This is a genomic window from Caballeronia cordobensis, assembly GCF_001544575.2.
Classification (GTDB): Bacteria; Pseudomonadota; Gammaproteobacteria; order Burkholderiales; family Burkholderiaceae; genus Caballeronia; species Caballeronia cordobensis.
Map to the genome: position 1 here is coordinate 1 of NZ_FCNY02000021.1, position 115,343 is coordinate 115,343.

Sequence of the window (115,343 nt, forward strand, 5' to 3'; positions counted from 1 at the left end):
TAGGCGTCGGTTTCTTGAGCATGGCGCTCATTTAACGACAAAGCCCTGGCAAGAGCCAGGGCTTTGTCAGCAGTCTGGGCGCCTTCATGACGAAGGCGCCGCCCATGCTGCGAGAATCGATGCTCAGGGATGTTTTTCAGCGTGTTCGCGCAGCGTATTGGCCGGCACGCCGATCAGCACGGCGAGGCCGCCGAGCATCACGATCGCGGCGATCGCGGACAGACCGATCGCGAGACTGCCGGTCATCGTCTTGATCCAGCCGAGCGCAATCGGCCCGCAGAACGCGCCCACCTGCCCCAGACTGCTGATCGCGCCGATGCCCGCGGCCGCGGCATCATCGGAGAGATAGGCAGGTGGAATCGACCAGATGATCGCGGCCGCCCCAAAGTACGAGATGGAGATCATGCCGAGGCAGATGATGGCCGCCGCCGTGTTGCCCGACAGCACGGGCAGCAGAAAGCCGCCCAGCGCGCCCACCGCCGTGCACAGGAAGAAGTGCCAGCGCCGCTCCAGCGTCACGTCGGAACTGCGCGCCACAGCGAACATGCCGAGCGCGCCGATGATGTACGGCAACGCCGAAAGCAAGCCGACGTTGAGCACATCCGACACACCCGCCTGACGGATGATGGTGGGCGTCCAGTAGTTGAGGATCGTGCCGCACAACGGCACCGTGCCCCAGCCCGCCGCAAGGATATACACGCGCGGATCTTTCAGCGCCACCAGCAACTGATGACGCGTGTGCTTCGCGGGCTTCTTTTCGGCGCGGTCGGCGGCGAGCGCATCGAGGATGATTTTCTTCTGCTCGTCATCGAGCCAGCGCGCATCTTGCGGACGATCGACGAGATAGAAGAACGCGACGATGCCCATCAGCAGCGCGGGCAGGCCTTCGAGGAAAAACAGCCATTGCCAGTTTTTGTAGCCGAGCACATCGACGAAGTTATGCAGGATCCAGCCCGACAAGGGCCCGCCGATGATGCCCGCCGCGGCGATCGCCAGCAAAAAGCGCGACGTGATGCGCGCGCGCCGCGCGCCGGGGTACCAGTACGTCAGATACAGGATGATGCCCGGCCAGAAACCCGCCTCGGCCGCGCCGAGCAGAATCCGCGCGACGTAGAACTGCATCGGCGTGGTCATGAACGCCATCGCGGTGGAAATGCCGCCCCACAGAATCATGATGCGCGAGACGGTCAGGCGCGCGCCGATCTTCTTGAGCCACAGCGTGCTCGGCACTTCCAGCGAGATATAGCCGATAAAGAACAGGCTCACGCCGAGACCGTAGGCCGCATCGGACAAGCCGAGGTCCTGCTTCAGATGCAACTGCGCGAAGCTGACGTTCACGCGGTCCAGATAGTTCAGCACCCAGCAGACGAAGATGAACGACATCAATCGCCAGGTGACCTTGTGATAGGTGGCCTCGACGCGCGCGTCCGCCGCGTCCGATTCCGACATGAATTGCGTGACTGTGGATTTGGCCACCAAACGTCTCCGATTCCCGTGCTCATGAGGACGATGCGCCGGCGCATGCGGCGTTCACCGCCTCGTCCGGGCATCTGCGATTTTTATTCGATATCTAATCATAATGGTAAGGAGACGGCTGGATGCGAACAAGTTCGGGTTTGCACGGAGAGACCTGTCCGATCTCCGGACAGCAGGACGATTGACCCACCGGCTATCATGTCGGGGAAAGAACCGCTCTACGAAAAGACACTGTCATGACACGAAAGAAGACTGTAGAAGGCGCGCCGCCGGAAACCGCGGAGATGCTGCGCCACTGGCACGAATCCGTGCCGAACGACCGCCTGGCGCACCTCGTCAAGGACGCCACGCGCTCGATGGTGCGCGCATTGCAGATGCGGCTGGCAGAGCACTCGGTGTCGTTCGGACACTGGACTTTCCTGCGTATCCTGTGGGAAACCGACGGCCTCACGCAGCGCGAACTCAGCGAGCAGGCGGGCGTTATGGCGCCTACGACCTTCGCCGCCGTGACCGCGATGGAAAAGCTCGGGCTGGTCGAGCGTCAGCAGCGTCCCGAGAACAAGAAGAACACGCATGTGTTTCTGACGGCCGAGGGCCGCGCGCTGAAGGACAAGCTCGTGCCGCTGGCCGAGGAAGTCAACGAGATCAGCGTGACGGGCCTGAGCGAGCGCGATATCAAGGTCGCGCGCAAAGTTCTCCTGACGATCATCGAAAATCTGGCGGACGACGAGTCCGGATCGACGAACCCCATGCGACGCGTCTTGTCGACACGCGAACTGGGCAAGCTGATCGCCGAGCGCGGCGAGAGTCTGGAGGATGTCTGAGGGGTTGCCCTCGGGACGTCGAGCCTACGAGCCGTCGCAGTGACGGCTTCCCGGTTTGCTCGCCCGCCGACGGCAGCGGAATGAACGACAGCGATCCCGCTCGCCGGTCACAGCTTCTCAAGAAGTCGCCGCTTACCTGACATAAGGAACGGGCAAGCCGTTTCGAATGACATACACGGTTGTCGGCGCGCCCTTCAGATTCCCTTCGGCATCGAAGGAATACGTGCCGGCTATCCCCTTGTATTCTTCCTTCGCCAGTTGCGCGATCAACTTGCTTTTGTCGGTCGTCGTCGCCGCTTTCGACATGGCGTCGGCCAACATCTTCACGCCATCGTAGTAGTTGACCGCATAGACTTGCATGTCGATGTGATAAGTGTCTTTGTACTTCTTGATGAATGCTCTGCCTTCCTCGGTCCGGTCCAGAGCGGTGCCACCCTGGGAACAGTAGACAATCGAGGCCGCATCGCCTGCCACTCTTCCCATGTCGGCTGTACAGATGGCGTCCCCTCCCAGCAGCTTCGCTTTCAGGCCGCGCTGCCGCATCTGTTTGACCATCGGCGCAGCTTGAGATGCGTAGCCGCCGAAGAAAATGACATCGGGATTCTTCGCTTTCAGCGCCGTGAGGACGCCAAGGAAATCGGTCGCCTGACCGTTGGTGAACTGCTTGTCGATGATTTCCAGGCCGTTCGCCTTGGCCGATTCCTCGAACTGTTCCGCGATGCCCTGTCCATAGGCAGAACGGTCGTCGATGATCGCAACCGTTTTGGCCTTCAACTCCTTCGCTGCAAAGTCTCCCATCGTTCCGCCGAGCTGGGCGTCGCTGGCGCCGATCCGGAAAATGTTCTTGAAGCCTTGCTTGGTAATCGCGGGGTTCGAAGCGACAGGCAGGAGCGGAACCCCTGCATTGTTATAGACGCGCGACGCAGGAATCGCCACGCCCGAGTTGTACGGCCCCAAGACAGCGACGACATTGCGATCAACGAGAATCTGTGCAATCTGAACGCCGGTTTTTGGATCGGCCTGGTCATCTTGCGACTCCAGTTTGAAAGTGACCTTCTTGCCCGCTACCAGCACGCCTTGCTTATTGAGTTCGTCGACAGCCATTCGCGCGCCGTTTTCATTGTCCTTGCCGTTCGCCGCTTGTGGTCCCGTCAGCGGGGCCGAGTGTCCGATCACGACGACTTCCTGTGCCATTGCCGGCAGCGTCAGCGTGACCGCTGCGCAGGCTGTCACGCCAAGCGAGATCAATTTATTCATGCTTCGTCTCCAGACAACAGGTCGGTGTTATAGATGCTATGCCGTCTGTGCCGACGGCGTGCATCGCGTTAATAAATAGCGTAGATCTTGCGAACGGGCTCGAGTACATCCCAGCGCCCCGTCCATCCGGGCGGCAAGACGACGAGGTCCCCACCGGTGATCTCCGTCACGTCACCCGTCGAGTCGTCGGTAAGCCTGGCGCGCCCGGAAATGATGTACGTGAATTCGGTGTCCGGTCGATTGATCACTGGCCACCCGCCTGGCTGACATTCCCAGATACCCAGATTGCCAATCGCCTCGGGCGCAACAGACTGGACGGCAATCTGGGGATCGCCGCTATCGGCCCCGGCTCGCTGGCCGGCTGAGGCGAGTCGAGCCGAAGCAATATCGGCGGCTTTGACGATGGTGAACTTCGCCATGTATCACTCCTTTTTCAATGAGCACCCGTCAGCTTTTCGAGAACCCGTGCTGTACGAGAGGGTTGGTTGGTTACACGTTCTTCGAAATCACTGAAGCCCGCCGCCGTGAGACCGCCATTGATGCCAATCCAGCGAAAAGGCTCCGGCTCCCAGGCCGGCGAGCGATGATTCACGACAGGCAACTGGTTGATCGCTTCTTCGCGATCGAGAATCAGATTGCGCAGGATGCGGCCTGCGAGGTTACTCGTGGCGACGCCATCGCCGACGTAGTTTCCCGCCCAGGCAATGCGCGCGTCTTTGTCCATGCTCACGGTCGGGCACCAGTCCCGTGACACCCCCAACGCGCCGCCCCAGCGATGCGTGATGCGGGCATCGGCCAGATGGGGAAAGAAGTCGAGCATCGCGGCGTGGATGTTGGCATGCACCTTGTCGACCCGTTCATCCTCGGGTGCGATTCGGGAGCCGAAGCGGTAAGGCGCACCGCGACCGCCAAACACCAGTCGGCCTTCCGCCGTCACCTGTCCGTACACCCTGAGGTGACGCATGTCATTGAAAGCCAGGCGATGATCGAGCTTCAGCCGCTGGCGAAGCGCCTGCGGCAGTGGCTCTGTCGCCAGCACCAGGGAATAAAGCGGAATGACGGAACGGCTGTTCGAGGGCACCTGGCAGGAAAATGCCTCGGTGGCACGCACCACCGTCCTTGCCTTGACGCCGCCGTGTGCCGTGCTCACCCGTCCGGGCGCGATGTGGAGAGCGGCCGTCTTCTCGAAGATTCGCGCGCCCATCGCTTCGACAACGGACGCCAGTCCACGCACGAGCATGCCGGGATGAATCAGCGCGCAGTGCTCGGTGTAAAGGCCGCCCAGCACGCGCTCGGCGCCGATCCGCATCGAGGCTTCGTTCGCATCGAGCGCGCGCCATTGATCCGGCAATCCAAAGCGAACCGACGCATCGACCGACGCTCGTATTCGATCGAACTGCGGCTGGCTGCGTGCAAGGGAAAGAAAACCTTGCTTCGCATAATCTGCGTCGATGCATTCGAGATCGAGCACGCGCCCGATTTCGTTCACGGTCTCGTTCATCGCTGCCTGCAGATGCAATGCCGCGGCGTGCGAATACATGTGCGCCACGCGTTCGAGCGAGATCGGAAATATCGCCGACGCCCAGCCGCCGTTGCGGCCCGACGCGCCGAAGCCAACCGTTTCCCGTTCCAGCAGAACGACGTTTAGCGATGGCTGATCCTTCAGCAGATAGTAGGCAGTCCATAACCCCGTAAAACCCGCGCCGACGATGACGACATCGGCTTGCTCTTCCCGGGCCAGCGTTTCCCGCGCGGGCGCATCTTCATGCCACAGCGGGCGGTTCGGAAGTTGCGTCAGTTGTTTCAGCCGCGGATCGAGTTCCGTCCGGACAGGCATAGGGTTGTCTCCTGGAAACGAATTTGTCTTTTGTGACCTCCATTAAAAGCAATACGAGCCGGCAAAACCATGCGCAAAATTTCGGCTCGAAGAACAGCTTTTGTACAAATGTATGACTATCGGTCCTGTGTTCTCGATAGATCGTCGGAGAACAGATTCGCAGCCTTTCCAGCCTGAATGGCGAGCCACAACCGAGTGATGCCGTCGGTGGTAGTCGGTTTGACGCCGCTCAACTGCTCGATTTGTCTCAGCCGATAGACAAGGGTTTGACGATGAATCGCCAGGTCGAAGGCGGTGGATTTCCAGTTGCCATCGTTCCCGAGAAAGGTCGTGAGCGTCGTGAGCAGCGCGGTACCGTGGACGCGGTCGTACTCGATCACAGGACCGAGATAGCGGCCCACCAACGCGCTCGCCTCGGCGAGTGACCTCGGCATCGTGACATAGCCGGTTTCGATTTCTCCGTAGCGTACGAGGCCCGCTCCGACTTCACGTGCCTGTGCCAGTGCGAGGCGTGCCTGTCGCACGCTTTCGCGAAAGCCGGCCGTCTCCGTGACGGGCCCGCTTATGCCGATCACGGTGCCCTTGCCCAGATCGGACCGCAGGCTTTCGATCGTGTCGGCGTCGTCCGGAGCCAGCACGAGCAGCACGTCGCCTTCCAGCAGCAACGGCCGGCGGGCCTGCAAGGCCGGCGCATGGTGGATCTCCGCGACGCTCCACGGCCCTTGTTTTCCCGGAGAGACCGCGAGCACGACGAGCGTGCCCGTCAACCCGCGCCGCTCCAGGATTGGACGAAACGAAAACTCGGCCTCGCCCCGCAACAGGCTGCGCAAGAGCGCGGCGCCTTCCATGCGGAGGTCGTCGCGATCGATCATCATGCGTTCGAGTTCGATCTCGAGCAGGCCGAGCAGAGAGCGCACTAGCAGCGGATCTTGCAAAGCGTCCGCGTCTCGGCGAGAGATGACCAGATTCGCCCTCGCTCGCCCGCCGATAGCGACGCGTTCCTCGAAGACAGGGCTGAGCTCATCAGACGAAAGCGACGCGCACGACGAAACGATGATCCAGCCGCTGCCCGCATCTTCGATCGCGAGACCGAGTCTCAACCGATCCGAAAGAACGGTCAGTCGTCCGGCCATGTCCGGCACTTCGCGCAGAGCGGTCGCATAAGTCTCGAACAGTTGTTCGCTGGCTCTGAAACGGTCGCGCTGGGCCTGAAGCACGCTTTCGATCACGTGTCTCGACAACTGAACGAATTCGAGTTCGAAGCTCGCCGCGAGTACCGGGAACATGAGACGGTCGGCCGCCTCCAGCATCTCGCGCGACACTTCCGGCGCATCGACCTGACGTGCAACGACCAACGCGCTGGCATTGCTCTGCGCCAGCTTCTCGAGCCAGGCAACCTGGTCCGACGCGTTGCGCGGCAAGCCCACGCCCGTCGTCATGACCAGATTGCCGGCGGCGATCCATCTCCAGGGGTCGGGAAGATCAACGGTATGCGCCCAGTTGATCGTCCGCATCAGTCCGGACGAGCCGCCAAGCACCGCCAGTTTCAGAGATTCGGTATCGAGCAACGCCTGCACGGTGATCATCGGTCGCGCTGGGTAGGGAGATAGCGTGGATGGATGTGAACGACAAGCACGACATGGCCTTGCGGCTACTACGTCAAAGACACTTCAGCACGTCACCCGGCCGAACGAACCGATAGGACTCGGTAATCAGGCCATCTACTTTCAACTGTGCCCTTCGTTCCTCGGCCTGCTGTCTGATGTCGTCCGTGACGTTAACATTCAGCTCGGCTTGCCGCGGCGAAAAATCAGGATCGCCCTCTTTGACCGGAACCGCAGATTTGCTCATTTGAGCGACGCTCTGATCCGACAACTGAGTCGGTCTGATGACGCGTTGCACATCGCGCTCGCTGCGACGATTGTTGCTCCTGATCGTGAAGTCGTGATTTGCGATCCTGCCTGTAGGGCTGTACATCACCGAAGTGACCAAACGGTCCAACGCGCAGTCCTCTTCCTTTCTGCGATGTGTGATGTCGCGCCTGGGACGCTCGGGGATAGCCAAGCGCGTGATGCCGCGATCGTTGATCGCACCCAACACATCACGATGATCCTCCAACACACACACCTCGCGGCGTGGCGGCCAAAAATCGAAATTGCCATGGCCGCCCCACCAATCGCCGACGTGGATCGCAAAAATCTCCGGATAGATTCTGCGTTCGGTTCGCCGGACGGGCTTGGCGTCATAAAAACACATACAGGCCATTTGGATTAAATGGGTTGCACCCAGCAAGGCCAGCGGCTCGTACACCACAATTCCAAAGCGGTCGTGCGGATTCCAGTCGGGAAAGACATCCCGTGCGGTTGCCGCCTTTCCGGCAACCTCGACTTCATAGAAGTCGGAACTCAATGCGTCGATCACATGCATGGCTGCTCCTCGGCTCAACTCAGATTGTGCGTTTGACACTGGACCTCGTCGCGCAGCACCCGAACCGGGTACGTCTGCAGCCCACACTCGGCGGGGCCTTCGAGCAGCGCTCCCGTTTCGATATCGAACCGCGCGCCATGGAGCGGACATTCGATTTCCTTGCCTTCCAGCCATCCGTCGGACAGCAAGGCATACGCATGGGGACACACGTTATCGGTCGCAAAGTAGCGGTCTTCGACCAAATAGATGGCAACCGCCTTGTTGCCTACCTCGGTGGCAAATGCGGTATCGGGTTTGAGATCGCTAACCCTGCATACGGTAGTCCAGTCTTCGTTCATCGGAATGCATTCTCCTTAAGGTATGTCACGAGTTCGATATTCGCCTGCGACGCCGTTATAGCGCAGCGACAGGCATTGCAGATGTGTACTGCGACGGAAGCGGTGTGCCTCGCTTGATGGCACGTTTGATCGCCGATACGTCTCGCCCGCTATTGGCTGCGATAGCGTTGACCAGTCGGTCTTTTTCGTCCCAGCCTAAAAGCACCCACTGGTTCGAAGCAGAGTCGCCAAGCAAGGTGCGCTTCGAAGCGATCTCCGGAAATCCCAGACACTGGATATTGCTGCCGAACTGATCGGACCAGAGCCACGGCATCTCCGCGTACGCCGCTGACGCGTCGCCCGCCGCGGCTCGCCCGGCCACCGTGCCTTGTTCGCTCGCAGCCATCCAAGACTCCGATCGCGTGTGAATGCCCAAATGCGCCACCGGGTAGCGGGTCACTTCACCCGCCGCGAAGATGTTGGGATCCTGCGTTGCGCACCGTGGATTAACCACGATCCCGTTCTCGACGTCCAGTCCGCAGCGGCGCGCAAGCTCATCGTTCGGCACCACGCCAATGCCCACGATGACGATATCGGCGTTCATCTTGCCTTCGGATGTATCGAGCACAACCTTCCCGGACGCTGTGCGTGAGATTCGTTCAACCTGAGTACCCAGCAGGACAGCGACGCCTCGAGAGACGTGAAGGTTGAAGATCCACTCGCTTAGCGTGGTGCATCCCGTCCGTGCCAGCACATTCGGCTGCGCCTCCAGAACAGTCACCTTGCAGTTTCGCTGTCTCGCCGCCGCCGCAACCTCGAGGCCGATAAAGCCGCCTCCAATGACGACGACATCCGAACCATCGGCGAGCCGGCTTCGAAGCGAGATTGCATCTTCGAGTGTTCGCAGATAGTGCACGGGTTCTTGCGCAATGCTTTCCGGCAGTCTGCGCACGCGCGAGCCCGTCGCGATGATGAGTTTGTCGTAAGGAACATCGCGCCCGCATTCGAGCGAAGCGCGCGCGTTATGCCGGTCGATATCGACGACATTCGCTCCATCGATGGTCGTCACGCGCGGATCGCCATACATGTCAGCGCCCGAGAGGTACATGGGTTCGACGCGATCCGTCAGAAACGCTTTCGACAGATGGGGGCGGCTGTACGGTGTCTGGCGCTCGGACCGCACGATCGACACCCGAGCGTCAACGCGCATTTCAACGATGCTTCTTGCAGCCTGGTGCGCGGCGGTTCCGCCGCCAACAATCACGAAGTGCTCCATATGCCTCGCTCCCTGTAGTGCTCGACCTCACTTTAGTAAATTGCACTCTGTACTACAATGCACACATTTTCGCGATTTCGCGTAGTACAGATGGGAGAGTCTATGGAGCGCTTCAGGCAGGTCGCGGAACTCGTCAAGAAGCGCCTCGATTCAGGACTGATTCGACCCGGCGATAAGCTTCCATCCTTGCGGCGGCTTGCGGAGGAAACGGGCTTCAGCGTCGTCACTGTTTATAAAGCCTATGAGTTGCTCGAATCTCAGGGCATCTGTGCGTCACGCGACCGGTCCGGCTTCTACGCGCTGAAGGCACCGCAAAGGGATGCGCAGCGACGAGCCCATGCCTTGCCCGTCATGTCTCCCGATAACGTCCGTTCGCTCGACGAGGCGTTCGCTTCCCGGGTGCCATTCCACGCGAAAGCATCCGCCATGATGCTCCAGGCGGGTGAGAGCCTTGCGGACCCGATTCTGCGCAAGACCTTCCGGCGCGCCCTGCTCGAGACTCCTTCGCGAAGCGCCGACATGATGGGCGGCGATGCAGAGCTCAGAACCGCAATCGCTCGCCGCGCGGCGCAGAGAGGTATTCACGCGTCACGCGATCAGGTCGTCGTCACGCGGTCCGCGATGGAAGCCTTCAACCTTTGCCTCGACAGCTTTTCCACGAACAATCGTCCGGTTCTCGTCGAGAGCCCTTCGTTCTATCCGATCCTCGAGAGCCTGCGCCATCGCCAGATCCAGGCGATCGAGATCTATTCGCATCCCGAGTTCGGCATCGACCCCGGGCAATTCGAACATATCCTCGAGACGACGGGCGTGAAGCTCAGCGTGCTGACGGGGGCGAATCGCATCCCAACGGGTATGACATACGATCGGGAAACCTCGAGACGCCTCGTTCAGGCGGCTGAGCGGCACGGCGCAGTCATCATCGAAAACGCCATCAGCAGCGAACTGACCTACGGTGCGCTTAACGCCTCTACGCTGAAAGAGTTCGATCGTTTCGACACGGTTATCCAGTTCGGAGGAACTGCATCGACGCTGTCCTCCAACTATGAAATCGGCTGGATACTTGGGAACGAACAACGCGCGGCGAGGATTCTGGCGAGTCAGCAGCTTAGTGGTTTGAACATGCCTCATCGCGCCTTGCAAGCAGCGTTGGCCAGCTATCTCAACAGCCGGCTGGCCGAACGTCATACGCGTGCGAATTGCCAGTTCCTGGCCGAACGCATGAAGCAGGGGCTTGAACTGATGCGGGCAAGCTTTCCGGAACAAACCGCGTTTTGCGAGCCCAGCGGCGGCTTCATGTGCTGGGTAAGAGGCCCCCGGCACTTCGATCCAATGAAGCTGGCAATGAGCGCCGCAAAGGACGTTTTCGATTTCATCCCTGGCCCGTTCTTTTCGCCGGCAGGTGCCTTCCGGAACTTCCTGGCGCTCAATTTTTCGGGGGACTGGACGCAGTCTCGGAGAAGGAAGCTCATTCGACTCGGTGAATGCCTTCGAGGCGACCGTCAATGAATTCCTTCACTGCGTGCTCCCGTGCCTCGATTCAAGCCTGGTCGAGCAAGAACTGCAGGAAGTAGTCCAGTTGGGCAGGAACCATGTGTTCGCCTCGATGCGTCAGCGCTCCACGCCGCGCAGCCTCGTGTAAAAAGCGGGTCACAGGCGGCTGCATGATGACATCGGCGACGACTGTTCCCTCCTTCAGGTCTGACAGGTCGCATGGGAGCGGGTCGCTTTCTTGCATCCCAAGTGAAGTGGCGTTGATGATCACATCATGCCCCGACGCGGCCGGTATTCCCATGTTGAAGTCCGGCCCCGGCGCCGCCTTTGAGACCTGTTCGAGCAGAGCACGGCTTTTGTTCTGGCTACGGTTCGTGACCGTGAGCGCTGCGATGCCCTGACGTGCGAGAGCAAGTGCGATGGCCGATGCCGCCCCACCCGCGCCGATCAGCAGAACGCGCTTACCGGCCAGGACAACGCCTTGCCGCACCATCCCCTCGACAAAAGCCATGCCGTCGTACAGTCGGCCGGTGAAACTTCCGTTCTCGTTCCGTCGCACGGCGTTCACGACTTTTAGCGCCATCGCATCTCCCTCGAGGGTGTCACATAGCAGTGCGGCGCGCGCTTTGTACGGAATCGCGACAACGATCCCCGCAAGGTTTTCCACGCGACGCAAGCCGTCGAGCACATCCTTTAGATCGCTGCCCTGCACCGCCCACGGAACCATGAGCGCATCGATGTCACGCGACGCACACAAGGCATTGAAGAATGTTGGGGTACGCAGGTGATGGGTCGGCCAACCAACGGCCGCAATGATCCTGCTTGATCCGGTTACGGTAGCTGCGTGTTGAGCGACTTCCACAGGGTGACTCCCTGGAATGAAGGTGCCGCCGCGCTGATTCATTCGCGCGCGGCGCAATTCGACTGAGATGTTGATGACGGGCCACGCTGTGCGGCCCGCTCAATCCCCATACTTGAATTTACTGCGGGAGAATAGCTTTCTCACCATCGGCTCGAAGAACTCCAATGGCAAGGTGTCGTAGTCGGGGTCAAACGACACTTGGTCCCAGTTTTCGCACCAGTCAACAGCCCTCTGATAAAGCGGATGATCCCGGTATCGGTCGCGCAGGTTCCGGTCCCGCCCGATGTGGTGGTAGTAGTAGTACCCTTGAAATATGGCGTGATGCTTCAGTATCCAGAGGTTGTCATCAGAAATGTACGGCCTCAAGATGGCAACGGCCAGCTCACAATGATTTTCGGGCGCCAAGGTGTCACCGATATCATGCAAGAGCGTCATCACAATGGTGTCTTCATCGGCGCCATCCCGATACGCTCGCGTGGCCGACTGAAGCGAGTGTTCATATCGGTCGATCTTGTAGCCGACTCGGTCGCCTTTCAGCTTGGCGAGTAAGCCCAGGACACCGTCCGCGAGGTCGAGGAAGAGTGGCTCGAACTTTCTTTCTAAGAATTGATATTCCTCTTGCGTACCTTGATCCATTCGGGTGAATGAGACCGTGTCGTTGATGATCGCCATGATTTCTTTATCTTCCGAGAAGGTAATGCGTTACGCCGCGATAGCGTTTGCTAGTACGGACAGAAATAGCCATCCGTACAGCGAGTATGCGAGGTTGCTTCGCGGTCGATATATTCACTAAGCTGCTCAGTTCCAGCGGTGCGCCCTCAGCAATTCTTTTAGAACTTGTGTCGAATTCCGACCGTCGCCATGACTTGGGAGGGCTTACCCGCATCGATGTCCTCAGAGCCGATGACTGCTTGCGCGACACCTTTCCCGTCGGTTCCAGTCGCGTGCGCGTAGGCCACAACGCCGTACACGTCGGTCCGCTTGCTCAGGTTGTAGTCGGCGCCCAGCGCAACCTGGTGTCGCTTTGCTGAAGAGTCTCCCAGCGACCGCATATAGTTATAGCCTATCTCGGTCAGCAACGCCGGCGTGATATTCCATACGGCGTACACGGAGCCATTGTGATACTTCTCTGACCGCGTGAAGGTCGACGAAGCGTCCGGGTTGTACTCGGAATAGCTGTAGTATCCACCGACAATCACCGGGCCAAATGCATAGTTGCCCCCTGCGCGGCCGATATTGATCGAGCGCGCAGTTGCATATGCCGCGTTGACACTGCTGTTGAAGAACGAATCCGCCGTAGTCGTGCCTCGCGTGGAGAGTGTTGCGTTGCCATTGTCGACGTGCATGTAGCCCGCGGCGACATTCACGGGCCCACCTGACCAGCCGGCCGCCGCGCTGTATGTTTGACCCGATCCCGTCGCACCTGCGATTCCGCCCAACGAGTACATGGCTTCGACCTGCAAGCCGCCCCAGACCGGACTGACCCACTTTACGGCATTGTTGAAACGGACGCTGTTATCGGAGTTGTCCACGTCGCCGGGTGCGATGAAGAAGCCGGCAAGCCAGTTATCCCCTTGCACCGGCTGAACCTTGTCGACTAGCGGATCATACTGCCGTCCGAATGTCACAGTGCCCCATGTGTCTTTACCCGAGAGACCAACGTATGCTTGCCGTCCAAACATCCGGCCACCTTGGAAGAACTGCCCGGTGCCGGAGTTGAAGCCATTCTCGAGTTGGAACACCGCGGCGAGTCCCCCTCCGAGATCCTCGCTGCCCTTCACGCCCCAGCGCGACCCTGACAAGATGCCGGTCGACATTAAGTACTGGTTCGTCTGTCCCTGGCTATGATGCACGTACATCAAGCCGGTATCTATGACGCCATAGAGTGTGACAGCGGACTGCGCCTGTGCTCCGCCGAAAAACAGAACCCCAGCCAGAAAACCGATTGCCTTATTAGTATTCCTCATTGCCTTCTCCGAAGTTTAGCTCGCTCTTGTGCAGCTGGTTTTAGGTTTTTATTTCAGGACGATGCGAACGTCGTGACTCAACGTTCGCATGCGCTATCAATGCTCATCGCCGCTAGCTCGCGTTGGTTGAATAGAACTATGGCGCGAGTCAGTCAAATTCCGTGCGCTGCCATTCTCCGCGTGTACCAGAGTGCAAATTTCTCCAGAAACACCTCGGTGTGTTTCGAGTACGGACCCGGCTGGTATCCCGGATCCTGCGTTCCGGCATGATTCACCTGCATGAATCTCGCATCGGCGGCGTTTGTCGCTTTCCAGACTTCGGTGAGTTCTTCCAAGTCGTAATCGACACCTTCTACAGCCTCCGCGTGAACCAGCCACTTCGTCCGAACCAGTGTCGTGTCCGGGCTTAACGGAATGCAGAAAGTGATAACCGCGTGGTCGATCATCACGTGACTCCACGAACTGTGAGTCCACAAGTGGGTGCTTCCCAGATCTCTGCGAGCAGACTCGCCTAGCAGTTTTCTGGACGCAACTCGTGTCGTCATGGTCTGGGACTCGCCGGCTCCGATGATCACCTGTCTCTGCGCGCGGAACATGGTGGGTTTGTCCCCATCCATCTCGTCGTGAACGCTATGAATGAGGCCGTCTTCTTCCCAACTGGCTACCTGGCGTCGAGTCCGCGCTTCGAAATCTTCGACCTCCAGCCGCTCTTGTTCGGTGAGGTCATCAACGGAGAAGCCTAGATCCGCGGACGACAAGCTCACGAGAAGTTCGGGGTGCCCACCCTTGCAGTGGTAGCACTCGCGGTTATTTTCGATAACGAGCTTCCAGTTTCCCTGTTCGATGACGTCAGTCTCAAAGGCCACTTTCGCGTCTTCGAGGTGAAAAGGCGCCAGCCGCGGAGTCATGACTTCTTGGAGTCTTTCAATGTCCCCAGGCGGGGTGTCCGCCAGACAGACGAACAACAAACCACCAATGTTTCGAAGGTGGACAGAGTTCCGGCTTCGGCATTGGTGGTCGAAGTCCTTGCCCATATGCGATGCGTGCTTGCGGAAAGCACGAATTGCACCATCGTCGTCACAAACGACTAACACTGACGCCTTACCTACATCGATCGCCGAAACATCTCCCGGTTCCGGAACATCGGCTGCTACGCCGACCATGATCCAGTGCTGATGGAAGATGACATCGATGTCGTTCTGAAAAATGTCTTCCCGACCATAAAGCTCGCTGGCCATGCTATGGCCCAACCGACGTGAATCGAGCAATTCCCGATGTGACTTTGCGAACCCAACGCTCATGTTTGACCCCAATGAACCGGCGGAAAATCCTTAGTAGCGACGATACTATCTAGCCATCGCACGAGCCTACTTCAGGTACCAGCCCCACGGCTCGCCGGACACGTATGCAGTAACCTGCTTCGTCTCAAGGTAGTTCTCGAAGCCCCACCTGCCAAGTTCGCGGCCAATGCCGGACTGCTTGTAGCCGCCCCAAGGTGCCTCGGTGAATGACGGCTGCGAACAATTGACCCAAACCGTGCCGGTTCGTAGCGCAGCGGCGACCCGCTCAGCACGCTTCGTATCTTCCGTCATCACAGCCGAGGCAAGTCCGAACCGGGTGTCGTTTGCAAGCGAAATGGCCTCCTTCTCGGATGCGAACGGGCGCACGCAAACGACAGGACCGAAGATCTCGTCAAGCCATGCAGAACTGGTCAACGGCACATCCGTCAGGATGGTGGGTTCAAAGAAGTAGCCAGCTTCGAGCCCTTCAGGGCGCCCGCCGCCCGTCAGGATCGTCGCACCGTCCGCGACGGCCTTTTCGACCGCAGCCGTGACACGCTGATGCTGAAGCTCCGACACGAGCGGGCCGAGAAGCGTGCCCGCTTGCAGACCATCTCCGATCGAGATCTTTTTGGCCTCAACGACCAGGCGATCGATAAAGTTCTGATAGATCCGCTCGTGCACCAGCACACGTGACGTCGCGGAGCACACTTGACCTTGGTTCCAGAAAATGCCGAACATCACCCACTCCACAGCTTTGTCCAGATCGCTGTCCTCGAATACGAGGAATGGGGACTTACCGCCGAGCTCCAGGCTGACCCGTTTAATGTCTTTCGCCGCCGCTGCCATGATTTTGGAGCCTACTGCTCCAGAGCCGGTGAATGCCAATTTGTCGACCATCGGATGATCGACCAGTGATTGACCGGCATCGGCTCCGAATCCGGTCACGACATTCAGCACGCCGGGCGGCAGATCCACCTCTTCAGCAATGCCCGCGAGTTCAAGTGCGGTAAGCGATGTCTGCTCTGCCGGCTTGAGCACCACCGTGCATCCCGCCGCAAGTGCGGGTGCGACTTTCCATGCAGCCATTAGCAGCGGGTAATTCCAAGGGATGATTGCGCCAACCACGCCCACCGGCTCACGCATTACCTTCGTTTCGAATCGGGCATCGGGCAGCGTGATCGATTCACTCCGATTGTCGTCAAACTCCTCGGCCATCCTGGCGTAATACTCGAAGCAATAGGCAGCGTCGCCAATATCCCACTCGGCTTCCGGCCGCGGCTTGCCATTGTCCCGTACTTCAGTTTCGGCGATAGCGGACAAGCGGCCGCGTATCACCTCGGCGATACGACGCAGATATCGCGCACGTTCTTTACCGGAAAGACGTGGCCAGGAACCCTCATCGAACGCAAGACGCGCTGCGCGAACTGCGTGGTCGACGTCTTGAGCAGAGGCCGCCGAAATCGTATGGAAAACTTTGCCATCGGCCGGGTTGAACACCTCCAGCTTGCCGCCTAGAACCGGCTGAACCCATCGTCCGTTGATGAAAAGAGCATCTCGCAAGTTCATATTTCTTACTCTGAAAGTGATTTAGTTAATACTATTCGCATACCTAACCAGGCGTTCGAGCAGCAGCACATATCCGATATGCCGTGCTAAAGCTTCTCTGGTTACGACAACGCGAGGAAACGCTTTGGGATCGAGCTCCTGAATACACGATCCAGCACGAGAGCCAGAATCACGATAGCGAGGCTCGCCCGCATTCCCAGACCGAACTCCATCCGTGAAAGGCCGCGCGTGACTTCCGCACCAAGTCCACCGGCCCCAACCAACCCTGCGAGCACAACCATTGCAAGAGAGAAGAGAACGCATTGGTTGATGCCGACCAGCAAAGTGGGCATTGCCGAGGGCAATTGAATCTTCCAAAAGATGGTCTTCTTCGTCGCGCCTATCGACGTACCGAGCTCAATCCGATTCTCCGGGATCTGACTCATCGCCAGAATCGTCAATCGGATCATTGGCGGAATCCCATATACGATTGTCGAAAGCAATGCAGGCACGACACCTAACCCGAACAAGATGACGGCCGGAACCAAATACACCCAGGGCGGCATCGTTTGCATCATGTCCAGAATCGGACGGGCGATGATTTTGAGTCGCTCGCTTCTGGACATGAGAACGCCTAGCGGCACGCCTACCAGAACCGAGAAAATCACCGACAGGAGAATCACGACAATCGTCTGCAGCGTGGCGGCCCACATGCCGATTAGCAAACACAAAGCCAATCCACCGGCGCACAGCAGTGCTCCCCGCCATCCGGCGATACACAGAACGAGTACGGACAATGCGCCGATCGTGACCAACGGCGGTGCGAACGACAGCACATATACGACCGCTGAGATCAGCGTGCCAAAGACATCGGAAACTGAAGCGAAGAAGCTGTGATGGTTCATGTTGAGCCAGGACACGACTGGCGCGACGGCCGCGCCCGGAGACACATGTATCAAGTCAATCACCGCACACCTCCTTGTCGCCGCTGCCCCATCCGTTGCGTCAATCGGTCTAGTACGATCGTGACAACCACGATCGCGATGCCGGCATTGACGGCCTTATCCATCTTCAACAATCTGACCGCGTCATAGATTGCCTGTCCTAACCCACCCGAGCCGGCAATGCCCGCGATGACAACCATTCCGAAACTCAACATGAGGCTTTGGTTCACACCCGTAAGAATCGACGAAAGCGCGAATGGAAGACGAATCTTGAACAACAGTTGGGTCGATGTCATGCCGACAGCGAGCCCCAACTCGTTGAACTGGGGCGGCGTCATTCGCACACCATGAGCAGTCAGACGCAAAGCAGGCGGAATAGCGACGATCCATGTCGCCCACATTGCAGTCGGCGGTCCGTATCCAAGCAGAGCGATGCCGGGTAGCAGATAAATATAAGGTGGCATGGTCTGTATGAAGTCGAGCACGACGTCGAAGCTTCGCACAAAGCGGGTCGTCAATCCGAGCGCAACACCCAGCGGAATTGCCACGATTAACGCCAGAAACGTAGAGCTGAAGACCAATGTCAACGTGCTGATCGTCTCGGGCCAGAGCCACATCGCTTCACAAAGCCAAAGCCCAAAGAGCGCGGCCAGAGCGAAGACGCGACCGATGAACAGCCACCCCGTCACTGCCACAACGAGGACCAGAACCCACCATGGGACGGCGATCAATAGTGCATTGAGACCTTTGAAGGTTCCGTTAAGCACGAAACTGAGGCTGTTGAACGCCGTGGTCGCGTGGTCCGTTAGCCATCCCAGACTATTGTCGACAACACTGTCGAAGCCTTCGGTAAAGTCAATCATTGCGTGGACCTCTCAGTCGCTGTTTGGACGCCCGTCACTGGCTTACTCCGCAGCGCGCGTGGCGCACAACAGGTTCTCACGGCTTACCATTCCGACGATCTGGCCGTTTCGTTCGACCGCCAACCTTTCCGCACACTTGGCGATCGACAAATCAATCATTTCCTCGAGATTTGCGTTGATGTTCACCGTGGGGTATTCCGTGACGGTCACGCTGGATCCGCCGTGCGACACCTCGGCCAACACAGGCTGCATGACGGAATGAGCCTTGACGAGTTTGAGACGCGAGACGCCTTCCATGAAATCTGCGACGTAAGAGTCGACAGGGTGCAGTGCGATTTCTTCCGGCGTGCCGATCTGAATAATCCGCCCCTCGCGCATGATCGCGATGCGGTCCCCGATGCGAATCGCTTCCTCGATATCGTGCGTGATGAAGATGGTTGTTTTTCTAAGCTTCGTGGACAGTTGCTTGAATTCGATCTGCAACTGCTTGCGAATCAGCGGGTCAAGCGCGCTGAACGGCTCATCCATGAGGAGCACGTCAGGCTCAGCGGCAAGCGCCCCTGCAATACCGACACGTTGCTGCATCCCGCCGGACAGCTCACGTGGGAAGCGATTCGCCCAATTTCCGAGACCGACGGTGTCCAGCGCAGCCTGACTGCGACTTCGCGCATTCGCGGAGGATTCGCCCTGGACCTCTAGCGGCAGCATGACGTTTTGCAAGACAGTGCGATAGGGAAGCAATGCGACCTGCTGAAATACCATGCCGATGCATCGGGAGCGAAGCGCGCGAAGCTCCGTGTTCTTCAGCTTGCAGATATCCTTACCACGGACAACGACCTCGCCGCTCGTCGGTTCGATCAAGCGGTTGAAGTGCCGAATCAGCGTGGATTTTCCGCTTCCTGACAAACCAATAATGCAGAAAGTTTCGCCTTCGCCGACCGAGAACGAAGCATTGGCCACGGCCGCCACGCAGCCGAATTTCGCCAGGAGCTCGTCCTTGTTATAACGGCCGCTCTTGGCCGCTTCGAGGGCAGCTGAAGTCTGGCTACCGAAGATCTTCCATACTCCGCGGCATTCCACGGCGGTTGCCTGCTTCACGTGGGGAAGTTCGTTCATCATGTTCATACGTCCATCCGAAGTCGGAGAAAACTCGTCGGAATGACCGCCGGCGATGACGCCATGCCGGCGTCATCGCGGCCCGCGCATTAGTTGTTCGACAGCACCGACCACCTGTTGATGAGGTCAGTGTGGTCCTTCCACCATCCATCGATAGCCTGATCCATAGTCTTGCCTTCATTCACCGCGGTATTCATACGGGTGATGTCGTCAATCGGCACGAACATGCTTGCCATCGCTTCGCGCGCGCGAGGATTCGCCGCAGACCAACCTTTCTTGGCAATCCAATAGTAGGTCTGCGGAGGCGGATAAACATGCTTCGGGTCTTCGAGGTATTTGACCTTGAACTTCTGGTCCATCCACGACGGCTGCCACAGCATGGTCACGATGGGTTGTTTTCGCTCCATCGCCGACTGGAGTTGAGCAATCATCGCTGCCGTACTCCCTTCCACGAGTTGATACTGCAGGCCGTACTGTTTCACGGCGTCCGCCGTTTCTTGCATCACCCCTGTCCCGGCTTCGATCCCGATGATTTTCCCGCCAACCTGATCCTTGATCGAATTCAACTGTTCGATCGAGTTAATCGACATGTAAGCAGGCACAACAAGACCTTGCCGAAGACCGTGGGACGCAGTGGAAACCTTTTCCATCCGGTCCTTGTTTCGCTTCCAGTAGTCCGCGGTGACATAGTTGATATGTGAAACCATGAGATCAACATCACCGCGTGACAACGCGCTGAAGGCGATGCCCCAATCCGCGAATGTCGTGACCTGCACCGTAAAGCCCTGCTTTTCCAAGAACCGCTTGGCGATGCCTGTCAGCGGTACGGTGTCCTCCCACGGTAGCGTGCCAATCTTGACGACTTTATTGTCGGCCGCACTGACGTTAAGAGCGAAGCTCAACATAAGCGCGCCTGCGAGCATCTTCCAAAACTTACGCATGACGGTTGTCCTTCCGGGAAGCGGGTGAGTAGTCTAGTTAATCCGGAGCCACGACCGCGCGGTCACTTGATCAACGGGGCAATCGCCTTCTGGATAGCCGCGTCTTGCTCGGCCGAGATACCTCGGAGGGGCTTGCGCACGTTTCCGGTGCCGAAGCCGCGAAGCTGAGCCGCGCGCAGAACCGATTGGACATAGTAGCCTTGCCAGAAAAGCAGGATAGAAGGCAGCATGCGTTGCCACAGTGAGAGCGCTTCCGAAAACTTCTTTTCCTGAATGAGGTTGTACAGTTCTACTGCTTCGTAAGGCATGTAGTTCGCGGTTCCCTGAATCGCACCGACTGCGCCCGCCATGAACGCATAAGCGGCAATGGTGTCCGCACCGTTCAGGACGTTGACCGATGTCTGAAGATATTCCTGATGAATTGCGAAGTCGCCGCCGCTATCTTTGATGTATGCAAAATGCGGGAGTTCGGCAAGTCGCTTGAGTAATGCGGTCGAAACGGAGATACCCGTGGATTGCGGAATGTTGTAGCCGACGATATCGACCTTCACTGCAGCATCCACATCTTCATAAAACGAAAAGAGGCTGTCTTCGTCGGACGGTCCTTCAAAGTACGGCGGCAGAACCATGATTGCATCGGCGCCGATCGACTCGGCATGGCGCGAACGTCGGATCACTTCGTCGACGTTCAGCGCAGAGGTCTGGCAGATTACGTTACAACGCCCCGCCACACGCTTAACACCGAGTTCGTATAGGTTGTTGCACTCCGCTTCCGTCAGGTACGGATGCTGTCCCGTACCCGCACCGAGCACAAGGCCATGAACGCCGGCGTCGATATACTTGTCGATCAGCGCCTCGTACACCTTGAGATTGATCGACCCGTCCTCATTAAACGGGGTTTGCATTGCGAGGTTGATACCAGCCAGTTTTGCCTTTTCCATTTGTTCCTCTCCAAAGAAAAAATTCAAACTTCAACGCCTGCCTTTTTGAACCGGCTGCCCGTGACGAACTTGACCCCAAGCGAAGTAATCAGAGTCGGGTAAGCTCGGCTGGGCGGCGTCTTCGTCTTCAAGATGTCGATCGACCGCGAACGCATGCCGGCGGCCAGCTCAGCGACGGCCTTACCGAACGCGGTGCCGCGAGCAATGCCTGTCCCATTGCAGAACGCTGCGCCGTATACATTCGGTGCGAGCTCGCCCCACGCCATGCCACCGTTTTGCGACAGGGTCAGCAATCCGCCCCAACTCGCTTCAAAACCCATTTTGGAGAGTTCAGGCCACCGGCGATCGAAAGACACCTGTTGATGTTTTCTCGCACTCATCACATCGTCGATGGTCGTCTTGAAGTGCGTGGCATACGAGTACACGTTGCGCAGATACAGCCGGTTGTCGAATGTCCGTCGCACGGTTGTGCCGAAACTGTTCGCAGGAATCAGCCCGTAAGTCTGGTGGCTCCCCACCGACGCAAGCTCCTTTTCAGTCAACGGACGCGTCATGCTCGCGAACGTATAGACCGGAATCGCGGAGTTCGGGAAGAAGCCAAAGTTCTGCAGATAGCCTGCTGTGCAGATAATCACTTTGTTGGCTTTGATGGTCCCGGCAGCGGTCTCGAACAGATGATGCGAATTGCCGAACAACGCAGACCGCACCGCAGTGTTTTCGTAGATCGTCACGTTCGAGGGCAGCTTGCGCGCGGCATTCTTCAAATACTTGGCGGGTTGAATCAATACCGTACCCGGGTGATGCAATGCCTTGATGTAATGCTTGCTGCCCGTGATATCCTGCATTTCCTCACGCTCGACCCAACTGTATTTCTGCCCTAGACGATCAAGCGCTTTTGAGAATTCCACCAGGTCTTGGACGCCGGACGAAGAAGCTGCGCTGTGATACTTTCCTTGCGGATCCCAGTCGCAGTCGACGCCCAACTCGTCGACTGCGCTCTTGATATAGGCAATGCCTTCGGTATTCACATGCAGTTCGTCGCGATTCCCCTGGTCATCTTCGACAAAGTCGCGCTTGCGGGGGTTGTGAGCCAGGTCAATCGCAAATCCCATGCACCGGCCGGACGCGTTGTTGCCGATGCGACCGGCATCCACGAGAATCACTTTCGCCTGCGGGCGGAGCTCCGCATATCGGCGTGCCGCGTGCAGTCCCATCCAACCGGCACCAATGACCAGACACTCGCACGACACGTCGCCTTCCTGAGCCTTCAACGGTAAAGCGGGACCGGATGTTAGATACCATCCCGAATCCGTCGGCTCAGTCCGCGGCGGTTCCACCGTGATGCGTTTATGCAAATTAGGTACTGCAGCCAAGATAGATCTCCTCGAAACAAAAGCGCGTCGAAGTACGTACAACTAAGTTGTTTAAATTCAATACGATCGCCGATCCAAGATCGCTAATTCACTCGCTCAGCAGCAACGGACGAGTTTCGTCGTGCTTATTCCAACCCCTGCTTGTGTGGTTGTGTACTGCCGCCAATCGGTTGGCTAGCAGAGTCCCCGTTGCATCCGTCGTTTTGTTGATTTGAAGATTAGGCTCGTTGTACATCTTTGTCAATCGTACAAACACTAGTGTACACACGACAGACGGTCTCTTTTTTTGACTGCTCGACGCAGCGGTTTTGATAAGGTATTTGAGCGGGATGCAGAGTGCGCTATGTCTACAGCGGCTTCTTAAAACGACATGGGGCACGACGCTTGCGTTTCATGCCGGAATGAGACGAAACGCGTTAGCGCCATGTTCATCAAGGTCCGCGGGGAAGTGAGGAATCGCTGCGGGTTGAAGACGAGGGAAGCAAGGAGGCTTGCTAGATATTCGCTGGCCCCATATCCGCGGGGGCCAGCCTTACTCACGATTCGTAGGATTAATAGCCCACTCGATAGACCTGTCCGGTATCGCCGCCCTCGATGCTTCTGACGTAAGCGAGGCCGACTCGCGAGGAGCTGACCGGGTCGAAACCAGGAAAGTATGGTCCGAAGGACGGTACCGATTCTTCGAGCATGGTTGGACTCACAACGTTAATGCGAAGACCGCGTTTCAGATCGATCGAAGCGCCGAGCGCAAAGCCTTCTAACGCTTTATTCACTGTCGCCGCGTTGGTCCCGTCGCGAACGGGTTGATCAGCCGTTATGCCGCTTGTCAGGGTAAAAGAGCCTCCGTCATTCACCCACGCCTGACCGATGAGCACCACGTTGACCTGTCCCATCAGTTTGTCGGTCAACCCGGTCCAAAACTGCGCCACGGTGGTCTCCGCGAGTGATCCAAAGTGCACGTTACCCGCCGCGGTCACGACGTGGCCCACTCTTCCAATCGATTCGAAGAGGCGTGTCACGTCGGAAGGATCTTTGAAGTTCACCCGATGCGAGCCTCTAGTCGCGCCAACCTCGACGACATCATGACGCCCGGCCAACGCGCCCACAACGGCCCTCCCGATCGTGCCGGTAGCGCCAATAATCAAAACTTTGCTCATTACGTCTCTCCGTGACCATAGTGGCGTGACTGTCTCGTTGATTAGTGCACGTCCTGTACAGCATTGTCAACCGTAGAAACACTCGTGTATGCGTTCTGTGCAATCGGCCGATTTCCGGTTACTCTTCGAATGTGTGATGCGCTCAAAAATCGAGCGCTCTCGATTCGTATAAGGATTTCCAGATGGACCAGATTGTGGACACAAACCGCAGCTCTCCCGAAACTTGGCTCGACGCTGCTTACGATAACCTCCTCGAGGGAGGCATCGATTCGGTTCGCATTCTCCCGCTCGCTAAGAAACTGAATCTGTCGCGCACGAGCTTCTACTGGTTTTTCAAAGATCGCGAAGAACTCTTGGCGGCGCTACTCAATCGGTGGAAGGCGAAAAACACAGGGAACTGGATCGAGAGAACCCAGGCATACGCCGAGACGATCAATGAGGCGGTCCTGAACGTAACTGACTGCTGGTTTGACGACTCAATCTTCGATTCTCGCTACGAAGCCGCCATGCGCAGTTGGGCTCAGCAATCTCCGGAGGTGGCTCGAGAAACCGCGGACGATGACGAAAGACGAATCGCGGCGCTTGTCGCCATGTTCGAGCGGTTCGAGTACGAGCATGCCGATGCGGATGTGCGAGCTCGCGCGATGTATTACACGCAATTAGGGTATCTCGCATCACAACCGAATGATCCGATGTCGCTGCGCATGTCCAGGATTTCCGCATACGCTCAACTATTCACGTCCGTAAAGCCGACAGAACGCGAACTCGAACGATTCTTTGCACGCCGAAAGATGTGGCCGGATAAGCCGGAAGCATCAAAGAAGAAGGCATAAGTTCGCAAAGGGGACGACCCGCGAAGCGACGGGCTCGTCCATGAAGTCACCTGTCGCCTCGCATCTCGGCCCGATGCGTTAAAGATCCTTAGTCAGTCGCAGCGCGTCGTAGATGGCTGCATGCGTGTTGCGCGCAGACACTGCGTCGCCAATGCGAAACAGTTGATACCTGCCCTCCGGATTCTTGCAATCAACTTGGGGCTTTCCATCGATGAGGTCGTCGTAATTCACGGCCCCGAGGTTTGTCGAAAGCGGTTTGAGCTCAAAATAGAGTTCATCCATCGGAATGGTCCCGTGATTCACCACGATCTGGTCGTAGCGCTCTTCCTTCCGGATGCCGCCGTAGTCACTTCCAATCGTCGCTATCAAATCCGCTCCTTCACGACGCACGGACTCGAGTCGATAGGTCACGGTGAACTTCGTCGCGAGCTTCTGTAACGAGCGCATGTACGGTACGAGGTTCATGCTCATCACTTCAGGCGAAAAAGTGCGATCCGGCGTCATGATCTCGACCTTGCCGCCGGACTGAGCAATGGTCTCGGCAGCCTGCAACGCAGCGTGATCGCCGGCGTCGTCGAAAATGAGAACATTTGCGCCTGGCTTGACGTCGCCCGAGATGATGTCCCAAGAGGAAATCACGTGCTCGTTCCCTTCGATGCAGACCTCTGTGTGAGGCATGCCGCCAGTCGCAACGATAACGACTTCTGGGTTTTCCGAGTTCACGGTTTCAGCGTCCGCGAACGTGTTGAAAACAAAGCGCACACCACGCTTTTCGCACTGCGCCATGCGCCAATCGATGATCCCGATCATTTCTTTTCGACGGACGTTCTGCGCCGTCAACCGAATCTGGCCGCCGGGATCGTTCATGGCTTCAAAAACTACAACGTCGTGCCCACGTTCGGCGGCAACTCGCGCAGCCTCCAGCCCTGCCGGTCCCGCCCCGACGATCACCACCTTGCGCCTTTTTGCGGCTGGCTCGATGGTTTGAGGCATCTCGATCTCACGGCCGGTCGCCGCGTTGTGAATGCACAGCGCCATGCCGCCCTGATAGATACGATCCAGACAATAATTCGCACCGACGCAAGGCCGAATGTCGTCCTCACGCTTCTCGATGATTTTTCGCACGATATGCGGGTCCGTCATGTGCGCGCGCGTCATGCCGATCATATCGACCTTTCCAGCCTCGATCGCATAGCGCGCCGTTGCGACATCTTGAATCCGGGCCGCGTGGAACGTCGGGAATTCCGTCTCCTTGCGAATTTCGCCGGCGAAATCGAGGTGAACCGCGCTCTTCATTCCCATGATCGGAATGATGTCGGTCAATCCCGCATCAGTCTCAAGGTGACCACGGATAACATTGAGAAAATCGACAAGGCCACTGCTCTTGAGTCGCTTTGAAATCTCGATACCCTCTTCCTTCGTGATGCCACCCGCAATGGTTTCATCTGCCGTGTAGCGAATCCCGAGAAGAAACTTCTCTCCAACGCGGTCCCGAATCGCTCTAAAAACGTCGAAGGTAAAACGCAGGCGGTTCTCGAGTGAGCCACCGTAAGGTGCTTCGAGGGTGTTCGTCAGGGGAGACCAAAACTGATCCATCAAGTGGCCATAGGACTCGATCTCAAGACCGTCGAGTCCTGCCGCCTTCATCCGCTCAGCCGCATCAGCGAAGTCTTTGATGATTCGGTCAATGTCCCATTCTTCTACTTTCTTCGGGAACGCTCGGTGTGCGGGCTCCCGGTTGTGCGACGGGGACACTGCCGGTAACCAGTCACCCTTGTCCCAACGGGTACGCCGTCCCAAATGAGTTAACTGAATCATCACCTTCGCCCCGTGCTCGTGGCACTCGTCCACCAAATCCTTCATCCACGGCACCACTTCGTCCTTATAAGCCAGGATGTTGTTGAACACGGGCGGACTGTCTTTGGAGACCGCTGCCGAGCCCGCCGTCATCGTCAGTGCGATTCCGGCTCGCGCTCGCTCAACGTGATAGGCACGGTACCGCTCTTTCGGCATCCCGTCTTCGGCATACGCTGGCTCGTGCGAAGTCGTCATGATGCGATTGCGGAACGTGACGTGTTTCAGCGTGTAGGGCTGGAGGAGCGGATCCGTGGACATGCGTGCCTCTTGGATAGGTTGGGGGACTATCAGCGTTCTATGTGCAGAGACTAGAACTACTGTACCAACCCGTCAAGTGGATATACTGAGTGGTACACTAAAGTTATCTGCGCATCATTCGGGGCAACCGCTCTGCATCGAAAGTCGTCGCGAACAACCGCAAAAGGACTTGATGGAAGACGCAATCGATCGAACTGACAAAACGTCCGACGTGACGCGTGGCTCCGCCGACGCGTGGCTGGCCGCTGCTTACGAAGCGCTACTCGAGGGCGGCGTTGAAGCGGTTAGTCTTCATTCATTGGGAAAGAGGCTCAATCTTTCACGAACGAGTTTTTATTGGTTCTTCAAGGACAAGAACGAACTCCTTTCACGTTTGCTGGCAAAGTGGAAAGAGAAGAACTCCGGAAACTGGATAAGTCGTACCGAGGCCTATGCCGATAGCATCGCTGAAGCGATGCTGAACGTCTTTGACTGCTGGTTCGATGATGCAATCTTCGACTCGAAATTTGAAGCCGCTATCAGAAGCTGGGCTCAGCAATCTCCGGAAATTGCGGGCGAATTAGCCGAAGACGATGTCGCGCGCATCTCCGCGCTGACTGCCATGTTCATCCGATTCAATTACGAGCCGAAGCAGGCTGACGTGCGTGCGAGAGCGGCCTACTTCGTCCAGATTGGATACGTTTCCGCACGGCAAAACGAAGAACTGTCGGTCCGCATGATGCGGATTCCCGAATACGTGGAGGTTTTCACGGGACGTCGCCCGAAGAAAACCGAGCTTGATCGCTTCTACTCGAGGCGAGGATTCAAGTGAATCGTGCTTTTGGAGTCAGCATCGCGTTTCGCCCACGAGGCGTCGTTCGGCAGGTGCGAAAGAATCTCCAATTAAACATGGAAGCGACATTCTCTCGCAGGCTGCGGCCCGGCCAGCATCACGCTCAGCCTGCGCGCACCAGTTGACGATGGTCTGCGCCGTCGGTTCGAACTCGCGCGCGAGTTCCCGTGGCCGTTTAGCCATCTGCTAGACGCCAGCCGCGTGCCATTTCCATGCTACGCGCGATATCGACTTCAAGGCCGAGCCTCTTCGCCCATACTAACTATCGCAAGTCGTTGAGTGGAACAGAAGTCGATCCGCCAGATTCGGCGCTATGATCGTTATATTCGTTGCCAACACGTATGCACTAGACTGTAACCTACCGTTGCCACTTCGGCTGCGAGTGCGCCAGTTCCATCCATCCTTCAGAGGGCCTTCTAATGAGTCAGGACGACGGCCTCAGCGCCGACTTCATCGCGAAGCAACGAGCACGGCTCGAGCAGTTGCAGCAGGACGTTCTTGGCAATGAAGAGAATACCGTTGCAACCGAACGGCAGTATCAGGAAGAACATGGCTTCGAAGCCGAGGAATCCGAAGACGAGGCGCAACGTCGAGAGCAATATGTCGCCAATCAAGCCTTGCGCGATGCCAACGACCAACGAATCAAGGATATACGGCGAGCGCTGCAGAAAATCGACGAAGGCACCTATGGGTTTTCGGATGCTAGCGGAGCGCCTATTCCAAAGGCCCGCCTCGAAGTGATGCCTGAGGCCATCTTCACAGTTGCGGAACAGGAGAAGCGCGAAGCTCAGCGATAAGCGATCGACTCGGCGGCACAGCGCTAAAAATCTGCAGGCGCGCTCGACCGCCGGCGCCGCTCGCGTCACAAGCCTAGTGAGCGAGAAAGGCGACGATTTTACCCACTGTCATCAGCGCCTCTTCCATTCGCGAAGACCACGGACTACTACAGTTAATCCGGATAAAGTTCCGATATGTTTTCTCGAAGATGGAAAACATGTGACCCGGACCTACGGTGATGCCCCGCTCGAGCGCCTGTCGATAGACCTCCATCGCGTCCACGCTGGCAGGCATCTCCACCCACAAGACGTATCCCCCGCGAGGCTCGGAGATCCGTGTCCCCGACGGAAAAAATCGATGGATCAACGCTCGTGTCAATCTGGTCTGATGCGCGTAGGTCTTCCGCAGGCGCCGGAGATGACGTTCATACCCTCCCGACTTCAAGAATTCCGCGATCGCCATTTGCGGAATGGGTGGAGAAGTCAGTGTGTTTAGAAACTTCAGATTTTCAATCTTATCCCGATACACGCCCGGAACTACCCAACCAATACGGTACGCTGCCGTCAGACTCTTTGAAAAGGAGGCGCATGTCACGACCAACCCCTTTTTATCAAACGCTTTTAGCGTGGACGGCGTGGTCTTTCCGAAATACAGCTCGTTATAGACCGCATTCTCCACGACGGGTATTTCATGCCTTCCGAGCAGAGCCATCAACTCCTCTTTTTTCTCGTCCGGCATTTCAAACCCGAGCGGATTCTGGAAATTCGGCATGAGCATGCACGCCTTCACATTCTCTCGTTCGATCAGGCCAGACAGTGCATCTGTGTCGATTCCCAGCGTCGGATGCGTTGGAACTTCGATGGCCCGCATCCCCAACCGCTCGATCGCATGCAGCATGGCGTAAAAAGTAGGCGATTCAACGGCAACTGTATCGCCAGGATTCGCAATTGCCTGCAAAGCAAGATTGATCGCTTCGGTTGCGCCCACTGTGATGATGATCTGATTGGGATCCACGAGGAGCCCGCCTTCCAGATGACGCTTCGCAATTTGCCGGATCAGTTCGTGATTCCCTGGTGGCAGCGCATCACCGACACCCCACATCTTTTGTGAACGGCCAATCTTTGCCGCTATCCGGTTGAGTTTGTCGAACGGAAACAGCGTGGCATCCGGATAGGGCGACCCCAAGGGCACCGCGTGTTCCACTTGAATCCTGCGTAGCGTCGACAGCACCAGTCTACTCACGTCCACACGGCTGGATACCGAGACCGGTGCCGAGGTAAGGAGCGGCAAAAGCGGCCTGTCGTCGGCGCTCGCTGAACTGTCGCGCACGTAGAAGCCGGATTGAGGTCGTGAGGAAATCAAGCCTTTGCTTTCCAGGCGCAGGTATGCGCGTATGACCGTGGATATGGACCGGCCGTGCTGCTTGCTCAGTTCCCTAACGGATGGCAGGCGCTCACCCGGTTTGTACACTCCGCCGCGGATAAGCCCTTCCACGTCGTCTGCAAGCCTTTCATACAGCGCCATATAAACCTCAGACAAATGGATGGTAGCCGTGCACCTTGTTCGCCCGCGAAAGGAACAGCGAGCGATTTCTACCGATTTTTGCAACTGTACTCTATTCAAACTGCCCAATCTGTGACGCATGCACTAGCAGTAACGCGCCTATCGTGGAAGCAATCCAAATAGCTGATAGGTAATGAACATGCACAACAGACACGCCGCTGTCCGGCTGCAAGAAAACAACCGTGCCGCGCTTCCAGGCAATCAGGCGTACTCTCGCCGCGCTCCCGCACAAGGAGATACGGGAGGGCCTTGTAGATGAATCTCATCGAGAGCATGCGTATTTATGTTCGAGTGGTTGAACGCGCCAGTATTTCCGACGCAGCGCGGGATCTCGAGATCGGCCAGTCGACGGTGAGCGAGCGAATCGAGAAGCTTGAGAAGTTCGTCGGGTGCCGCTTGCTTCTCCGGAGCGCGAGAGCCTTCAGTTGCACGCCCGAGGGCCAGACATTCTATGAACGGAGCAAGACGATCCTTCAGGCCGCGTCCGAGGCGATAAGCGAGATTTCCGGAGATCAACAGCTCGCAAACGGCGCTACGCGCATCGCAGCACCACATTGCTTCGGAGAGACGATACTGCCCCACCTCATCGAATACTTCCGAAGCAATTTCCCGCCGACGCCATTGAGCCTGACGCTGAATGACCGGGTCGTTGATCTGGTCACCGAGGGGGTGGACATATCATTTCGCATCGGGCACCTTGGAGAAGGCGCGTTCATCGCTTATCCGCTCGGAAAGGTGAGCCGGTTTCTCGTGGCTTCGCGCGCATACGCTGACAGGAACGGTCCCATCGAATCGCCGAGTGATCTCGCCTCTCATCCTCTGATCAGCTTCAACAACCCAGCGGATCAGATTGCGATGATCAGCGACTCGGGCGTCGTGGAGAACATACCTTTTCCAAGCGACATCAAGACAAGCCACTGGCGCCCGGCGTTTGAAATGGTCCGTCGCGGCATGGGCATTGGCGTGTTCGAAGAATATGCCTGCACAGAAGCACTAGAAAACGGCGATCTAGTGATATTGCTCCCCGGCTTCCAGATTGTCCCGCTGGATTTGAATCTGCTGATCCAGGCCCAACGTCCCGTGCCGCAGAGAGTGCGTACGATCGTCTCCATTCTGAGAAATGTCGTTCCGAATTTTCTGCCACAAACCTCGTAGCAGCGTTCAAAATAGGGAGTGCTCATCGGTGGTATTCATGGCAACAAGCGTGACCCTAGAGTTGAACAAGCCCCGCCTCACGCCCTTACTATCCGACCTCCTTATTCGTTGTATTCAATAAAACATTACGACCAAGTCGTTGACGATACTTAGCATCGTTTAGCACATCGCACCAGGCATAGTGACACCACCTACAATGACTCATCTCTTGTCACGCTGAATTCGATTCGAATAGCTCCGTCATAAGCGCACACAGGAAACCTGAACGCTTTCTTGAATGCGCGGCGCCGGATCGCTTTGGCAGCAACGACCGCAATTCTTATCCGCATCCCTTCGGAGGCCGGCATGGCAAAAAGAGAGGTACCAGGTGTTCGTCCGTACGATTCGCCCGCGGGTGGCTGGGGGGCGCTGAAGGCCACGGCGCAAGCCGTGAGAACTCAGATGGAGACGGTCGAGGCACCTATCACGCTGATGCGCACCAATCAGCCTGATGGGTTCGATTGCCCGGGATGCGCATGGCCTGACAAGGAGCACCGGTCTACGTTTCAGTTTTGCGAGAACGGAGCGAAGGCCGTCACCTGGGAGGCGACCACCAAGCGCGTCGGCCCCGATTTCTTTGCCGCGAATACTGTTACCTCCTTACGCGGCTTGACCGATTTCGAACTGGAAGGAATGGGAAGACTGACGCACCCGCTCGTGTACGATCGGGCAAGCGACAAATTTCTCCCGGTTGCCTGGGACGATGCGTTCCGCCGCATCGGAGAAGTTCTTCGCAACCTGTCTCCCGATGAAGCCGAGTTCTACACGTCGGGCCGAGCGTCAAACGAAGCCGCCTACCTGTTTCAATTGTTTGCGCGCGAGCATGGCACGAACAATTTCCCCGACTGCTCGAACATGTGTCACGAGCCGACAAGCGTCGGCCTCCCGCAATCCATCGGCATTGGTAAGGGGACGGTCTCGCTGGAAGATTTCGACGTAGCCGAGCTCATCATATCCATTGGGCACAATCCCGGTACGAACCATCCTCGCATGATGGGCACGCTCCACGAAGCCTCGCGGCGCAACGTGCCGATCATCGTCTTCAATCCGTTGCGGGAACGCGCGCTCGAACGCTTCGCCGATCCCCAGGATGCCATCGAAATGGCAACATTCAGTTCGACGAGAATCGCATCGACCTACTATCAGGTAGACGCCGGCGGCGACGCGGCCGCGATCAAGGGCGTCATCAAGGCATTGCTGGCGATGGATGCGGAAGAAGGAAACGTGCTCGATCACGATTTCATCGCCCAACACACGAACAACTTCGAGGCGTTCAAGCAGGATATCGAAGCGACGGAATGGGCCGACATCGAGAAAGCGAGCGGACTCAATCGGCCGGGCCTTGAGCAGGTCGCGCTCGCCTATGCAAAGTCGAAGGCGACGATCGTTACCTACGGCATGGGAATCACCCAGCATAACCGGGGAACAGCGAACGTCAGGCTGATCGCTGACCTGCTGTTGCTGAAGGGAAACTTCGGCAAGCCCGGCGCCGGAATTTGCCCTCTCAGAGGGCACTCCAATGTGCAGGGAAATCGAACCGTCGGGATCACGGAAAAGCCGTCTACCGCGTTTCTCAGCAGCATTGAATCGGTTTTTGGCTTTTCGCCACCACTAGTGCACGGTCACGATGCCGTGCAGGCGATGCAGGCCATGATCGAGCGGAAATCCAAAGCGCTCGTCTGCCTGGGCGGCAACTTCGCTGTCGCCCTGCCTGACTCCGACGTGGCCTTTCCCGCCATGAGAGAGCTCGATCTCAGCGTTCATATCGGCACCAAGCTCAATCGAACCCATCTCCTGGTCGGAAAAGAAACCTACGTGCTGCCGTGCCTGGGCCGGACAGAGCTCGATATGCAGGCCAGCGGCCGCCAGTCGATTACCGTCGAGGATTCAATGTCGATGGTTCATGCGTCCTCCGGCAAGTTGACGCCTGCATCCGAATTCCTGCGCTCCGAGCCCGCGATTGTCGTCGGCATGGCGAAAGCGACCCTGCCAGCGAGCAAGGTCAAGTGGGACGAACTCATCGCGGATTACGACAAGATCCGCGATGCCATCGAGCGAACCATTCCCGGATTCGAAGCGTTCAATGCACGGATCCGCGTCCCCGGTGGCTTCAGGCTCCCCCTCCCGCCTACCGAACGTGTTTGGCCCACGCCCTCAGGCAAAGCCGAATTTTCGATCTACCAGGGCGTCAAGGAGGATGCCGACGTTCTCGGCGCCGAAGGCGTGCTGCGCCTGATTACCATCCGTAGCCACGATCAATACAACACCACGATCTACGCAATGGATGATCGCTATCGCGGCGTGTTCGGGAGACGCGACATACTCTTTATGAACGAAGCCGATTTAGCTGCACTTGGCCTTGAACATGGCGATGTCGTCGACATCGAGACGATCTGCACCGACCGGACACTAACGCTAAAAGGGATAACAGCGATTGAATACAAGATCGCTCCAGGCTCAGTCGCGGCTTACTACCCGGAAGCGAATGTCCTCGTTCCGCTGGATTACATCGATAAGGAAAGCGGAACGCCCTCATACAAGTCCGTGCCGGTACGCGTGCGGCGCTCGGAGGCGACCGCGCCCTGACATGCTGAAGCCGCAACGTCTAAAGACAATCGCTTAGACAGCGAATCAGATTCACCGCGTCTCGGCACGCCCCAGGGGCTCGTCATCCCGAAGACGACGTCCCTGGAGTTCATTGCCCGAGTTGTGACCTCGCATCATGCCAATGGAGCCGCGCCCAATGGATATTTTCGACGCCTTTCATCTTGCGAGATTGCAATTCGCATTCACCGTATCGTTCCATATCGTTTTTCCGGCCATCAGCATCGGGATGGCCAGCTTCCTCGCGGTACTGGAGTGGAGATGGCTTGCAACCGGCGACGTCGCTTACAGGGAGATGTTCCACTTCTGGTCCCGCATTTTCGCAGTCGGCTTTGGCATGGGTGTGGTGTCGGGCGTCGTGATGGCCTACGAATTCGGGACCAACTGGAGCGGCTTCTCCGACGTCGCGGGAAACATCACCGGACCGCTTCTCACTTACGAGGTCCTGACCGCGTTCTTTCTCGAAGCCGGATTTCTGGGTGTCATGCTTTTTGGATGGGACCGTGTCGGGCCGCGCGCGCATTTCTTTGCGACGCTCATGGTGGCCGTTGGGACGCTGATCTCGACGTTCTGGATCCTCGCCTCCAACAGCTTCATGCACACCCCTCAAGGGTTTGCCATCGTCAACGGCCGCATCGTGCCCACCGATTGGCTCAAAGTCATTTTCAATCCTTCGTTTCCGTATCGACTCGCGCACATGACGATCGCGGCTTTCATCGTTGCCGCGTTCATCATTGCCGCGTGTGGCGCCTGGCATCTAAGAAACGGCCGTGCCGACGAGCCCGTCAAGCGCAGCTTTTCGATGGCCCTCTGGATCTTGCTGCTCCTCGCGCCCCTCCAGATCGTGGTCGGTGACGCACACGGGCTGAACACGCGTGAGCATCAGCCGGCGAAGATCGCAGCTATCGAAGGCCTGTGGGAAACGGAAAAAGGCGGCACTGCCCTGAACCTTGTGGGGTTTCCCGATATGGACGCCGAGGTCACGCGTTACGCAATCTCGATACCGCATCTGGGCAGTCTTATTCTCACCCATAGCTGGACCGGCGAGATCCGCGGACTGAAGGAATTCAAGAAGGAAGATCGACCTTATTCGCCGATCATATTCTGGACCTTTCGGTTGATGGCGGGCCTGGGCATGCTCATGCTGCTCACCGCGCTAATCGCCTTGTTTCTCCGGTTCCAGGGACGGCTGTATGAGGCTCGCTGGTTTCACGGCTTTGTATTCTGCATGGGGCCTTCAGGCATCGTCGCGTTGTTGGCAGGGTGGATTACCACCGAGGTTGGGAGACAGCCGTGGACGGTTTATGGCGTCCTTCGAACGATCGATTCAGTATCTCCGATCGGCGCTCAGCAGGCAGGCGTATCCCTTCTGATGTTCGTGATGGTCTACTTTCTGGTGTTCGGTGTTGGCATCTACTACATGCTCAAGATGATGAAGCGTGGACCGAATGCCGTGGTCGATCAGTGGGCGCATCTGCGGCACCCTGTGCTTCGAAACCGTCCGCTCGACGCACTCGAGGGAGAACAATAAATGCAACTCGATCTTCCGATTGTCTGGGCACTCATCATCGGCCTCGCCGTCTTTATCTATGTCATCCTCGACGGATTCGATCTCGGCATCGGTCTGCTATTCCCGTTCTTCGAAAGCAAGGGCGAACGGGAAGTCATGCTCAATACCGTCGCTCCAGTCTGGGACGGCAACGAAACCTTCCTCGTGTTAGGCGGTGCCGGTCTGTATGGCGCCTTCCCGATCGTGTATTCGACACTGCTTCCCGCGAACTACATGCCGCTCATCCTGATGGTGATCGGTTTGATCTTCAGAGGCGCGGCGTTCGAGCTCCGGGCAAAAGCTCGGCGAACCCAGCATGCCTGGGATCTCGCCTTCATTGGCGGATCGGCTCTTGCATCGTTATGTCAGGGCATCGTTTTGGGTTCGCTCTTGCAAGGTATCAAGATCGTCGACGGTCGCTTCGCAGGCGCACCTTTCGACTGGCTCTCGCCGTTCAGCCTGTTCTGCGGTTTCGGCCTGATGACCACCTACGCGACGTTGGGATGCGGATGGCTCATCATGAAGACCGACGGCGAAATGCAAAGCAAGATGCGCGCGGTGATGAAGCCGTTGGTTGCCGTCTTGTTTGGCACGATAGTCGTTGTCAGCATCTGGACGGTGCTGGGACTTCCAAGGGTGGAGGCACGCTGGTTCGGGAGCGGTAACACGAAATATTTCGCACCGGTGCCGATCCTGGTTGTTGCCTGTACCTGGGGCATTTACTACGCCCTCAAACAACGTCACGAGGCCACGCCCTTCCTTCTGACCCTCGCGATATGCTTCCTCGGCTTCAGCGGGTTGATCATCAGCATCTGGCCGTACATCGTTCCGCCCTCCCTCACGATCTGGGAGGCGTCGGCTACCCGATCGAGCCAGATTTTTGCCCTAGTCGGAACAGCTATCGTCCTGCCGGTCATCCTGGTCTACAACGCGATGCAATATCGGGTGTTTCGTGGAAAAGTCCGTGAGGGCGACGCTGGATATCACTAAGCCGTTCTCCTGGAACCAAGCGTGGCGTTGGGCCGGACGAACGCGATCAGTCCGGCCGAAGCGATCAACTCCCGACCTATTCGCCTGTTGAGAGCATTCATGATTGTCCGACCGAATCAAAACTGGTTCACGTTGCTTTTCGTATGGAACGGCTCGGTGCTGCAGTCGATTATCCCTCAGCTTGTTTTCATGCTGATCATCAGTAGCCTTGCAGTTCTGACCCAGGGGAAAATCTTTGGCGAAAAAATCCCGCTGAACACGACCCCGTTCACGCTGTTAGGCATTGCGCTGGCGATATTCCTCGCGTTTCGGAACAATGAAAGCTACGCGAGATTCAACGAGGCTCGCCACCTGTGGGGCAACATCCTCATCGCCAGTCGCAATCTTGCCTCGCAAACGCTGTCCTACTTTCCGACGCAGATGGATCATGTCCGTTTCTGCAACTTGATCGTCGCCGTTCCCTATGCGCTCAAACATCAGTTACGTCGAACCGATTCGGTGCACGACCTTCACCGATTACTCGACGACTGTGAGAAGACTACGTTGCAAATGAAAGCCTACGTACCGGCTGCCCTATTGAGCGCAATGCGTGAACGCCTCGCTCAACTCGAAGACCGAGACGGGAGCACGATGACCAGGCTCATTATTTTGGACAATCAGATTTCCGAGCTTGAAAAATCAGTCGGCGGATGCGAGCGTATTGCATCGACGCCGATTCCGTTCGCCTATAGCGTGTTACTGCATCGTACCGTCTACGCGTATTGTGTCTTGCTTCCTTTTGGACTTGTGGACTCCACGGAGTTCTTCACTCCCCTGCTCTGTGTTTTCATTTCATACACCTTGATCGCATTGGAGGCAATCGCGAGTGAGGTGGCGAATCCATTCAGTGAGGCACCCAATGCGCTCGCCCTCGATTCCATGTCACGGAACATTGAACGGTCGGTCTTCGAGATCTATGGCCGCCCGATACCCGATGAATTGCGGCCGCGGCGCCCCTATCAATTCACGTGACGTCAATCGAGGAGGTCGGAATGTCGAGTCATCTGATAATCGCCACGTTTTCGAGCGTGGCGAACGCCGAACAGGCTAGCCGGGAAATTCAGCGCTTCGCATCCGAAGATGAAGGCCTGACGATTCACAGCGGCGTACTGGTGCAGAAAGGATCCGACGGCAACACAAACGTCCTCGCCACGCAGTCGAGAGCGATCTGGGGCCCGGTCATCGGAGCCATTACCGGTACGCTTCTGGGCTTACTCGGCGGCCCGGCGGGGGCGTTATTAGGTTTCACCGTGGGTACGTCCGCGGGTATCGCCCAGCAACTCATATCTGATGTTCTGGACGATGAATCAGTGAAGTCGACCCTCACTCTTCTTCCGGCCGGTCAGGTGGTTCTGATCCTGGAAGCCGACGAGGACTCACCCGCGCATGTCGATGCATTGATCGCTGCATCCAGGGGCAGCGTCGTCCGTCGCGATCTCTAATGAGACAGGGCGCGCGTGAGAAGCAGTTTGAGCGGATAAACCGCAATCACGGTGGCTACCACGCCGAATACCCAAAGCGCGATAAACCAGCACATTTTCGTGACCAGTGCTTTGCGCTTGCTCCGGGAGTCTGCTTTTATCATTTCAACCTCGCAAGATTGCCCTTCTCGCCACGCTGCTAACTGCACTCGCCATCATCGAACGATTCGTGAATGTTGTCCGCGCAGCGAGCGCGAGAAACTCAGTCAAACGCCGTCATGATCTACCGTAGAAGGTTGTTCCATCCCGACGCCGATCGACTTCTGACTGCACCCAAGCCGACGCACGCTCGCGGGTAGCGACCCAGGAATGTGACGCCTGGCCATACTGTTGCATCAAGACCCGGCGCGCCCATTCGATCCCATCGCGTGTCGCCTCCTCGACAGTCAGCCATTCGGGCTGAGTCGTCCGGGGCCATACATCGACGAGCGGCTGGCCGTCCTTGCTGAAGTCGATTTCGGCAACCCACGCCCCTCTTTCATTTTGACGGACTTCGACCGCGATGCTGAAGCCCCTAAACGCATCAAGTGCAGGACCCATAGTTCCCTCCGTTCGAAACGCACCCACTAATGTAGTCGTTTTGCAGGCGTCATGTGTCCGCGTGCTCCGATAATTATGATCGGTTGGAATGCGGATAAATTTTCCGCATGGATGTCAATCCGGTCATGGCTACATAAATAAGCATCCCAAATCGTCCGAGAGGTTCTCCGTTCCTTCGAGCATATACAAGCGTCGCTAAAAAAGCGCCTCTTTGCCGTCGCGTGGCCTATGCTGAGTGAAACGCCCTTTTCAAGCTATCCGGAGGTGCACCATGCAACAGCAACAGTCAGAGTTCGACTTCTACATCAACCTCACCAAACCGACGCTCGGACTGTACGTTCGCAAAGGGGCAGGCCTGCCGGATTTTGCAGCGGCCGAGGCGAAACAGTGGCAATTTTCCGGGCATGTCTGGCAAAGCGAGCTATCGCCCGAGATCCTCAAGGAACTGGAGGCGAACGGCCATGCGTTTCAGGAGCTGGGCGGCTGACATCGCCGCCCGGTTCCGGACAGAACGCGATCAGGTCTCGCTCTTCGCCGATTCCTTCCTGCCTTCCGTCTTCGGCGCGCTCTTTTTCGCGGCTGACTTGGCCTTCTTCGGCTTCGCTTCCGCTTCGACCTTGGTGAACACCATCTTGTCTGTGTCCTTGTCGTAGCTCACGTCTACCGTGTCGCCGGATTTGAGCTTGTCGCCGAGGATTTCCTTCGCGAGCCGCGTTTCCAGTTCCTGACGAATCTGGCGCTTCAATTCGCGCGCGCCGAACTCCGGCCGGTATCCCACATCGGCGAGATGATCGATGACCGAGTCCTGCACCTTGAGCGTGATGTCCTGCGCGTCGGCCGTGCGCGTGACGCGCTCGATCTGAATCTGCACGATCGCGCGGATGTTCTCGCGCGAAAGCCCATGAAACACAATGATTTCATCGATGCGATTCAGGAACTCGGGGCGGAAGTGGCCTTTCAGCACGTCCATGAGCTTCGCGCGCATGTCCTTTTCCGAATCGCGATCTTTCTCGTTCTTTTCAAGGTTATCCATGATGATGGACGCACCGAGATTGCTCGTCGAGATGATGATCGTGTTGCTGAAGTCGACGACGCGACCCTTACCATCGGTGAGGCGGCCATCGTCAAACACCTGCAGCAGCACGTTGTTCACGTCGGGATGCGCTTTCTCGATTTCGTCCAGCAGGATCACGCTGTACGGACGCCGGCGCACCCGCTCGGTGAGCTGACCGCCTTCGTCATAGCCGACATATCCCGGTGGCGCGCCGATCAGCCGCGCCACCGCATGCCGCTCCATGTATTCCGACATGTCGATGCGAATCACCGCCTGCTCGTCGCCGAACACGGTTTCCGCGAGCGCCTTCGCAAGCTCGGTCTTGCCGACGCCCGTCGGTCCGAGGAACAGGAAGGTCGCGATCGGCCGGTTCGCCTGGCCCATGCCCGCGCGCGACAGCCGCACCGCGTCGCTCACGGCGACCACCGCCTCGTCCTGACCGACCACACGCTCGCGCAGCGTGTTCTCCATGTCGAGCAGCTTCTGGCGCTCTTCCTGCGTAAGCTCGGTGACGGGAATGCCCGTGAGACGCGACACCACTTCCGCCACCGACGCCACCGTCACTTCGAGCGTCTCCGATCCGGTCTTGCGCTGCCAAGCCTCGGTGAGTTCCTCCAGCTTTTTCTGTTTCTCCTTGATGCGCTCCTCGAAGTTCTTCGCTTCATCGAAACGCTTGCGTGACGACGCGTAGTCCTGCTCGCGCTTCGACTGCGCGATCTCCGCTTCCAGCTCCTGAATCTCGGGCGGCCGCGAGGTCGAACCGATGCGCACGCGCGCCGCGGCCTGATCGATGAGATCGATGGCCTTGTCCGGCAGATAACGCGACGTGATATAGCGATCCGACAACTCGGCGGCGGCGACGAACGCATCGTCCGCGAAGGTGACCTGATGATGCGCTTCGAGCTTGTCGCGCAGCCCGCGCAGGATAACAATGGTCTGCTCGACCGTCGGCTCCGGCACGAGCACGGGCTGAAAGCGGCGTTCGAGCGCCGCATCCTTTTCGATGTATTTCTGATACTCGTTGAGCGTTGTTGCGCCGATGAGGCTCAGTTCGCCGCGTGCGAGCGCCGGCTTCAGCACGTTGGCAATATCGAGGCCGCCCTCACCGCCGCCCTGGCCCGCTCCAACAATCGTATGAAGCTCGTCGATGAAGACGATCAACTCGTCCTGCTTGGCCGTGACTTCATCGATGAGCTGCTTGGCGCGCTCCTCGAACTCGCCGCGATACTTCGCGCCCGCGACCATCGAATTGATGTTGATCTCGACGAGCCGCTTGTTGCGCAGATCTTCAGGCACGTCGTCATTGACGATTCGCTGCGCGAGACCTTCGACGATCGCGGTCTTGCCGACGCCCGGCTCGCCGATCAGCACGGGATTGTTCTTCTTGCGTCGTGCGAGCACCTCGATCGTATTTTCGATTTCCAGCGCGCGGCCGAGCACCGGATCGAGCTTGCCCTGACGCGCCATGGCGGTGAGATCGCGGCCGAACTTGTCGAGCGTGGGCGTGCCTGTGGGCGTGTCCACGCGGCCGTCTTCCGCGCCCTTGCCGACCACCTTCACCACCTTCTGACGGAGCGCTTCCGGCGTCACGCCATATTTCTTGAGCAGCGTGCCGGCAATCGAGTCAGGCACGGCCGCGAGCCCGATCAGCACATGCTCCGGACCGACATACGAATGCCCCAGTTCGCGCGACGCCTGGAACGCGTATTGAAAGGCTTTCTTGAGGCGCGGCGAGATCGTCATCTTCTCGACCGGCGCGTCCGGATCGGCCTTCCCTTTCTGAGCGTGCTCGTCGATATAGCGCTTGATGTCGTCGGGGGCGAGCTTCAGCTCCTTGAAGAGCGCCTGCACGATGTCGGTATCGGCGAGAACGTAGAGCACTTGCTCCGTGTCGAGCTCCGTTTTCTGCAGCTCGTGTGCTTTTTCAGCGGCACGTTGCAGTAACTCCATCGTTTGTTCGCTAAAGGCGTCGGTGACGTCGACGGACTCGCGCGGCACGGAGGCAATCATGTCCTCCTCGTCTTCATCGCCGGCGTCCTGCATGCCGCCCATCAGACGAGACAATCCGCCGCCGCCCAATAGTGAATCGAAGGGATTCAGCATGCTTTGATGCCGCATCAACTGCCGGTAGTCGTACTCGCAAATCGACATCGACTTGCGCTGGCCATTCTGCGCGACGGTCACTTGGGCGACAGCCGGACGGGCATGACAAATTTCGCAAAGGGCAGCCATGATCAATCGTCTCCATGTTCGGGGCGGTTCATCATCGAGCCCACCGATATGCGACTGTCGATCGGGCTCGACCCAAACCACCGCGTGGTAATCAGGTCTCACTCCCCAAGGTCTTTTATGGCGTCGTATTGTCCGGTGCGGCCGGGGGTCACTCCCCCACCGCGATGGATACCGAAGCCTCGCTCGTCAACATCAGGAACGTCAGCGTCTCGCGCAGATACAACTGCACGGTCGTGTCGGTATGACTCGTATAGCCGATGGACAGGTCCTGTCCGATATGCAATTCGTAATCGCCTCCGCGCGTGGACAGCACACAGCCGCCCTGCAACGCGGGCGCCCAAATGACCTCCCCGCTCACGATACGTTTGATGTGCTGGATCACCGGATAACCTTGATCGCTCGCCTCGGCAAGCGCCGTGTAGGCATCCGCCCCGAGCAACACCGAGTACGGGCCTTCGACGCCCGCGAGCCGCAGCTTTTCCAGCGCCTGACTGACCGCCGCGGGGTAGTCGGCCACGTCCGCCGGCAAAACCGTGGGCGGGTTCGAACTGCCCTCGCGTATCCCGACGATGCCTGCGGCGCCGAAGCCATCGAAAATCGCGCTGTCCTCGGCGAGTGCCAGTTCGCTCGCGGCGGTTTTCGCGGGCTGCCAGTCGCCGTCGTTCGAGCCGCGCTCCACGCTGTCGACCGCCTCGCGCTGCAGCGTGAACGGCACGCTCAATTGCACGAGTTGCCGGACGTCGTAAAGCTTGGCCGCCACGCCTTTCTTTGGAGCGGCGATGTTCGTCTGGTGCCCCGTGCCGATGGCCGCGAGCGCGACTCCGCCCGGGCTTTTCACGTCGATCACCCGCCGCCCCGCGACGGAGCGCTTGAAGGTGCGCGCCACTTCGGCTTCGATCTGTTCCCATGCGTCTTCGGAAATCGGTGCAAGCTCGCGATGAAGGTTATTCATGTTGTGGCGTTCCTTTGAGTGAGCCGATGTTCAGTTTTCCGTCGCGGGTCGCTTCGCGCCGAGGCGCGCTGGAAGGCGAGGCCGACACCGCCGCGGCGGGCGTTCTGTCGGGAAGCGCGTCGAGCAGATCGGCGGACGGCACGAAGAAGAGCCCGCCCGTCACCGCGCGACTGTAATCGAGCAGACGGTCGTAATTGCCCGGCGGCCGACCGACGAACATGTTCTCCATCATCTGCTCGATCGGTCCGGGCATGCGCGCATAGCCGATAAAGTAGGTGCCAAACTCCTTTGCACCGGGACGGCCGAAGGCCATGTTGTGCCGCAGGATTTTCACCTCCTGACCATTCTCTTCGATGGTCGTGAGCGAGCTGTGCGAGCAAGAGGGTTTCACGTCCGCGCCCAGTTCGACATCGGACAGCTTCTTGCGCCCGATGATCTTTTCTTGTTGCTCGACCGTCAAAGCATTCCATGCCCTCAAGTTGTGAAAGTACTTCTGTACGACCACATAGCTGCCGCCCGCGAATTCCTCATCCTCATCACCGACAATCGTGAAGTTTGCAGCGCTTTTGCCCGATGGGTTCTCCGTGCCGTCGACGAAACCCACCATGTCGCGCAGATCGAAGTAGCGAAAGCCGTGCACCTCGTCGACGACCGTGACGGCATTTCCCAGTTTGTCGAGCAACTGTGACGCAAGTTCGAAACAAAGATCCATGTGATCCGCGCGGATATGCAGCAGGATGTCTCCGGGCGTGACAATGGCGCGGCGCTCGCCCGATCCGAATTCGATGAACGGATGCAGCGACGCGGGACGCGGCGCGCCGAAGAGAAAGTCCCACGCTTCGGAGCCGAAGCCGCACACGCAAGAGAGCTTAGCGGTGGGTGCGCGCGTGCCGACCGCGCGGACTAGCGCGGCAATCTCGCCGCACCATTCCCGCACGGCAGCAGCCTCGTCTTCGCCGCGCGCTACCGTCAGTGTGAGAAAGATCGCGCTTCGGGAGATCGGATCGCAGACGGCTTGTGGTTCCGGTGTGTTGTTGTTGGGCATCTGAAATTTTGCAATCACGTCGGGGTACTCGCTCGACGGGGAATCACGCCGATTGCGTCACCGGGACAAGAACTTCGGAACGTGACTGTGCGTCTCCCAATACAGAGTTAGCAGGCACGACACCGTTATGACATCACGACGAAATTCCGTTTACCGATGTTTAGTATCGGATAGCGCGTACGTGCGACAGGCCGCTGGAGCCGGGTGACAATCCAATGCGCATGACGAAGCGGTCTTTCATATCATGCAGGCGTCACCTCTGTTGCAGATGCTCCTGTATCTCTTTGATGCTCAACGTCGAATAATCCTTGCTGACCTTTTCGAAGACGAGTTCACGGGTTTGTGCGCTCAGGCTGGACAAGATCATGCCAAGAAACTTGGATTCCGCTATTAGTCTCAGGCGGCCAAAGCGTTGATGGAGACGCGCCTGTTCGAGGTATTCAGCTACCTGAATTGCAAATTTATCCCGTTCTTTTTCCGTTCGTTCGCTCCCGGAAAATTCGACTGCCTGCTTTTCGGTTAGCGTCGTGGCGCTATGCGCGACATTGACGAAATCGTCGACTTCTTCCAGGTCGCGTGTGAGCCCTGGAGCCTGGAACACGCGCGCCCGACCTTCATCCGCCACTACAATCCACGTCTTGTCGTTCATCATGTCCCTCCGATGCAAAGCCCTCAAAACGAAAGCGCTCTCAAACGTCGGCATGCGGATCTCAGTGGCAATCTTCCCGCCCGTGTTATTGGCATGTCGGCGACTGCGGTTGATACCCGAGTTACATTTGCGCGCTCAAACGGTCATGTCCCCGATGTCCGCAAGCTTAAGCCACCGGTGGCGTTGCCAACCATCGGTACGAGCCGATACTTATTATCGAATCGCTAAGCCAGACCAATTAATTTGTCTTCCACATTAGATGTGTAGAAGCATGCCCTCGGCGCGGTACTTCGCTGCTGTCCGCCGATCAATGCGAGACGAAAAGCTGGACCCGATATTGGCTGCCCGGAGTTTCGCGAGGGACGGGTCACGGGCATTCGACAGAGCGATCAAGTCTCTACGTCGCGAGATGTCGCTGTCGCTGTCTCTCTGGGTATAGATGCAAGGCACTTGCGGAAAATAGCGCCGGAGACAGGTGTTTCGCTGTGCGTCGTCGAAAAGCAAGGCGCGCTCAAAGACAACGAGAGATGGATGAGTTGCGATTTGCCGAATTCGACGACTCATTTACAGGCTTACAGACCAGCGGAACTGTGGAAGAACTCAATTGGCTTCCGGAAAATTAACCAAATAACTTCTGTTTTGGCCGGATTCTGAGGTCGAAACGGAGCCTAGGCGCTTGGTCTGTTACTCAAATAACTTCCGGGAGCGACAAGTTTCAACCCTAAATCTTCCATCGTCGCGAAGAGACCGTCAACCATCGTTGCGATTGGGCCCCGTGAGCGTCCGTGACCGCTACCAGGCAAGAACGTCCAAGCCGAGCATCTCATCGGCCATTGCTGACGTTCGTCGTTTGCCGGCGGGACGGCTCTTCAACCCTCGACACCGGGTCGTTCACAACTACGGTCATCGCGAACAGCGGTTCGCCTTCCGACCAAAAAGCGAAATCGACCCACTGCAGCCGTCCGACAGTCAGCCGCCTCGCGGGCCAGTATTGTCAGCGGAGCAGACGTTCGAAGACACGACGTACGGATGCTTCAGACGAGATTCGTCCACAGCAAACTCGGTTAGCCAGCAGCGCCTCGCGTGCGATTACTAAAGTTCGGGGCCGGCCCGGGACAAGATTCCCGTCGTACGCGAGCGCTTTTCGGGCGAACTCGACCCCGCTTGCTCGACCTCACCTAGTCGGATCCTCGCGGCTGTGGCAAGCACGAACGAAAGTTTCCTTTGACTTTGAGAGATTGTTGGTCTTCGTTAAGCGCGCTTCATTCCATTCTCTCGTTCGAACCGTTGATATGACCCTTGCGCGTAGTCCGCTACGTCACCTCTCGATCAGCGGCCGAAGCCAGCGGCAAGTAAGACACTGGCGTCCCGCCGATAACCCGCCTACTAGAAACAAACAATTTGACTGCGGTCAATATTTTCGAGTTTCTTCTCCTGTCGAATCGTTTCGCTCAACCGAAATATAGTTCGAGACTGTGCGGATCGGTATCCACAGCGCTCTATGCCCGTCTCCGCGGGCTCACGACTAAATCACCATCGCGAAGCCGTTCTGTAAGCCGGCGATGTGTTTATCTATCGAAGGATTTCCGATGTCGCAGTTCTTCTCTTCCATAAAATCCAGAATCATTCTGGTCCTCACAGCCAGCATGCTCATCACGGTTCTCGTGGGCGGAGCCGGGCTGTATGGCATGTCGAGTCTGAGTGGCTCCATGCAGGAAACGTATCGCGGCAATATCGTTCCGATCACGCGCGTGGCAAAGGTACGCGCTGCGATGATGAATATGCGCCTCGCGCTGTGGAGAATGCAGGCGCAGCAGATCAAGGATCTGGTCCCGAAGGTTCGGGAATTCCAGTCGCAGATGGACAGTGACTGGAAGAGCTATTACACGGGCGGTGAAATCACCAGTCCGTCCGAGCAGGCGATCGCCGACAAGATCAACGCACTGATTCCGCGATTCGAAGCCGCTGTGGCGCAGGAACTTCCGTTCATCGAGGCCGGCGATTTTGCCGCGGCAGGCAGACTTCAAACGGAAACCGTGTTCCCGATGGGCAACGAACTTTCGGATCTGATCGGCGACGACTTCGAGAATAATGCCGATCAGGCGCGGGACGCATCAGCGGCAGGCGAAGCACAAGCGGCGCGCCTTACATGGATCAATCTGACCTTGATCCTGATCGGCGCGGCCGCTCTGACGGCATCGACGGTCTATCTCGTCCGAGTCATCACGGTTCCGCTGAACAACACGGTCAGAATCGCCAGCGATATTTCGGAAGGCCGTCTCGATAGCCGTATCGTAGCGAAGGCACAAGGCGAATTTGGCCACTTGCTGGACGCCATGAAAACAATGAGCGAGACCCTCGCCGGCACGGTGCGAGGCATTCGCGATTCGAGCGAGTCCGTCAATGTGGCTGCGGCGCAGATCGCGGCGGGCAATCAGGACCTGTCGGCGCGTACCGAAGAGCAGGCTTCATCGCTGGAACAAACCGCCGCGAGCATGACGCAGCTCACCGAAACCGTTCGTCAAAACGCCGACAACGCGCGCCAGGCGAACTCGCTCGCCAACAATGCGCGCGAAATGACGGACGCGGGCAGCGCGGCGGTCGAATCCATGGTTGCCACGATCAAGGACATCAGCGCGGACTCCAGCCAGATTGCTGAAATCACCGGCATGATCGAAGGCATCGCCTTTCAGACCAATATTCTCGCGCTGAACGCGGCCGTGGAAGCGGCGCGCGCCGGAGAGCAGGGCCGCGGGTTCGCGGTGGTGGCGGGTGAAGTGCGCACACTGGCGCAACGCGCGTCGGTGGCGGCCAAGGAGATCAAGGAACTGATCGAAGCTTCGGCCAAGAAAGTGCACCGGGGCGCGGAACAAGCCGGTGTCGTCAGCGCCAACATGGATCAGGTCAGTCATGCGATTGGCCGGGTATCCGACATCGTCGGCGAGATCACGGCTGCATCGGACGAGCAAAGCAAGGGCATCGAACAGGTCCACGCAGCGATCACGCAAATCGACGAGGTCACGCAGCAAAACGCCGCCCTGGTCGAAGAAGCCGCTGCCGCTGCGCAATCGCTGCAGGAACAGGCCGACCGGATGAAATCGGATATGGGCTTCTTCCGACTCGATGGCGACGCATCCGCAATCACGCGAAAAGCGCCTGTCCCCTCGCCTGTCAGGAAACTGCCAACCGCATCGATCGCGAAGCCCCGAAAGGCGATGTCGTCCGCCAGCACGAAGGCAATCGATCCTTCCGCATCGGCACCGGCACCGGCACCGGCCGACGAATCCGAATGGCAAACCTTCTGACGCCAAGGAGCAAGGTATGAATACATCTTTGCAAGTCAACCCTCACCTTCAGGCCGTGCTTCCGCGCGCAACCGAAGATATGAGCGAAACGGCTGGCCCCGTTCTTCGCGCTGATATGAAACCCGAAGATCTGGTGGTATCGCTTGGCAACGGCTACATCCAGTCGACAGCCCGGCTTGTCGTCACGCAGGAAATCGCTCAGGTGTTGATCTCATTGACGCAGCAGGAACAGCGAATCGAAGCGGAGGCGCTGTTCAAGAAACGCATGGACAGGATTCTCGCGCTCGGCGACGACAATCCCATGCCGCAGGCGTTTCAGGACGAACTGCTGATCGAAGTGCGCAAGTGCTTGAACGCACTTCGATGAACCGGTCCATTGCGGCGAAACAGCATGGCAATCTATCAGGAAAGCAAGTACGTAACCGTCTTCAAACACATCGCGTTCGATGCGCTTCACGCGGCAGGATCGCGCGCACCACATTCAGGCGTCTACCGCTGCGAAGGATGCGGCGTCAATGAAGTAGCGGTCTCGGGACACCCGCTGCCTGCACAAAGTCATCATCGACATAGCGGCTTACAGCAAGGTTCGATCAGATGGCGGTTGATCGTGGCGACTAGTTAGCGTCGCGAAGAAACGCAAGCACGCATCATGCAAAAGAAAAGCCGCCCTCGGGCGTAATGCCGTTCAGTTAAGGTCCTTTCTAAGGTACCGGACGGAGTAACGTGAAGGGCGCGATTTGACGACTCGCTCGCATGTGCGGCCGGGTCGTTTTTCATTTGGCAATGCCTTCAGCCGTTCGCGCAGTCGCTGAAGGCATGCGGGCAGCTTGGCGAACGCAGGGGTGACAGCGGCCCACATCATCTCGTGCTGGATTGTGTGGACGGCGCGCACAAAGCTGATGTCCGTTGGAGCGAGTTTCACTTCGAAGGCGGCATTGGCGATCTCGCGACGGATCAGATTGTAGGCAATCAGGGCTCCCCAAATTTCCTGATAGACGCCTTCGACTGTGCGGCTACGCAGGGTCAGTTCCATCCCCAGCATCGACTGCTTGAGTTCTCGGTAGCTGGTTTCAATCTGCCAGCGGCGCTCGTAGCAGGCGACGATATCGGCCGGTTTGAAGCATCGGCGATCGCTCAACGAGGTCAGCAACACGCGTTCGCGCCCGCGCGCATCGATGGTGCGAATCGCGCGCGCCTGCCAGAACTCAGGCAGTGCAGGACACTTCTTGCGTGCCGGAACAGAGACGCGCATGCGCACGGTCGCATCCTCAGCGGTGCCCGCGATAACGTCCCAGCGAGTATTGGACTTGGCCGGAATCAGAAAGTGACGATTGCGGCCATTCATGGTCAGGCCACACAAGATCTCAGCGGCCAAAAAACCCCTGTCGAACACAGTGAGTGAATCGTCCGGCACCTGCGGCAGCAGGCTTTTGGCATACACCATTTCATTGGTGTCGTAGCGGCCGAAGTTCACGTCGGCGACCAGGTGGGTCGGAATGGAGCTCAGCGTGACCGCCCGGACCTGAGGATAGCTGGCGACCTTGCCGCTGGCATAGCCCTGGGCACCAAAGTGCTCGCGGTTGGCAGGGCTGTCGGCAATACGCAGCGTAGTGCCATCCATCGCCCACAAGCTCAGCCCTTTGAACCCGTGGTGAACCGCGTCCTGTGTGCACCAGGCGCGCGCCGTGCGTTCGAACAGCCATGCAAGCGGGGCCTCGCCGATGCGCTGTCGTGCCTGTGCCACCGCGCTCTTGCTCACAAACGGTGCTGCGTTGTCAGGCAGGGCCAAATCCAAATTATCCAGGACTTCGCTGATCGACCAGTGTCGATACATCGCCAGCGCAATCACGAGCCATACCACCTGTTCGGCCGGCAGCCGGCGACGCCGGATGCTCGCCACTCCTGTGGCCTGAACCGCTCGCTCGATCCACTCATACGGCAAATGCTCGGCCAGCCGACTCGGATCGGCCGGCTGCTGCGCTTCGAGAAGAAAAGTCAGGTGGCTGGAAAGCATCGCGCCGTCAAGTTAACAGCGCGACGCCTCGTTTACAACCACTTCTTAACGCTCAAAAACAAAATGCCGTTCAGTCTTAACTGAACGGCATTACGCCCTCGGGCGGCTTTCTATCGACTGCGAAAAAGAGGCTCAAGGCAGCATGAAAGCCGTCGTCTCCGGCGACACGCTTCCCGCCGAAAAACACACCTGATTCTTGCCGTGCTGCTTTGCTTCGTACATGGCGCGATCCGCTGCGTTCAGCAGCGTGTCGGGCGTTGCGGGCCCGTCCATGAAGAAACTCACGCCGATGCTGCACGATGCAGTCAGTTCGATGCGGTCGAGCAGAATCGGACGCGAACACGCCGAAAGCAGCCGCTCGACGATGCCTCGACAATGTTCCGCCAATCGCACGCCAGGCAAAATCGCGACAAACTCGTCGCCGCCGATTCGCGCGAGGAAGTCTCCCTCGCGAAGCGCCTGGCTCAAGCGCTCGCCAATGGCCGCAAGAAAGCGATCGCCGGTTTCGTGCCCTTGTGAATCGTTGATCAGTTTGAATCCGTCGAGATCGATGAAAGCGAGCGCAAAGGTTTCGCCTGCCCGAACGCATCGCTCGATGAATGCATCGAGCTTCGTCACGAGCGAGCGGCGATTCGGCAGCCCCGTCAGCGCATCGCGATAAGCGGCCGCTTCGAGTTGCTTCTGCTTTTCTCTCAGCTCGGTCACGTCGGCAATCAGAAAGATGAAGTTCTCGACCGCGGTCTCGCTCGCCTTGACAGCGGTCACCGTTACTTGTGCGACGAATGAGCCGCCATGCTTCTTTCGCCCCGTACTTTCGATGCGCAAATGTTCGGTCGTGCCGGAGAGCAGCATGGCCGAAAACTCTGCGATGCCATCCTCGCTCTTCAGAAACGATTCGATGGAAAAGCCCATCGCTTCGTTTTGAGCAAAACCCGTCGTCGCGCAGAACGCGTGGTTGACCTCGACGATCCGACCTTGATGATCGGTAATGGCAATCGCCTCGCTGGAATAGGTGAAGACATTGGACGCTTTGAGCAGGCGCTTGTTAGCCAGCTTCTGGAAGGTGATGTTTCGCGCGATTTTCGAAGCGCCGATGATTGCGCCCTCGCCGTTCCGGACGGGCGAGACTGTCACGGAAACATCGACTTTGCCGCCGTCTTTCCGGATACGCGTCGTATCGAAGTGATCGACCCGCTCTCCTCTTATCACGCGCGCCAGAATCATGTGTTCTTCTTCGAGGCGTTCGGGAGGGATGAGCACCAATACGGGCCGGCCGACAATCTCGTTCTGCTCGTAGCCGAAGATGGCGCGCGCACCGTTGTTCCATGTGCGGATGATGCCGTCGAGCGTCTTGGCAACGATGGCATCGTCGGAAGAATCGATGATGGCTTCCGCAAGATGAAGCGAGGTCGTCTGATCGAAGCTGTCGGTGAAATTTCCGGCAGCGAGTGTGGAATGAGCTTTAGCCTCGGACTTTCTCATCTGCTTTCCTTCTGCGCGGTTTTCGACGCCTGTTCTGAAATCGCTGTCGCCCGATCAATTCGGGGTGGAACTGAGGCTCGTTGCGATGTCGAAGATATAGTTTTGCAGGCTCGCTCTCTCCTGGTCGGAGAGACCTTGCAGCTCGACGCCGAAGACCTTGTGATGCGCGCCTCTGACCGACGCGTTTCTGACGATGCCTGTCAGCATGAGCGACGATCCAAAGCCGTCGCCGGCCGGCAATCGCAGCGAGATTCGAAAATGCTCGCCCACCATCAGATCCGCTTCCGGTACGGAAATGCCCATTCCGCCGATGCTCAGATTGACGATGGTCGCATCGAATCCGCTTGTCGTCATGTCGTTGCGGATGACGCGCGCATCGAGATCGACATCGACACGAAGATGGCGCCGGAAAATCTGACGCGTCGCCTGCACCGGAAGATCGATGTGGAGGATATCGAAAGGTTCGAATACGCGAGCCTGCACGCGACTATGAAACATGTAGATATAGCGGCCGACGACGATCTTTCCCTTGACTTCGATACCCGGCTGAAATGCGTCCGCGCACTGTGGCACCGTGACCAGCAGGCTTTGCCCTTTCAGCGTTCCCACGAAGTTCGCGCTGAACGACACGTCTTCTTGCCTGCTCAAGCTCAGAAGAAAGAATTCCGGACCGCGCGTGAATGCCGGGAACGACGTGACGACCGGACCCTGCGAGCGAATCTCGCGAGACTGCGTACGCGTGTTGGTGTTCAGAATGCCGAATACCCGTCCATTCTGGATTCCGCGATAGTCTCCGCGCATCTCATGCCTGAACGCCTTCATTTCGATCAGGCGATCGATCTGATCCTGTTTCTGGATCACATAACCTCGTCCTAGCAGAAGATCTCCGGCGACGGAATAGACCGGAAACTGCAAAGGAACGCCGACGCTCAGATCGGCATGGGAGACTCTAACTCGGGCCATGTTCTAATCACTGATTTTCGTAAGGCACGACACTAAACCTGAGCGATACCAACTCAGGCCGGAATCGCCTCGAGCTCGCTGATGCGATCGGGACGTCCCTTTCCCGCGCGTGCCGGAGGACGGCAAATGCCGCAAATAAAGTTTGGCTTCAGCTCGAACTTATGACCAATGAATTGCCCCTGGCAACATGTGCAACGGCACGATTCGAGTACGTCGCACTCGATGAACCGCAGCAACGTCCAGGCACGCGTCAAGCTCAGAAGAGGTTCGCGATCCGTGCTCGACGTGTGTTCCAGGTAAAGTCGATAAGCGCTCAACAACGCCTCGATGCGCTCCACTTGCGCAGTGTCGAGCAGGAAGCGATAGAAGGAATAAAACAGCGATGCGTGAATGTTCGGCCGCCACGTCAGGAACCAGTCTTCCGAAAAGGGCAACATGCCCTTGGAAGGCGACACGCCTTTCAGCTCCTTATAAAGTCGGATCAGACGATCGCGAGACAAGGTCGTCTCCGCTTCGAGCACTTGAACGCGCGCGCCCAAATTGATCAAACCGATGGCGAGCTGGGTTTGATGCGCCTCATTCAGCAAACTCTTCTGTGCGAGCTCCGACGTGTCCTTCGTCTTTTTCAGACACGGATGAATCCGGCTCATTGAATCGACTCGACGGGTTGCTGAACGAGCAAGAGCGCTGTCTGCATGCGGCTCATATCGATGTGTTTGGCGTGATGTGTGAGGGTCGAAAGAATCGCATGATCGTCAAAGCGGAACCGGCATAGCATGATGTTGGAATCGGCAAGCTTCATCAGTTGTGCAGGCGTGATCATCGCGAGCACTTCCGCCACGTCTTTCCCGATGCCGAGACGCAGCATCGCTTCGGCCAGATCGTCACGAATCATATTTTGCGCGAGCAGGAGGTAGGACAAGTTGACTTCCCGCAGCGCGTCGAGACGTTCGATGCTTTTCAAAATAACCTCGTAGTAATTCGCTCAATCAGCCTGATTCCGCATCACCCAACGGATTGACCACATGATATTGAGATAAGGCGACGAAGATATTGAGCGCAATCAAAAATGAACTATCGTTCACCCTGTTCCGAATAGTCGCCGATCCGTTTTAAAGTCAGATTTCCGAAACAAGGCTGCGTCTCGCCGATTGATAGCTTTCGCTGCCGACACCGTGTTGCGCAAACGCTTCGAGCAACGCGTCTTTCGCGGGCGATCGCGAAACCGAGGGGAGAATGCAATCGAGCGCGATGGCGGAATCCGGGAACAAGCACACCGACATCGCACTGCGAACCTCCGAATGCAGATGCAGTGTTTCTTCCCAGATCAAAAGACGCGCGAGTTTGCCCAGCCGGCTGACAGGCTGTCCGGTCTGCAACATCGCGGCGTTCGTGTTCATCCACAGGGCAATCTGCGCGGCCGGCATCGGACGCGCGATTCCATAACCCTGAACGAAATCCGCACCGAGAATGACGAGTGCATCGACGAGGCCTTTATCTTCGACGCCTTCCACGACAACCGTCTTTCCGAGCGAATGCGCGAGCCGCGTCAACTGATAAATGAAACGCAGCATGTCGGAATTGTCGTTGCCATCCAGACGCACGATCTCCTTGTCGATCTTGATGCAATCGAACGGCAGCACTCTCAGCCGGTTCAGGCTGCTGTGTCCCGCGCCCAGATCGTCCTGCGCAAGAATGACGCCGAGCCCCTTGTATTTGAGGATGCCTTGAAGAGAACGCTCGCGCTGCAACTCCTCCGTCTCGAGCACTTCGAGCGTGAGGGCGGATGGATCGCATGCGTGTCTTGACAGCACGTTCCGTGTCGCGTCGAAGTAGCGCGGGTCATTGAGTCCGCTTGGCGGGAGATTGACAGAAATATCCAGGTCGATGCCTTCCCGAAGCCAGCTATTCCGTTGCGCCAGAGCTTGCTCCAGCCCTCGCACGAAGAGCTCGTACATATCGTCGCGCGAGAAGGTCGGAAGGAACTGGCCGGGCGCGAGCAGGCGATGCCCGTCATGCAAGCGCGCCAGTGCCTCCACCTTGGCAACCTCGCGCGTCCTCAGATTCAGGATCGGCTGGTAGTGCATCTGCAAGCCGTCGGCGCGCAGCAGTTCGCTCCACTGCTGCCTGACCGAAAAGGGCACGGTGTGCGTGCCGCCCTCGACGTGTTCGATGCGGGTTATCGCGAGGCCGAGCAAGGTCTGCACGAGCGCGATGAAATCATGTTGATCGCCGCCCGCAAATCCGCCGGGCAACGCACTATAAAGGCACAGCACGGCTCGCGGGGCTTCGCCTATCGGGCTGAGTGGAATCGCGGCGAGAGAGCGAAAGCCATGCTCGCCGAGAAGCTTTCGCCAGGGCGCGACGTGCCGGTCGGTGACGGTGTTGATCACGCGCGCCGTTGTGCCCGTCCGGAAGGCGACGCCTATCGGGCCTTGGCCCAACCGGTCGTTCTCATGCTTCAGTACGCCCAAGCCTTCGGCCTCGATGGCCTGCAGATAGTCCGGCAGACGCGCGCCGCCGACAGCCTCCCAGCGAAAGCGCCCATCCGCGTCGGGACGCCCGACCGCACAGCCCGCTATTTCCTCAAGCTGTGCGATGGCCTGCACGATGCCATCGACCAGACTTGCATAGCTGTCCACTTCGGAGGTAATACGGATGATGGACAGCAACAGTTCGGAACGCGCGCTTTGCACCTCCTTGTAAACCTCGGCTTGAATGGCGAGATCGCGTGCAAAACGCAGAGTCAGTATCGTCAGTGCCTCGCCGTGGCTATCCGGATCGATCTCGCTGCAGATCGCGCTCTCAAAGATCGCACGGCTGTGAACGAGATTCTCGTGATCGAGTCCGAGCGTCGCATGGATCCGGCCGATTCGCAGCGCCATCGTGCGATGCTCGGCCGCCGTGAGGTCGGGATTTGCGAGCCTGAGCACGTTTCGGATTTGCTGCGCTTCGAGGTGCGCGAGCTCGGAATCCGAAAGCCGCTCCAGAATGCGCCTCGACTCGGGCAGGCCGGCGAGCATCGAATAGAAGCGATTGACCACCCGCGACGCGCTGTCGGACAACGCGGACGTCAGCGATGCCAGCGCGCGTCGATGCGCCTCTCCGTAGATCGAAAATTCTTCATCTGCCGGGTGAGCCCCGTCGGTCTGCGAGGCAAGGCGGTTTAGCATGGCGTGCTTTCCTCTTTATATTTTTGGCGCTACAGATTCAGCTTGCGGTTGAATCGCCTCTCGAGACAAAGGGCGCGGAATCGCTCGGCGTTACGTCGCCGCTTTCTTGCCGAGGGTGCCGAGAAAATAGTTGATCTCATTCAGGAACGCGGTCTGTGCGCCTGCCGGAAATACGTTGTCGTCCGTCATTTCAAGCACGCGCTCGATCCGCGTTCTGAAACTGCGCTCGATGTCCGCGCGCGAACTGACGGGAAAATGTGTCAGTAGCGCCTGACAGAGTTCGCGTATCACGATCATGCGCACGCCGTAGTCGAGTAACGCGTTGCCCTGAACGGTCGTGAGCTGCGTATGCGCTTCGTTTGTCGCTGCTTCAAAGGCGGAGGTCTGCATGGCTTGACTCATAAGGAAGATGTTTCGAGACGCGCTTCCGCTTCGTCAAACCGTTGTGACGGCAGCGGAAGACGTCGCTGCGGAATGCGGCCTGCTTCGTCGTGCTGGCTGATCCGACGCGCTCGATAGCTCAAACACGGAAACCGCATTCGTCATTTGCACCGCCGACTGCTCCAGCGACTGCGCAGCCGCGGCGGATTGCTCCACGAGCGCCGCATTTTGCTGCGTGACAGAATCGATCTGGCTGATCGCCTGGTGGACCTGCTCGATCCCCTGACTCTGTTCTTCCGACGCTTCCGCAATCTCGCCCACGATATCCGAGACTTGCTGGATGCCGCGGATCACCTGCGCCATGGAGACGCCTACGACTTCCGCCTGTTCCACGCCGTTGCGTACAAGCGTGGCCGACGACTCGATCAAATCCTTGATCTCCTTTGCCGCCGTCGACGAGCGTTGCGCGAGCGCGCGCACCTCGCTGGCCACGACGGCAAAGCCTCGTCCCTGTTCGCCCGCGCGCGCGGCTTCGACCGCGGCGTTGAGCGCAAGAATGTTCGTCTGAAACGCGATGCTCTCGATCATCGTCGTGATCTCGGATATGCGCGTGGAACTGTCGCGGATATTGCCGATGATCTCGACCATCGTCTGCACCGCCGAGTTGCTGGAATTCGCTGTCTCGCGTGTGCCCATGGCGAGCGTGTTCGCATGGCGGGCGTTGTCGGCGTTCTGCCGCACCGTTTGCGCCAGCTCCGTCATGCTGGCCGCGGTCTCTTCGAGCGACGAGGCCTGCTGTTCGGTACGCGACGACAGATCGATGTTGCCGCTCGCGATCTCGCGCGCCGAGATCGAAACCGCCTCGCTCGACGAAAGAATGCCGCGCACCGTCGTCGTGAGCTGATCGCTCATTCGCTTCATCGCGTCGAGCAGCGGGCGAAACTCGTTTTGCGAATCAAACTCGATCGGGCTGCGCAGATCGCCCGCCGCGATGACATTCGCAACTTGCACGGACTGTCCCAGCGGCGTGGAAATTGCCTTCGACAGATACATCGAGGCACCGATCGCAATGACGACGCCGACGATGACGATCAGCCCGAGGACCCACATCAGTTGGCCGTTTCTCACCGCGCTATCCGCAGCGAAGTTCTTGGCTTGCTCGACATTGAGCTGGACATCCCGACTGATCAGGTCGGTCAGGCGATCGCCGAGCGGCGAGAGCGTATTTTGTTGGAACCCCGCGCTGGCCTGAAAATCACCCTTTTCGATCAACGCCAGCTCTTCCTGCACGGCGGCGCGGAACTGCGTCAGTTGCGTTTCGATGTTCTCCGCAATAGCCCGCTCTCCCCCGCTCGACACACCGTTCGGGTAATAACTCGACCAGGCCTTTTCGATCGCGGTCACCGCATCCCGGACCTTCGAGGTTTGGTGCGTTTCCTGTGTGGCCTGAATCATCCACAGCACGCGGCGCGTATTGAGCACATTGGCGCGAACGCCGGCGAGCTGACTGATCGGCAATGTATTGCCCGAATAGGACGTCTGCATGTTGTCGCTCAGTTTCGACATGCCGTAAAGGCTGAAGAGACCGAGCGAAAGCATGAGTGCGACGGCAATGCCGAACGCAAGCATGATCCGGAAGCGGATCGTGTGGAGAAAATGGTTCATCGTATTTCGTTCAAGCTTGAGACGACACTCGGCAGCCGCTCCGCATGAAGGATCCGGCGAGTGGCGTGAAGAATTCGGATAAAGGTATGCTCTTCGATAGCGACGAATGCTAACCGTGCCTCGCCGGATGAACGTTGACCGCGATCAATTTTGAGATAACCACGAAGTTCATCGTTTCAGCATGTCATCGAGTTTGGTGTACGCGTCGCATCGCTCAGTGAAACGCGGTCGGATCATTCCTCTTCGTCGAATAGTTTCTGATTCACCGCATAGCGCACGAGTGCCGCTTCATGCGGCATCTGCATCTTCTCGAGAATGCGCGCCTTATAGGTGCTCACGGTTTTCGCGCTCAGACAGAGATCCTTGGCGATCTCCGTGATGGTGCCGCCCGACGCTATCCGGCGGAAAACGTCGAACTCGCGGTCGGACAAGCGCTGATGAGGAAGGGCGCTGGCGGGCTCGTACAGGCGCTGCGCGTATTGCTCCGCCATCGAGATACTGACATAGACGCCGCCCGACGCAACCTTGGAGACGGCCGCGAGCAGTTCGGATGCCGCGCAGGCCTTCGTCAGGTAGCCCGCCGCACCGGCCTTGAATGCGCGTACCGCGTACTGCTGCTCGGCTTGCATCGTCAGAACGAGAATACGCAGATCAGGCTGCTCTTTTCTGATCTGCCTCAGCAGATCGAGGCCGTTGCGGCCCGGCAAAGACAGATCCAACACGAGTACGTGCGCGGGCGTCGAGCGCACCAGTGCCAGCGTGCCCGGCCCGTCGCCCGCTTCGCCCACCACGTCGAAACGTCGGGAATTCAGGAGAATGCGATGGAGACCTTCGCGAACCAGTTCGTGATCGTCGGCGATCAGAACGTTCGTCATGGGTTGCTCGGGCGTTGCGTCCTGATGGACAGCAACGGCTGTCGCGGCACAGTGGTCACGCACACCTCCGTGGGTGGCATATCGGCGTTCAATATGCCACCACTTTGGCATGGCGCGCAACACGGAGGCTAAATCGCAGGCGATTGTTTGCTGCGACGCAGCGTAATAGACTGTTTTAGACTTTCTCAAGTCCCTCGCGGTCAACGATTCGAACCTTTTTCGCGCGCGCTTGAATCAGCCCGTCGCGCGCGAATTTCGACAGCATCCGGCTGACCGTCTCGAGCTTGAGTCCGAGATAGCTGCCGATTTCTTCACGTGTCATGCGAAGTTCAAGTTCTTCTCTCGGATAGCCGCGACCACCTACGCGATCCGAGAGATTCAGCAGAAAGGCGGCGACACGCTGCTCGGCCGACATCGTGCCGAGCAGCATGACGAGCGCGCTTTCCCTGACGATCTCTCCGCTCATGGCCCGATGCAGATGTCGCTGCATCGCGCGGATGCTAAGGCACATCCTCTCCAGTTCCGCGAACGGAATCACGCAGACGGAGCTGTCTTCGAGCGCGATCGCATCGCATGCATGGCGATCGACACTCAAGCCGTCGAGGCCGAGCGTTTCGCCGGCAACGAAAAAGCTGTTGATCTGTTCCACGCCGTCACGGTGCACGAGCACGGTCTTGAGCGAACCCGTGCGAACCTTGTATACGTTCTCGAACCGGTCGTTCGCGCTGAAGAGCCGCCCTCCCCGCCGAATCGCACGCGTCGCGCCGACGATGTCATCGACTTGCGCGAACTCCCGCGCGGAAAGTTCTGCCGGCATGCACAGGAAGCGCCGCGAACAGGTCGAGCAGCGCGGCGCGGTACGCCGCGTCGCAACGGGCGGCAGCGGCAGGCGTTCGTTTGATGCGTACATCCCTTTCTCTCCCAGATCGGGCGCGTGTTCGGCAAGCGTGCCGCTGGGCGCCGTGAGCAAGGCAAGATATCGATGCCCACCATCGAAGTCTGGGGTATTCGGATTTCGCGCAAAATCAGTCGCCGCCGCGGATCGATGTAAGGCTGCGAGCACGTCTGTAGGGAAACGCCTACACGTGCCTCGCCGAGTAATCGCGGCGCGGGCGAATTCAAACTCGTCGAAGATTGGATTAGATCAAAAACCGGAGCCTTCACTTTCTCCCAAAGTACTCGGTCAGGCGAATAATTCGCATGCACGGTCGGATCCCCGTCCGCGCCGTGTACTGGACAGCTCTCGTCCATTACTGCGCGTCACCGCCCCGGTGACGCGCTTTTTTTTCGCAGTAACCGATTCAGCTTGCACAATCGCCGGCGGACGGTACGCCCGGTGCGCGGCCGTCCCACTGCTCGCTCAGATGCGTACGCGCCTTGAGTTCCGCCACGTTCAACAGCTTTACGTGACGATGACGGACCTGAATCAGCCCGCGATCCATCATCTTCGACAATAGCCGGCTGACGGTTTCCAGCTTGATACCCAGATGATTGCCGATGTCCTCGCGTGTCATGCGCAAATAGAACTCGCTGCTCGAGTAGCCACGCGCGGCGAATCGCTCCGACAAGTTCACCAGGAACGTAGCGACTCTTTCCTCCGCGCTCATCGAACCGAGCGAAAGCAGCATCGCGTGATCCTTTCTGACTTCACGGCTCGTCATGCGAAGCAACTGCTGTTGAAGGAACGGCGCGCGGATCGCGAGCATGGCGAGGTTCTCAACGTGAATCACACACACATCGGAGTCCTCGAGCGCGATGGCATCGGACGCATATCGGACTTCGTCGAAGCTATCCAGTCCGACCAGATCGCCCTGAATATTAAAGCCCGTGATATGTACCCTGCCATCCTCGGAGCTCGTCAGCGTTTTCAGCATTCCCGAGCGAATCGCATATACCGAAGTCAACGGATCGCCTTGACGATACAACGTCTGCCCCTTTCGAATGCGGAGACGTTCGTGGATCTCGATATCGAGGATCGAAATTTCTTCCCGACTCATCCCCTCGGGTACGCAAAAGCGGTCCAGCGAACAACGTGAACAACAAGGCATGACGATCTTTCCGGGTTCTTGACGGAGGCAGCGTGCAGCGTCGCGCACGACGAATCATCGACGTCGTTGCGAGTGCGAATAAGCGGCATGTGGATTTTGAATCGGCCTACGGCGATCCCTCTCACCAAGCGGTGTTCCGGGGTCTGGGCGAATAGCCGACCGCGCGGCGCAGCCCGGAGCGGCGCACCAGGCAACGCAAACCGAGAGGTCCGAACAGCTTGCAAGGGTAAGGCGCGGACCTCGAAAAATTCTTGATTGCCGTCAATTTTGAGATAGATCAGGGATGACGTTCGCCGGAGCGCAAATCGTGCGCGACACAACACGGGACTGCCGCCAGACGACGAATCGAATGCGTTCTTAAGCAAAGTCAATATCCGGCAGACGGCTAAACATTACGCTCTGAAGATTTCCTGGATCCCCTCAACACAGGCTGGCCGGATCGGCATCGCAATGAAACTACTTACGCGCATTTACCGAGGGAAGATAGTAGGCGTGGTGTCGGCGGGTGGCATTGCGTTGATCGCGCTCATAGCGTTCGGGCTGCTGGAAACGTCGAAACTCGAGTCGAATGTGGCGGTGTTGTATGCGGGCAATATCGCGCCGGTCAGCGAACTCGACGCCATACGCATTGCGGAAATGGACATGCGCAGGCAGTTCTGGAGAGCGCTCGCGTTACGCAATCCTGACGTCACGACGAAAGCCATTCAATCGATACGCGGATCAATTGAAAAGCTCGACAGGGCGTGGTCGCGCTATTTCCCGGTAGGCATCAGCAGTGCAGAGGAACGCGCACTGGCGAATGTGCTCGTACGCGACTTGCCTAGATTCAAAGACATCGTAAAAGAGGGCGTGGCCTTGCTGGCAGACGCACGCTACGACGCAGCGTCGAAATGGTTAGACAGCAACATCGATTTCATGGACCGTCTGGACACCAGGCTCGGCCAGGACATTGCTGTCAATACGCGGCAGGCTGAACGATTCGCTCAGGAATGCGCGTCGATCGTCAATACGACCTTCATGGTCGGATCTGGATTTGTCGGTGCGGTCTTATTGCTGGTTGCGGGCCTGTTCTTCTATCTGTTGCGTGAGCGTAACGACGTCAAGAGAGAGACGCGATATCACCTGTGGATGGCCAACCGCGTCTTCGAGCATGCTTCGAACGGCGTCATGGTCATCAACAAGAACGGACTGATCGAGCGGATCAATCCGGGTTTCACGATCCTGACCGGCTACACGCAGGACGAAGTAATTGGCCGCTCTCCGTGCCTGCTCAATTCCGGACGCCAGAACCGGACCTTTTATGAAGATCTCTGGCATCGCCTGAACGAAACCGGCCATTGGAAAGGCGAGGTCTGGAACCGCGGAAAGGATGGCCGTATCTATCTCGAATCCATGTCGATGTCGGGCATCCGCGACAGAGACGGACACTATTCGCACTTCGTTGCATTCAGTTCCGATGTGACGCAACGTCAACTCGAAGAAGAGCGCCTGAGTTATCTGGCGACGCACGACGCATTGACCGGGTTGCTGAATCGCGCGCAGTTCGGCGAGCATCTGCGTCAGGCGATCTTGCGCGCGAAACGCAAGCTGACGCGCGTTGCGTTGTTGTTCATCGATCTGGACGGCTTCAAGCAGATTAATGACACGCTCGGTCACGGCGTGGGCGATTTAGTGCTGAAGACCGTCGCATCGAGGATCAGACAATCGCTTCGCGAAAGCGACGTGATCGCGCGCTTTGGCGGCGACGAGTTCACCGTCATTCTCGAAGACATAACCGATCCTCAGGATGTGGCACGCATTGCGCACAATCTGGTGGCATCGATAGGACGTCCGATGGATATCGACTCGACGCAGGCGCGCGTGACCACCAGCGTTGGCATCAGCCTATTTCCCGACCACGGCGCGGGGCCAAATGAACTGCTCAAGCGCGCAGATATGGCAATGTACGAAGCGAAGGATTCCGGCAAGAACGACTTTCAGTTTTGTGCGCTGACGGAAGACGCCACGGCGATGCACAGCGCCGAAGATGCCCAGGCAGACCAGGCGGAGTGACCTGTCAGAGCAGTCCCAGCGAGGCATCGTAGGCGTCGGCGGTCATCACGGGCGTCAGCGTGAAGTTGAAGAGATCGTTCCATTGGATGATCCATGCAGCGAGTTTCGACGCATCGTCCGCTTCGATGACTGCGTATCCGCCCGGCTCCGCGATGGCATGCCAGCGGGCGATAACGGTGATCTCTTTCGACCTCGAACTATCGCTTCGCATGCTCTTGTAGCGTTCGACCGCGGCCTTTCTTGCGGTCGCGGGACCAGACCAGTGGACGACGAATAGCATGAAAGACCTCTTTTCTCACAGGCGGCGTGGACAGATGATGCTGGTTTTCGAATCGCCACATGAGCAGAGAAGCAATGCGATCAAAAGCCACTGCCGCTTTGCGCGGGCGCTACGCTGCAAACCATATGAACTCGCAGGCGGTTTTTCAAGCAATTAACTTCCAGAAAGATGTTTTACGCTTACCTCGACAGTGTGGAAGAACTCAATTGGCTTCCGGAAAATTAACCAAATAACTTCTGTTTTGGCCGGGTTCTGAGGTCAAAACGGAGCCTAGGCGCTTGGTCTGTTACTCAAATAACTTCCGGGAGCGACAAGTTTCAACCATAAATCTTCCATCGTCGCGAAAAGATCGTCAACCATCGTTGCGATTGGGCCCCGTGAGCGTCCGTGACCGCTACCAGGCAAGAACGTCCAAGCCGAGCACGTCATCGGCCATTGCTGACGTTCGTCGTTTGCCGGCGGGACGGCTCTTCAACCCTCGACACCGGTCGTTCACAACTACGGTCATCGCGAACAGCGGTTCGTCTCCCGACCAAGAGGCGAAATCGACCCATCTCGGCCATATGATCCTGAAAATCGTCAACGACCGGTTGCGAGCCATTCCGGTCGTTTGAATTAGGCATAGCATTCAAAATTCGCGGGCGAGCGATCTACCGTCCAGCAATCTGGAACGGAACCGTTCGTCTCGCCCAATATGTTGAAATATCAGAACTTGTGCCGAATCGCCACGCGCGCCATCACCTGCCGATTCGTCGATGACGGCCCCGCCGTATCCGGATTCGATGCCACTTCGAGTCCCGTGCCCGCCGCCGCTCCTTTCGGCCGGCGTGGCTACTTTGCGAGCTTTACCTGCAAGGAGTGCAAGCCGGACAGCTCCTGGCGGCGGCGGTCGTCGGCAACCTCTCTGACAAAATCGGCCGCCGGCCGCCAGTTCTTGCCGGCGTGCTCAGCGCCGGGTTGCTCTCTTTCGGATACTTGTATGCCATCAGCATCCATAGTCTCTGGCTCACGGTGGTTCTTTCGGTGCTGATGTGGGGCATCGCCTACCAGGGCTTCAACGGTGTGTTCCCGAGCCTTTTCCCGGAACTCTTCCGCACGCGAGTGCGCGTGACGGGAATGGCCATCGGACAAAACGTTGGGACGACGCTTGCAGCACTGACGCCAACGCTCTTTGTAGCCGTCGCGCCTCCCGGCACCGCCAACATTCCGCTCAAAATCGGCTCACTAACGTTCGGCATCTGTCTTGTGGCTGCGTTCGCCGCTTTCACTACGCGGGAGACGTATCGCATGCGCCTCAACGACCTTGGCGACCGCAATGCGGTCCCCGTACCAAAAGCCGAATACGAGCGCTTGCGGGGCGAAGTGATGGCTGGATCAACTAAAACGGCCGATGCGCAACATCTCGGAAATCAGGTTCGTTCGTAGTGGTCCCGCCTTGATGCAATTTGGCATCAGCCGAACAGAAAAAATGCGGCCGCGGCGCTGGCGGCTTCACTGACACGCACACAGGAAATGCAAATGCATAACGAAGACACACCCCGTTACGAGGGCCCGCGCGAGCTCGCGGAATCTCTAAGCGCGTTTGCGCGCATCAGCGCGGCCGAGGCGCCCTGGAACCAGGAGGGCCTGCGCGCCGATTCTGAGTATCGCGACCTCGGACTCGCCGCGGTAACCAACGGTCGGATCGGGGCGAAGCACATTCGTGCGCTGAAGCCGTTCACCGATCCTACCGGCTGGCATTGGCACGACATGACTGGCCACTACCTGTATGTGCTGCGCGGATCCGTGACGTTCCGTTTCGCGGGAGTGGAGGGCGACGTGACCGTTAGTGCAGGCGACGGCCTGTCGCAACCCGCCGGCGTGCCGCATAACGTGCTATGGCGCTCCGACGACCTCGAGGTCATCGAGATCAACGAGCCTGCTGTCTACGGGACCTGGGATCTCGACGCACCGCCTGCACCCTGGAAGTGACTGCTCAATCCCTTGCCCTTCTCATCACATAGCGTGCTCTCGGCGCATCCGACAGTCGTGGATGCTCCAAAACCGCGACGAACGGATTGCGTGATAGAGACGCGGTACACGTAATCAACGCGGCTTGCTTCGAGTATGGATGTACCGACATGCCCTTAGTACGCCACGTTTCCGAGCAGTCAGGAAAGACTGCGCCATCAGCCAACCTCGAAGACAACGCAGCAATGGATCCACATATCACAGGAACAACGCGACTCTACGGGTTAGTGGGCGATCCACTGACGGCAGCTAAGTCGCCACAGTTGTTGAACCAACTCTTTGCTGAACAGCACGTGGACGCAGCTTGCGTTCCGTTCTGGGTGCAGGCCGAAAACCTGCACGCATTCGTCATTGGTGCACGAGCGATGGGCAATCTCTCGGGCATGCTGGTCACCATGCCTCATAAGCAACGGATGCTGGAATTTGTGGACGAACTAGATGCAACTGCTCGTCAGGTCGGCGCCATCAACGTCATCCGGTGCCAGGCGGATGGACGGTGGGTTGGCGCGATATTCGATGGCGTTGGCTGCGTTCTTGGAATGCAGTGGGAGGGCAACCACCCTGCGAACAAGTCTGTGCTTCTCGTCGGCTCGGGAGGCGCGGGAAGCGCCATTGCATTCGCAGTCGCGTCCGCAGGTGCCAGCAGGCTAACCATTTCCGATATCGATGAACGTCGGGCTGCCGACCTGGCGGCAGCTGTGGCTGCCGAGACGGGCTGCGACGTACGTTTAGGGCCACCCGATCCGCAAGGATTCGAGGTGGTCATCAATGCCACGCCCCTCGGCATGAAAGTGGGTGATGCGATACCGGTCGATCCGGAGCGGCTCGCGCCTGGCGCCATCGTCGTCGACATCATCAACGCCTCCGAGCCAACACCGCTTCGGCGCGCCGCGCACGCACGCGGGTGTCGTACCGAGGACGGGGGACCGATGCATCGGGGGCAGGCTGTCCATGCACTTAAGTTTCTTGGATTCGACTACCGCCCCGATGGACGATCAACACCAGACCACAATCCGCGATAAATAGGTATTTCAAAGGAGAATATGCATGAGAGTTGCTTTGCTGGAAGTCAGCCATTGGCATGTCCCGCTCTATCTTGATGCGCTGGAAGCCCCCGGAATTGAAGTGGTCGCCGTGTCGGATGCGGAGCATGTCAAGGGCGAGGCGATTGCCGCACGATTCGGAAGCAAGCTGTACTCGTCGGCTTATGAATTGCTCGAGCGTGAAGAAGTTGATTTCGCATTCGTGTTCGGACGGCACTCCGAGATGCCGGCGCTCGCAGAAGCCGTGATCGCGCTTAACATTCCGTTCGCGCTGGAGAAACCTTGCGGCGTCAACATGTCACAGGTCACCCGACTTCGCGAACTGACCGAGCAGGCCAATCTCTATTGCGCAGTGCCATTGATCTTCCGAATGAGCGAATTGCTCAGCTCGCTCGAGGATGCGGAAGGCCGCATACCGTCGGACTTCAACTACATGTCGTTCCGCTTTATTGTGGGGCCGCCCGGTCGATACGAGGCGGCCGGCGCCGGCTGGGCGCTCGATCCCCAGTATTCCGGAGGCGGATCGACAATCAATGTGGCGACACACTTCATCGACCTGTTTCGATTGCTCACTGGCAAGGAGGTCGCGCGAGTCTCTGCCACGATGAACGCAAGAACGCATCGAGGGGACGTTGAGGACTATTCGCTGCTGACCATGCAAACCGAAGACGGCGTGATCGGCCTGGTGGAAACGGGCTATAGCTTCCCCAGTACGCCCGACGAGCAGCGCGAGTTTTCGTTCACGCTTGCATCAGATCGAATGTACGCGAAGTCCGGGCCCGACCGGATCGAGATTCGGGACAGAAACAACTTGTCTGCCGGCACGCGGAGCCGCCGCCTCCAGCTCGAAACTGACATTTACTACCCGTTGTTCGTCAAGCAGGTGCTGACAGAATGCCGTACTGGCGCAACGCCAATCGCGTCGTTGCGCGACGCAGAGCTCATGATGCAAGTCATGGACGCGGCGTACGCGTCAGCTCGACTCGGGGGGGCGCTTCAGACTTTGGCGCCGATCTCGAAGTGACGTATCTGTCGGATCGCGCGCTAATGCTGCAAACCACACATTGCAATGCGGCCGACTATCCCGCGCCGTACGAAGGGGACTGGATCGCACGAGATTTCCGTTTCCACACCGGCGAGGTGATGTCGGAGGTTCGGATCCACTACCGGACCATCGGCGACCCGTCAGGTGAGCCGGTTCTCGTCTTGCACGGCACGACGGGCACCGGGGCAAGCATGCTGACACCTGGTTTTGCGGGGGAGTTGTTCGGACCCGGGCAGCCGCTCGATGCCAAGAGGTATTTCATCATCGTTCCGGACGCTCTAGGAGCCGGTGGATCGTCCAAGCCGTCCGACGGACTGCGCACACGATTTCCGGCTTACAACTACGACGACATGGTGCTCGCGCAGCACCGACTACTGACCGAGCACCTGAACATCCGGCACTTGCGCCTGTTGATCGGTAATTCGATGGGCGGCATGCACGCATGGATCTGGGGCGTGCGGTATCCCGATTTCATGGATGCGCTCGTGCCGATGGCGTCACAACCGACGGAAATGTCCGGCCGAAACTGGATGCTGCGCCGCATGCTCATCGAGATGGTCCGAAACGACCCGGAGTACCAGGGCGGTAACTATGAGAGCCAGCCAAGTTCGTTGCGCCTTCTCAACGCGTTTTTTTCACTGGCCACTAATGGTGGGACGCTCGCCTGTCAAAAGGCGGCGTCGACGATGGAACTAGCCGACGAGTACGTCGACACGAGATTGGGTCAACCGTTCACATTGGATGCCAACGATTACTTATATCAGTGGAGTGCCGCACGCGGCTATAACCCGGCACCAGCCCTGGAAGACATTGAAGCTGCCGTCCTCGCCATTAACGCCGCCGACGACGAACGCTATCCGCCGGAGACCCGCTTGATGGAGCGCGCGATGCAGCGTGCGCGCAACGGCCGGCTGTTTGTTATCCCTGCGAGCGAGGATACGTGCGGCCACGGCACCAATGGGCTCGCTCGGTTCTATAAGCGCGGGCTGCATGAATTGCTACGGACGTCCCCGCGCAGAGTCGGAGTGTAATGCCTCTACGGACCTACCGCTGACCTCTTCCGACCCCAGCCGTCGTTAGTTTCGGACTTGCATGCCCGCTGCGGAGAGTACAACGGTCGCTGCGGTAGACCTCTCGCTGCACCGTCGACCGTCGCGAAATGGCTATTGCTGCCCGTCGGCGTTCGAGGCTGGATTGGGTCGCCGCCGAGGATCTGGATGAGAGTCTTCGGATTACCCTGACCCTCGTGTTAGTCCTTATTGTTCTCCACACCGGCAAGCGCTGCTGGCGACAACGCAGAACGTGAGCGACCCCGAAGCGGACAGGGTGGTGAAACCTCCTACAACCTCTCCAAGAACAGTGTCGATCTCCGATCACTCGGTTCGTCGTCAGTAAGTCCGCAGCCAACAAAGGATCTCCCATGAAATTCCTAGGCCTGGCCTACTTCACCCCAGAAAAAATGGCCGCGATGGCACCAGTCGACGTCAGGGAACTGGTGAGCCAATGCCCGGCGCTGGACGAAAGAATGCGCGCTACCGGTAAGGTTCTGGTTTCCGCATCGCTTGGCGATCTAGACAAATGGAGGACGCTTCGTCCAAGCGGCGGCAAAACGCACGTCACTGATGGGCCTTACGCCGAGTCGAAGGAAGTCGTGGGCGGCCTGTTCATCATCGAGGCGGATACCCGTGACGAGGCGTTGCGCATTGCGTCCATGCATCCGGCCGCCACGCTTGGCGAAGAAAGTGGATGGGCCGTCGAGCTCATTCCCATGGATTCGTACCTGGCCCGATGAGCGCGTGGGGACAACTGTTTCGACAATCCGTTGGCGCTCATTTTTACAAACGCCTGTACGGCTTCATGCCTCATCGCGGCCATATCTGCTTAGACCCGTGCCAGGCCCCGACGATGCGTTCGACGTAACCATGCCGACGGCCGTCCACGACGCGGACCCCGCCGCCGTGCCCGCGCCGGGGCGAGACTCCCTCGCTCCCACGACGCTCGATCCGGGTCGCCGGTCACGGCGACAATCAGGTGACATAGCGAAGCAACCTACCGACCTGCGTGGCTACCCCATAAGGTGCGAGAAAGGGAGTCCGCTGCCGAAGCGCTGCGAGGCGCTTGGTTGATGTCGAACCGACAATGTCCTGTAACACCGAGACCGCTCGAGCGAAGTCAGTCGTATGTTCGAACTGGGTGTGTGGCCATTCAATACCCCACATTAGGCGCGATGGTCCGTAGGCGCGGAGCAACTGTTCGGTTGCCTCACGGAAGAACGACGTGCCCGGCTCCGCGCAGCGATAGGCGCCTGAAATCTTTACCCACACCCGACCGGATGCGCCGAATGCGAGCAGTTCGTTAAATCCAAGGTCGCTCGTTCCCTTGTCGGGAGCCGGCCTTCCAAAGTGGTCCACAACCACGGGCAAGCCTTGGTCGAGAAGCGGCTCGATAAGTGCCGGCACATCGCACGCATGTCTGTGCAAATCGACATGCAATCCAAATAGCGCAAGTCGTCTGCCAAACGTGGTCCAAACTGACGAACGCAAATCTGGAAGCGGCCGCCCTATCAGATTGAGCCTGATGCCGGTCGCACTGCTTCTGACGAGGCGCATACCGAGCGAACATCGTTGCCCTCATCGGTACATATATTCATATATATGCCTATATCTCGAGATTAGGCTTGTGCGGCTGGGTGTCTGTCGGGATTATCTCTCGGAGACGACAGTGCTACAGTAGAGATAGAGTTGTGTATATCTATATGACCTATGGACATCGTCACTTTCCCCACTAACGCAGACCTGCGGCTGCCGCGCTACCAACTTATCCGCGACGATATCGTACGCCGTATCGCCGATGGACAATGGGCACCCGAGCAGGCGATACCGACCGAGGCGGACCTCTGTCAGGCCTACGAGGTGTCCATCGGCACCCTGCGCAAAGCCATCGATTTGTTGGTGGCTGATGGCGTTCTGACCCGCACGCAGGGCAAAGGGACTTTCGTCCGCCGGCCGCGCTTTGACTCTTCCTTGTTCCGATTTTTTCGCTTCAAATCAGCGGACGGCAAGTCAGTCCAGCCGACAGGAAAGGTGTTGGGACGTACTGTTCTGAAACCAAGCGAAGCGATTCGCGCGGCACTGCAAATGAAGAGCAGCGAAAAGTGCATCCGCCTCTCTCGCGTTCGTCTCATCGATTCCGAGCCAGTCCTTCGGGAAGAAATCTGGCTTGCTCGCCATCGCTTCGAAGCGTTGACTACCCTCCCGCTCGACGAGTTCGGGGATTTGATGTACCCGCTTTATGAACGCACGTGCCGACAAATAGTGGCTTCAGCCACGGAGACGCTCACTGTTGAGCAAGCGACCGAGGAGGACGCGGCTGCGTTGCGCGTCGATCTCGGCAGCGCGGTCATCCAGGTTCAGCGAATCGCTGCCGACTTTGCGGGAACACCGATCGAATGGCGGACGACCCGAGGCGCTGCGGCTGGTTTTCAATATCAAGTCGACATTCGCTAAACATCCAGCTTTCGCGTTGGTCTTCTGCCGGCGCTTTCTCCCCCGTCCTAGCGAAGCCCGCATCATCGCGCGCTGGTTATCCCGAGGCTAATTCGCACCGAATCACTGTCGTCGCATCCGCGACAGTGAACCGGCGCGCGACCGTTCGCGTCCGGGTAATACCCCATGGAACGGCGAGGTCATTCAGAGATATAAAGATATATATGTTTATATCTTACGTCCTAGCTTGGTCTGCCGCAGATTGTCATTGTGGGCGGAGCGGCAGGCGTTCTCCCTGGAGGGACCATGGACACGACTCCGATTTCTGAACAGCATGTCATGCGAAAAATGGCATGGCGCCTCATGCCGTTGCTCATTGTGATGTTTCTCATCGCATTCATCGATCGCCAGAACGTTGGTTTTGCCAAATTGGAGATGGTGCAGGCGCTGGGCATGACTGAGGCCGCTTACGGCTTTGGTGCATCCTTGTTTTTTATCGGATACCTGTTGTTCGAAGTTCCCAGTACGCTTGCTCTTCATCGCTTCGGCGCTCGTACCTGGCTGGCGCGAATCATGGTCACCTGGGGAATCATCACCGTTTTGCTGGCGTTTACGAAGTCTCTTCCGTTGTTCTACTTCTACCGTTTTGCGCTCGGTGTCGCTGAGGCGGGCTTCTATCCCGGCGTCATCTACTACCTTACACAATGGTTTCCACAGAGCTACCGGACTCGCGTGCTCGGATTCTTCACGCTCGGCAGTGCCCTGGCAAATATGCTCGGTTCTTTGGTTGGCGGGCTTCTGCTCTCCCTCGGTGGGACATGGGGACTCGATGGCTGGCAGTGGGTTTTCATTGCGACCGGCGCTCCGGCGATCATTGTTGCCTTCGTCGCCTTGAAGTACCTGCCGAATTCCGTGCGGGTTGCTCCGTTCCTTTCACAGGCAGAAAAAGACGTGGTGCAAGCGGCCTTTCTGAGGGAAGCCTCTCCGGAGGCAAAGGCGTCGCACCCATGGGCTGCATTCATCGACCCCAAGGTCCTCATGTTCGCCGCGACTTACATGTTGATGTCGACGTCGCTGTATGGCGTGACCTACTGGATGCCGACGCTCGTGAAAAGCTACGGCGTCTCAGCCACCGTCAATGGACTGCTTAACATGATTCCCTGGGCGCTCGCTGCCCTGCTCTTGCTCTGGCTGCCAGGGAAGCTGAAACGTGAACGTATTGTACTGCGCGCAATGACCGTCGTTGCAGGCATCGGAGTCGTCTGCTTTGCATCGAGCTTGGTTTTGCCCACCACGTCTCTACGCTTCATCGCGCTTTGCTTGGGCGGGGCGTGCATTCCGTTGTTATACCCGTGCTTTTGGTCGCTCCCGCCGCGTTTCTTCACTGGCGCTCGCGCGGCAGCCAGTGTTGCAGCGATCAACTGCATCGGCAATCTCGGCGGGTTCTTTGGCCAGAACCTGATGCCGTATGTCGGTAAGGTGACTCAAAGCCACGCTGCTCCGATGCTCGTTCCGACTGCGTGCCTGTTGGTACTCGCGATAGGTACGGCCATAGCGCGGTCCATCGGCGCTCGTCGACAGGCGGCAGCGGCGCCTACGGTTCAGGTTTGAAGCCGTAGACCACTCGCACGGCAATCAAGATGCCAGTGAAAGTCTGAGCAGCAGGTCGTTTATGCGCCTTCGCTCATCGCGGAGGCCGGAAGCGGCGTCGGAGGCGTGAGCCGCGGCCTCCCACCCATCTGTTTTAGCCGGTCCGATTGAAGGGCCGCAGCAGCGATGTCATATTTCGTCCGCCTGCATTGATAACAGTCGCGCATCAATGCCTCAAAAAAATGCACTTATCGCGAAGGTCGTTTTGCGTGAGTATCTGACCTCAAGATGATCCCAGCAACATGGGAACACAAACAAAACGCGTCGGAGACACGGTATGTACGACCTGAGGCGTGACTTGCGCAGCTAGCGCGTGTTGCCAGAAATTTCCCTCGCATGCGCTTATTGACCGCGCGGCGAGGTCCACTCAGTCCAAATGTCAGACCGCGTAACCCACGTGAGAGTCTACCGCGCTCGGACCCGCTGGCGCTTTGATCGCCGTTCACAGCTATCGCATCCGCTTCAAGCGCTTGCAACACCCAACAGCGCCCGCACTACTTTCGCATTTCGTAAGAACCTCAGGAGACATCCATGCAAATTACCGGTATGTTGCACGGCTCGCGCTTGTTGCAGTTCGTCGGTTTTCCGGCGAGCGAAATCCTCGGGCCCAGCGCCAGCGAAGAGGAAATCAAAACCTTGATCGACCGTCATCGTCAGGTCTTCATTAAGCCAGTTTTTAAAGGCGGCGTTGGAAAGAAGGGAAAAGCAGGTCTCCTCGGCCGCGCCACCGATCTCAAGACTGCGTTAGCAGAGAAGGAACGTCTGTACTTCGCCGAGCACACCGTTGGTCATATCAAGGCGAAGGCGAATGGCGTGACGTTCGAAGCCGGTGTGCCAGCGAAGCACGAAGTGTATTTCTCGATCACCGATTCCACCCGCTTTCGCGCACCAACCATGACGCTCTCGCACATGGGCGGCATGGACATCGAAGAGGTGGACCCGAAGCACGTCGCCATGGTGCCTTTCGATGCATTGACGGGGCTGAAGGCGTTTGTCGTGGCCAACGCGCTCTCCGAGATCGGCGCGCCGAAGGAGATCATTTCGCCGCTCGTTCAGCAGTTGCCGAAGCTCTGGGAGCTGTTCCACGACTTCGGCATGACCACGCTCGAGCTCAATCCGATCCGGATGCGCGAAGACAAAAACGGGCGGCTCACGCCAGTCGCGTGTGACTTCAAGTGCGGCTTCGATCGCGATGATCCCCGCTGGGCGCGTCTTGGTCTGCCGCCGCACCTGTTTGCCGCTGACTACTCCGACTTCGAACAGGAGATCAATCAGTTGCGCACGCACCAGGGGCAAAGCGACGTCTACGTGATCAACGAGATGGGAACGATACTGGCGCCCACCTTCGGCGGCGGGGCCAATTCGCTTGTCACCGAGATGCTTGGGGACGCCGCGATCATCTCGTCGGATTTCGGCGGCAATCCGCCTTACGCAAAGATGAAGGAAGTGGCCCGCATCTGCTTCAGGCACTGGCTCAAACAGTCGAACGTGTTGTTCATCATCGGCGGCAAGTCGAACAACACCGATATCTTCGAGACGCTGCGCGCGATGGCTGACGCCCTTCGCGAACACTTCAGCGAGCATGGCCCGACGCCCCTCTATGTCGTGCTCGGCCGCGGAGGTCCGAATCTCGTGCGCGGCATGTCCGCACTCAGGGACACCTGCGACTCGCTCGGTCTGCCCTACCGGCTCTTTGGATTCGACTCCGATATCAGCGAAGTGATTCAGTACGCCCGCCAGGCGGACGCGTGGATGCGCGCGGGCGGCCGGGCCGAGATTGCCGCGCGGATCGGCGCGAGCGCAATGAAAGCCGAAGCGAACCCGGCCTGAGGAGATGGACATGCACAAGCAAGGCAATAGCCCCTTCAAGTATTTCGTCGGCATCAACTCACTCGCGCAGATCGCCACGCGCGACGACCGCGTCTGCGTGCTCAACGTTCTGGGCGGTGAATCCTCGGACGTGACACCCGTCAGCCACGCGTTTTCTGGCGGCAACGTCGTGTTTGGCACAGCGCCGGGCAAAGGCGGTCAAATGCTCGCGACGCCCGCCGGCGATGTGCCCGTGTACAACAACGTTCGCGAAGGTCTTGAGGCAGGACACCGGTTCAACTGCGGCGTCGTCTATCTGCCGCCGTCGGCCGCGCGCGACGGCGTCGCGGAGCTGATTCGCGTCAATCCCGATTTGCGCAAGATCTTCATCATCACCGAGAAGATCGCGGTTCACGATGCCCGCGAAATCCGCGCGATGGGGCAGCAAGCCGGCATCGACATCTTCGGCGCGAACGGTCTCGGCGTCGCGGATTCGTGGAATCGGGTGAGAATCGGCGGAGCGCTCGGCGGCGACAATCCAGACGATTCGCTGCGCGCAGGATCGATCGCGATCTTCTCCAATTCCGGCGGCTTCAGCACGACGATCGCGCAGTACCTGCGCATGAGCGGCTGGGGCACCTCGACGGTTATTTCAAGCGGTAAGGACGTCTATATCCATTACGCAGCGCCGGAATTCGCCTTCGCGCTCGCCAACGATGCGCGTAGCAAGGCGGCGGTGCTTTATTGCGAACCGGGCGGCTACTACGAGGCCGACGCACAGTTCAGCAAGCCGGTGGTCGCGTGTGTAGTGGGACGCTGGAAGAGCCGACTGACGCGCGCGGTCGGCCACGCCGGTGCGATGGCCGGCGGCTCCGACGACGCGCAAGCCAAGGAACGCTGGTTCATGGAGAAATTCGGCGTGGACCAGCTCTTCACGCCCGACGATCCGTGCTGCTCGGCCAAAGGGGCGGTCGTCACGAACATCGCGCATATTCCGGCGGCGCTGACGGCCGTGATGCGCGCCAACGCAACGATGCCCGACTTCGAGCCTGAAGGCAGTCTCGCGCTCAAACCGTGGTTCGGCTCGGACCAGGGCATCGAACTTCCGTCGGCCCTCGCTATTCCCGTGGTAAGTGCCGTCGCCCCCTATGACGAACAGGTCTCGCAGGTCAATCGCCAGGTTGGTTCGATTGCCCCTCGTCAGACGCTCAAGGACGCCTCAGGGGCGTCGCAGATGGATGCGAAGACGCAGGTGAGCAGCCTGCACGGCACCTCAATGCTGGAGGCCGCGACGCGCTCGCTCGAAGCGAATGTGAGCCTTGCGCTGCTGCACGAATTCGGCGGCGAGAACGACGAAAAGCTCATCAACGTGGCAATTGGCGCATCGGTCAATCTTCACGGCATGCCGGAACTCGCTGCGGCGCAAGCCGCTCGCGAGGCCGGCAATGCGCCGAACGCGATTCTTGCGGCTGCGGCCTCCATCTGCGGGCCGAATCGTCAGCGCGCCGCGCGCGAAGCCGTCAAATGGCTGATCGACCGCTTCTCGGCGGCTGGCCTTGCGCGCGCGCACGACGAAGACTTCGATCTTGATCTCGTCGATGCGACCGGCAGTGAGGCGTTCTTCGGCGACGCCCGGGATCCGCGCGCCGAGGCCATGCTCGCCGGACTTGCGGCGCGCGGTGCAAGTTCGACTTTCGTTCGCTGGCTCACCTCACGGCCCGCTCACCCGAGCGCAGATGCGGTACTGGCCGCGATCACGACAACGCTGGCATGGGGCCCGCTCATGCGTAAGCGCATCTCACGCATCACCGCCGAAAGCCTGCCCTGGTGGAGCATGCTGATCGGAACGCTGATCGGGGCATCGGCCGACGCCTCGCGCCACGGCCCGGACGGCTTCAGCGGCTTCTCCTCTGCTGAAGTGCTGAACGAGCGCAGCGTAACCGAGCTCTGCTTCGCCGCCCTTCTCAATCTCAAACCAGGCCCTGAGGACCTGTTCACCTTCAAGACCCTCGCAGGCCTTCTGCTCACCAATGGTCCCGGCGCGATATCGGCACAAGGGGCAAAGGGCGCAGTGTCCGCGGATGGACCGGAATCGCCCGAGCGCGTGCAGCTCAATAAGGCGCTTGTCGGCTTTCTCTCGCATACGGGCTTCACGCACGGCGGCAATGGCTACGAAGGCATCGCGTTTCTGATCGACGCCTTCAAGGAAACCGCCTTGGACAATCCGTCCAGGCCGGACCACGCCATCGACCTGCGCGCGCTCGCCGAGCGATCCGTTGAACAGTATGCGCAGTACAAGGCACGACAGAAGAACGCGGGCAGCCTCGACATCGCCAAGCTTCCAGGCGTGAATCATCCGGTATTCAAGGACAGGCCGGTCAACCATGATCCGCGCGAGGTGTTCATCGCCGATTTGTGTGAGAAGCGCGGCGAGTACAACGTGTTCCATGCGTACTATCGCGAACTCGTACAGGCACTGTTCGATGCCGGCGTGTCTCGGAACGTCTACTGCGTGAATGTCGATGCGATCATCGCCGCGCTGTTGCTGAAGATGCTCTGGCAGCCCTTGCGGCGCGGGGACCTGACCGAGTCCGATCTCGAAACGGCGGCGTTCACGATTTTCCTTTATCCCCGCATGCTGGGCTGCGCGGGGGAAATCGACGATCACCTCAACCGCGGTCGCAACATGGACACGCGCACGCCTGCCTCGCAGTGCCGCTTCGTGGCTTGATACCCGTGATGAAGGATTGATGTTCAAGGAACATCAATCCTTCCAAAAGTTGCAATTTTCGTTTTTCAGAATTCCGGCGACCATTAGGTACACAACAATACGCCGGGATGCCGTGCATCCCTATTCAGGAGACATTCGATGCACCCCTCCGCTCATACCGCGTCCTCCGGACAGTCGAAGAGTGCCGCCGTGCTGCGCGTCACGGCTGGCAACTTCCTGGAGCAGTTCGACTTCTTCCTGTTCGGCTTCTACGCGACTCAGATCGCCGCGGTGTTTTTCCCTGCGGCCAGTGAATTTGCTTCGCTGATGATGACGTTTGCCGTCTTCGGCGCGGGCTTCCTAATGCGGCCGCTTGGCGCGGTCATTCTGGGCGCGTATATCGACGATGTGGGCCGCCGCAAGGGTCTGATCGTGACGCTCTCGATCATGGCGAGCGGCACCATCCTGATCGCATTCGTGCCGGGCTACGCGACCATCGGCCTCTTCGCTCCGGCCCTCGTGCTGCTCGGCCGTCTGCTGCAGGGTTTCTCGGCGGGCGCGGAACTCGGTGGCGTGTCGGTGTATCTCGCGGAAATGGCGACGCCCGGCAAGAAAGGCTTCTTCACGAGCTGGCAATCGGCGAGCCAGCAGGTCGCCATCGTCGTTGCCGCGGCGCTCGGCTTCGCGCTCAATCAATGGCTCGACACGGCGGCCATCGCCGCGTGGGGATGGCGCGTGCCGTTCTTCGTCGGCTGCATGATCGTGCCGTTCATCTTCATTCTGCGGCGCAATCTCGAGGAAACGCAGGAGTTCAAAAAGCGTCAGCATCGGCCGACGATGGCCGAAGTCTTTCGCACGCTCGTACAAAACTGGAACGTCGTGATCGCAGGCGTGATGCTGGTCGCCATGACCACTACCAGCTTCTATCTGATCACCGTGTATGCGCCGACCTTCGGCAAGACCGTTCTGCATCTGAGCACGGCCGACAGCCTCCTCGTCACGCTGTGCGTGGGCGTGTCGAACTTCATCTGGCTGCCGATCGGCGGGGCGCTGTCGGACCGCATCGGGCGGCGTCCGCTGCTGCTCTCGATGACGATTCTCGCGATCGTCACCGCCTATCCCGCGCTGTCGATGCTCGCGCACGCGCCGAGTTTCATCAATATGCTGCTCGTGCTGCTGTGGCTGTCGTTCATGTACGGCATGTACAACGGCGCGATGGTCGTCGCCCTGACGGAAGTGATGCCGGTCGAGGTGCGCGTGGCAGGCTTCTCACTGGCATACAGTCTTGCCACGGCTGTCTTCGGCGGATTCACCCCGGCGATTTCGACGGCGCTCATCCACATGACAGGCGACAAAGCCGCGCCAGGCTATTGGATGAGCTTCGCAGCGGTTTGCGCGCTCGGTGCGACGCTCGCGCTCTACCGGCGCCGTCCGGCCGCGCTTCGATCCGCCTAATCCATCCATTTCCTCAACCTCACATCACGCGAGCGGATGAAATCCTTCCTTCTCAAGTTCTGCATCGCCGCGCTGCTTCCCGCCACACTGCCTGCACGAGCGTGCAAGCGGCCGGACTGCACGTCATGAGTTCGGGCGGATTCACCGCCGCCTATAAAGTGCTCGGACCCAGGTTCGCGGCAGCAACGGGCAACACGCTCGATACCGCACTGTGACCGTCAATGGGCAAATCGCCGGAAGCCATCCCGAACCGGCTCGAACGCGGCGAGCCCGCGGATGTGGTGATCATGGTCGGCTACGCGCTCGACGAGCTCATCAAGGAAGGCAAGGTCGTGCCCGGATCGCGCGTCGAGCTTGCGGACTTGCGTATCGGCGCGGTCGTGCGCGACGGCGCGCCGAAACCCGATATCGGTTCGGTCGATGGATTGAAGCAAACGCTGCTGCACGCGAAATCGATCGCCTACTCGCACAGCGCAAGCGGCGTCTATATCGAGCGTGAGCTGTTCAAGCGGCTCGGCATCGAAGACCAGGTGAAGGTCAAGGTGAAAATGATCCCGAAGATTCCGGTGGCGTCGGTCGTCGCCAATGGCGATTACGAAGTGGGATTCCAGCAAGTCAGCGAACTTCGTCCGGTGAAGGGCGCCGCGTTCGTCGGCAAGATTCCGGAGTCGATGCAATCGGTCACACGCTTTGCCGCCGGTATTCCCGTCGGCGCGCAGCATCCGATCGAAGCGAAGCCGTGGCTCGACTATCTCGCGTCGCCCGAAGTCCAGCCGGTCGTCACGTCGACGGGACTCGATTCCGCTACGACGCACTGAGTGCAGCACAACGACTCAGCCCGGTAGGCCCGCGGGCTGATCGAGCGAGTCAACGGCGCGTGGCCCGACGCGCAATGCGATGAGCTGACTCGCTCTGCCGCACGAACGCTGCCACATTGAAACAAAGATCACCGCGCAGGCATTGCTGATCACGCTCGTCAGGGCGCGCGCCTAGAACAAGCTTGCGGACAAGTTCGGTGCGTCCGCACTGTTCAGGTTTCTACACTGACTTAGTGTCTTTGGAGACACGCAACGTCAAGGACAGAGAGGGCAACGTCCTGCTTTCGCCGCCCGCACTGACGCCGCGGTTCCTCGCGTCCGCTGCGTTGTTCACAGTCGGATGCGGCGGAATGACGCCGCGCCGAGTGGAAGTCAGTCGGTCACGGCGAGTTGCTTTGATCCTTCATCCGCGACGGGAACGTAGTGTCGTGGCTCCAGATTGAAAACACTTCACTGTTCGAGCGACCTCAAAAGCCGTCCCAGATCGCGGGGCTCGACACGGATGACCCGTTTGCCAGCAAAATAAAAGGGATTTCGAAGCAAGGAGAGCCCGAGATACGAGGCGACGCTGGTACTTGCGACGGTCGAACCAGAAGCGTGAGTCTACAGAGCTGCCCCTTCGCAAGCGACTGGCTCCAGACTCCGCCCCGCGAACATAGGGAAGATACACTGAGGATCAAGGGAGCTGCGTTTGCGATCGAAATCATTTGAGCAAGAGTCCGATTGAGAGGTCGGACGATCTTGTTCATCGGACACGTAAATGCCCTTCGAGCATCTGTGCCAGCACATGGACCTTCGGCGTCAGTTGCCGCGCTACCGGCCACAACAAGCTGAGCGGCAAGCCATCAGTTGCGGCCTCACCAAGGATCGTGACGAGGTGGCCGGCCTTCAGATCATCCCGCACCAACCAGGTCGCGAGTTGCGCGATACCAAGTCCCGCCCGTACGAATGCAAGTTGTGCTTCGGCGTCGCCTGCCACGATGCGTGGACGCACGACGCATTGCACGACTTGCCCGTCCGCCGCAGCATACGACCACGGCGGCTGCGTGCCATCGGACCGTCCGTATACGACGCAGGCATGTTCCTGCAAGTCGTCGATCCTCTGCGGCATGCCGTTTTTCTCAAGATAGGCCGGCGCCGCGCAGAAGATCAGTCGTTCGCGGCCTAGAAAGCGCCGGCCGAGCGACGATGGCAGATCCGGCGGCCCGCCGATGCGCACAGCGAGATCGATGCCTTCTTCAGCCAAATCGACGAAGCGGTCTGCGAACAACAGATGCGGCCGCACGTCCGGATATTGCGCTGAAAAGCGCGACAGCACCGGCACGACGCACAGACGGCCGAAGGAGGCCGGCAACGCAACGCGCACGGTACCAACCGGCTCGCGCTTTTGCGCGGCGAGAATGGCTTCCGCCTCCGCGAGCTCCGACAGAATGCGCGTGCAGGTTTCATGGAACGCACGCCCTGCGTCGGTGAGCGCGAGGCTGCGCGTCGTCCGCTCGAATAGCACAACGCCGAGCCGCCGTTCGAGCCGAGCAACGCTCTTGCTCACCGCCGAACTCGTAAGGTTCAGTCGTTCCGCAGCCGCCGTGAAGCCGCCCGCGTCGGCGGCGCAGACGAACGGAACAATACCTTTCAGGCGTTCGGTCGGAAATGCAGCCAATTGATGAAATATATTCGGTTGAATATAGAAATAGTATCCCAAATGAGAAATTCAGTCTGAAGTATCCTCGAGCGATGAACGAAACTCGGACTTACACATGAATCATCGAGCACTGATTGTCGGCGCCAGCGGCATTGTCGGGCGAGCCTTAGCGGATCGTCTGCTGTCGGCCGGCTGGACCGTTTATGGACTATCGCGTGGACGTACGGCCGGCGTGCCGGGGTGCCGACTCATCGTCGCGGATCTCGCGTCGGCCGAATCTGTCGCGGCTGCGACGGCGAACGTCGACGTCAGCCATGTGTTTTTCACCGCTTGGGCGCGGCAGGCGAACGAGAAGGAGAACATCCGCGTCAACGGCGCGATGGTCCGCAACGTCCTCAATTCGTTGGGTCGGCGCTCGAAGCTCGAACATGCAGCGCTGGTTACCGGGCTGAAGCACTATCTCGGCCCGTTCGAGGCATACGCGTCCGGCGCAGTTCCGGATACGCCTTTTCGGGAATCTCAGGGGCGTCAGCCGGTCGAGAATTTCTACTACGAGCAGGAAGATCGGCTCTTCGACGCCGCGGCGCGCGAAGGCTTTACTTGGAGCGTACATCGCCCGCACACGGTTATCGGCTTTGCGCCCGGCAACGCGATGAACATGGGGCAGACGCTCGCCATCTACGCGACGCTATGCCGACATACTGGCCAGCCTTTCGTCTTTCCTGGCTCCGCCGCACAGTGGAACGGCCTCACAGACATGACCGATGCACGCCTTCTTGCACGGCATATTGAGTGGGCGTCGACGAGCGAAGCGGCGCGAAACGAAGATTTCAACGTAGTAAACGGCGACGTTTTTCGCTGGAAAACGATGTGGGGGCAACTGGCCGGTTATTTCGGCATCGAAGCGGCACCATTCGACGACATTGTGCGACCACTCGAAGGTCGGATGCTGGACGCCGCGCATCAATGGCGCGATGTTGCCGCAAAGTACGGCCTGGTGGAGCCGGACATCGATCGGCTCGCGTCGTGGTGGCACACCGACGCCGATCTTGGCCGTCCAATGGAAGTCGTGACAGACATGACCAAGAGTCGTAAGGCCGGGTTCCTCGATTACCAAGGCACGCCAGATGCGTTCTTCGACCTGTTCGAGCGACTCAAGGCAGAACGTTTCATTCCCGGTTAAGGGGTAGCGAACGGCCGCTGTTCGGGGCGAATTCAACCGGTCGATGCAACACAACGGAAGGGGATGCGCCCTTGGCTTCGGACTTCCTCGATGAACAGGAGCAGATTCGCGGCGTTACGGCGCGAACGCGTAACCTGCGCTTGACGGCAGTGCACTCGATAAACGTCCGGCTCAGGGCCGCCACTTCCTTTGTTTGTGTCTTGTCGAGATAGGCGGTCATCTTGCTCATCCAAACGGCTGTTGATCTCGACGCCTACTCTAGGCCGCGACAATGAGCCAACAATTACGAGCCAGACGGCGAAAGAATCGACGCAGAGACTATGTCGCCGATCCGTCGCGGCACGTCCCCCGCCGAAAAGCCGGCGCAAAGCCGATCAGACCGGCGACGGGGCCGATTGCGAGCAGCCAGGTCGAATCGAGGCCGATGCGCTCGAACAGCGCAGTTGCGGCCGATATCGAAACGACCGTGAGCGCAAAGCCGATAGCGTTCTGGATCGCCAGCGCGCTTCCGACGAGCTCCGGCGGACAGGCATCGGCCGATAAGGCAGAAAATTGCGGAGAGTCGGCGATGACGGTTGCTCCCCACACGAGCAACAGGGTCAGGAGCCAGGGCGCGCTCGCGTCGCGCCACACGAGCGCGAACAGCACGCAACACGTACCCGATATTGCCAGCGCGCCCGCGGCCACACGCGCGCTGCCGAACCTCCGCGAAAGCACACCTCCCGCGAGACAGCCCGCTGAACCTGCCACGAAGATGAGAAACGCGAGACCCGAAGCGCCTCCGGCGTGACCGCTGATCGCCAGCGACGAATGTGCGACATAGAGCGGAACCAGTGTCCAGAACGCGTAGAGCTCCCACATGTGACCGAAGTAGCCCAACGCCGCGGCGCGAAAATCCGCGCGCCTGAACGTATCGAGAAGACCGGGGGATGACGAACCCTTGACCATCACGTGGCCATCGAGCGGGCCGCGCTCGTGCGTTCTGTCGCCGAGGACGAATATCAGCAAGGCCGCCAGCAGAGCCAGCACCGACGAAGCCCCGATGATCGCTTGCCAAGGCAGATTCGTTCCCATCGCCTTCAGTGCGTGCGGGAGTCCGGAGCCCAGCGTCAGCATGGCGACGAGCTGCGCGAGCGCCGGTCCGGTTTTCTCTGGCGCCCAGCTCACGACCAGTTTCATACCGATCGGATAGATGCCGGCCAGACACACACCGACAAGAAAGCGACATATCACGCCGGAAACGATGCCAGTCGCGAGCAGCGCGAACATCGCGTTGAAGAGCGCGCCGAAGATGGCGCTCCAGACGAAGATGGAACTCGCGCGAAAGCGGTCGGCATTTCCGCGCATGGACATCGCAAGCGTACCGAGAATGAACCCAACCTGCACGGCGCTGGTGAGCCAGCCGATATCGCCGGCGCTCGCGTGCCAGGCTCGCGTGATCCCCGACGCAGCGCCATTCGCGCTAAACCAGAGCGACGTGCCGAACAGTTGAGCAAGGGAAATCACAGCCACGGGCCCGATGCGTTCGGCGAGCAGTCGCCGCGCACCGCGGAATTCGGTCATCGCCACGGGGAACCTCCTGATCTTCTGGCCATCGGTCATGCCGCTCAAAACAGATAGTTCACGCGCAGGATGCCTTCGTTCGAGCTGTAGCCGCTGCCGAACTGGCCGTCGTACTCCAGCTTGAGTTCGGTGCGCTTCGATACGCTTGGATTCACGCCGACCTTCACCTTCGCGAGCGACGAAGGCGCCGATGCCACCGCCGAGAACGGCGCCACGCCCGGCGCACTGCCGACGAACTGTGCGTTCGCATCCCAGTAATTGCGGTTATGGAACACGCCGCCGACCGCGAGGTCCGGCCACAACGTCATGCCGTTTGCAAACGTCCAGCGTCCGCCCACTTCCAGCATCGGCGACACCGACAGCGTCGTCGCATTGGCGCTGTTCACCGCGAGGTCGAGCGCGCTCGCACCCTGCTCCGTGTAGGCATTCGTATGCATATGGACGAGTGCACGTCGACATAGGGCTTCACATACGAGTCGTTCATCGGAAGGATGTAGACGACGCGCGAGTGCAGGCCGGCTTCGTACGCGTTGAACGCACCCTTGGGCTGTGCAGCATAGCCCGGCAGCGTCACGTTGCGGGTCGAGTCGTACCCGCTAAGGCCACCGTCGACGCCGCCCGAGCGCCATCACGCTGTGCCTTTGACACGAGCACTGCGCGTCGCTTTCTGATGCTTCGAAACGGAGTGTGCCGACTTCACGGGGGCGAGGAAAATACCGTCTTTCAATGGCGGTATACGCATCCGATATAGCGATCGATCCGCATTTTCGCGCTATCCGATACCGCGCCTCGCGGCCCTTCGGCATCGCGGTGACAAAGGCGTTGACAAACCGGCACATCGCGACGAACGTTAGTCGTCTTGCGTCCTTCAACCGCTTGCGACTTGCCCACGACACGGCGCCGCCATGAAAATCCGACAGCATGCGGTTCGCGATCGAAGAAGCGAAGAAAAATCCGGCATACCCATTCGGCGCCGTCGTCGTGCACGAAGCATCGGGCGAAGTGCGCGGGCGAGGCGTCAACATGTCGATTGAGAACTCGATGTATCACGGCGAGGTCGTGGCCATGAACGATTGTGTTGCGAGGTACGGAAACCGCGGCTGGCAGGAGTGCACTCTCTATACGACGGGAGAGCCCTGTTCGATGTGTACCAGCGCGATGGTCTGGGCGGGCATTCCCCGCATCGTGTGGGCGAGTTCGATGAACACGATCAAGGCAGCCGGCATCAATCAGATCGAGCTTTCCGTGATCGAGGTAGTCGAGCGATCGAAATCGTTTTATCGGCCGGAGGCGCTCGTTGCCGGCGTGCTGGCGGCCGAAACAGATCGGATGCTTTTGCATCGCGAGAGAGACGGCTGATCCCTAAACCTGCGGTCATACCGTGCTCAGCGACGGAAGCGGGGTCAGTGAATTTCTGGTCGTTAAGTATTTATGATGGAGACGGCCCGATGAACGCAACTGTCTCTAGCTATAGCGATAGCGGACCTACAGATGACGTGCTCCTCTTGATCCCGAGTGACCGCTTGTGGCACATGACCGAAGTTTGCGGGTCAAGTGCGTCGCGACCTCGAGAACGCGGCGCGAACTTCAGCACCCGACCCTGCGTGGACGTTGTCTTTCTCTGGCTGGTTGCCCTGGAGCAGACATCGGCGCAACAATTGACTGAGCGTCTCCCTGGCACCGACCCTACCGGAATGATCGAGACCATCGCGTTCCAGACGGACATCCTCGCGCTGAATGCGGCCGTGGAAGCCGCGCACAGACGAAGAAGGCCGTGGCTTCGCCGTCGTCGCGGGCGAAGTCCGCGCGCTCGCACAGCGGGCGTCTGTCGCGGCGAAGGAGATCAAGGAACTGATCGTGGTCCCGTCCGGGAGAGTGCAGGCAGGCGCGGAACAGGCCGCGCTCGTCAACACCAACATGGAACGCGTGAGCAAGGCGATCGGTCAGCTATCGGATGTCGTCGGCAAGATCAGCGCGGCATCAGATGAGCAGAGACGCGGCGTCGCGCAGATCCATGAAGCGATCACGCAGATCGACGATGTGACACAACAGAATGCGGCGTTGGTCGAGCAGGCGACGGCTGCTGCGCAGTCGTTGCGAGAGCAGGCCGGCACAATGAAGCAGGACGTCGGACTTTTTCCGTCGGCGGCAGCGTGACATCTTCGCTGCCGCGCCTACGGCCGCGTCTGTACGGAAGCCGGCACGACCGCTGGCGTTTCAGTTAAAAGCTGCATCGGCGAAAGCCCAGGTTCTTCCGGCAGCCACGCAACCGCAATCGTAGCCGTCTGCCGCGGCAACGGCCGGTGACGGAGAGTGGGATTCGTTCTAAAGGCACTGGGAAGGCCGCGCCCTATCAATCCTTTTACGTCAAAAGGCCCGTGCGATTTTCTGTCTGCGAAGGAACCAGGCGCGATTCGGATTGCGCATTCGGGCAGATCACCTTCACCAGCCGTTCGACGATCTCGTGCATCGTCGAACCGGGATTGAATACGTCGGCGACGCCTTTCTTTCGCAGCAAGAAGACGTCTTCGTCGGGCACGATTCCGCCTAGGACGAGCGGCGTATGCACGTCGCGATCGGCAAGCTCGCGCAGCAATCGAGGCACGAGCGTGCCGTGCGCACCGGCAAGCGACGAAACGCCGATAACATCGTACGAGCCTTGCGCAGCGAGCTTCGCGACCTGGGCCGGCGATGCGAACAATCCGGTAGTCGTCACATCGAAGCCTGCATCTTCCAACGCGGACGCCACGACACTCGCGCCGCGATCGTGTCCGTCGAGTCCCAGTTTCGCGATCAGCATGCGTGGCTTTCGACCAAGCCTTTCGCGCAGTTGCGCGACGCGAGCGCATGCCGTGTGCCATGCGTCGTCACGACGATATTCGCCATACACGCGTGTCGTATTCGCCGTTGCCGGAACATGACGCGGCCACATGGCTTCGAGCGCGCGCGTGCATTCACCAACCGTCGCGCGGGCGCGCATGCAATCGATCGTCAGCGCGAGCAGATTGTCGGCTTCGTCGCGTGCGGCGCACGACAATGCGGCCAGCGCGGCGCGCACGCGAGATTTGTCCCGCCGGCGCAGCACGTCAGCGATTCTGTACGACTGCTGCACGCGCACCCGCTCGCCATCGATCGCGAGACAGGCGGGCATATCGTCGTCGGCATCGTCGACAATGAACGCGTTTGCGCCGACGATCATCTGCATTCCCGAATCGATGCGCGCCTGCGTCGCCGCCGCGCGCTCTTGAATCTGCCGATGAACCCAGCCCGTGCGAATCGCTTCGAGCGCACCGCCGCGCGCCTCGATTTCGTCGCCAATCTCGCGTGCTCGCTCTGCGACGCTCGCAGTCAGCGATTCCATCATGTACGAACCTGCCCACGGGTCGACGACATCGCACAACCCCATCTCGTGCTGAAGAATCAGTTGCGTGTCGCGTGCGAGCTGCGCAGCGGATGCCGATGGCAACGCAAGCGCTTCGTCATGTGCATTCGTGTGCAGCGATTGAGTGCCGCCGAACACTGCCGCAATCGCTTCGACGGTCGTGCGAACGATATTGTTCTGCGTGCGTGTCGCACCGAGCGACCAGCCCGACGTCTGGCAATGCATCCGCAGCGCGCGACTCTTCGCCGACGTCGCCCCCTCTTCTTCGGCCATGCTCGACCAGATGAGCCGCGCCGCGCGCAGCTTTGCGATCTCGCCAAAGAAGTCCGTGCCGACGCCGAAGAAAAAGCTCAGTTGCTCGCAGACGGCATCGACGTTCAGGCCGCGCGCACACAGTGCACGCACATAAGCGCGGGCGTTGGCGAACGTCAGCCCTAGCTCCAGCGATGCATCCGCGCCCGCTTCCTGAAAGTGATAGCCCGAAACGGATAACGCCTTGAAGCGCGGCATCCGCTCGCTCAGAAACTGCACGACATCCGCGACGATTCGCATCGACGGTTCCGGCGCGAACACGCAGGTGTTGCGCACCATGAACTCCTTGAGGATGTCGTTCTGCACGGTGCCGGAGAGCGACGCCATCGCGATGCCGCGTTCCTCCGCCGCGACGATGTACGCCGCAAGCACCGGCAGCACGGCGCCGTTCATCGTCATCGACACGGAGACGCGTTCGAGCGCGATGCCTTCGAAGAGACGCGCCATGTCGTCGACGGTGTCGATGGCCACGCCCGCGAGGCCGACGTCAGCGCGCGCTTCATCGTCGGTCGAGTCGTAGCCGAGTTGCGTCGGCAGGTCGAACGCGACGGACAAGCCCTGCGCACCGCGATCGAGCGCCCGGCGAAACGCGAGGTTCGAATCGGCGGCATCCGCGTAGCCGGCGTACTGGCGGATGGTCCACGGTCTGGCCGTGTACATCGATGGATACGGTCCGCGCACGAACGGCGCGGCGCCGGGCATCGAGTCGAGATGCGCGAGACCTTCCAGATCCGCCGCCGTGTAAAGCGGCTTGCGCGGCACGCGGTTCATGCGCGTCTCCGTGTCTTGTGTGTCAGTACGTCGGCGATCTTCACGCCATCGCGCATGCGCTCGATCTCGCACCAGTGCGCGATGCGCGCATCATCGATCAACGCGCGGCGAAACGTTGCCCGCAGCCCTTCGCCGACGTTGATGTTGCCGTGATAATGCAGCTCGCGCGACACGAGCGCGGGCAAGTCCGCAAGACGCCACGTCTGCCATTCCGCACGATCGACGAACGCCTGAAAGCTCGCGAAGTACAGAAAGTCCGCGCCGTTGAAGTCGCTGTACGGGCACGGCAAAAACTCGACCGGCGCGCATTCGGCCGCGTGCAAAGCGATTCCGTCGATACTCGCTGCTGCTTCACGCAGGCGCAGCTTGCGCGCCATCTCCTGCATGTCGGCGATGAGCGGATTCATCGGCGCGATCTCGCCTTTGAGGTTCGCAAAACTCGCCCGCGCGACCGAGCGATTGTTGCGCGCTTCGGTGCGTCGTACGAAGGTGGACATCATCGACAGCGCGGCGATCGAGTCGTCTTTGCCGCTCACGCGATGTTCGCTGAGATGCCGCACCGGCGCGACACGCGAAAGCTCGGTGCGAATGCGCAGCGCGTCGTTCTCGCGCACATCGTGCATGCCGTCGGCGCGCAGCCGGATCGACGTAAACGCGGCATACGCGCGGCTGCCCTCGTCGGAGATGAAGTCGCTCGCCGTTTCGCGCGCGAGCGCGTCCCAATGCCGGTCGCCGCACTCTTTCAGCAGCCAGTTCTCCGACAGCCCCGCGCAATTGAGCTGCGGCATGCCGGCGCGATAAGGATCGTCGTGACGAGGCATGAGCTTCCTTCACGCGCACGCGATCGACGCGCGCTCCGGCGCGTTTGCCCGCTCCGCGCACACTGCATCGACGATGTACTGCGCATCGCGCGCCACGCCGGAAAAGCGGCCCGAGCCCCAGGTATGCAGCCATGGCAGGCCGATGAAATAGAGACCCTTCACCGCCGTCACGCCGCGCATATGCGACGGATATCCGCGCCCGTTGAACACCGGCGCATCGAGCCACGCGAAGTCCGGCGTAAAGCCGATGCACCATACGATCGACGTGATCCCGCTCGCCTGCAGATCGAGCTCCGCGCGCTCTTCCTGCGGCTGCCAGATGGGTACATAAGGCGCAGTGGGAGGCGCGTCGATGCCGTGCTTCGCAATGAAAGCATCAATGCTCGCGTTGATGCGGTTATAGGTATCATCGGCGTCATCGAGATTCGCGCGCAGGTTGGTCGCGAAACGCAGCTTGCCGTCGCGGAAGTCTTCGAGCCGGCCAAACAGCTCCATGCCTTCGAGCGCGAAGCGGCGCAGATCGATGTCGCGTCCGCCATCCCGGCCCGTGACGTAATGATTGGTGTTGTCGCGCACGCCTTCACGCAACGGATGATCGGTCACGGGCATGTCGTAATAGCGCATGTCCGCGAGCCAGTCGACGACATCGCGGCCGCGATGAAACCGCGCGCAACGCGGCGCCTCGCCGACGGCGAGATAAACCTTGCGTCCCGACAGATGCAGATCCTCCGCGATCTGCGCCCCCGACTGACCCGAGCCGACGACGAGCACCGCGCCGGGCGGCAGCGCATCGGCGTTGCGATATTCCGATGACTGCACCTGCACGATGTTAGCGGGCAGACGCTCGGCCATGCGCGGCACGATCGGCGTGTGATAGCCGCCCGACGCGACGACGATCTGATCGGCCGTGAACTCGCCGCGCGTGCTCGTCACGGCGAAGCGTCCTTGCGCGTCGCGCGTGACGCGCGTGACCGCCGCGCCTTCGAGCACCGGCGCATTCACCTTGGCGATGAACGCATCGAGATATTCGATGATCTCGTCCTTCTTCATGAAGCCGTGCGGGTCCGCGCCCTGATACGGATGCCCCGGCAACGCGCATTGCCAGTTGGGCGTCACGAGGCAGAACGTGTCCCAGCGCTGCGTGCGCCATGTGTGCGTGACGCTGTGCTTCTCGAGCACGAGATGATCGATGCTGGCCTGCTTCAGGAAGTAGCTGGCCGAAAGCCCGGCCTGTCCGCCGCCGATGACGATCACGCTGTAATGCGCCGGCGCGGTCTGCGATGAATCGATGTTCGACATATTCAATCCCTCTACCATTCGACAAGTGAGTCAATCGAGCGCCAGCACGGTGACGCGTGCGTCGTGCGCTTCGCTGAAGCGGCGCGCATCCTCTTCGATGCGCGCAAGCTGATCGAGCGCGGCCGAGCACGCGAAGCCGTATTTCTCCCGCACGCGCTCCGAGCCGATGTTCAGCGCCTCGCGCGAACGCGCGACGAAATCGCCGACGCTATAGCTTTCGCCTGCCGCGAAATACTCGCCGACGACGGTCGAAGGCGAATAGCAGTTCGCCTCGACGCCGTCGGGCCAACGAACCAGAAAATGCATCACTGGCATGGTGTAGCCTCGGTTGAGGGGTTCATCGCGCACATATGAAGGGCTCCTCGTTCAGGTTCCATAGCAACGCGGCATCGCCGTCGCGCGTCAACACGACTTCACGCGATGCATCCACTTCGCCGATCACCGCGCTCGCGAGGTCGCGCGAAGCAAAGCGTGCGAGCACTTCATCGACATGTTCGGGGCGCACGGAGAGTAAGAAGCCGAAGCTCGGAAACGCCGTGAGCCAGCGCTCGAAATCGACGCCTTCGGGACATGGCAAGGCATCGAGATCGATGCGCACGCCGGCTTTCGAACATTCGACCAACATCAGCGCGGTGCCGAGCGCGCCCGCCATGCTGATGTCCTTCGCGGCATCGCACAGGCCGTCTTCGGCTAGCGTGGGCAGCAGTTCGTAATCGCCACATGCGCGGCCAGCCGGCGCGCCGACCGATGCATTCCAGAACGGATAAGGCTCCTCGAAACGGCCGCGCAAATCGACGGCCATCACGAGCGCATCGCCGGGGCGCGCGTCGAAGCTCGTCAGAAGCTTCTTGGCCCGCCCGACGATCGCCACCGCGAGCTGCGCGCCGTCGCTGCGCACGTTGCTATGGCCGCCGACGATCGGCACGCGATACGCCGACGATGCCGCCGCCATGCCCGCGAGCACGTCGGATGCCGCTTGCGCGTCGCCGCTCCACAAGGCATCGACGACGGCGAGCGGACGTCCGCCCATCGCGTAGATATCGCTCACGTTCACCATCACGCCGCTGTAGCCCGCGAACCACGGCATCGCGCGCACGAAGTCGCTCACCAGCCCTTCGATCGCGAAGAGCAGATAGCCGTCGCCATCGGGAATCGCGGCGCAGTCGTCGCCTATCGGCACGTTCGGCACCGAATGCGCGAGTGCGGGCAGTCGCGACAACACGCCCGAGATATCGCTCTTGTGACGAAACCCGCGACTCTCGCGCAAGCGTTCGACGAGACCGGCCAGCGCGTTCACGACGGCCTCCGCGCCAGCGCGACGAATCCGCTTTGCGGCGTGACGCACGGCGGATACGCATCGAGTTGCGCGCGCATCAGATGATGCGCGCGGCCGAAGAGCGTCTCTTCCTGCTGCGTGTCCCAGCGCAGACGCCGGAAAAGCGGTACGTTCTGCGCCTGCACGTGCGCGAGAAAAGTCTCGCATCCGAGCGCGTGTGCGCTCGACACCGCGAGGCGGATCAGCGTCGAGCCGATCTTGCCGTGCGAACGAAAAGCCGCATGCACCGCGAGCCGCGAGCCGAGCCATGCGCGCGGCTGCGTTTCGTGGATTCGTACCGTGCCGACGACCTGCTCCGGCATGCCCGCGACGCAACTCAGCGCAACGAGAAGTTGCGCGCGTTCGTCGATCTCATCGCGATCGTCGCCGACGAACACGCCCTGCTCGATGCAGAACACCGCGCGGCGCAGCTTGTACGCTTCATCCGCTTCCCACGGCAGCGTCGCCCACTTGACGCGATACTCGACCGGCGTGTAGGCGAGATCGAATGCATCGCCTTCGATGGCTTCGACGAACATGTCACACCTCGTACGAAGAAAGCGACGAGCACGCGCCGCATTTGGCGCAGCCCGCTTTGATATCGGCAGAGCGCATGCTGGCGTTTGCGAGCATCGCACCGATGGGCGCCAGCACTGAACGCATGAAATCCGGCGCGGGCGCGGGATGATCTTCGAGCGGCGTGCCGCTGATCGGCACGAACGGCACGACGAACGGATACACGCCGAGCGCGATGAGCTCACGCGCCGTATCGACGATGGCCTGGGCGCTGTCGCCCAGCCCCGCGAGAATGTACGTGCTCACCTGTCCGCGTCCGAACACGGCCACCGCCGCCTCGAAGGCTTCCATGTAACGCGCGACCGGCACCGTCGCCTTGCCCGGCATGATGCGTTCGCGCACGGAAGGCGTCACCGCTTCTAGATGCATGCCGAGCGTGTCGATGCCGCTTGCCTTCATGCGCTCGAACCAACGATCGTCGTCGGGCGGCTCACATTGCGCCTGGATCGGCAGATCGACTGCGGCCTTGATCGCGAAGGCGCTTTCGCAAAGGATCTGCGCGCCGCGATCGGACGTCGGCGGCGTGCCGGTAGTGAGCACCATATGCTTGACGCCATCCAGCAGCACGGCGGCGCGCGCCACTTCGGCAAGCTGTTCCGGCGTCTTGCGCGCAATCGTGCGCCCCGCAGCGAGCGACTGGCCGATCGCGCAGAACTTGCACGACTTGCGTCGGCTCTCGTAGCGGATGCAGGTTTGCAGCACGGTCGTCGCGAGCACGTCCGCGCTATGCAGCGTCGCGATGTGCGAGTACGGCACGCCGTCGAGCGTCTGCATCGCATAGAAGCGCGGCGCCTTCGGAAAGCTGATGCTCGCAATTGGAATCGCATTGCGCATCAGCGCGCTTTTGCCGTTCGCATCGGGCTCTCCGGCGACGAACGGCGACTCCCACGCGGTGCTCGTATGCACGGGCACCATGATGGTCACGCCATCGACCGTCACCGCCTTGTGATCCGACGGTCCCGCGCCGCCGCGCCGGCTCGACACACCCGCGCGCGGATCGACGAGCCGCAGGCCCGTCGACTGAAGCTCAGTCATCAATTGCCGTGTCGATGCCGGCAGGTTCTCTTGAGCGCTCATCGTGTTCGGTGTCCTTGAAGGAAGTGACGGGCGATGCCGGGCGATCGTTGATCGCGAGGCTCAGCAGCTCGGGCCGTGCGTAATGACCGACCGAATCCATCATGCGTTTGCGCTTCGTGATGAGCGCCATGTCGAGATCGGCGATCACCATGCCCTCGCCTTCGCGCAAAGGCTCGGCGAGATGCTGGCCTTCGGGCGAGACGATCGCCGTATTGCAGCCGCCGCGCAGTGCGCGTTGCAGGTTCGGATCGGGCGTGACGGCTTCGATCTGCGCATCGGTCAGCCAGCCCGTTGCATTGACGACGAAGCAGCCCGATTCGAGCGCGTGATGGCGGATCGTCACTTCGATCTGCTCCGCGAAGATCGGACCGACCAGCGAGCCGGGGAACTGGCTGCAATGGATCTCTTCGTGCTGTGTCATCAGCGCATAGCGCGCGAGCGGGTTGTAGTGTTCCCAGCAAGCGAGCGCACCGACCCGTCCCACGCCCGTTTCGACGACCTTTAGACCGGCTGCGTCGCCTTGTCCCCAGATCATGCGTTCATGAAACGTCGGCGTGATCTTGCGGCGCTTGAGCAGCAGCTTGCCGTCGGTATCGAAGATCAGTTGCGTGTTGTACAGGCTGCCGTGATCGCGCTCGTTCACGCCGAGCACGACGACCATGTTCGCGAGCCGCGCGTGTTCGGCCACCGCCTGCGTGACCGGACCCGGCACCACGACCGCTTCCTCGTAGAGCTTCATGTGATCCGCGCCCGATGCCACCGGCGCGCGCACGAACGAGAAATACGGGTAATACGGCACGAAGGTCTCGGGGAACACAATGAGCTGCACGCCCTGCGCCGCAGCTTCGTCGATGGCCGTACAGACGCGGTCGAGCGTGCCGTCCGGACGCTCGAAGTCCGGCGTGATCTGCACGGCGGCGGCGCGCACGATGCGCTTTTTCGAAAGGGCATCGGCCATGATCGTCACACGGTCCACGTATGGATGACGAGCGCGTTCTCCTTGCGATGAAGCAGCTGGATATCGAGAACGTCGAGCGGGTTGATCGGACGAATGCCTTCGATGAGCGAGGCTTCGCCGTGTCCGTACAGCGCCTGCAACGCGAAGCGGCACGCGTACACCTTGCCGCCTTCGGCCATGAACTTCTGCAGTTGCTTGTTGAAGTTGAGATGGCCGGGGAAGGCTTCGTCGCCGAGCGTCGGAAAGCCGCGTTGCAGACCGAGCGTGACGCCGGGGCCGTAGAGCAGCACCGACGTATCGAAGCCCTTGCGTTGCAGGCGCGTGGCCTGCAGCATGTTCACGAAACCGATCGAGCCTTCGAACGCAACCGTATGAAACGTGACGAGCGCCTTTTCACCGGGTTCGGCCTTCACATCCTCGAAGACCTTCTCTTCGTAGTCGACCAGAAAGTCGCCGTTCTTGTGAAGCGGTTGATTGACTGCGGGCATGGCATTCTCCGATGTATGGGTTCGCGAACGAGCCGTCGCGCTCGATCGTTATCGATCGCTTTCATCGCGACGGCGAACGCTAAAACGCAACGGATATGCCAATGATTGGCCCGCGAAATGCAATCACTTTGCAATCAAGCAAAACGATCTTGCATGCGCGAACCGAAAATTTTTTGCGGAAGCCTTGATTCACGGGCCTTCGCGACGCGCCGCCTCGCTCATGCTCACACAGCCCACGCACGATTTCAGCGCAGAAAAGCGTGTGCATGGTGCGCGGCACACCGAAGCCGTGCATCGATGCGATCAATGCAATCAAGTGCGATCAGCGCATGCGATCTCTTTTCGATCGATTGTTTTGTCATGCTAAGGTCATCCGAACCATCACCGGAGACATCGCGGTCATGAATCAGCTTGCGCATCACTGGGTCAGGAAGCTCGAAGACAGCAGAAAGCCCGCTTATCTGACGATTCCCGATCTGATCGAGGAAGACCTCGCGAGCGGCCGGCTTCGTCCGAGAGACCGGCTGCCCGGTCTGCGCGACCTCGCCGATCTGCTCGGGCTGAACTACACGACCGTCGCGCGCGCGTATGCCGAAGCGCGCAAGCGCGGCCTGCTCGATTCACGCGCGGGCAGCGGCACGTTCGTGCGCGGCAGAACGCAGACGTTGCCGCTCGCGGGTGGCAGCAGTGTCGAGATGTCGATGAACATGCCGCCCGAACCGCCCGCGCTCGCGGCGCGGCTGCGTGCATCGGCGGCGAGTCTGATGGAGCGCGCCGATCCGTTTCAGTTGCTGCGCTATCAGGATTTCGGCGGCACGGCGGCGGATCGTGTTGCGGGACGCGAGTGGCTCAAGGCGCGCATTCCCGATGTCGATGTCGATACCGTGCTCGTCTGTCCCGGCATTCATGGCGCGCTCGTCGCGCTGGTTTCGCAGCTTGCGCGGCCCGGTGAAATAATCTGTCTGGACTCGCTCGCTTATCCGGGGATCAAGGCGATCGCATCGCAACTGGGCGTGCGCCTGCAAGCCGTGCCGCGCGACGATGAAGGGCCGCTGCCGCATGCGTTCGAAACATTGTGTCGAACGGAAAAGCCCGGCGGCTTCTATTGCAATCCGACCTTGCAGAATCCGAGCACGTTGACGTTGACACGGCAGCGGCGCGAAGCGCTGGCGGATGTGGCCCTGCGCTACAACGTGCCGATCATCGAGGACGAGCCTTATGGGATGTTGCCTTGCGATGCACCCGCCACGCTTGCCGAACTTGCGCCCGAACTGACGTATCACGTGACGGGCTTATCGAAGACGCTCGGCGCGGGGTTGCGTGTCGCGTATCTGAAAGCGCCGACGTCGCGGCAGACTCAGCGCATCGCGGGAGCGTTGCGGGCGACGACGGTCATGCCGAGTCCGTTCACCGTGCTGCTCGCAACGCAATGGATCAACGATGGCACCGCCGCCGACGTGCTCGATTCCATTCGCGATGAAGCAGCGGCGAGGCAGGCCATCGCGTCGGCGGAGCTTCGAGGTCTCGCCTTCGACGCGGATCCGCAAGGGTTTCATCTCTGGCTGCCCGTGCCTTCCATGTCCGACTGGAGCGCGCCCGAACTTGCCTTGCAGTTGCGCAATCAGGGCATCGGCGCGGTGGCCGGCGCCGCGTTCTCTACCGATGGCAATCCGCCGAATGCACTGCGACTGTGTCTCGGCGGGCCGCAGGATCGCGAGGATTGCCGCGAAGCGCTAAGGCGCGTGGCGGACATGATGGCCGATCCGCATCATCTGCATATGCCCATGCTTTGAAGCGATGCGTACCATCAAGCACCGGTGGCGTAACGTCGGCAATGCTCCAGGTAGCCCGCTTCGTGGCTGCTCACCAACTGAACGATGCTGTTCCAAAGCCATAGCGGCGCGTCGATGTTCTTCGATCGATTGCGGCCGAGTTCGGCTCGCCACTCCCGCTTCGTAGCGTCGTCCATCTGCCGCGCATGCGCCTTGCCTACGACGCCCGCGAGATAGTGCGCGACGTGCATCGCGTCATCCTTGCCGAGTTGCCCGATTTCGAGCTTCATGTCCTGTGGCAACAACTCGCGGATCACCACGCCGCGATCGAGCAGGCGTGCCGCGCGCATGCGTTCACCGAGATACGGCGACAGGTTTCGCGCACCTTCGAGGACGCGCAAGGCGTTGTCGCGCGGCATCGCGACGTCGTCGTACCGGGGCGCGGCGGCCTTCACACCTTCCTTGATGTCCATCAGACACAGGTCGTCACCTTCCACGACGCCACCATCGACATCGAGCAGGACCGCATAACGCAGACGGCCGAGCGAGCTGCAACCTTTCACCCAATACGCCGCGTCCAGCACGACGACCTCGCCGGACTCCTTGCGTCCCTTCAGGCTCGTCGGCAGGCTTGCGATGTCCTCATGGGCGAAGAGCGCGCCGATCGCCTTTCGCTCGTCTCTGGCAAGCGGCCAGAATCGTTTGCCCAAGGGAATCGTCGGATGCAGATCCTGGATGCGCTCACGCGCGAGATGCTGCCACGATCGACGCACGGCTTCCTTCATCGTTACAAGAACGGGTTCGGGACGCTTGAGGTCGATGACTTCATCCGCGAAGGCGGATTCATATCCTGCGGCCAACGCCTCGACCATTCGCACGACGTTCAGGCCCGACAACGATGATCCGCGCGCAGCCGTCGCGAGCGACAAACCCAGACGAACGACGTCATGCACAGGGTTGCCGATCACCGTCTGGTCGAGGTCGCGAATCTGGATTTCCACGTTGCCTTTGGCATTGGCAATCGGTCCGAGATTGCCGGTGTGGCAGTCGCCGCAAATCCACACCCCCGGGCCGCGGGGCAACGATTCTCCGTTCGCGTCCATCAACCACTCATAGAATCGTTCGGTATTGCCTCTGACGTACGCGTGCGGCGAGCGCGCCATCTTGCAACGGCGCAGTTCGGTCAGAAGCGCCTGCCGGTCATCGGGCGCAGGCATTCCCTTGTTCGCTTTGCTGTTCTTGCTCATATCCGATTGCCACGAGTAGTCGGCAATCAGAGCAGGAGCTGTGCCCTTGTCTTCCAAACGGCTTACGCGGACGGCGAGTCACGCAGCCATTCAGGTGTCGAAGCGTGTCTCCAGCACGCCGGCGATATTCGCCAGATTCGCCTTGAGCTGTTCCAGTGCGAACGACAGCGTCGACAACGCCTGCAACTGCCGTCAATCGTTCGCGGGTTCGAGAATGACCTTCGCGATATCCGATTGGACAGCAGTGGACGCATCGTTCAGCGGCCCGAGAGAGCGTTCGGCAGGCGGCAGCCGCGCGCCGCTGCGCATCCACGAGTTTTTGCGCCGCGCTCGCTGACGAGACCTCCGCGAATGTCGGCATGCTTGATCCGCAGCGGATCCTGGTGATCGCTCGCACTACGGCCGCTCGCTATCAGCGGGCCAACAAGAGCATCGCGCAGATCGCTCGCGAACTCGATGTCGACTATGTGCTAGAAGGATCGCTGATGCGCGAAGGCGGACGGGTTCGCATCCTGGCGCAACTGATTCGCTCCTTCGATCAAGTGCAGCTCCTGAGCTGCGCGCACGAGCCGATGGCCAAAGGCGCGCTCGATATTCAAAAGGAAGTTGGCGCGGCGCTAGCGAGGGAGGTCTCGCCCGCCCTCGCCGAGCGGCAGCAACACAGGTTGTCACGCAGGCTTCCGATCGATCCGGCCGCGCACGACGCGTATCTGCGTGGCCGTTATTACTGGACGCGCCGCGTGCATTTTGATGCCGGCTTCGCCGCACATCATGCGCTGAACGACGAGGACTTCATACGTGCGCACAGCTACTTCGAGACCGCCCTAGATCTCGACCCGACCTATGCACTGGGCTACGTGGGGATGTCGAACATCTACGGCTCCACGGCAACCCATGGCTTCTATGCGCCCTCGCAGGGCTATCCGAAAGCGCGCGAGGCGGCACTGCGCGCCTTGGAGCTCGACCCAAGCCTTCCCGAGGCGCATCAGGCCCTCGCGGGCGTTCATTACTTCTACGACTGGGACTGGCGCCGCGCGGAAGAGGAGTTTCTCGCGGCCCTGCGCCTGAACCCTAGCCACGCCGAAACCAGCCGCCTCTATGCGCGATTGTTGCTCGTGCTCGGCCGGGAGGCGGAAGGACGCGCCCAGTTTGAACTCGCGGAAAGAGTCGATCCCCTCGGATTCGAAGGTTCGCGTGTCTTTGGGCTCGTGCAGTCGGGCCGGTATGACGAAGTGATTCGCGAGTATCTCAGCGCGGGGCGTGGCCCGAGCTCGCCGCTCATATATCAATTGCTCGCGACCGCTTTCGAGGTCGAGGAGCATTTCGAGGAAGCGATCGACGCAACCATCGACGCACTCACACGCTGCAATGAATTCGCCCGTGCCGAGGCGATTCGGACAGTGTGGTGTTCGGGCGGCTATAAAAAGGTTCTCGAATGGTACCTGCAAGATTTGCTGGCAAGACGGCGACACCGATATACCTCGCCTTTCCTGCTCGCCGAGATCTACGCGCGGCTCGAGAGGCCGGACGAGATGTTCCACTGGCTTGAAGTCGCGCTCGCAGAACGCTCGCCCCGGCTTTGCGAGCTTCGCACGAACGCGTGGTTCAGGCGTTTCCGCTCGATGGGACGTTTCCGCAATGTCGAACGGCGCATCGGCCACTGACTTTCCGTGGGACGACCGTTCAGTGATGGCGAAACGTATCGGACCGCATACGCATTTCACTCGACCGGGCAGAATCGCCAGGACTGGAAGAACTTCGGTCCAGGGACGAAAGCGAACCTGCGCTCGCCGACGTATCTGCTACGCCGCCGATATCCTTTGCGGACTGCGTTGATTGAGGCGGCTGGGTCGACGGTCTGTCTTGCGCCCAAACGTGGCACGAGACGACCATCGCCGCGACAACCGCTACGACTTGGGTCATTTTCATTTCAGCTTACTCCGGTTCCGGATTTAGCACGGCTGTCGAGAAACCAGTCGTGAACGTCGGCGCGTAGAAGAGCCTGCGGATGGCTGTGAGTTCACGCCTAGCCGTCAGGGTGCGCCGAGCGGCGCACGGGGGCCATCGACGAAATCTGAAGAAACGCTTAAGCACGCCCGGTTGAGCCGGCGTCCAGTCGGCAATCCGCACATAAGTGTGTCGCGGATCGACGCCAAGCGGACCACCGATATGCCGAAGCGCACGACTGCAAAGCTTCCCGCAGCGGTCATTCCCTGCGATCGAAAAGAAGCGAGCGCTATCGTCGACGCCTCGACGTCGCTAAATGTCTGGTTGAAGTTGGCCGTCGACGATTGGTTGTCTGAGGCTCGAGTGGAGCTATTTCCCGACGGGCGCCGAGGCAGTACGGTAGATCCTAATTGATGCGGGGGAATAGGCTTGGCTCAGTCATTTCGCCAATTTTTGGACCTATCGGCCGAAATCTCAGAATAGTAACGTCACGTTATGTCATGGATCACGCGCAAAGGCGAAGCAGCTGACCTGCGCCCGTGGCGCAAGAGACATCATTTATGGCCGAATGCCAAAGGACAAATATGATCCGCTTGAACTGGAAAGAGATCGCCCCGGACGGCGCAAAGGCGCTTTTCGGTATCCATCACTATGTGACCAAGAGCACCAACCTGCCAGAGGAACTCATCCATCTCGTCTTCCTCCGTGTTTCTCAAATCAACGGATGCGCCCATTGCATCGACATGCACAGTCGCGATCTTAGAAAGACCATGTCCATCGACAAGATCACGTTGGTAACGGTGTGGGACGAGGTTCCGCACCTGTTCTCCGATCAGGAGCGCGCCGCCTTGGGTTGGGCCGAAGAGGTGACTCGCTTGAGCGAAACGCATGCTTCGGATGAGGCTTACGCAGCGGCCTCAGCGGCATTCGCACCGAAAGATCTCGTCGATCTCACGATAACGATCGCCGCGATGAACGCTTTCAACCGTCTCGGCGCTCCATTCCGCCTTCCTGTCGCCGCCAGGATCTGAGTCCACGAAGGCATCTGACAGCGACGCGTCCGTCAGAATTTGCGCTACGTCTCATGCCGACAGAGACGACCCCATGCTGCAGCCGCGACTGAAGATGCGTTTGCCATTTGTGAACTGATGTGGGAGGGTCACGCTCATACCGAAGCTCGGTGTCTAACCGACGCTTTCACGTCTTCACGCGTTAAGTCTGATCTGTAGCGCCAAGTCAATCGAATCTGAACGACCGACGATCTCTGCGTCGATCAGCGGTTCCCCGGCCAAATCCCCGTTGGCCTGCGAAATCCCGCGCGCCATATGCTCGGCAAGCGCAAGTGCGCATCGCCCACATATGGGGTCACGCCTGAAGACGCTGTTTCAAAAATTCAAGCACCCGGTCACGGACTTTGAGGGTCGGCTCTCCCTCTTTGTCAATCAAATTCTGCGTGAGTACGCTATGAGGCGATGGCACATGCTTGGCCACGAATGGCGCGACATCCTTATTCGCCACCTCGTCCGGCAACACGATGCCTTCAAAATGCTCGCCCAACGCGTTCTGGTAAGCAGTAAACCTGGCAGCAGTACACAGCGGGTCGTCACGGAAACGCAACCCAACTACTTTCAGGCCTTCCCGATCCAGTCTGGAACGCACCTGGCTCAATTCTTCAGGCGAAATTTCCAAACCACCTGGGTCGTTGAGCGGCAAGGCCGGCTGCGCCAACACGGGCGCAATCAGCGCTGAGTCAAGCATCATCGTCAACGCGAAATTTCCCGTGAAGCACATGCCGACCGCACCAACGCCCGGCCCGCCGCATTCTGCGTGCGCGTGTCTAGCCAACGCGCGTAACCAGTGCGTCACCTTGCTTGAGCGCCCGGATTGCATAGCGCTGAACTCGGCGCTAATGCAGAGGCGTTGCAGTACCGCTGCCCCTTCGTCGGCGTCAACCACCGCCCCATCGCGGCCGAACAATGAGGGCATATATACGCGGAACCCTGCATCCCTGACCCAACGGGCAAAACGGGCGACAGGGGGACTAATGCCCGGCACTTCCGGCATCACGATAACCGCAGGTCCTGCACCCGCCAGATACACTTTCTTGCTGTCACCCTCAAACTCAAACTGCCAGGTTGAAAAATCGTCCAAGGGATCATCGACACTGACATCGCGCGTATTCATGCACAACTCCTTTATGCCGATTGCGCGCCCGAGCTTGCGCGCTTCGAACTCTTACCTAACGGGCTGCAATTAATATAGTGCAGGCGTGTTCGAAATGGGTGAATATTGGTTAAGTGGCGTGCATGGACACGTCGTCACTTGGCACAAAATTGCGAATTGCTGCCACAATCGGCCACGGCCGAGCCATAGCCACTGGACTTCATCCATTCGCTCACGGCGATCAAGGTCGGCGAGGAACTACTTATCGACTACAGTCTCGTCATTTATGGCGAGATCACCCTGCGGTCGGGCATTCGACGGCGGCTATGGGAGTGGTTCAGTCATCCGCGCCCGCGTTTCGGGGACCCGGCATGTCGCGCTGGCACCAGCGCGGGATCAAGCCGCGCGAGCCCGAGCGAATCTTCGGTAAGACGGACCACTACGTTTCCAGCTTAGCAAAACGACCATATCGGCGGTCATTGGTTGACACGATTGTTCTTGTGCATGAAGCTTACGCTGCACGAACGACGTTGCCGAGCGGTTGACCGATACTGAGCTTGTGCTATTTCAACAGCACCTCAGGCAACGCCATCGAACGAGAGCCGCCAATGTGCGGCCCTGTTGACTCTTTCCCCCGCAAAGCCGGTGACAACGTTAATTCGCTTTCTGCAAACTCTTGAATTTACGCGCTTTCGGTATGCGCCGATGCGTCGGGTCCGCGAAGTGACAACTTTGATTTGGTCTACGGTCGCGCCCGCGTCGGTGATTTGTGGGCCAGTCGGATCGCAGAGGCCACTTGGATCGCACCACGAACTGAGCAGTAGAGGAAATTCTAACGCCGCAAAGATAGCGCCTCCATGCTTACAATGTAGATGCAGTGCCGCAGGTCACGACTACCGGTTTGCGCAGTTTTCCGTAGGCGCGGTTGACCGGTGTTCTTTGCGTTTCTCCTCCAGTTTTACTACTTTCACCTGAGGAAAAGAAATGACATCCACGAAGATCTTCCTTGCCGCGGCGATTTCCATCGGCGCGATCATCGCGACCGTGCCCGTTGTTGGTGCGCAAGAGACAACCGTAGCGACTTCCTCGAAATCATCCGCCAAAGCAGCAAATCGGCAACTCGCGAAGCAGGTTCAGACCACGCTGTACAAGCAAAAAGGTTTGGAATCTGCCGATATTCACGCTGTCGCTCGCAGCGGCAAGGTTACGCTGGTCGGGATGGCGCCCGATCAGAAGCAGATAGATCTCGCGGGGAAAATAGCCGAAGGCGTACCCGGTGTGTCGTCGGTTACCAACAATCTCACGGTGGAAGAAGCCGGGCATTGAAATCGGCTTCAACGTGGCCAGTTTGTCGCACGCACGTTACCGCTCCGTGAACGACGCGGGCTGTTGGGCTTGCTTGTGGTTCGACAGCCGCCGTCGACGGAATTGGCAATTTGTCGTGTTGCATCCGCCAGCTGCAGCCGCAAGGTAAGGACGCCGATCCACGGAGTGTCAATGCCTCTCGCTGGATTCGGCGATCTGATTTCGAAACGCGTAAAGGAAGACATTCACCCTGTTTGGCACGTAGCGCCTGCTCGGCATCCCGCCTAGACCGACAAGTCCTGCATCGCCGCATCCTCCAGTCGATCTGCACCAGCGCGGTGTTGCCCGGTCGGCGGCGCGATCCGCAAGGCTGCGTCGAGCCCCTGTCCGACGATACCAATCTGATGATCGGAAGATCGAGGTCGATGCGAAGCTCTGGATTGGCTTCGAGCAAACTCGCAAGCATCGGCGGTGCGACGGATTGTCCGAACCCGGTTGGCGCTGTCATACGAAGCACTCTTGACGTCTTTTCCGGCAACGGCCTAAGCTCGACGCGCGCACCGGACTCCGCATCCGCCATTGCCTTGGCAAAGCGGACGAACGCTTCACCTTCGGCTGTCAGTGTGAGCGATCGAGTCAAGCCACCGCCGCGATCTTCTTTCAGGTTCACCGACGCGACTGAGCCAGATTAAGGATGTCAGCTTCGCGCGCTGCCAGTGAGCAAGTATTCTGCATTTTCTCTGGGCATTCTCGAATGCAAACCGTGTAGTGAAAAAGTTTCGTCAGGGAAACGACGTTGTATTGGAACCCGGCATTGTTGCCACGGACGGATACTTGCTAGCAATGGCCCCTGTAATGGGGCGGAGGAGCCGCACGAGCGTCCTTATAATTCATATGCCAATGGCCGAATTTCCGCCGGAAATCGCGGCGGGCATCTCCTTTGATTTGGCCGGCGCCGATCCGTGAGTGACCGCTTAGGGATGCGGCCGAAAGCAGACTGGCGGGGCGTCGAACGTCGTCGCGCAGCACGAATGAAGATGACCCTAAAGCTTCTCAATGGCCGCCCGCGCGGGCGGCATCCGCGCCCGCGCCTATGCCCGGCTTCGTCAGCCAGATGAGCGGCACGATCGCGATGAAGATTACCGCGGACAGCCAAAAGATGTCGTTGAGACCAAGCATCGCGGCTTGCGTCGTGAGCGTGCGCTCGAAGAATGCCAGCGCCTGCGACGGACTTCCGCCGAGCGCGCCTTGTACCGAACCGATCGCATCGACGAAAACCGGGTTGTGCACGCTCGCCTGTTCGACGAGTTGCGAGTGATGCAGGATCGTTCGATCGTTCCAGCCTGTGTTCGCGAGCGACGTGCCGACCGCGCCCGCGAACACGCGCACGAAGTTCGAAAGTCCTGCAGCCGCCGGAATCTTCGAAGGCGGCAAGCCCGACAGGATGATGGCCGTCAGCGGCACGAAGAACAGCGCCGTGGGGATGCCTTGCAGGAGCGTCGGCACGACCAGCGTCCAGGTATCGACGCCGGTCGTGTAGTGCGAGCGCATGAAGAACACCGTCGCGAAACCGAGAAACGCGAGCGTGGCGAGCACGCGGGCGTCGGAGCGCGGCATCAGCTTGCCCATGACCGGCGCGAGGATTACCGCGAAGATGCCGAGCGGCGCGGTGGCGAGACCGGCATCGACGGAACGGTAGCCAAGATATTCCTGCATCCATTGCGGCAGCAGCACAAGGTTCGAAAAGAACACCGCATACGCGACGGAAATCGCCACCGTGCCGCCCAGGAAATTGCGTCCGGTGAAGAGCTTGATATCGACCACGGGACTCTTTTCCGTCAGTTCCCATATGAGGAAGAACGCGAAGCTGACGAGCGCGAACACGCCCAGTCCGACGATCAACGGCGAATTGAACCAGTCGAGGTCCTTGCCCTTGTCGAGCATGATCTGCAGCGACGCGACCCACGCGATCAACGAAAGCAGCCCGACTTTGTCGATCGGAATGCGCTTCACCGGCGTCTCGCGTTCGCGATAGATCGCCCACGTCACGCCCGCCGCGAAGAGGCCGACCGGAATGTTGATGTAGAAGATCCACGACCACGAATAGCTGTCCGTGATCCAGCCGCCGAGCGCCGGACCTGCAATCGGCCCGACTGTCGCCGTCATCGCCCAGAGCGCGAGAGCGGTCGAACTTTTCTCCTTCGGATAGGACGCGAGCAGAATGGCCTGCGACATCGGAATCAGCGGGCCGGCCACCGCACCCTGCAAGATGCGCGCGGCGAGCAGCACCGGCAGATTCGGCGCAATGCCGCACAGCCACGACGAGAGGACGAACAGCAGGATCGACCACACGAACAGCTTGATCTGTCCAACGCGCTGCGTGAGCCAGCCGGTCAGCGGAATCGAGATCGCGTTGGCGGCGGCGAAGAGCGTGATGACCCACGTGCCTTCATCGACGGAAACGCCGAGATTGCCCGCGATGGTCGGAATCGCGACGTTGGCGATCGACGAGTCGAGCACGTTCATGAAAGTTGCAAGCGCCACCGCGATGGTCGCTAGGACGAGTTTGCCGCCTTGCAGCGGAGCCGGTTGAGGCGTCGAGTTCATTGCATCACCTGTCTTGTCTTTCACTGACTTATCAGATATATGGATATAAAAAGAATGCGCGTCAGTGCGACGTCATGTTCGCCGCGATGATCCGTTCGATCTCCGCGTTCGCTTCCTCGCCGTAGCGGCTGAAGACATCGGTCTTATAGGAGGTCGTCGTGGCCGCGCCCAGTTGCGTACCGGAACGGTCGCGCGTCTCGACTTCCGTTTCCATTGACAGGCCGATGCGCAGCGGATGCGCGTCGACTTCCCGCTGATCGAGCTTGATGCGTACCGGCAGGCGCTGCACGACCTTGATCCAGTTGCCGGTCGCGTTTTGCGCGGGCAGCACGGCGAAGGCCGCGCCCGTGCCTGCCGAGAAGCCTTCGACGTGGCCGTGGTACTTCACCTTCGCGCCGTAGGCATCGGCCGTGAGCGTGACCGGCTGACCAATGCGCATGTGCGCGAGCTGCACTTCCTTGAAGTTGGCATCGACCCAGACCCCGTCGAGCGGCACGATCGCCAGCAGCGGCGCGCCGGCCGCCACGCGCTGTCCCACCTGCACCGAGCGCCGCGCGACGTAGCCGGTGACCGGCGCGGGCAGCGTGTTGCGCGCGTAGTCGAGCCACGCCTCGCGCACTTTCGTGGCAGCCGCCTGCACGTCCGGATGCTGCGCGATGGACGTGCGGTCGGTCAGCACGTGATTCGCCTCGGATTGCTGGCGCACGGCGTCGAGCGCAGCCTTCGCCGCGTTCACGGCATCGCGCGCATGGTCGACGTCTTCGCCCGAGACCGCACCGGTTTCAGCGATCGCCATGCGGCGTTTCAGGTCCGCCTGCGCGCGCATGAAGTCGGACTGTCGTTGCGCGACCGTCGCCGCGTAGTACGCGTTGTTGACGTACAGGCTGCTCACTTGCCGCACGGTCTGCGCGAGCTTCGCTTCGGCGTTGGCGAGCGCGACTTTGGCGTCGGCGTCGTCGAGCGTGACGATGGGCGCGCCCTGACGGACGATCTGCGTGTCGTCGGCGTTCACGGCGATCACGGTGCCGCTCACTTCGGGCGTCAGTTGTACGAGATTGCCGCTGACATAGGCATCGTCGGTCGATTCGAAAAAGCGGCCCGTAGTGTAGTAATAGCCGCCCCACCCCGCGCCCGCGATCGCTACGGTCGCCGCGAGCAGCGAAAGCAGCAGCGTGCGCTTGCTGCGCGGTTTTGTATCGGCGGCGGATTCGGGCCGATCCGTTTCGCTGCGTTCTTTGATCAGGGTGTCGCTCATGTCGGTGTTCCGGTTCGATTGAGTGTGTCGTTCAGCGTGCGGCGATGGCATCCGCCGATGTGTCCGTGTAGCCGCCGCCCAACGCGGCCGCGAGCGCGATCTGCTGGTCTCGCCGGTCCATCTTCAGGTTTGCGACCGCGCGTTCGGCGGCGAGCGCGTTGGTCTCGGCGTTCAGCACGGTCAATTGATTCGCGAGTCCCGCGCGATATTGCGTGAGCGCGAGTTGCTGCGCGCCGTGCGCGGCGTCCTGCGCGGCGCTGGCGTCGGCAAGCTGTGCATCGGTTGAACGGATTTGCGAGAGGTTAGTCGCGACATCGCTCAGCGCCGTCACAAGCGTCTGGTTGTAGGTCGCGACGGCATAGTCGAGATCGGCGTAGCGGCCTTTCAATTGGGCGCGCAATGCGCCGCCGTCGAAAATCGGCAAATGGATCGCTGGTCCCGCCGACATGGTCCGGCTCGCCGCCGTCAGCAGCCGGCCGAAGCCGAATGCATCGAGCCCGAGCGTCGCGCTCAAGTTGATGTCGGGATAGAACTCGGCCTTCGCTTCCTTGATCTCGTGCGTCATCGAGTCGACGCGCCAGCGCGCCGCGACGAGGTCGGGGCGGCGGCTCACGAGATCGGCGGGAAGATTGCCGGGCAGACGCACTTCATCGCCGATGCCAAGATGAGGACGCTCGATCGACAGACCGCGATCCGGTCCTTCTCCCAGCAGCGCCGCGATCTGATAACGCGTCGTGACGATGCCGCCCTCGAGGGCGGCGAGCGTCGCGCGGCTCGACGCGAGATCGGCGTCGGCGGTCTTGCGCTCGACTTCGCTATCGAGCCCGTTGGCGATGCGGCCCGCCGTGATGCGCACGATCCGTTCGCGCTCGCCGACCTCGTTTTGCGCGATGTCGCGCAACGCGTAGAGCCGCGCGAGCTGATTGTAGGATCGCGCAATCGATGTATCGAGCGCGAGGCGTACGGCCTCGGCGTCCGCTCGGCTGGCCTGTACCTGCGATACGGCGGCGCGCAACGCTTCGCGATTCTTGCCCCACAGATCGAGTTCGTACGATGCGGATAGCAACCCCCTGTTTTCGGACTGCCACGATCCAGCGTAAGGCGGCGGCACGAGCGCGTTCTCAGAATAGCGCTGACGCGTCCACGAATACGACGCTCCGACCTGCGGCATGGCGTTCGCCCTCGCGGTCTCGCTATACGCCGATGCCGCCGCGATGCGCGCCCGCGCCTGTTCCAGCGTTGGGCTGCCTCGAAGCGCTTCGTCGAGCAGCGCGCGCAGTTGGGCATCGCCGAACTGATCGGCCCAGTCGGGCGCGGGCCAGCGGCCATCGTCGGCGGGAAGGCTTTGCTGCGTCGCGTAGGTTTGCGGCTGCGCCATCTCTTTGTCGCTATGAATGCCTGCGTAGTTCGCGCACGCAGCCAGCACTGCTGCAAGTGCCAGCGTCACGCCGACTCGCGCGATACGCGACAATCGAAGTTGATTTGTTTGCTCTATCATTTTCTGACCTATCAGATAAATGTATGAAAAAATTAGCGTGCGGGTATGAGCGCCGCGCACTTAGTCTTCGAGGAACTTGTTCAGCAAGCGGCGCAGTTCGTTGAACTCCGCGCGCGTGAATTTCTTCAGACGCTTGTTGAGGACGGCCGGCGCGACATGCGGCAATTCAGCGGCGATCTTTTCGCCCTCTTTCGTCAGCTTGAGATGGACGACGCGCCGGTCTTCCAGGCTGCGCGAGCGTTGCAGCAGGCTGCGCGCTTCGAGCTTGTCGAGCATGCGCGTCATGAGGCCGGTATCGATGCCTAGCAACTTCGAAAGCTCGAATGGCGTTTGCGTCACGCCGCCGCGCATGGACATGAGGATGCCCATTTGCTGCGAGGTAATGCCAAGATCTTTCAAAGCCGCGTCCAGCTCCGCAACCAGAAGATTGCGCGCCTTATTGACGGCAAAACCGACGCTTTGCGTGAGCGTGAAGCTTTCCGGTGTGTAGTGATCCATGCCTGTCCTCCAGCGCAGTGAACTGCAATGGAAGTAACTTTACTGCAAAGTCAGATTTTGTCAAAGCCTGTTTTTTGCAAAAATCTTTTGGCACGGCTGGAAAAGAGGCTTTCGGCGGCAGGATGAGCAACGGCGATGGGAAAGCCTCGGCTGCCGGCCGATCTCGACGGGCAACATGCCTCTATGACGTCGGCGTTTCTTGCTCGCGACGAAGGCTTTGCTGTCTCATCAAGACATCGCGTTCATTCACACATATCGCCACTCGAAACCTTCGGCGGTCTGCGTCACGGTTCCTGCCGATGTCTCGGCGAAATGTGCGGCGAATACCGTCGCGCCCGTATCCGCGGCATGCGCGAGCAGTCGCCCTCGCGATGCACGCGCCTGCTGCCCGTCGAGACAGAACATCGAATTCCATTCCGGTCGATGCACCTGCACCGCACTGTGCATCGTGTCGCCGGAAAAGAGCGCCGTTTCGCCGCGCGAACGCATCTCGATCGCCATGTGCCCGCTGCTGTGGCCGAACGTTGGCAGAAAACGGATGCCATCCAGAATTTCTTCGCCCTCGTCCGGCACGACACGCGCCTGACCGGATTCGATCACGGGAAGCACGCTGTCATCGAACACCATACGACGCGATTCGCCTTGCGGCATGAGCAACGAATCGCGTTCGCGCTCGCCGAATACATACGACGCGTTGGGAAACACCGGCGCCCAGCGGCCATCCTGCCAATGCGTATTCCAGCCCACGTGATCCACATGCAAATGCGTGAGCAGCACGTAATCGATCTTCTCTCGCGCGAAGCCCGCTGATTCGAGCCGTTCAAGCACGGGATTATCGAGCTTGTCGAATAGCGCGCTGAATGGCCGCGACTTGCCGTTGCCGATGCCCGTATCGACGACGATCGTCATGCCGTCGATTTCGACCACCCAAAGATGGGTCTTCAGTTGCACGCGCGCGTTGGCGAGGTCGAGCGTGTCGGCGGCAAAGGGCTCGGAAAGTGCTCGCCCGTCGTCCGCGGTCCACGCGGGAAAGAGCAAATCCGGTGCGAGCGCGAAGCAGGTTTCATCGACGCGCGTGATGGTCGCCGCGCCGACATGATGGACGTGTGAAGCGGATTTCATGACGGTCCTCTCTCTCAATGTGCGCCCGCAGCGGTCACCCGGCGCGTCGCCAATGCATAGAGAATCGTGCTGACGAATGCCGACGCGCCGCCGACTATCGCCAAAGAAATTCCGAGGCTGGCGCCCGTCGCTCCCAGCCGCTCGTTCAGATAGCCGACCGACAGCGGACCCACGCCGCCGCTGATCGCATTCGTCATGAACACGAGCAGCGCAAGCGAGCGGCCCCGCATGCGGTTCGGCACGGCGATCTGCAGCGGCACGGGTGCAAGTCCCATCGCGATGCTGGCAGTCAATGCGCTGACGCCATAAAGCACGATGGCAAGCTCGCTGTTGGCGACGAGCGGCATCGCGATAGCGGCAGGCACCAGCAGCGCAACGGCGAATGCGGAGAAGCCGAGCACCTTGCGCAGCGTGGTGTCGTCGGTGACGCGCGTCGCGAGCAGGCCCGCACATGCGACTCCGAGAATGCCGCCGATCATGTACGCAGGCGCAGCCATCTGTCCGACGACTTTCGGTGCGAGATGAAAATGCCGCATCAGCAAGGTCGGAAACCACGCGGCGTGCGAATAGAACAGCGTGATCAGCGCAACGTAAGCCGCGAAGTACGGCAGGCAAAAACGATTGCGGACAAACAGTTCGGCGAGCACGTCGCGCATCGAAGGCATCTCGTCGAGCTGGCGCGCGCCGTGCGCGCCCGCCTCGCGTCTCGCCGGTTCGCGGACCGTGAACGCCACGAGCGCGGCCAGCAGCAGCCCAGGCAGACCGACCGCGACGAACACCGCTTGCCACGGCGTAAAGCCTCGCGCGCCGAGCCATGCGTAGCCGTCACCTGTCGCCGCCGCCGACAACAACATGCCGCCGCCGAATAGCGCAGCGCCGCCGCCGACGTATGGCCCGAGCATGAACACACTGCTCGCGCGCGCCACGCGGCGCGGCGGAAAGATGTCACTGAAAATCGACAGCGCTGCGGGACTCAGCGCGGCCTCGGCAACTGCGGTTCCCGCACGCGCGAGCAGCAGTTCCGTGAAGTTGGTCGCGAAGCCGCACGCCGCCGTCGAGATCGCCCAGATCGCGATGCATGCAGCGATCAGCTTGACGCGATTGCCGCGATCGACGAGGCGCGCGACGAACACGCCCGCCGTTGCATAGCACATCGTGAACGAAAACCCTTGCAGCAAGCCGATTTGCGTATCGGTGAGCGCGAGCGACTGCTTGATCGGCTGCACGAGAATGCTGACGACCTGGCGGTCCAGATAAGAAAACGCAAAGCAGACGAAGAACAGCAGCACGATATACACGGGATGGCGCACGCTCTCGTACGGCGTGATGTGTGCGGCGTCGGCGGCGAGCCGGCTCGAAACGGGGTGATCGCTCATATGAGGTCTCCTGGGTTGATGGATCCGGCTCAATCGGCGCTGGTTTCGCAAGCGAGCAGCGCGATGCAGTCGCCGGGCTCGACGCGCGCGAGCGTCCGCACGCACATCACGACGCCGTCGCCACGGAACGCGATATCGAGCGGGGCTTGCCACGGGCGATGGGGATCGAACAGACGTCCGGCCAGTTGACCTTCGCGCGCCTGATCGCCGAGCTTGAACGCCGGTTCGAAGACGCCGGGAAGCGGCGCGTAAACGTAATGACGCGCCCCTTCGACTCGCAGAAAGCGCGTCTTGCGGGCTGCCGCGGTATCGGCGTCCGGAATCACGCCGAGCCGCCGCAACACGCGCTGCAAGCCGTTCTCGACGATCGCGAGGTTCGCCGCATCGCAGCCGGCATGTCCGCCGAATTCGCCGCACAGGAAGAGTTTGCCGTGACGTTCGGCAGCCGCTGCCATCGTGCGGTCCTCGCCGAGCAGATCCATGATCATCGTGTTCGGCGCGCCGAATTCGCGCACGAGGTCCATATACAATGCGCGCCGTTCGCGTTCGGCGGGCGGCGAGGCAAGCAGTGCCGGCGCGTGCTCGAACGACGCGCCGCCCGCATGGAGGTCTATCACGACGTCGGCGCGCGGCAGCAGTTCGGTTTCGACGTAATGCGCGATCATCTCCGTCGGCTGGCCGTTGCGCGCGCCGGGAAACAGGCGGTTCAGGTTGCCGCGATCGATCGGCGACGTGCGTGTGCCGTTGATGAAGGCCGGGAAGTTCAGAGCGGGAATCACGATCAGGCGGCCACGTATCGTCATTGACGGCATGTGCTGCATGAGCTTCATGAGCGCGACGGGGCCTTCGTACTCGTCGCCGTGATTGCCGCCAGTCAGCAGGACGGTCGGGCCCGTGCCCGCGCCGGCGTTGAGCACGGCGAGCGGAATGGGCACGTGTCCGTATGCCGAGCGGTCGTGCGAATACGGCAGACGCAGCGTTCCCGTCTGGAAGCCCGTGCGTTCGAAGTCGATGTCGGTGGCGATGAGCGAAGCGGAAGTGGACATGGCGCGATCGGTAAAGAGCTTGGGGTGTCTTTACTATCGACGACGATAAAAAGTCCGGCCAATGCCGTTTTCTGCGGCGGGTGATGCCTGCAAGGCATCGCATGCGAGACGATCGAGCCGCTAGGCCAGCAGTTCGACGAAACGCTTCAGCGCGGGATTGGCCTCCTGCGCGACGAAACAGAATTCGAGCGGCAAAGGCACGGAGAGATCGCGCAATGCGACGAAGCGCACCCGCGCGGGCGGCCGGTCGCGATTCGCGGCATTGACGATGGCCGCGCCCAGTCCCGCCGATACCAGCGAAAGAATCGCTGTTTCCGTCGATGCCTCCTGACGGATATCGAGCGTCAGCCCCCGTTCTGCGCACGCGGAAAGCAGGCGGTCGTAATAAGCGGGATAGACGCGGCGCGGAAACGCGATGAACGGTTTGCCGGCGAGTTCTTGCGCAACGACGGCGCCCGCGCTGCCCTGCGGCCACGATTCCGGCACCGCCAGCACGACGTTCTGGTCGAGCACATGCACGCTCTCGATGCCTTCCGGCAGCGCGCCAAAGCGATAGGCAAAACCGCCGTCGAGCCGCCCCGCAGCCAATGCATCGAACTGTTCGGGCGTGTTCATCGGCGTGAGTTCGAGCGCGACATCCGGCGCGGCCTGCTCAAAGGCGCTCAGCGCGTGCGAGACGATGCCGCTCCACGCAGCGTTCTCGACGAAGCCGATACGCAGATGACCTTGCACGCCGGATGCGATGCGGCGCGCAAGCCGGTTCGCGGCATCGACGCGCCCGAGAATGTCGCGCGCTTCCGCCAGATACGCCTCGCCTGCCGGCGTCAGCTTCAGGCCGCGCGGCGTTCGTTCGAACAACGTTGCGCCAACGGCGTCTTCGAGATCCTGAATCTGCCGGGATATCGCCGGTTGCGTCACGTGCAGGTGCTCGGATGCGGCCCGCACGCTGCGCAATTCGGCGACGGCGATGAAATAGCGAAGATGCCGAAGCTCCATGTCCGTTCCTGTCCGATGGAAGTGTTCAGATTACCAACACTAAGCCCAGCTTGCGCACCGTCTCGAGATGCTTCGGTGCCAGACGGCATTGCATCCGGCCAAGCGGAATACATATTGAGGCGCTTGATTTTTGCGATCAATGCGGTTGTTCCGCCCGCTCTCTGGCTAAGCGCGCGCGATTGGCTTTCCGCTTTCTCTCAGACGGAGCGAAAGCAGCGACGGGTCCGTCACACGGGCCGGAAAGATTTAAGAGTGGAACCAACGATGGTCCGACCGCTGGATAAAAGGTGCAGCATTGCACTTCATTTGATACCGCGCTTCGCTCGGCGGAACCGTCATCGGGGCTTTGTCGGCCTTCGCCGTGGTTTTGGATCGACGCCTATGCGTGGATCACGTGAGCGTACAAGCGATGTGACATGACAAGCGACATCCTCAAATGCAGGGTCGCTCTGCCTTACGCAAAGCCACTTCCCCAGCACCTGATGTGGCCGTACATACAAGCAGCCCATTCCACGGTTCGGCCCGGTCGGCGACCACCAGGCTCAACAATCCGTCGACGTACGCCGCGTCGCAGCCAAACATTCGTCTTCGGAAATATGTCTCGTCGTTCTCGAGAGCCTCGAAAATCCAGAGGAGTGAGTTTCTGACCTTAGACGGCATCTGATTTCAGCGGATTATCCTGCTAGTTTCAGCCTCGACACATCGTTGACAGACCGGAGGAACGATCCCGTTGAGCGTCAGATGAGCACCCGACGTTCATCGATGGATGTTCAGGCGTTCGCAATTTCCAACCCGTTGGCGAAGCATCAAGCACATAGTCATTCAACGCCTGTTTTTGCATTTTCAGAGTACGCTCAGATTGATAACTTCACCGCCCGGGCGGCATGGCGGATCCGTCTCGCTGCGCATGCAGGTGAATCCGAATATAACGACCAGTCGTGATGCCACCATGCAATTACCGCTGCAGCGTCTCGCTCGGTCATGGCTCGGGCGACTTGCTCGATCTCGTCGGCTATCTCGTGCCACCAACTAGGTGATTCGCCGTCACTTGCACGCGGGTCGATCGCTTCGCGGTATATCGCCTTGGCTTGTTCGATTCTGATTTTCATCGACTGTCCGTTGTCCGTCTGCATGATCACCGAAGCCAGACCGTAGCCCGCTCAGGGACGTGTCAGTAAGCGCAAGATGCGCGGATCATGCCGGACGTCAATCACCATCTCAATCTTGATATTGGCTGCGTCGGCTTGCACTGGGTTGAGAATGTAGTTGTATGCAAAAGGCATCACTGCGCTGGGTACTTTGAGCAACGCTGTCGATCCCCCTTCAAGCCATTCGCTCCCAGCCGATTGCGTGTACGACCGATCCTCTCTCCAGTTCTCGGGTAAAGCGCTCTCGCCCAACTCGGCAATGGACGCGCTTTCGCTGACTGCAACGCGCAGGAGCCGATAGGTGTCGGGCAGATCCGAGGTGGACGGAATTTCTTGATGAACGAGTGTCTCGAGCAGCGCGCCGGCCGGATGCTCGGCCAAATACACCACTGGCCGTCCGGCAAAGTGCCAACGACCCGGTGCACGTAAGCCGCCTATGCCTTTGAGGTCGGCGTGGTTGCTGATCCTCCACAAGACCATCAAGCGAAGTATCCTTCGTCAATCTGTACCAACGCGTCCTCAACGAGGCGAGCACCATGCTCGGTTGCCGCCATTTCGAGGGCGGTACGGCCGGCGAAGCGCTTCTGCGGATTGCGCAACCAACTCAAGGCCTTTTCGTTGCTGCCAAATGCGGTGTTCGCTTGCGCGACGATCCTGGCCAAACGGATTGCTCGATCGGACTCTTCTGTCGACAGGCGTTCGTGTTGCTGCCGGCGATGCGTGAGCGTGCGCCGCGGGATGATGAAGGCTAACTCGTCTGCCTTCAATCCTCGGGCACTGAGCCGCTCAATGACGTCGACGTCGATGCGCCCCTGAGCCAATCCGGCGAGATCAGCGTCATCCCGCACGCGCGCATCCAGCAACTTGCCCAGCAATGCGTACTCAGCCCGTCGCGGATTGCCGGCGCCAGTGGGAGTAAATGCCATCGTTCCCATGATCTCTCCTTTGGCAAAATGCCACATGATTATAGGCGTTTTGCCACGAAACACGCAAGTGACCGGAGTCATCGCGTCTTTATCCCTCTCATCCGCTTGTCCGGAGACACGATCTAACCCATTGTTTTTGCATGCTTTTATCTTTACGTGATGTTTACAAGATTGAGGCAGAGGAAAAAATGTCGAAAACAAACGCGGTGATCATAAAGCCCCGCCTGCCCTCCGCCGACCTCCCATGCACTGCAGCCTGCACTGCTTGAAACGCTCGTTGGATGGCAGCGCGGGCCCGCGTACAGGCGTCTGCCGTTGCCTTGGACTGACGGTGCGAATTGTCGAGACTTCACGGATCCCCGCCCGATCCTCGTGGGGCGCGGCTCATTTGGGGCTCCTCGCCCTTTCCAATCGATCGTTCTCGCTTGGTCACGTCCG

The 115,343-nt window shown here is 59.6% G+C and carries 96 protein-coding genes and 5 pseudogenes; 34 read left to right on the forward strand and 67 right to left on the reverse strand.

Going from position 1 to position 115,343, the window contains the following annotated elements; genetic code table 11:
• Positions 1–123: 123 nt before the first annotated feature.
• Positions 124–1,449: an MFS transporter gene (locus AWB70_RS30045; RefSeq protein ID WP_075644250.1), complete on the reverse strand. Its 1,326-nt coding sequence runs from the start codon at positions 1,447–1,449 to the stop codon at positions 124–126.
• Positions 1,450–1,712: 263 nt separating this feature from the next.
• Here AWB70_RS30045 and AWB70_RS30050 point away from each other — a divergent pair, with 263 nt between their 5' ends.
• Positions 1,713–2,300, forward strand: coding sequence for a MarR family winged helix-turn-helix transcriptional regulator (locus tag AWB70_RS30050; protein ID WP_014250408.1), 588 nt, complete (start codon positions 1,713–1,715; stop codon positions 2,298–2,300).
• A 132-nt stretch (positions 2,301–2,432) separates the two neighbouring features.
• On the opposite strand, the gene AWB70_RS30055 is transcribed toward AWB70_RS30050, so the two are convergent.
• The 7 genes from AWB70_RS30055 to AWB70_RS30085 all read right to left on the reverse strand — a co-directional run bounded on the left by AWB70_RS30055 (position 2,433) and on the right by AWB70_RS30085 (position 9,414).
• Positions 2,433–3,557, reverse strand: coding sequence for a branched-chain amino acid ABC transporter substrate-binding protein (locus tag AWB70_RS30055; protein ID WP_053568972.1), 1,125 nt, complete (start codon positions 3,555–3,557; stop codon positions 2,433–2,435).
• Positions 3,558–3,625: 68 nt separating this feature from the next.
• Complete coding sequence (locus AWB70_RS30060) at positions 3,626–3,976, reverse strand: cupin domain-containing protein (protein ID WP_053568971.1); 351 nt, start codon at positions 3,974–3,976, stop codon at positions 3,626–3,628.
• 14 nt (positions 3,977–3,990) lie between these two features.
• Entirely contained in the window at positions 3,991–5,394 is a 1,404-nt protein-coding gene (locus AWB70_RS30065) for an NAD(P)/FAD-dependent oxidoreductase (protein WP_053568970.1), read from the reverse strand.
• Positions 5,395–5,510: 116 nt separating this feature from the next.
• Positions 5,511–6,980 (reverse strand): PucR family transcriptional regulator, encoded by a 1,470-nt coding sequence (locus AWB70_RS30070; RefSeq protein WP_053568969.1) that lies wholly within the window; start codon positions 6,978–6,980, stop codon positions 5,511–5,513.
• 73 nt (positions 6,981–7,053) lie between these two features.
• On the reverse strand, positions 7,054–7,821 hold the full coding sequence (locus tag AWB70_RS30075; RefSeq protein ID WP_053568968.1) for a hypothetical protein: 768 nt from the start codon (positions 7,819–7,821) through the stop codon (positions 7,054–7,056).
• A 14-nt stretch (positions 7,822–7,835) separates the two neighbouring features.
• A complete protein-coding gene (locus AWB70_RS30080) occupies positions 7,836–8,159 on the reverse strand; it encodes a non-heme iron oxygenase ferredoxin subunit (protein ID WP_053568967.1) in 324 nt (107 codons plus the stop codon).
• A gap of 55 nt (positions 8,160–8,214) precedes the next feature.
• A complete protein-coding gene (locus AWB70_RS30085) occupies positions 8,215–9,414 on the reverse strand; it encodes an NAD(P)/FAD-dependent oxidoreductase (protein ID WP_053568966.1) in 1,200 nt (399 codons plus the stop codon).
• A 102-nt stretch (positions 9,415–9,516) separates the two neighbouring features.
• Between AWB70_RS30085 and AWB70_RS30090 the strand changes: the two genes are divergently transcribed.
• On the forward strand, positions 9,517–10,923 hold the full coding sequence (locus AWB70_RS30090) for an aminotransferase-like domain-containing protein (protein WP_053568965.1): 1,407 nt from the start codon (positions 9,517–9,519) through the stop codon (positions 10,921–10,923).
• Positions 10,924–10,954: 31 nt separating this feature from the next.
• Here the strand turns inward: AWB70_RS30090 and AWB70_RS30095 are convergent, their stop codons facing one another.
• From AWB70_RS30095 to AWB70_RS30150, 12 genes are all read right to left on the reverse strand, one after another.
• Complete coding sequence (locus AWB70_RS30095; RefSeq protein WP_235024389.1) at positions 10,955–11,812, reverse strand: shikimate dehydrogenase family protein; 858 nt, start codon at positions 11,810–11,812, stop codon at positions 10,955–10,957.
• 57 nt (positions 11,813–11,869) lie between these two features.
• The gene (locus AWB70_RS30100) at positions 11,870–12,442 is read right to left on the reverse strand and encodes an HD domain-containing protein (protein WP_053568964.1); all 573 of its coding nucleotides are present in this window, start codon (positions 12,440–12,442) and stop codon (positions 11,870–11,872) included.
• A gap of 158 nt (positions 12,443–12,600) precedes the next feature.
• Positions 12,601–13,737 carry a porin gene (locus AWB70_RS30105; protein WP_053568963.1) on the reverse strand — a complete coding sequence of 379 codons (1,137 nt, stop codon included), beginning with the start codon at positions 13,735–13,737 and terminating at the stop codon, positions 12,601–12,603.
• 152 nt (positions 13,738–13,889) lie between these two features.
• Positions 13,890–15,038, reverse strand: a complete 1,149-nt coding sequence (locus AWB70_RS30110) for an SRPBCC family protein (protein ID WP_053568962.1) — start codon at positions 15,036–15,038, stop codon at positions 13,890–13,892.
• Positions 15,039–15,104: 66 nt separating this feature from the next.
• Positions 15,105–16,586 carry an aldehyde dehydrogenase family protein gene (locus AWB70_RS30115; RefSeq protein ID WP_087086361.1) on the reverse strand — a complete coding sequence of 494 codons (1,482 nt, stop codon included), beginning with the start codon at positions 16,584–16,586 and terminating at the stop codon, positions 15,105–15,107.
• Between the two features lie 101 nt (positions 16,587–16,687).
• On the reverse strand, positions 16,688–17,485 hold the full coding sequence (locus tag AWB70_RS30120) for an ABC transporter permease (protein WP_235024390.1): 798 nt from the start codon (positions 17,483–17,485) through the stop codon (positions 16,688–16,690).
• Between the two features lie 44 nt (positions 17,486–17,529).
• Positions 17,530–18,372 carry an ABC transporter permease gene (locus AWB70_RS30125; RefSeq protein ID WP_053568960.1) on the reverse strand — a complete coding sequence of 281 codons (843 nt, stop codon included), beginning with the start codon at positions 18,370–18,372 and terminating at the stop codon, positions 17,530–17,532.
• Between the two features lie 42 nt (positions 18,373–18,414).
• Positions 18,415–19,497, reverse strand: a complete 1,083-nt coding sequence (locus tag AWB70_RS30130; RefSeq protein WP_053568959.1) for a quaternary amine ABC transporter ATP-binding protein — start codon at positions 19,495–19,497, stop codon at positions 18,415–18,417.
• Positions 19,498–19,577: 80 nt separating this feature from the next.
• A complete protein-coding gene (locus tag AWB70_RS30135; RefSeq protein ID WP_053568958.1) occupies positions 19,578–20,429 on the reverse strand; it encodes a glycine betaine ABC transporter substrate-binding protein in 852 nt (283 codons plus the stop codon).
• Positions 20,430–20,491: 62 nt separating this feature from the next.
• Entirely contained in the window at positions 20,492–21,370 is an 879-nt protein-coding gene (locus AWB70_RS30140; RefSeq protein WP_053568957.1) for a dihydrodipicolinate synthase family protein, read from the reverse strand.
• Between the two features lie 23 nt (positions 21,371–21,393).
• Positions 21,394–22,743: an NAD(P)/FAD-dependent oxidoreductase gene (locus AWB70_RS30145; protein WP_235024391.1), complete on the reverse strand. Its 1,350-nt coding sequence runs from the start codon at positions 22,741–22,743 to the stop codon at positions 21,394–21,396.
• A 551-nt stretch (positions 22,744–23,294) separates the two neighbouring features.
• Entirely contained in the window at positions 23,295–23,900 is a 606-nt protein-coding gene (locus AWB70_RS30150) for a short chain dehydrogenase (RefSeq protein WP_053568955.1), read from the reverse strand.
• 182 nt (positions 23,901–24,082) lie between these two features.
• Between AWB70_RS30150 and AWB70_RS30155 the strand changes: the two genes are divergently transcribed.
• A complete protein-coding gene (locus AWB70_RS30155) occupies positions 24,083–24,733 on the forward strand; it encodes a TetR/AcrR family transcriptional regulator (RefSeq protein ID WP_053568954.1) in 651 nt (216 codons plus the stop codon).
• 78 nt (positions 24,734–24,811) lie between these two features.
• On the opposite strand, the gene AWB70_RS30160 is transcribed toward AWB70_RS30155, so the two are convergent.
• Positions 24,812–26,848, reverse strand: a complete 2,037-nt coding sequence (locus tag AWB70_RS30160) for an NADH:flavin oxidoreductase (RefSeq protein ID WP_053568953.1) — start codon at positions 26,846–26,848, stop codon at positions 24,812–24,814.
• Between the two features lie 172 nt (positions 26,849–27,020).
• Here AWB70_RS30160 and AWB70_RS30165 point away from each other — a divergent pair, with 172 nt between their 5' ends.
• Together AWB70_RS30165 and AWB70_RS30170 are read left to right on the forward strand one after the other, a co-directional pair.
• A complete protein-coding gene (locus AWB70_RS30165) occupies positions 27,021–27,659 on the forward strand; it encodes a TetR/AcrR family transcriptional regulator (RefSeq protein ID WP_167350992.1) in 639 nt (212 codons plus the stop codon).
• Between the two features lie 440 nt (positions 27,660–28,099).
• Entirely contained in the window at positions 28,100–28,477 is a 378-nt protein-coding gene (locus AWB70_RS30170) for a TraR/DksA family transcriptional regulator (protein WP_053568952.1), read from the forward strand.
• 73 nt (positions 28,478–28,550) lie between these two features.
• Here AWB70_RS30170 and AWB70_RS30175 read toward each other — a convergent pair whose 3' ends face one another.
• On the reverse strand, positions 28,551–29,981 hold the full coding sequence (locus AWB70_RS30175; protein WP_053568951.1) for an aminotransferase-like domain-containing protein: 1,431 nt from the start codon (positions 29,979–29,981) through the stop codon (positions 28,551–28,553).
• Between the two features lie 294 nt (positions 29,982–30,275).
• On the opposite strand from AWB70_RS30175, the gene AWB70_RS30180 reads away from it, so the two are divergent.
• The 6 genes from AWB70_RS30180 (at position 30,276) to AWB70_RS30205 (ending at position 37,838) form a co-directional block, all read left to right on the forward strand.
• Positions 30,276–31,175 (forward strand): LysR family transcriptional regulator, encoded by a 900-nt coding sequence (locus AWB70_RS30180; RefSeq protein ID WP_053568950.1) that lies wholly within the window; start codon positions 30,276–30,278, stop codon positions 31,173–31,175.
• Between the two features lie 345 nt (positions 31,176–31,520).
• Positions 31,521–33,800 carry an FdhF/YdeP family oxidoreductase gene (locus AWB70_RS30185; RefSeq protein WP_053568973.1) on the forward strand — a complete coding sequence of 760 codons (2,280 nt, stop codon included), beginning with the start codon at positions 31,521–31,523 and terminating at the stop codon, positions 33,798–33,800.
• 157 nt (positions 33,801–33,957) lie between these two features.
• Positions 33,958–35,349 carry a cytochrome ubiquinol oxidase subunit I gene (locus AWB70_RS30190; protein WP_053568949.1) on the forward strand — a complete coding sequence of 464 codons (1,392 nt, stop codon included), beginning with the start codon at positions 33,958–33,960 and terminating at the stop codon, positions 35,347–35,349.
• Positions 35,350–36,357: a cytochrome d ubiquinol oxidase subunit II gene (cydB, locus tag AWB70_RS30195; protein ID WP_045453172.1), complete on the forward strand. Its 1,008-nt coding sequence runs from the start codon at positions 35,350–35,352 to the stop codon at positions 36,355–36,357. It abuts the gene before it with no gap.
• A gap of 99 nt (positions 36,358–36,456) precedes the next feature.
• Positions 36,457–37,368 (forward strand): bestrophin family protein, encoded by a 912-nt coding sequence (locus AWB70_RS30200; protein WP_045453170.1) that lies wholly within the window; start codon positions 36,457–36,459, stop codon positions 37,366–37,368.
• Positions 37,369–37,388: 20 nt separating this feature from the next.
• A complete protein-coding gene (locus AWB70_RS30205) occupies positions 37,389–37,838 on the forward strand; it encodes a DUF1269 domain-containing protein (protein WP_045455497.1) in 450 nt (149 codons plus the stop codon).
• Between the two features lie 255 nt (positions 37,839–38,093).
• Here AWB70_RS30205 and AWB70_RS39670 read toward each other — a convergent pair whose 3' ends face one another.
• Positions 38,094–38,417 carry a DUF6566 family protein gene (locus AWB70_RS39670; RefSeq protein ID WP_045453167.1) on the reverse strand — a complete coding sequence of 108 codons (324 nt, stop codon included), beginning with the start codon at positions 38,415–38,417 and terminating at the stop codon, positions 38,094–38,096.
• Positions 38,418–38,688: 271 nt separating this feature from the next.
• Between AWB70_RS39670 and AWB70_RS30215 the strand changes: the two genes are divergently transcribed.
• Complete coding sequence (locus AWB70_RS30215; RefSeq protein ID WP_045453165.1) at positions 38,689–38,904, forward strand: hypothetical protein; 216 nt, start codon at positions 38,689–38,691, stop codon at positions 38,902–38,904.
• A gap of 30 nt (positions 38,905–38,934) precedes the next feature.
• Here the strand turns inward: AWB70_RS30215 and AWB70_RS30220 are convergent, their stop codons facing one another.
• The 4 genes from AWB70_RS30220 to AWB70_RS30235 all read right to left on the reverse strand — a co-directional run bounded on the left by AWB70_RS30220 (position 38,935) and on the right by AWB70_RS30235 (position 44,349).
• The gene (locus AWB70_RS30220) at positions 38,935–41,703 is read right to left on the reverse strand and encodes an ATP-dependent Clp protease ATP-binding subunit (protein ID WP_053568948.1); all 2,769 of its coding nucleotides are present in this window, start codon (positions 41,701–41,703) and stop codon (positions 38,935–38,937) included.
• Between the two features lie 148 nt (positions 41,704–41,851).
• Positions 41,852–42,655 carry a family 1 encapsulin nanocompartment shell protein gene (locus AWB70_RS30225; protein WP_053568947.1) on the reverse strand — a complete coding sequence of 268 codons (804 nt, stop codon included), beginning with the start codon at positions 42,653–42,655 and terminating at the stop codon, positions 41,852–41,854.
• Positions 42,648–43,700, reverse strand: coding sequence for a Dyp-type peroxidase (locus AWB70_RS30230; protein ID WP_053568946.1), 1,053 nt, complete (start codon positions 43,698–43,700; stop codon positions 42,648–42,650). Before AWB70_RS30230 ends, AWB70_RS30225 begins: the two co-directional genes overlap by 8 nt.
• Before the next feature lie 253 nt (positions 43,701–43,953).
• Positions 43,954–44,349 (reverse strand): host attachment protein, encoded by a 396-nt coding sequence (locus AWB70_RS30235; protein WP_045455495.1) that lies wholly within the window; start codon positions 44,347–44,349, stop codon positions 43,954–43,956.
• 1,589 nt (positions 44,350–45,938) lie between these two features.
• On the opposite strand from AWB70_RS30235, the gene AWB70_RS30240 reads away from it, so the two are divergent.
• Positions 45,939–47,654 (forward strand): methyl-accepting chemotaxis protein, encoded by a 1,716-nt coding sequence (locus AWB70_RS30240; protein WP_063786691.1) that lies wholly within the window; start codon positions 45,939–45,941, stop codon positions 47,652–47,654.
• A gap of 115 nt (positions 47,655–47,769) precedes the next feature.
• The gene (locus AWB70_RS30245; RefSeq protein WP_060854233.1) at positions 47,770–48,021 is read left to right on the forward strand and encodes a hypothetical protein; all 252 of its coding nucleotides are present in this window, start codon (positions 47,770–47,772) and stop codon (positions 48,019–48,021) included.
• A 318-nt stretch (positions 48,022–48,339) separates the two neighbouring features.
• Here the strand turns inward: AWB70_RS30245 and AWB70_RS30250 are convergent, their stop codons facing one another.
• From AWB70_RS30250 to fnr, 11 genes are all read right to left on the reverse strand, one after another.
• Positions 48,340–49,668 carry an IS4 family transposase gene (locus tag AWB70_RS30250; protein ID WP_060854234.1) on the reverse strand — a complete coding sequence of 443 codons (1,329 nt, stop codon included), beginning with the start codon at positions 49,666–49,668 and terminating at the stop codon, positions 48,340–48,342.
• A gap of 132 nt (positions 49,669–49,800) precedes the next feature.
• On the reverse strand, positions 49,801–51,150 hold the full coding sequence (locus AWB70_RS30255) for a diguanylate cyclase domain-containing protein (RefSeq protein WP_053568940.1): 1,350 nt from the start codon (positions 51,148–51,150) through the stop codon (positions 49,801–49,803).
• Between the two features lie 54 nt (positions 51,151–51,204).
• Positions 51,205–52,113 (reverse strand): flagellar brake protein, encoded by a 909-nt coding sequence (locus tag AWB70_RS30260; protein WP_082378082.1) that lies wholly within the window; start codon positions 52,111–52,113, stop codon positions 51,205–51,207.
• 53 nt (positions 52,114–52,166) lie between these two features.
• Positions 52,167–52,763, reverse strand: a complete 597-nt coding sequence (gene flhC, locus AWB70_RS30265; RefSeq protein ID WP_053568938.1) for a flagellar transcriptional regulator FlhC — start codon at positions 52,761–52,763, stop codon at positions 52,167–52,169.
• Positions 52,760–53,080, reverse strand: coding sequence for a flagellar transcriptional regulator FlhD (gene flhD, locus AWB70_RS30270; protein WP_374730266.1), 321 nt, complete (start codon positions 53,078–53,080; stop codon positions 52,760–52,762). Before flhD ends, flhC begins: the two co-directional genes overlap by 4 nt.
• Before the next feature lie 151 nt (positions 53,081–53,231).
• A complete protein-coding gene (locus AWB70_RS30275; protein WP_053568936.1) occupies positions 53,232–55,286 on the reverse strand; it encodes an EAL domain-containing protein in 2,055 nt (684 codons plus the stop codon).
• Positions 55,287–55,376: 90 nt separating this feature from the next.
• On the reverse strand, positions 55,377–55,676 hold the full coding sequence (locus AWB70_RS30280; RefSeq protein WP_060854236.1) for a hypothetical protein: 300 nt from the start codon (positions 55,674–55,676) through the stop codon (positions 55,377–55,379).
• 45 nt (positions 55,677–55,721) lie between these two features.
• The gene (locus AWB70_RS30285) at positions 55,722–57,332 is read right to left on the reverse strand and encodes a methyl-accepting chemotaxis protein (protein ID WP_063786690.1); all 1,611 of its coding nucleotides are present in this window, start codon (positions 57,330–57,332) and stop codon (positions 55,722–55,724) included.
• Positions 57,333–57,565: 233 nt separating this feature from the next.
• On the reverse strand, positions 57,566–58,207 hold the full coding sequence (locus AWB70_RS30290) for a response regulator (protein ID WP_053568934.1): 642 nt from the start codon (positions 58,205–58,207) through the stop codon (positions 57,566–57,568).
• Positions 58,208–58,382: 175 nt separating this feature from the next.
• Positions 58,383–59,117, reverse strand: coding sequence for a helix-turn-helix domain-containing protein (locus AWB70_RS30295; RefSeq protein WP_053568944.1), 735 nt, complete (start codon positions 59,115–59,117; stop codon positions 58,383–58,385).
• A 391-nt stretch (positions 59,118–59,508) separates the two neighbouring features.
• Complete coding sequence (gene fnr, locus AWB70_RS30300) at positions 59,509–60,255, reverse strand: fumarate/nitrate reduction transcriptional regulator Fnr (RefSeq protein ID WP_075644247.1); 747 nt, start codon at positions 60,253–60,255, stop codon at positions 59,509–59,511.
• 450 nt (positions 60,256–60,705) lie between these two features.
• On the opposite strand from fnr, the gene AWB70_RS30305 reads away from it, so the two are divergent.
• Complete coding sequence (locus AWB70_RS30305; protein WP_063786688.1) at positions 60,706–62,307, forward strand: diguanylate cyclase domain-containing protein; 1,602 nt, start codon at positions 60,706–60,708, stop codon at positions 62,305–62,307.
• A gap of 4 nt (positions 62,308–62,311) precedes the next feature.
• On the opposite strand, the gene AWB70_RS30310 is transcribed toward AWB70_RS30305, so the two are convergent.
• Positions 62,312–62,587, reverse strand: coding sequence for a DUF3303 domain-containing protein (locus AWB70_RS30310; RefSeq protein WP_053568932.1), 276 nt, complete (start codon positions 62,585–62,587; stop codon positions 62,312–62,314).
• Between the two features lie 843 nt (positions 62,588–63,430).
• On the opposite strand from AWB70_RS30310, the pseudogene AWB70_RS30315 reads away from it, so the two are divergent.
• The 6 genes and pseudogenes from AWB70_RS30315 to AWB70_RS30340 form a co-directional block, all read left to right on the forward strand.
• Positions 63,431–64,012 (forward strand): annotated as a pseudogene (locus AWB70_RS30315) (MFS transporter); the annotation flags it as partial.
• A gap of 93 nt (positions 64,013–64,105) precedes the next feature.
• On the forward strand, positions 64,106–64,558 hold the full coding sequence (locus tag AWB70_RS30320) for a cupin domain-containing protein (protein WP_053568931.1): 453 nt from the start codon (positions 64,106–64,108) through the stop codon (positions 64,556–64,558).
• A gap of 149 nt (positions 64,559–64,707) precedes the next feature.
• A complete protein-coding gene (locus tag AWB70_RS30325) occupies positions 64,708–65,619 on the forward strand; it encodes a shikimate dehydrogenase family protein (RefSeq protein WP_235024392.1) in 912 nt (303 codons plus the stop codon).
• Between the two features lie 25 nt (positions 65,620–65,644).
• Positions 65,645–66,664: a Gfo/Idh/MocA family protein gene (locus AWB70_RS30330; protein WP_053568929.1), complete on the forward strand. Its 1,020-nt coding sequence runs from the start codon at positions 65,645–65,647 to the stop codon at positions 66,662–66,664.
• Positions 66,661–67,716 (forward strand): alpha/beta fold hydrolase, encoded by a 1,056-nt coding sequence (locus tag AWB70_RS30335; RefSeq protein ID WP_374730265.1) that lies wholly within the window; start codon positions 66,661–66,663, stop codon positions 67,714–67,716. The genes AWB70_RS30330 and AWB70_RS30335 overlap by 4 nt, the downstream gene beginning before the upstream one ends.
• 389 nt (positions 67,717–68,105) lie before the next feature.
• Complete coding sequence (locus AWB70_RS30340) at positions 68,106–68,477, forward strand: YciI family protein (protein ID WP_053568927.1); 372 nt, start codon at positions 68,106–68,108, stop codon at positions 68,475–68,477.
• A gap of 235 nt (positions 68,478–68,712) precedes the next feature.
• Here the strand turns inward: AWB70_RS30340 and AWB70_RS30345 are convergent, their stop codons facing one another.
• Positions 68,713–69,294, reverse strand: coding sequence for an amidohydrolase family protein (locus AWB70_RS30345; RefSeq protein WP_075644246.1), 582 nt, complete (start codon positions 69,292–69,294; stop codon positions 68,713–68,715).
• 153 nt (positions 69,295–69,447) lie between these two features.
• On the opposite strand from AWB70_RS30345, the gene AWB70_RS30350 reads away from it, so the two are divergent.
• The 6 genes and pseudogenes from AWB70_RS30350 (at position 69,448) to AWB70_RS30375 (ending at position 78,612) form a co-directional block, all read left to right on the forward strand.
• Complete coding sequence (locus AWB70_RS30350) at positions 69,448–70,191, forward strand: GntR family transcriptional regulator (protein WP_045453150.1); 744 nt, start codon at positions 69,448–69,450, stop codon at positions 70,189–70,191.
• A gap of 285 nt (positions 70,192–70,476) precedes the next feature.
• Entirely contained in the window at positions 70,477–71,781 is a 1,305-nt protein-coding gene (locus AWB70_RS30355) for an MFS transporter (RefSeq protein ID WP_045453148.1), read from the forward strand.
• 570 nt (positions 71,782–72,351) lie between these two features.
• The gene (locus tag AWB70_RS30360; RefSeq protein ID WP_053568925.1) at positions 72,352–73,650 is read left to right on the forward strand and encodes an ATP-grasp domain-containing protein; all 1,299 of its coding nucleotides are present in this window, start codon (positions 72,352–72,354) and stop codon (positions 73,648–73,650) included.
• Between the two features lie 10 nt (positions 73,651–73,660).
• Complete coding sequence (locus AWB70_RS30365) at positions 73,661–76,360, forward strand: CoA-binding protein (protein ID WP_053568924.1); 2,700 nt, start codon at positions 73,661–73,663, stop codon at positions 76,358–76,360.
• Between the two features lie 138 nt (positions 76,361–76,498).
• On the forward strand, positions 76,499–77,794 hold the full coding sequence (locus AWB70_RS30370; protein ID WP_045453142.1) for an MFS transporter: 1,296 nt from the start codon (positions 76,499–76,501) through the stop codon (positions 77,792–77,794).
• A 36-nt stretch (positions 77,795–77,830) separates the two neighbouring features.
• Positions 77,831–78,612, forward strand: a pseudogene (locus AWB70_RS30375) (substrate-binding domain-containing protein).
• Positions 78,613–78,627: 15 nt separating this feature from the next.
• Here AWB70_RS30375 and AWB70_RS39445 read toward each other — a convergent pair.
• Positions 78,628–78,783, reverse strand: a pseudogene (locus AWB70_RS39445) (dicarboxylate/amino acid:cation symporter); the annotation flags it as partial.
• Positions 78,784–79,357: 574 nt separating this feature from the next.
• Positions 79,358–80,272, reverse strand: a complete 915-nt coding sequence (locus AWB70_RS30385) for a LysR family transcriptional regulator (RefSeq protein ID WP_053568943.1) — start codon at positions 80,270–80,272, stop codon at positions 79,358–79,360.
• Between the two features lie 97 nt (positions 80,273–80,369).
• Between AWB70_RS30385 and AWB70_RS30390 the strand changes: the two genes are divergently transcribed.
• The gene (locus tag AWB70_RS30390) at positions 80,370–81,437 is read left to right on the forward strand and encodes an SDR family oxidoreductase (RefSeq protein ID WP_053568923.1); all 1,068 of its coding nucleotides are present in this window, start codon (positions 80,370–80,372) and stop codon (positions 81,435–81,437) included.
• Positions 81,438–81,755: 318 nt separating this feature from the next.
• Here AWB70_RS30390 and AWB70_RS30395 read toward each other — a convergent pair whose 3' ends face one another.
• Both AWB70_RS30395 and AWB70_RS30400 read right to left on the reverse strand, forming a co-directional pair.
• Positions 81,756–83,000, reverse strand: coding sequence for an MFS transporter (locus tag AWB70_RS30395; RefSeq protein ID WP_053568942.1), 1,245 nt, complete (start codon positions 82,998–83,000; stop codon positions 81,756–81,758).
• A gap of 44 nt (positions 83,001–83,044) precedes the next feature.
• Complete coding sequence (locus AWB70_RS30400; RefSeq protein WP_053568922.1) at positions 83,045–83,437, reverse strand: autotransporter domain-containing protein; 393 nt, start codon at positions 83,435–83,437, stop codon at positions 83,045–83,047.
• 484 nt (positions 83,438–83,921) lie between these two features.
• Between AWB70_RS30400 and AWB70_RS30405 the strand changes: the two genes are divergently transcribed.
• Positions 83,922–84,359, forward strand: coding sequence for a nucleoside deaminase (locus AWB70_RS30405; RefSeq protein WP_053568921.1), 438 nt, complete (start codon positions 83,922–83,924; stop codon positions 84,357–84,359).
• A gap of 329 nt (positions 84,360–84,688) precedes the next feature.
• A pseudogene (locus AWB70_RS30410) lies at positions 84,689–85,157 on the forward strand (methyl-accepting chemotaxis protein); the annotation flags it as partial.
• A 205-nt stretch (positions 85,158–85,362) separates the two neighbouring features.
• Here AWB70_RS30410 and scpA read toward each other — a convergent pair.
• Genes scpA through AWB70_RS30455 form a run of 9 tightly spaced genes read right to left on the reverse strand, consistent with a single transcriptional unit; the run spans position 85,363 to position 93,999 of the window.
• Positions 85,363–87,465: a methylmalonyl-CoA mutase gene (gene scpA / locus AWB70_RS30415; RefSeq protein ID WP_053568919.1), complete on the reverse strand. Its 2,103-nt coding sequence runs from the start codon at positions 87,463–87,465 to the stop codon at positions 85,363–85,365.
• On the reverse strand, positions 87,462–88,286 hold the full coding sequence (locus AWB70_RS30420) for a Pnap_2097 family protein (RefSeq protein ID WP_053568918.1): 825 nt from the start codon (positions 88,284–88,286) through the stop codon (positions 87,462–87,464). Before AWB70_RS30420 ends, scpA begins: the two co-directional genes overlap by 4 nt.
• A 9-nt stretch (positions 88,287–88,295) precedes the next feature.
• Positions 88,296–89,585, reverse strand: coding sequence for an MSMEG_0569 family flavin-dependent oxidoreductase (locus AWB70_RS30425; protein WP_053568917.1), 1,290 nt, complete (start codon positions 89,583–89,585; stop codon positions 88,296–88,298).
• Positions 89,586–89,615: 30 nt separating this feature from the next.
• Positions 89,616–89,900, reverse strand: a complete 285-nt coding sequence (locus AWB70_RS30430; RefSeq protein ID WP_045455481.1) for an MSMEG_0570 family nitrogen starvation response protein — start codon at positions 89,898–89,900, stop codon at positions 89,616–89,618.
• Positions 89,901–89,922: 22 nt separating this feature from the next.
• A complete protein-coding gene (locus AWB70_RS30435) occupies positions 89,923–90,882 on the reverse strand; it encodes a sll0787 family AIR synthase-like protein (RefSeq protein WP_053568916.1) in 960 nt (319 codons plus the stop codon).
• The gene (locus AWB70_RS30440) at positions 90,879–91,439 is read right to left on the reverse strand and encodes an MSMEG_0567/Sll0786 family nitrogen starvation N-acetyltransferase (RefSeq protein WP_053568915.1); all 561 of its coding nucleotides are present in this window, start codon (positions 91,437–91,439) and stop codon (positions 90,879–90,881) included. The genes AWB70_RS30435 and AWB70_RS30440 overlap by 4 nt, the downstream gene beginning before the upstream one ends.
• A gap of 1 nt (position 91,440) precedes the next feature.
• Entirely contained in the window at positions 91,441–92,511 is a 1,071-nt protein-coding gene (locus AWB70_RS30445) for an MSMEG_0568 family radical SAM protein (protein ID WP_053568914.1), read from the reverse strand.
• Positions 92,504–93,511 (reverse strand): Nit6803 family nitrilase, encoded by a 1,008-nt coding sequence (locus AWB70_RS30450; RefSeq protein ID WP_053568941.1) that lies wholly within the window; start codon positions 93,509–93,511, stop codon positions 92,504–92,506. Before AWB70_RS30450 ends, AWB70_RS30445 begins: the two co-directional genes overlap by 8 nt.
• Positions 93,512–93,516: 5 nt before the next feature.
• Entirely contained in the window at positions 93,517–93,999 is a 483-nt protein-coding gene (locus AWB70_RS30455; protein WP_045453114.1) for an MSMEG_0572/Sll0783 family nitrogen starvation response protein, read from the reverse strand.
• 401 nt (positions 94,000–94,400) lie between these two features.
• On the opposite strand from AWB70_RS30455, the gene AWB70_RS30465 reads away from it, so the two are divergent.
• Positions 94,401–95,792, forward strand: coding sequence for an aminotransferase-like domain-containing protein (locus AWB70_RS30465; protein WP_041732091.1), 1,392 nt, complete (start codon positions 94,401–94,403; stop codon positions 95,790–95,792).
• A 14-nt stretch (positions 95,793–95,806) separates the two neighbouring features.
• On the opposite strand, the gene AWB70_RS30470 is transcribed toward AWB70_RS30465, so the two are convergent.
• Entirely contained in the window at positions 95,807–97,018 is a 1,212-nt protein-coding gene (locus tag AWB70_RS30470) for a DUF2252 family protein (RefSeq protein WP_053568913.1), read from the reverse strand.
• 359 nt (positions 97,019–97,377) lie between these two features.
• Between AWB70_RS30470 and AWB70_RS30475 the strand changes: the two genes are divergently transcribed.
• Positions 97,378–98,682 (forward strand): tetratricopeptide repeat protein, encoded by a 1,305-nt coding sequence (locus AWB70_RS30475; RefSeq protein ID WP_235024393.1) that lies wholly within the window; start codon positions 97,378–97,380, stop codon positions 98,680–98,682.
• Positions 98,683–99,549: 867 nt separating this feature from the next.
• Positions 99,550–99,996 (forward strand): carboxymuconolactone decarboxylase family protein, encoded by a 447-nt coding sequence (locus tag AWB70_RS30480; protein ID WP_053568912.1) that lies wholly within the window; start codon positions 99,550–99,552, stop codon positions 99,994–99,996.
• 334 nt (positions 99,997–100,330) lie between these two features.
• On the opposite strand, the gene AWB70_RS30485 is transcribed toward AWB70_RS30480, so the two are convergent.
• Entirely contained in the window at positions 100,331–101,149 is an 819-nt protein-coding gene (locus AWB70_RS30485; RefSeq protein ID WP_045453096.1) for a dienelactone hydrolase family protein, read from the reverse strand.
• A gap of 963 nt (positions 101,150–102,112) precedes the next feature.
• On the opposite strand from AWB70_RS30485, the gene AWB70_RS30490 reads away from it, so the two are divergent.
• Positions 102,113–102,454 carry a BON domain-containing protein gene (locus AWB70_RS30490; protein WP_053568911.1) on the forward strand — a complete coding sequence of 114 codons (342 nt, stop codon included), beginning with the start codon at positions 102,113–102,115 and terminating at the stop codon, positions 102,452–102,454.
• Positions 102,455–103,486: 1,032 nt separating this feature from the next.
• On the opposite strand, the gene AWB70_RS30495 is transcribed toward AWB70_RS30490, so the two are convergent.
• The 12 genes and pseudogenes from AWB70_RS30495 to AWB70_RS30550 all read right to left on the reverse strand — a co-directional run bounded on the left by AWB70_RS30495 (position 103,487) and on the right by AWB70_RS30550 (position 114,914).
• Positions 103,487–105,040: a DHA2 family efflux MFS transporter permease subunit gene (locus AWB70_RS30495; protein WP_053568909.1), complete on the reverse strand. Its 1,554-nt coding sequence runs from the start codon at positions 105,038–105,040 to the stop codon at positions 103,487–103,489.
• A gap of 61 nt (positions 105,041–105,101) precedes the next feature.
• Positions 105,102–106,295 (reverse strand): HlyD family secretion protein, encoded by a 1,194-nt coding sequence (locus AWB70_RS30500; protein WP_014250359.1) that lies wholly within the window; start codon positions 106,293–106,295, stop codon positions 105,102–105,104.
• A gap of 31 nt (positions 106,296–106,326) precedes the next feature.
• Positions 106,327–107,793, reverse strand: coding sequence for an efflux transporter outer membrane subunit (locus AWB70_RS30505; protein WP_053568908.1), 1,467 nt, complete (start codon positions 107,791–107,793; stop codon positions 106,327–106,329).
• 60 nt (positions 107,794–107,853) lie between these two features.
• Positions 107,854–108,291, reverse strand: a complete 438-nt coding sequence (locus tag AWB70_RS30510) for a MarR family winged helix-turn-helix transcriptional regulator (RefSeq protein WP_053568907.1) — start codon at positions 108,289–108,291, stop codon at positions 107,854–107,856.
• A gap of 246 nt (positions 108,292–108,537) precedes the next feature.
• On the reverse strand, positions 108,538–109,413 hold the full coding sequence (locus AWB70_RS30515; RefSeq protein ID WP_053568906.1) for an MBL fold metallo-hydrolase: 876 nt from the start codon (positions 109,411–109,413) through the stop codon (positions 108,538–108,540).
• Positions 109,414–109,427: 14 nt separating this feature from the next.
• Positions 109,428–110,789 carry an MFS transporter gene (locus AWB70_RS30520; protein WP_053568905.1) on the reverse strand — a complete coding sequence of 454 codons (1,362 nt, stop codon included), beginning with the start codon at positions 110,787–110,789 and terminating at the stop codon, positions 109,428–109,430.
• Between the two features lie 29 nt (positions 110,790–110,818).
• Positions 110,819–111,835 (reverse strand): succinylglutamate desuccinylase/aspartoacylase family protein, encoded by a 1,017-nt coding sequence (locus tag AWB70_RS30525; RefSeq protein WP_053568904.1) that lies wholly within the window; start codon positions 111,833–111,835, stop codon positions 110,819–110,821.
• 120 nt (positions 111,836–111,955) lie between these two features.
• Positions 111,956–112,831: a LysR family transcriptional regulator gene (locus AWB70_RS30530; RefSeq protein ID WP_053568903.1), complete on the reverse strand. Its 876-nt coding sequence runs from the start codon at positions 112,829–112,831 to the stop codon at positions 111,956–111,958.
• Between the two features lie 335 nt (positions 112,832–113,166).
• Positions 113,167–113,491, reverse strand: a pseudogene (locus AWB70_RS39450) (hypothetical protein).
• A gap of 194 nt (positions 113,492–113,685) precedes the next feature.
• Positions 113,686–113,940: a hypothetical protein gene (locus tag AWB70_RS30540; protein ID WP_082378083.1), complete on the reverse strand. Its 255-nt coding sequence runs from the start codon at positions 113,938–113,940 to the stop codon at positions 113,686–113,688.
• A 51-nt stretch (positions 113,941–113,991) separates the two neighbouring features.
• Entirely contained in the window at positions 113,992–114,462 is a 471-nt protein-coding gene (locus AWB70_RS30545) for an RES family NAD+ phosphorylase (protein WP_087086362.1), read from the reverse strand.
• The gene (locus AWB70_RS30550) at positions 114,459–114,914 is read right to left on the reverse strand and encodes an Xre family toxin-antitoxin system antitoxin (RefSeq protein ID WP_053568901.1); all 456 of its coding nucleotides are present in this window, start codon (positions 114,912–114,914) and stop codon (positions 114,459–114,461) included. The genes AWB70_RS30545 and AWB70_RS30550 overlap by 4 nt, the downstream gene beginning before the upstream one ends.
• Positions 114,915–115,343 lie beyond the last annotated feature (429 nt).

Excerpts from the sequence above, each read along its gene's own strand:
- AWB70_RS30045 (WP_075644250.1), bottom strand. The coding sequence starts at position 1,449 with ATGTCGGAATCGGACGCGGCGGACGCGCGCGTCGAGGCCACCTATCAC.
- AWB70_RS30050 (WP_014250408.1), top strand. The coding sequence starts at position 1,713 with ATGACACGAAAGAAGACTGTAGAAGGCGCGCCGCCGGAAACCGCGGAG.
- AWB70_RS30055 (WP_053568972.1), bottom strand. The coding sequence starts at position 3,557 with ATGAATAAATTGATCTCGCTTGGCGTGACAGCCTGCGCAGCGGTCACG.
- AWB70_RS30060 (WP_053568971.1), bottom strand. The coding sequence starts at position 3,976 with ATGGCGAAGTTCACCATCGTCAAAGCCGCCGATATTGCTTCGGCTCGA.
- AWB70_RS30065 (WP_053568970.1), bottom strand. The coding sequence starts at position 5,394 with ATGCCTGTCCGGACGGAACTCGATCCGCGGCTGAAACAACTGACGCAA.
- AWB70_RS30070 (WP_053568969.1), bottom strand. The coding sequence starts at position 6,980 with ATGATCACCGTGCAGGCGTTGCTCGATACCGAATCTCTGAAACTGGCG.
- AWB70_RS30075 (WP_053568968.1), bottom strand. The coding sequence starts at position 7,821 with ATGCATGTGATCGACGCATTGAGTTCCGACTTCTATGAAGTCGAGGTT.
- AWB70_RS30080 (WP_053568967.1), bottom strand. The coding sequence starts at position 8,159 with ATGAACGAAGACTGGACTACCGTATGCAGGGTTAGCGATCTCAAACCC.
- AWB70_RS30085 (WP_053568966.1), bottom strand. The coding sequence starts at position 9,414 with ATGGAGCACTTCGTGATTGTTGGCGGCGGAACCGCCGCGCACCAGGCT.
- AWB70_RS30090 (WP_053568965.1), top strand. The coding sequence starts at position 9,517 with ATGGAGCGCTTCAGGCAGGTCGCGGAACTCGTCAAGAAGCGCCTCGAT.
- AWB70_RS30095 (WP_235024389.1), bottom strand. The coding sequence starts at position 11,812 with ATGAATCAGCGCGGCGGCACCTTCATTCCAGGGAGTCACCCTGTGGAA.
- AWB70_RS30100 (WP_053568964.1), bottom strand. The coding sequence starts at position 12,442 with ATGGCGATCATCAACGACACGGTCTCATTCACCCGAATGGATCAAGGT.
- AWB70_RS30105 (WP_053568963.1), bottom strand. The coding sequence starts at position 13,737 with ATGAGGAATACTAATAAGGCAATCGGTTTTCTGGCTGGGGTTCTGTTT.
- AWB70_RS30110 (WP_053568962.1), bottom strand. The coding sequence starts at position 15,038 with ATGAGCGTTGGGTTCGCAAAGTCACATCGGGAATTGCTCGATTCACGT.
- AWB70_RS30115 (WP_087086361.1), bottom strand. The coding sequence starts at position 16,586 with ATGAACTTGCGAGATGCTCTTTTCATCAACGGACGATGGGTTCAGCCG.
- AWB70_RS30125 (WP_053568960.1), bottom strand. The coding sequence starts at position 18,372 with ATGATTGACTTTACCGAAGGCTTCGACAGTGTTGTCGACAATAGTCTG.
- AWB70_RS30130 (WP_053568959.1), bottom strand. The coding sequence starts at position 19,497 with ATGAACATGATGAACGAACTTCCCCACGTGAAGCAGGCAACCGCCGTG.
- AWB70_RS30135 (WP_053568958.1), bottom strand. The coding sequence starts at position 20,429 with ATGCGTAAGTTTTGGAAGATGCTCGCAGGCGCGCTTATGTTGAGCTTC.
- AWB70_RS30140 (WP_053568957.1), bottom strand. The coding sequence starts at position 21,370 with ATGGAAAAGGCAAAACTGGCTGGTATCAACCTCGCAATGCAAACCCCG.
- AWB70_RS30150 (WP_053568955.1), bottom strand. The coding sequence starts at position 23,900 with ATGAGCAAAGTTTTGATTATTGGCGCTACCGGCACGATCGGGAGGGCC.
- AWB70_RS30155 (WP_053568954.1), top strand. The coding sequence starts at position 24,083 with ATGGACCAGATTGTGGACACAAACCGCAGCTCTCCCGAAACTTGGCTC.
- AWB70_RS30160 (WP_053568953.1), bottom strand. The coding sequence starts at position 26,848 with ATGTCCACGGATCCGCTCCTCCAGCCCTACACGCTGAAACACGTCACG.
- AWB70_RS30165 (WP_167350992.1), top strand. The coding sequence starts at position 27,021 with ATGGAAGACGCAATCGATCGAACTGACAAAACGTCCGACGTGACGCGT.
- AWB70_RS30170 (WP_053568952.1), top strand. The coding sequence starts at position 28,100 with ATGAGTCAGGACGACGGCCTCAGCGCCGACTTCATCGCGAAGCAACGA.
- AWB70_RS30175 (WP_053568951.1), bottom strand. The coding sequence starts at position 29,981 with ATGGCGCTGTATGAAAGGCTTGCAGACGACGTGGAAGGGCTTATCCGC.
- AWB70_RS30180 (WP_053568950.1), top strand. The coding sequence starts at position 30,276 with ATGAATCTCATCGAGAGCATGCGTATTTATGTTCGAGTGGTTGAACGC.
- AWB70_RS30185 (WP_053568973.1), top strand. The coding sequence starts at position 31,521 with ATGGCAAAAAGAGAGGTACCAGGTGTTCGTCCGTACGATTCGCCCGCG.
- AWB70_RS30190 (WP_053568949.1), top strand. The coding sequence starts at position 33,958 with ATGGATATTTTCGACGCCTTTCATCTTGCGAGATTGCAATTCGCATTC.
- cydB (WP_045453172.1), top strand. The coding sequence starts at position 35,350 with ATGCAACTCGATCTTCCGATTGTCTGGGCACTCATCATCGGCCTCGCC.
- AWB70_RS30200 (WP_045453170.1), top strand. The coding sequence starts at position 36,457 with ATGATTGTCCGACCGAATCAAAACTGGTTCACGTTGCTTTTCGTATGG.
- AWB70_RS30205 (WP_045455497.1), top strand. The coding sequence starts at position 37,389 with ATGTCGAGTCATCTGATAATCGCCACGTTTTCGAGCGTGGCGAACGCC.
- AWB70_RS39670 (WP_045453167.1), bottom strand. The coding sequence starts at position 38,417 with ATGGGTCCTGCACTTGATGCGTTTAGGGGCTTCAGCATCGCGGTCGAA.
- AWB70_RS30215 (WP_045453165.1), top strand. The coding sequence starts at position 38,689 with ATGCAACAGCAACAGTCAGAGTTCGACTTCTACATCAACCTCACCAAA.
- AWB70_RS30220 (WP_053568948.1), bottom strand. The coding sequence starts at position 41,703 with ATGGCTGCCCTTTGCGAAATTTGTCATGCCCGTCCGGCTGTCGCCCAA.
- AWB70_RS30225 (WP_053568947.1), bottom strand. The coding sequence starts at position 42,655 with ATGAATAACCTTCATCGCGAGCTTGCACCGATTTCCGAAGACGCATGG.
- AWB70_RS30230 (WP_053568946.1), bottom strand. The coding sequence starts at position 43,700 with ATGCCCAACAACAACACACCGGAACCACAAGCCGTCTGCGATCCGATC.
- AWB70_RS30235 (WP_045455495.1), bottom strand. The coding sequence starts at position 44,349 with ATGAACGACAAGACGTGGATTGTAGTGGCGGATGAAGGTCGGGCGCGC.
- AWB70_RS30240 (WP_063786691.1), top strand. The coding sequence starts at position 45,939 with ATGTCGCAGTTCTTCTCTTCCATAAAATCCAGAATCATTCTGGTCCTC.
- AWB70_RS30245 (WP_060854233.1), top strand. The coding sequence starts at position 47,770 with ATGAAACCCGAAGATCTGGTGGTATCGCTTGGCAACGGCTACATCCAG.
- AWB70_RS30250 (WP_060854234.1), bottom strand. The coding sequence starts at position 49,668 with ATGCTTTCCAGCCACCTGACTTTTCTTCTCGAAGCGCAGCAGCCGGCC.
- AWB70_RS30255 (WP_053568940.1), bottom strand. The coding sequence starts at position 51,150 with ATGAGAAAGTCCGAGGCTAAAGCTCATTCCACACTCGCTGCCGGAAAT.
- AWB70_RS30260 (WP_082378082.1), bottom strand. The coding sequence starts at position 52,113 with ATGGCCCGAGTTAGAGTCTCCCATGCCGATCTGAGCGTCGGCGTTCCT.
- flhC (WP_053568938.1), bottom strand. The coding sequence starts at position 52,763 with ATGAGCCGGATTCATCCGTGTCTGAAAAAGACGAAGGACACGTCGGAG.
- AWB70_RS30275 (WP_053568936.1), bottom strand. The coding sequence starts at position 55,286 with ATGCTAAACCGCCTTGCCTCGCAGACCGACGGGGCTCACCCGGCAGAT.
- AWB70_RS30280 (WP_060854236.1), bottom strand. The coding sequence starts at position 55,676 with ATGCAGACCTCCGCCTTTGAAGCAGCGACAAACGAAGCGCATACGCAG.
- AWB70_RS30285 (WP_063786690.1), bottom strand. The coding sequence starts at position 57,332 with ATGAACCATTTTCTCCACACGATCCGCTTCCGGATCATGCTTGCGTTC.
- AWB70_RS30290 (WP_053568934.1), bottom strand. The coding sequence starts at position 58,207 with ATGACGAACGTTCTGATCGCCGACGATCACGAACTGGTTCGCGAAGGT.
- AWB70_RS30295 (WP_053568944.1), bottom strand. The coding sequence starts at position 59,117 with ATGTACGCATCAAACGAACGCCTGCCGCTGCCGCCCGTTGCGACGCGG.
- fnr (WP_075644247.1), bottom strand. The coding sequence starts at position 60,255 with ATGCCTTGTTGTTCACGTTGTTCGCTGGACCGCTTTTGCGTACCCGAG.
- AWB70_RS30305 (WP_063786688.1), top strand. The coding sequence starts at position 60,706 with ATGAAACTACTTACGCGCATTTACCGAGGGAAGATAGTAGGCGTGGTG.
- AWB70_RS30310 (WP_053568932.1), bottom strand. The coding sequence starts at position 62,587 with ATGCTATTCGTCGTCCACTGGTCTGGTCCCGCGACCGCAAGAAAGGCC.
- AWB70_RS30320 (WP_053568931.1), top strand. The coding sequence starts at position 64,106 with ATGCATAACGAAGACACACCCCGTTACGAGGGCCCGCGCGAGCTCGCG.
- AWB70_RS30325 (WP_235024392.1), top strand. The coding sequence starts at position 64,708 with ATGCCCTTAGTACGCCACGTTTCCGAGCAGTCAGGAAAGACTGCGCCA.
- AWB70_RS30330 (WP_053568929.1), top strand. The coding sequence starts at position 65,645 with ATGAGAGTTGCTTTGCTGGAAGTCAGCCATTGGCATGTCCCGCTCTAT.
- AWB70_RS30340 (WP_053568927.1), top strand. The coding sequence starts at position 68,106 with ATGAAATTCCTAGGCCTGGCCTACTTCACCCCAGAAAAAATGGCCGCG.
- AWB70_RS30345 (WP_075644246.1), bottom strand. The coding sequence starts at position 69,294 with ATGCGCCTCGTCAGAAGCAGTGCGACCGGCATCAGGCTCAATCTGATA.
- AWB70_RS30350 (WP_045453150.1), top strand. The coding sequence starts at position 69,448 with ATGGACATCGTCACTTTCCCCACTAACGCAGACCTGCGGCTGCCGCGC.
- AWB70_RS30355 (WP_045453148.1), top strand. The coding sequence starts at position 70,477 with ATGGACACGACTCCGATTTCTGAACAGCATGTCATGCGAAAAATGGCA.
- AWB70_RS30360 (WP_053568925.1), top strand. The coding sequence starts at position 72,352 with ATGCAAATTACCGGTATGTTGCACGGCTCGCGCTTGTTGCAGTTCGTC.
- AWB70_RS30365 (WP_053568924.1), top strand. The coding sequence starts at position 73,661 with ATGCACAAGCAAGGCAATAGCCCCTTCAAGTATTTCGTCGGCATCAAC.
- AWB70_RS30370 (WP_045453142.1), top strand. The coding sequence starts at position 76,499 with ATGCACCCCTCCGCTCATACCGCGTCCTCCGGACAGTCGAAGAGTGCC.
- AWB70_RS30390 (WP_053568923.1), top strand. The coding sequence starts at position 80,370 with ATGAATCATCGAGCACTGATTGTCGGCGCCAGCGGCATTGTCGGGCGA.
- AWB70_RS30395 (WP_053568942.1), bottom strand. The coding sequence starts at position 83,000 with ATGACCGAATTCCGCGGTGCGCGGCGACTGCTCGCCGAACGCATCGGG.
- AWB70_RS30400 (WP_053568922.1), bottom strand. The coding sequence starts at position 83,437 with ATGCATACGAATGCCTACACGGAGCAGGGTGCGAGCGCGCTCGACCTC.
- AWB70_RS30405 (WP_053568921.1), top strand. The coding sequence starts at position 83,922 with ATGCGGTTCGCGATCGAAGAAGCGAAGAAAAATCCGGCATACCCATTC.
- scpA (WP_053568919.1), bottom strand. The coding sequence starts at position 87,465 with ATGAACCGCGTGCCGCGCAAGCCGCTTTACACGGCGGCGGATCTGGAA.
- AWB70_RS30420 (WP_053568918.1), bottom strand. The coding sequence starts at position 88,286 with ATGCCTCGTCACGACGATCCTTATCGCGCCGGCATGCCGCAGCTCAAT.
- AWB70_RS30425 (WP_053568917.1), bottom strand. The coding sequence starts at position 89,585 with ATGTCGAACATCGATTCATCGCAGACCGCGCCGGCGCATTACAGCGTG.
- AWB70_RS30430 (WP_045455481.1), bottom strand. The coding sequence starts at position 89,900 with ATGCCAGTGATGCATTTTCTGGTTCGTTGGCCCGACGGCGTCGAGGCG.
- AWB70_RS30440 (WP_053568915.1), bottom strand. The coding sequence starts at position 91,439 with ATGTTCGTCGAAGCCATCGAAGGCGATGCATTCGATCTCGCCTACACG.
- AWB70_RS30445 (WP_053568914.1), bottom strand. The coding sequence starts at position 92,511 with ATGACTGAGCTTCAGTCGACGGGCCTGCGGCTCGTCGATCCGCGCGCG.
- AWB70_RS30450 (WP_053568941.1), bottom strand. The coding sequence starts at position 93,511 with ATGGCCGATGCCCTTTCGAAAAAGCGCATCGTGCGCGCCGCCGCCGTG.
- AWB70_RS30455 (WP_045453114.1), bottom strand. The coding sequence starts at position 93,999 with ATGCCCGCAGTCAATCAACCGCTTCACAAGAACGGCGACTTTCTGGTC.
- AWB70_RS30465 (WP_041732091.1), top strand. The coding sequence starts at position 94,401 with ATGAATCAGCTTGCGCATCACTGGGTCAGGAAGCTCGAAGACAGCAGA.
- AWB70_RS30470 (WP_053568913.1), bottom strand. The coding sequence starts at position 97,018 with ATGAGCAAGAACAGCAAAGCGAACAAGGGAATGCCTGCGCCCGATGAC.
- AWB70_RS30475 (WP_235024393.1), top strand. The coding sequence starts at position 97,378 with ATGCTTGATCCGCAGCGGATCCTGGTGATCGCTCGCACTACGGCCGCT.
- AWB70_RS30480 (WP_053568912.1), top strand. The coding sequence starts at position 99,550 with ATGATCCGCTTGAACTGGAAAGAGATCGCCCCGGACGGCGCAAAGGCG.
- AWB70_RS30485 (WP_045453096.1), bottom strand. The coding sequence starts at position 101,149 with ATGAATACGCGCGATGTCAGTGTCGATGATCCCTTGGACGATTTTTCA.
- AWB70_RS30490 (WP_053568911.1), top strand. The coding sequence starts at position 102,113 with ATGACATCCACGAAGATCTTCCTTGCCGCGGCGATTTCCATCGGCGCG.
- AWB70_RS30495 (WP_053568909.1), bottom strand. The coding sequence starts at position 105,040 with ATGAACTCGACGCCTCAACCGGCTCCGCTGCAAGGCGGCAAACTCGTC.
- AWB70_RS30500 (WP_014250359.1), bottom strand. The coding sequence starts at position 106,295 with ATGAGCGACACCCTGATCAAAGAACGCAGCGAAACGGATCGGCCCGAA.
- AWB70_RS30505 (WP_053568908.1), bottom strand. The coding sequence starts at position 107,793 with ATGATAGAGCAAACAAATCAACTTCGATTGTCGCGTATCGCGCGAGTC.
- AWB70_RS30510 (WP_053568907.1), bottom strand. The coding sequence starts at position 108,291 with ATGGATCACTACACACCGGAAAGCTTCACGCTCACGCAAAGCGTCGGT.
- AWB70_RS30515 (WP_053568906.1), bottom strand. The coding sequence starts at position 109,413 with ATGAAATCCGCTTCACACGTCCATCATGTCGGCGCGGCGACCATCACG.
- AWB70_RS30520 (WP_053568905.1), bottom strand. The coding sequence starts at position 110,789 with ATGAGCGATCACCCCGTTTCGAGCCGGCTCGCCGCCGACGCCGCACAC.
- AWB70_RS30525 (WP_053568904.1), bottom strand. The coding sequence starts at position 111,835 with ATGTCCACTTCCGCTTCGCTCATCGCCACCGACATCGACTTCGAACGC.
- AWB70_RS30530 (WP_053568903.1), bottom strand. The coding sequence starts at position 112,831 with ATGGAGCTTCGGCATCTTCGCTATTTCATCGCCGTCGCCGAATTGCGC.
- AWB70_RS30540 (WP_082378083.1), bottom strand. The coding sequence starts at position 113,940 with ATGAAAATCAGAATCGAACAAGCCAAGGCGATATACCGCGAAGCGATC.
- AWB70_RS30550 (WP_053568901.1), bottom strand. The coding sequence starts at position 114,914 with ATGGGAACGATGGCATTTACTCCCACTGGCGCCGGCAATCCGCGACGG.